108 protein-coding genes and 7 tRNA genes (2 of these 115 running past the window's edge) are annotated in these 115343 nt (G+C 63.6%); 56 read left to right on the top strand and 59 right to left on the bottom strand.

Features of this window, described 5'->3' with window-relative positions:
• From AC1D75_RS21455 to AC1D75_RS21430, 6 genes are all read left to right on the top strand, one after another.
• Positions 1-623, top strand: partial view of an SDR family NAD(P)-dependent oxidoreductase gene (locus AC1D75_RS21455; RefSeq protein ID WP_495517335.1) — the 3' portion only. 187 nt of this gene lie to the left of the window's left edge; only the last 623 of its 810 coding nucleotides appear in the window; the start codon falls outside the window, past its left edge; it ends in the stop codon at positions 621-623.
• A 109-nt stretch (positions 624-732) separates the two neighbouring features.
• Positions 733-1503, top strand: coding sequence for an SDR family NAD(P)-dependent oxidoreductase (locus AC1D75_RS21450; RefSeq protein ID WP_495517334.1), 771 nt, complete (start codon positions 733-735; stop codon positions 1501-1503).
• A gap of 87 nt (positions 1504-1590) precedes the next feature.
• On the top strand, positions 1591-3162 hold the full coding sequence (locus AC1D75_RS21445) for an ABC transporter substrate-binding protein (protein ID WP_495517333.1): 1572 nt from the start codon (positions 1591-1593) through the stop codon (positions 3160-3162).
• Between the two features lie 541 nt (positions 3163-3703).
• Positions 3704-4402, top strand: coding sequence for a M23 family metallopeptidase (locus AC1D75_RS21440; protein WP_495517332.1), 699 nt, complete (start codon positions 3704-3706; stop codon positions 4400-4402).
• 176 nt (positions 4403-4578) lie between these two features.
• On the top strand, positions 4579-4947 hold the full coding sequence (locus AC1D75_RS21435; protein WP_495517331.1) for a winged helix-turn-helix domain-containing protein: 369 nt from the start codon (positions 4579-4581) through the stop codon (positions 4945-4947).
• A 37-nt stretch (positions 4948-4984) separates the two neighbouring features.
• A complete protein-coding gene (locus AC1D75_RS21430) occupies positions 4985-5356 on the top strand; it encodes a hypothetical protein (protein ID WP_495517330.1) in 372 nt (123 codons plus the stop codon).
• A 104-nt stretch (positions 5357-5460) separates the two neighbouring features.
• On the opposite strand, the gene AC1D75_RS21425 is transcribed toward AC1D75_RS21430, so the two are convergent.
• The 4 genes from AC1D75_RS21425 to AC1D75_RS21410 form a co-directional block, all read right to left on the bottom strand.
• Positions 5461-5537: transfer RNA gene (locus AC1D75_RS21425), tRNA-Phe, on the bottom strand.
• 44 nt (positions 5538-5581) lie between these two features.
• Positions 5582-5655: transfer RNA gene (locus AC1D75_RS21420), tRNA-Asp, on the bottom strand.
• Between the two features lie 36 nt (positions 5656-5691).
• Positions 5692-5764: transfer RNA gene (locus tag AC1D75_RS21415), tRNA-Glu, on the bottom strand.
• Between the two features lie 86 nt (positions 5765-5850).
• Complete coding sequence (locus AC1D75_RS21410; RefSeq protein WP_495517329.1) at positions 5851-6306, bottom strand: hypothetical protein; 456 nt, start codon at positions 6304-6306, stop codon at positions 5851-5853.
• Positions 6307-6393: 87 nt separating this feature from the next.
• Here AC1D75_RS21410 and AC1D75_RS21405 point away from each other — a divergent pair, with 87 nt between their 5' ends.
• The 4 genes from AC1D75_RS21405 to AC1D75_RS21390 all read left to right on the top strand — a co-directional run bounded on the left by AC1D75_RS21405 (position 6394) and on the right by AC1D75_RS21390 (position 11468).
• Complete coding sequence (locus AC1D75_RS21405; RefSeq protein WP_495517328.1) at positions 6394-7239, top strand: helix-turn-helix domain-containing protein; 846 nt, start codon at positions 6394-6396, stop codon at positions 7237-7239.
• A 169-nt stretch (positions 7240-7408) separates the two neighbouring features.
• Entirely contained in the window at positions 7409-8314 is a 906-nt protein-coding gene (locus AC1D75_RS21400) for an ABC transporter ATP-binding protein (RefSeq protein ID WP_495517327.1), read from the top strand.
• Positions 8311-9369: an iron-siderophore ABC transporter substrate-binding protein gene (locus tag AC1D75_RS21395; protein ID WP_495517326.1), complete on the top strand. Its 1059-nt coding sequence runs from the start codon at positions 8311-8313 to the stop codon at positions 9367-9369. Before AC1D75_RS21400 ends, AC1D75_RS21395 begins: the two co-directional genes overlap by 4 nt.
• Positions 9366-11468, top strand: a complete 2103-nt coding sequence (locus AC1D75_RS21390; protein ID WP_495517325.1) for an iron ABC transporter permease — start codon at positions 9366-9368, stop codon at positions 11466-11468. Before AC1D75_RS21395 ends, AC1D75_RS21390 begins: the two co-directional genes overlap by 4 nt.
• 20 nt (positions 11469-11488) lie before the next feature.
• Here the strand turns inward: AC1D75_RS21390 and AC1D75_RS21385 are convergent, their stop codons facing one another.
• A complete protein-coding gene (locus AC1D75_RS21385; protein ID WP_495517324.1) occupies positions 11489-12256 on the bottom strand; it encodes an alpha/beta fold hydrolase in 768 nt (255 codons plus the stop codon).
• Between the two features lie 184 nt (positions 12257-12440).
• On the opposite strand from AC1D75_RS21385, the gene AC1D75_RS21380 reads away from it, so the two are divergent.
• Entirely contained in the window at positions 12441-12896 is a 456-nt protein-coding gene (locus AC1D75_RS21380; protein ID WP_495517323.1) for a nitroreductase family deazaflavin-dependent oxidoreductase, read from the top strand.
• A gap of 15 nt (positions 12897-12911) precedes the next feature.
• On the opposite strand, the gene glsA is transcribed toward AC1D75_RS21380, so the two are convergent.
• The 4 genes from glsA to AC1D75_RS21360 form a co-directional block, all read right to left on the bottom strand.
• Complete coding sequence (gene glsA / locus AC1D75_RS21375) at positions 12912-14129, bottom strand: glutaminase A (protein WP_495517322.1); 1218 nt, start codon at positions 14127-14129, stop codon at positions 12912-12914.
• A 123-nt stretch (positions 14130-14252) separates the two neighbouring features.
• A complete protein-coding gene (locus tag AC1D75_RS21370) occupies positions 14253-14762 on the bottom strand; it encodes a DUF1269 domain-containing protein (protein WP_495517321.1) in 510 nt (169 codons plus the stop codon).
• Between the two features lie 227 nt (positions 14763-14989).
• Positions 14990-15904, bottom strand: coding sequence for an alpha/beta fold hydrolase (locus AC1D75_RS21365; protein WP_495517320.1), 915 nt, complete (start codon positions 15902-15904; stop codon positions 14990-14992).
• Positions 15901-17151, bottom strand: a complete 1251-nt coding sequence (locus AC1D75_RS21360) for an MFS transporter (protein ID WP_495517319.1) — start codon at positions 17149-17151, stop codon at positions 15901-15903. The genes AC1D75_RS21365 and AC1D75_RS21360 overlap by 4 nt, the downstream gene beginning before the upstream one ends.
• 124 nt (positions 17152-17275) lie before the next feature.
• On the opposite strand from AC1D75_RS21360, the gene AC1D75_RS21355 reads away from it, so the two are divergent.
• A complete protein-coding gene (locus tag AC1D75_RS21355) occupies positions 17276-17872 on the top strand; it encodes a TetR/AcrR family transcriptional regulator (protein WP_482140625.1) in 597 nt (198 codons plus the stop codon).
• A gap of 65 nt (positions 17873-17937) precedes the next feature.
• On the opposite strand, the gene AC1D75_RS21350 is transcribed toward AC1D75_RS21355, so the two are convergent.
• Positions 17938-18744 (bottom strand): helix-turn-helix domain-containing protein, encoded by an 807-nt coding sequence (locus tag AC1D75_RS21350; RefSeq protein ID WP_495517318.1) that lies wholly within the window; start codon positions 18742-18744, stop codon positions 17938-17940.
• A gap of 98 nt (positions 18745-18842) precedes the next feature.
• Here AC1D75_RS21350 and AC1D75_RS21345 point away from each other — a divergent pair, with 98 nt between their 5' ends.
• Positions 18843-19679 carry an SDR family NAD(P)-dependent oxidoreductase gene (locus AC1D75_RS21345; protein ID WP_495517317.1) on the top strand — a complete coding sequence of 279 codons (837 nt, stop codon included), beginning with the start codon at positions 18843-18845 and terminating at the stop codon, positions 19677-19679.
• Positions 19680-19787: 108 nt separating this feature from the next.
• Here the strand turns inward: AC1D75_RS21345 and AC1D75_RS21340 are convergent.
• From AC1D75_RS21340 to AC1D75_RS21325, 4 genes are all read right to left on the bottom strand, one after another.
• Positions 19788-19864 (bottom strand) — tRNA-Phe (locus tag AC1D75_RS21340).
• Positions 19865-19908: 44 nt separating this feature from the next.
• Positions 19909-19982, bottom strand: a tRNA-Asp gene (locus AC1D75_RS21335).
• 36 nt (positions 19983-20018) lie between these two features.
• A tRNA-Glu gene (locus tag AC1D75_RS21330) sits at positions 20019-20091 on the bottom strand.
• A gap of 183 nt (positions 20092-20274) precedes the next feature.
• On the bottom strand, positions 20275-21192 hold the full coding sequence (locus AC1D75_RS21325; RefSeq protein WP_495517316.1) for an NmrA family NAD(P)-binding protein: 918 nt from the start codon (positions 21190-21192) through the stop codon (positions 20275-20277).
• Positions 21193-21296: 104 nt separating this feature from the next.
• On the opposite strand from AC1D75_RS21325, the gene AC1D75_RS21320 reads away from it, so the two are divergent.
• Entirely contained in the window at positions 21297-21866 is a 570-nt protein-coding gene (locus AC1D75_RS21320) for a TetR/AcrR family transcriptional regulator (RefSeq protein ID WP_495517315.1), read from the top strand.
• A gap of 3 nt (positions 21867-21869) precedes the next feature.
• Here the strand turns inward: AC1D75_RS21320 and AC1D75_RS21315 are convergent.
• Positions 21870-21945 (bottom strand) — tRNA-Lys (locus AC1D75_RS21315).
• A 274-nt stretch (positions 21946-22219) separates the two neighbouring features.
• Here AC1D75_RS21315 and AC1D75_RS21310 point away from each other — a divergent pair.
• On the top strand, positions 22220-22975 hold the full coding sequence (locus tag AC1D75_RS21310; protein ID WP_495517314.1) for a hypothetical protein: 756 nt from the start codon (positions 22220-22222) through the stop codon (positions 22973-22975).
• A gap of 15 nt (positions 22976-22990) precedes the next feature.
• Here AC1D75_RS21310 and AC1D75_RS21305 read toward each other — a convergent pair whose 3' ends face one another.
• Complete coding sequence (locus AC1D75_RS21305; RefSeq protein WP_495517313.1) at positions 22991-23989, bottom strand: oxygenase MpaB family protein; 999 nt, start codon at positions 23987-23989, stop codon at positions 22991-22993.
• Between the two features lie 107 nt (positions 23990-24096).
• Here AC1D75_RS21305 and AC1D75_RS21300 point away from each other — a divergent pair, with 107 nt between their 5' ends.
• The 4 genes from AC1D75_RS21300 (at position 24097) to AC1D75_RS21285 (ending at position 28731) form a co-directional block, all read left to right on the top strand.
• Entirely contained in the window at positions 24097-24705 is a 609-nt protein-coding gene (locus tag AC1D75_RS21300; protein ID WP_495517312.1) for a TetR/AcrR family transcriptional regulator, read from the top strand.
• Positions 24706-24795: 90 nt separating this feature from the next.
• The gene (locus tag AC1D75_RS21295; RefSeq protein ID WP_495517311.1) at positions 24796-25278 is read left to right on the top strand and encodes a nuclear transport factor 2 family protein; all 483 of its coding nucleotides are present in this window, start codon (positions 24796-24798) and stop codon (positions 25276-25278) included.
• Between the two features lie 181 nt (positions 25279-25459).
• Positions 25460-27679 (top strand): MMPL family transporter, encoded by a 2220-nt coding sequence (locus AC1D75_RS21290; protein WP_495517310.1) that lies wholly within the window; start codon positions 25460-25462, stop codon positions 27677-27679.
• Positions 27676-28731: a PHP domain-containing protein gene (locus tag AC1D75_RS21285; protein WP_495517309.1), complete on the top strand. Its 1056-nt coding sequence runs from the start codon at positions 27676-27678 to the stop codon at positions 28729-28731. Before AC1D75_RS21290 ends, AC1D75_RS21285 begins: the two co-directional genes overlap by 4 nt.
• A 332-nt stretch (positions 28732-29063) precedes the next feature.
• Here the strand turns inward: AC1D75_RS21285 and AC1D75_RS21280 are convergent, their stop codons facing one another.
• Positions 29064-29792 (bottom strand): guanylate cyclase, encoded by a 729-nt coding sequence (locus AC1D75_RS21280; protein ID WP_495517308.1) that lies wholly within the window; start codon positions 29790-29792, stop codon positions 29064-29066.
• Positions 29793-29854: 62 nt separating this feature from the next.
• Between AC1D75_RS21280 and AC1D75_RS21275 the strand changes: the two genes are divergently transcribed.
• The gene (locus AC1D75_RS21275; protein WP_495517307.1) at positions 29855-30025 is read left to right on the top strand and encodes a hypothetical protein; all 171 of its coding nucleotides are present in this window, start codon (positions 29855-29857) and stop codon (positions 30023-30025) included.
• A 21-nt stretch (positions 30026-30046) separates the two neighbouring features.
• On the opposite strand, the gene AC1D75_RS21270 is transcribed toward AC1D75_RS21275, so the two are convergent.
• Positions 30047-30514: an SRPBCC family protein gene (locus AC1D75_RS21270; protein ID WP_495517306.1), complete on the bottom strand. Its 468-nt coding sequence runs from the start codon at positions 30512-30514 to the stop codon at positions 30047-30049.
• 100 nt (positions 30515-30614) lie between these two features.
• Between AC1D75_RS21270 and AC1D75_RS21265 the strand changes: the two genes are divergently transcribed.
• Both AC1D75_RS21265 and AC1D75_RS21260 read left to right on the top strand, forming a co-directional pair.
• Positions 30615-31268: an NUDIX hydrolase gene (locus AC1D75_RS21265; protein WP_495517305.1), complete on the top strand. Its 654-nt coding sequence runs from the start codon at positions 30615-30617 to the stop codon at positions 31266-31268.
• A gap of 71 nt (positions 31269-31339) precedes the next feature.
• Positions 31340-32350 (top strand): iron-containing redox enzyme family protein, encoded by a 1011-nt coding sequence (locus AC1D75_RS21260; protein WP_495517304.1) that lies wholly within the window; start codon positions 31340-31342, stop codon positions 32348-32350.
• 11 nt (positions 32351-32361) lie between these two features.
• Here AC1D75_RS21260 and AC1D75_RS21255 read toward each other — a convergent pair whose 3' ends face one another.
• Positions 32362-32571, bottom strand: coding sequence for a CDGSH iron-sulfur domain-containing protein (locus AC1D75_RS21255; RefSeq protein ID WP_495517303.1), 210 nt, complete (start codon positions 32569-32571; stop codon positions 32362-32364).
• The gene (locus tag AC1D75_RS21250; protein WP_495517302.1) at positions 32568-33311 is read right to left on the bottom strand and encodes a HemK2/MTQ2 family protein methyltransferase; all 744 of its coding nucleotides are present in this window, start codon (positions 33309-33311) and stop codon (positions 32568-32570) included. Before AC1D75_RS21250 ends, AC1D75_RS21255 begins: the two co-directional genes overlap by 4 nt.
• Positions 33312-33554: 243 nt before the next feature.
• Between AC1D75_RS21250 and AC1D75_RS21245 the strand changes: the two genes are divergently transcribed.
• The 4 genes from AC1D75_RS21245 (at position 33555) to AC1D75_RS21230 (ending at position 37629) form a co-directional block, all read left to right on the top strand.
• Complete coding sequence (locus AC1D75_RS21245) at positions 33555-35027, top strand: NCS2 family permease (protein WP_495517301.1); 1473 nt, start codon at positions 33555-33557, stop codon at positions 35025-35027.
• Positions 35028-35157: 130 nt separating this feature from the next.
• On the top strand, positions 35158-36405 hold the full coding sequence (locus AC1D75_RS21240) for an MFS transporter (protein WP_495517677.1): 1248 nt from the start codon (positions 35158-35160) through the stop codon (positions 36403-36405).
• Positions 36406-36471: 66 nt separating this feature from the next.
• Positions 36472-37392 (top strand): alpha/beta fold hydrolase, encoded by a 921-nt coding sequence (locus AC1D75_RS21235; protein ID WP_495517300.1) that lies wholly within the window; start codon positions 36472-36474, stop codon positions 37390-37392.
• 81 nt (positions 37393-37473) lie between these two features.
• On the top strand, positions 37474-37629 hold the full coding sequence (locus AC1D75_RS21230) for a hypothetical protein (RefSeq protein WP_495517299.1): 156 nt from the start codon (positions 37474-37476) through the stop codon (positions 37627-37629).
• Positions 37630-37662: 33 nt separating this feature from the next.
• Here the strand turns inward: AC1D75_RS21230 and AC1D75_RS21225 are convergent, their stop codons facing one another.
• From AC1D75_RS21225 to AC1D75_RS21210, 4 genes are all read right to left on the bottom strand, one after another.
• Entirely contained in the window at positions 37663-38352 is a 690-nt protein-coding gene (locus AC1D75_RS21225; RefSeq protein WP_495517298.1) for a DUF305 domain-containing protein, read from the bottom strand.
• Positions 38349-39851: an LVIVD repeat-containing protein gene (locus AC1D75_RS21220; protein WP_495517676.1), complete on the bottom strand. Its 1503-nt coding sequence runs from the start codon at positions 39849-39851 to the stop codon at positions 38349-38351. The genes AC1D75_RS21225 and AC1D75_RS21220 overlap by 4 nt, the downstream gene beginning before the upstream one ends.
• Before the next feature lie 135 nt (positions 39852-39986).
• Complete coding sequence (locus tag AC1D75_RS21215) at positions 39987-40802, bottom strand: hypothetical protein (RefSeq protein ID WP_495517297.1); 816 nt, start codon at positions 40800-40802, stop codon at positions 39987-39989.
• Positions 40799-42796, bottom strand: a complete 1998-nt coding sequence (locus tag AC1D75_RS21210; RefSeq protein ID WP_495517296.1) for a serine/threonine-protein kinase — start codon at positions 42794-42796, stop codon at positions 40799-40801. The genes AC1D75_RS21215 and AC1D75_RS21210 overlap by 4 nt, the downstream gene beginning before the upstream one ends.
• Positions 42797-42954: 158 nt before the next feature.
• Here AC1D75_RS21210 and AC1D75_RS21205 point away from each other — a divergent pair, with 158 nt between their 5' ends.
• From AC1D75_RS21205 to phoU, 6 genes are all read left to right on the top strand, one after another.
• Complete coding sequence (locus AC1D75_RS21205; RefSeq protein ID WP_495517295.1) at positions 42955-43419, top strand: DUF8021 domain-containing protein; 465 nt, start codon at positions 42955-42957, stop codon at positions 43417-43419.
• A gap of 46 nt (positions 43420-43465) precedes the next feature.
• Positions 43466-43966: a nuclear transport factor 2 family protein gene (locus tag AC1D75_RS21200; protein ID WP_495517294.1), complete on the top strand. Its 501-nt coding sequence runs from the start codon at positions 43466-43468 to the stop codon at positions 43964-43966.
• A 200-nt stretch (positions 43967-44166) separates the two neighbouring features.
• Complete coding sequence (locus AC1D75_RS21195) at positions 44167-45159, top strand: acyl-ACP desaturase (protein ID WP_495517293.1); 993 nt, start codon at positions 44167-44169, stop codon at positions 45157-45159.
• A 103-nt stretch (positions 45160-45262) separates the two neighbouring features.
• Positions 45263-46348 (top strand): tRNA dihydrouridine synthase DusB, encoded by a 1086-nt coding sequence (gene dusB / locus AC1D75_RS21190; protein WP_495517675.1) that lies wholly within the window; start codon positions 45263-45265, stop codon positions 46346-46348.
• A 198-nt stretch (positions 46349-46546) separates the two neighbouring features.
• Positions 46547-48652 carry an LCP family protein gene (locus AC1D75_RS21185; protein ID WP_495517292.1) on the top strand — a complete coding sequence of 702 codons (2106 nt, stop codon included), beginning with the start codon at positions 46547-46549 and terminating at the stop codon, positions 48650-48652.
• Positions 48653-48745: 93 nt separating this feature from the next.
• Positions 48746-49405, top strand: a complete 660-nt coding sequence (gene phoU, locus AC1D75_RS21180; protein WP_495517291.1) for a phosphate signaling complex protein PhoU — start codon at positions 48746-48748, stop codon at positions 49403-49405.
• 9 nt (positions 49406-49414) lie between these two features.
• On the opposite strand, the gene AC1D75_RS21175 is transcribed toward phoU, so the two are convergent.
• The 8 genes from AC1D75_RS21175 to AC1D75_RS21140 form a co-directional block, all read right to left on the bottom strand.
• On the bottom strand, positions 49415-50272 hold the full coding sequence (locus AC1D75_RS21175; protein ID WP_495517290.1) for a protein kinase domain-containing protein: 858 nt from the start codon (positions 50270-50272) through the stop codon (positions 49415-49417).
• Complete coding sequence (locus AC1D75_RS21170; protein ID WP_495517289.1) at positions 50262-51665, bottom strand: FHA domain-containing protein; 1404 nt, start codon at positions 51663-51665, stop codon at positions 50262-50264. The genes AC1D75_RS21175 and AC1D75_RS21170 overlap by 11 nt, the downstream gene beginning before the upstream one ends.
• A gap of 46 nt (positions 51666-51711) precedes the next feature.
• On the bottom strand, positions 51712-52488 hold the full coding sequence (gene pstB / locus AC1D75_RS21165) for a phosphate ABC transporter ATP-binding protein PstB (RefSeq protein WP_482140685.1): 777 nt from the start codon (positions 52486-52488) through the stop codon (positions 51712-51714).
• 93 nt (positions 52489-52581) lie between these two features.
• Positions 52582-53475 carry a phosphate ABC transporter permease PstA gene (gene pstA, locus AC1D75_RS21160; protein WP_495517288.1) on the bottom strand — a complete coding sequence of 298 codons (894 nt, stop codon included), beginning with the start codon at positions 53473-53475 and terminating at the stop codon, positions 52582-52584.
• Position 53476: 1 nt separating this feature from the next.
• A complete protein-coding gene (pstC, locus tag AC1D75_RS21155) occupies positions 53477-54493 on the bottom strand; it encodes a phosphate ABC transporter permease subunit PstC (RefSeq protein ID WP_495517287.1) in 1017 nt (338 codons plus the stop codon).
• 83 nt (positions 54494-54576) lie between these two features.
• Positions 54577-55629, bottom strand: coding sequence for a phosphate ABC transporter substrate-binding protein PstS (pstS, locus tag AC1D75_RS21150; protein ID WP_495517286.1), 1053 nt, complete (start codon positions 55627-55629; stop codon positions 54577-54579).
• Positions 55630-55877: 248 nt separating this feature from the next.
• Positions 55878-56747 (bottom strand): mycothiol synthase, encoded by an 870-nt coding sequence (gene mshD, locus AC1D75_RS21145; RefSeq protein WP_495517285.1) that lies wholly within the window; start codon positions 56745-56747, stop codon positions 55878-55880.
• Complete coding sequence (locus tag AC1D75_RS21140) at positions 56737-57528, bottom strand: winged helix-turn-helix transcriptional regulator (protein ID WP_495517284.1); 792 nt, start codon at positions 57526-57528, stop codon at positions 56737-56739. Before AC1D75_RS21140 ends, mshD begins: the two co-directional genes overlap by 11 nt.
• A gap of 180 nt (positions 57529-57708) precedes the next feature.
• Between AC1D75_RS21140 and AC1D75_RS21135 the strand changes: the two genes are divergently transcribed.
• The 4 genes from AC1D75_RS21135 to AC1D75_RS21120 all read left to right on the top strand — a co-directional run bounded on the left by AC1D75_RS21135 (position 57709) and on the right by AC1D75_RS21120 (position 60825).
• Positions 57709-58524: an LmeA family phospholipid-binding protein gene (locus AC1D75_RS21135; protein WP_495517283.1), complete on the top strand. Its 816-nt coding sequence runs from the start codon at positions 57709-57711 to the stop codon at positions 58522-58524.
• Between the two features lie 284 nt (positions 58525-58808).
• The gene (locus AC1D75_RS21130) at positions 58809-59648 is read left to right on the top strand and encodes a sulfurtransferase (protein WP_495517282.1); all 840 of its coding nucleotides are present in this window, start codon (positions 58809-58811) and stop codon (positions 59646-59648) included.
• A 2-nt stretch (positions 59649-59650) separates the two neighbouring features.
• Positions 59651-59956, top strand: coding sequence for a DUF1416 domain-containing protein (locus tag AC1D75_RS21125; protein WP_482140700.1), 306 nt, complete (start codon positions 59651-59653; stop codon positions 59954-59956).
• 254 nt (positions 59957-60210) lie between these two features.
• Positions 60211-60825 carry a heme-binding beta-barrel domain-containing protein gene (locus AC1D75_RS21120; RefSeq protein WP_495517281.1) on the top strand — a complete coding sequence of 205 codons (615 nt, stop codon included), beginning with the start codon at positions 60211-60213 and terminating at the stop codon, positions 60823-60825.
• A 231-nt stretch (positions 60826-61056) separates the two neighbouring features.
• Here the strand turns inward: AC1D75_RS21120 and cydC are convergent, their stop codons facing one another.
• From cydC to AC1D75_RS21095, 5 genes are all read right to left on the bottom strand, one after another.
• Complete coding sequence (gene cydC, locus AC1D75_RS21115; RefSeq protein WP_495517280.1) at positions 61057-62766, bottom strand: thiol reductant ABC exporter subunit CydC; 1710 nt, start codon at positions 62764-62766, stop codon at positions 61057-61059.
• Positions 62753-64444, bottom strand: coding sequence for a thiol reductant ABC exporter subunit CydD (cydD, locus tag AC1D75_RS21110; protein ID WP_495517279.1), 1692 nt, complete (start codon positions 64442-64444; stop codon positions 62753-62755). Before cydD ends, cydC begins: the two co-directional genes overlap by 14 nt.
• Positions 64441-65502, bottom strand: coding sequence for a cytochrome d ubiquinol oxidase subunit II (cydB, locus tag AC1D75_RS21105; protein WP_495517278.1), 1062 nt, complete (start codon positions 65500-65502; stop codon positions 64441-64443). Before cydB ends, cydD begins: the two co-directional genes overlap by 4 nt.
• A gap of 15 nt (positions 65503-65517) precedes the next feature.
• A complete protein-coding gene (locus tag AC1D75_RS21100) occupies positions 65518-67143 on the bottom strand; it encodes a cytochrome ubiquinol oxidase subunit I (protein ID WP_495517277.1) in 1626 nt (541 codons plus the stop codon).
• 340 nt (positions 67144-67483) lie between these two features.
• Entirely contained in the window at positions 67484-68395 is a 912-nt protein-coding gene (locus AC1D75_RS21095; RefSeq protein WP_495517276.1) for an aminodeoxychorismate lyase, read from the bottom strand.
• Between the two features lie 48 nt (positions 68396-68443).
• Between AC1D75_RS21095 and ygfZ the strand changes: the two genes are divergently transcribed.
• The 3 genes from ygfZ (at position 68444) to AC1D75_RS21080 (ending at position 70573) form a co-directional block, all read left to right on the top strand.
• On the top strand, positions 68444-69559 hold the full coding sequence (gene ygfZ / locus AC1D75_RS21090) for a CAF17-like 4Fe-4S cluster assembly/insertion protein YgfZ (RefSeq protein ID WP_495517674.1): 1116 nt from the start codon (positions 68444-68446) through the stop codon (positions 69557-69559).
• A 2-nt stretch (positions 69560-69561) separates the two neighbouring features.
• Positions 69562-70200, top strand: a complete 639-nt coding sequence (locus AC1D75_RS21085; RefSeq protein ID WP_495517673.1) for an MOSC domain-containing protein — start codon at positions 69562-69564, stop codon at positions 70198-70200.
• A 193-nt stretch (positions 70201-70393) separates the two neighbouring features.
• Positions 70394-70573: a DUF3073 domain-containing protein gene (locus AC1D75_RS21080; RefSeq protein WP_331889125.1), complete on the top strand. Its 180-nt coding sequence runs from the start codon at positions 70394-70396 to the stop codon at positions 70571-70573.
• Positions 70574-70808: 235 nt separating this feature from the next.
• Here AC1D75_RS21080 and purM read toward each other — a convergent pair whose 3' ends face one another.
• From purM to AC1D75_RS21065, 3 genes are all read right to left on the bottom strand, one after another.
• The gene (gene purM / locus AC1D75_RS21075; RefSeq protein ID WP_495517275.1) at positions 70809-71906 is read right to left on the bottom strand and encodes a phosphoribosylformylglycinamidine cyclo-ligase; all 1098 of its coding nucleotides are present in this window, start codon (positions 71904-71906) and stop codon (positions 70809-70811) included.
• Between the two features lie 222 nt (positions 71907-72128).
• Entirely contained in the window at positions 72129-73682 is a 1554-nt protein-coding gene (purF, locus tag AC1D75_RS21070) for an amidophosphoribosyltransferase (RefSeq protein ID WP_495517274.1), read from the bottom strand.
• Between the two features lie 113 nt (positions 73683-73795).
• A complete protein-coding gene (locus AC1D75_RS21065) occupies positions 73796-74182 on the bottom strand; it encodes a sterol carrier family protein (RefSeq protein WP_495517273.1) in 387 nt (128 codons plus the stop codon).
• A gap of 142 nt (positions 74183-74324) precedes the next feature.
• On the opposite strand from AC1D75_RS21065, the gene AC1D75_RS21060 reads away from it, so the two are divergent.
• The 4 genes from AC1D75_RS21060 (at position 74325) to AC1D75_RS21045 (ending at position 78802) form a co-directional block, all read left to right on the top strand.
• Complete coding sequence (locus AC1D75_RS21060; RefSeq protein WP_495517272.1) at positions 74325-74624, top strand: hypothetical protein; 300 nt, start codon at positions 74325-74327, stop codon at positions 74622-74624.
• A 41-nt stretch (positions 74625-74665) separates the two neighbouring features.
• Positions 74666-76291, top strand: a complete 1626-nt coding sequence (locus AC1D75_RS21055; RefSeq protein WP_495517271.1) for a hypothetical protein — start codon at positions 74666-74668, stop codon at positions 76289-76291.
• Between the two features lie 26 nt (positions 76292-76317).
• The gene (locus AC1D75_RS21050) at positions 76318-76977 is read left to right on the top strand and encodes a hypothetical protein (RefSeq protein ID WP_495517270.1); all 660 of its coding nucleotides are present in this window, start codon (positions 76318-76320) and stop codon (positions 76975-76977) included.
• Positions 76978-77164: 187 nt separating this feature from the next.
• On the top strand, positions 77165-78802 hold the full coding sequence (locus tag AC1D75_RS21045) for an ABC-F family ATP-binding cassette domain-containing protein (RefSeq protein WP_495517672.1): 1638 nt from the start codon (positions 77165-77167) through the stop codon (positions 78800-78802).
• A gap of 22 nt (positions 78803-78824) precedes the next feature.
• Here AC1D75_RS21045 and AC1D75_RS21040 read toward each other — a convergent pair whose 3' ends face one another.
• On the bottom strand, positions 78825-79451 hold the full coding sequence (locus tag AC1D75_RS21040) for a TetR/AcrR family transcriptional regulator (RefSeq protein WP_495517269.1): 627 nt from the start codon (positions 79449-79451) through the stop codon (positions 78825-78827).
• 98 nt (positions 79452-79549) lie between these two features.
• On the opposite strand from AC1D75_RS21040, the gene AC1D75_RS21035 reads away from it, so the two are divergent.
• The 3 genes from AC1D75_RS21035 to AC1D75_RS21025 are packed head-to-tail and all read left to right on the top strand — an operon-like array spanning position 79550 to position 83303.
• The gene (locus tag AC1D75_RS21035) at positions 79550-80665 is read left to right on the top strand and encodes an Rv3169 family protein (protein ID WP_495517268.1); all 1116 of its coding nucleotides are present in this window, start codon (positions 79550-79552) and stop codon (positions 80663-80665) included.
• Between the two features lie 4 nt (positions 80666-80669).
• Complete coding sequence (locus AC1D75_RS21030) at positions 80670-81737, top strand: phosphotransferase family protein (RefSeq protein WP_495517267.1); 1068 nt, start codon at positions 80670-80672, stop codon at positions 81735-81737.
• A gap of 57 nt (positions 81738-81794) precedes the next feature.
• Complete coding sequence (locus tag AC1D75_RS21025; protein ID WP_495517266.1) at positions 81795-83303, top strand: glutamate-cysteine ligase family protein; 1509 nt, start codon at positions 81795-81797, stop codon at positions 83301-83303.
• Between the two features lie 78 nt (positions 83304-83381).
• Here AC1D75_RS21025 and AC1D75_RS21020 read toward each other — a convergent pair whose 3' ends face one another.
• Together AC1D75_RS21020 and AC1D75_RS21015 are read right to left on the bottom strand one after the other, a co-directional pair.
• Positions 83382-84776, bottom strand: coding sequence for an MFS transporter (locus AC1D75_RS21020; RefSeq protein ID WP_495517265.1), 1395 nt, complete (start codon positions 84774-84776; stop codon positions 83382-83384).
• 507 nt (positions 84777-85283) lie between these two features.
• Positions 85284-86276, bottom strand: coding sequence for an AraC family transcriptional regulator (locus AC1D75_RS21015; RefSeq protein WP_495517264.1), 993 nt, complete (start codon positions 86274-86276; stop codon positions 85284-85286).
• A gap of 178 nt (positions 86277-86454) precedes the next feature.
• Here AC1D75_RS21015 and AC1D75_RS21010 point away from each other — a divergent pair, with 178 nt between their 5' ends.
• On the top strand, positions 86455-87855 hold the full coding sequence (locus AC1D75_RS21010; protein ID WP_495517263.1) for an FAD-binding oxidoreductase: 1401 nt from the start codon (positions 86455-86457) through the stop codon (positions 87853-87855).
• A gap of 16 nt (positions 87856-87871) precedes the next feature.
• Here the strand turns inward: AC1D75_RS21010 and AC1D75_RS21005 are convergent, their stop codons facing one another.
• Together AC1D75_RS21005 and AC1D75_RS21000 are read right to left on the bottom strand one after the other, a co-directional pair.
• The gene (locus tag AC1D75_RS21005) at positions 87872-88720 is read right to left on the bottom strand and encodes a phytanoyl-CoA dioxygenase family protein (RefSeq protein ID WP_495517262.1); all 849 of its coding nucleotides are present in this window, start codon (positions 88718-88720) and stop codon (positions 87872-87874) included.
• A gap of 51 nt (positions 88721-88771) precedes the next feature.
• The gene (locus AC1D75_RS21000) at positions 88772-89572 is read right to left on the bottom strand and encodes a nuclear transport factor 2 family protein (RefSeq protein ID WP_495517261.1); all 801 of its coding nucleotides are present in this window, start codon (positions 89570-89572) and stop codon (positions 88772-88774) included.
• A gap of 109 nt (positions 89573-89681) precedes the next feature.
• On the opposite strand from AC1D75_RS21000, the gene AC1D75_RS20995 reads away from it, so the two are divergent.
• Positions 89682-90707 (top strand): NAD-dependent epimerase/dehydratase family protein, encoded by a 1026-nt coding sequence (locus AC1D75_RS20995; RefSeq protein WP_495517260.1) that lies wholly within the window; start codon positions 89682-89684, stop codon positions 90705-90707.
• 12 nt (positions 90708-90719) lie between these two features.
• On the opposite strand, the gene AC1D75_RS20990 is transcribed toward AC1D75_RS20995, so the two are convergent.
• Both AC1D75_RS20990 and purL read right to left on the bottom strand, forming a co-directional pair.
• Complete coding sequence (locus AC1D75_RS20990; protein WP_495517259.1) at positions 90720-91799, bottom strand: NAD(P)H-dependent amine dehydrogenase family protein; 1080 nt, start codon at positions 91797-91799, stop codon at positions 90720-90722.
• A gap of 119 nt (positions 91800-91918) precedes the next feature.
• Positions 91919-94198 carry a phosphoribosylformylglycinamidine synthase subunit PurL gene (gene purL / locus AC1D75_RS20985; RefSeq protein WP_495517258.1) on the bottom strand — a complete coding sequence of 760 codons (2280 nt, stop codon included), beginning with the start codon at positions 94196-94198 and terminating at the stop codon, positions 91919-91921.
• Positions 94199-94363: 165 nt separating this feature from the next.
• Here purL and eccA point away from each other — a divergent pair, with 165 nt between their 5' ends.
• Positions 94364-96184, top strand: a complete 1821-nt coding sequence (gene eccA / locus AC1D75_RS20980; protein WP_495517257.1) for a type VII secretion AAA-ATPase EccA — start codon at positions 94364-94366, stop codon at positions 96182-96184.
• A gap of 4 nt (positions 96185-96188) precedes the next feature.
• Here eccA and AC1D75_RS20975 read toward each other — a convergent pair whose 3' ends face one another.
• Genes AC1D75_RS20975 through cysD form a run of 3 tightly spaced genes read right to left on the bottom strand, consistent with a single transcriptional unit; the run spans position 96189 to position 99786 of the window.
• Positions 96189-96992: a 3'(2'),5'-bisphosphate nucleotidase CysQ gene (locus AC1D75_RS20975; RefSeq protein ID WP_495517256.1), complete on the bottom strand. Its 804-nt coding sequence runs from the start codon at positions 96990-96992 to the stop codon at positions 96189-96191.
• Complete coding sequence (gene cysC, locus AC1D75_RS20970; protein ID WP_495517255.1) at positions 96989-98872, bottom strand: adenylyl-sulfate kinase; 1884 nt, start codon at positions 98870-98872, stop codon at positions 96989-96991. Before cysC ends, AC1D75_RS20975 begins: the two co-directional genes overlap by 4 nt.
• Complete coding sequence (cysD, locus tag AC1D75_RS20965) at positions 98872-99786, bottom strand: sulfate adenylyltransferase subunit CysD (protein ID WP_495517254.1); 915 nt, start codon at positions 99784-99786, stop codon at positions 98872-98874. Before cysD ends, cysC begins: the two co-directional genes overlap by 1 nt.
• A 70-nt stretch (positions 99787-99856) precedes the next feature.
• On the opposite strand from cysD, the gene AC1D75_RS20960 reads away from it, so the two are divergent.
• A complete protein-coding gene (locus AC1D75_RS20960; protein ID WP_495517253.1) occupies positions 99857-100753 on the top strand; it encodes an IclR family transcriptional regulator in 897 nt (298 codons plus the stop codon).
• Here the strand turns inward: AC1D75_RS20960 and AC1D75_RS20955 are convergent.
• Together AC1D75_RS20955 and AC1D75_RS20950 are read right to left on the bottom strand one after the other, a co-directional pair.
• Complete coding sequence (locus AC1D75_RS20955; RefSeq protein WP_495517252.1) at positions 100740-101501, bottom strand: ABC transporter ATP-binding protein; 762 nt, start codon at positions 101499-101501, stop codon at positions 100740-100742. The genes AC1D75_RS20960 and AC1D75_RS20955 overlap by 14 nt on opposite strands.
• Positions 101498-102547, bottom strand: coding sequence for an ABC transporter permease (locus AC1D75_RS20950; RefSeq protein ID WP_495517671.1), 1050 nt, complete (start codon positions 102545-102547; stop codon positions 101498-101500). The genes AC1D75_RS20955 and AC1D75_RS20950 overlap by 4 nt, the downstream gene beginning before the upstream one ends.
• A 162-nt stretch (positions 102548-102709) precedes the next feature.
• Between AC1D75_RS20950 and AC1D75_RS20945 the strand changes: the two genes are divergently transcribed.
• The 6 genes from AC1D75_RS20945 to AC1D75_RS20920 all read left to right on the top strand — a co-directional run bounded on the left by AC1D75_RS20945 (position 102710) and on the right by AC1D75_RS20920 (position 108739).
• Complete coding sequence (locus AC1D75_RS20945) at positions 102710-103879, top strand: sensor histidine kinase (RefSeq protein WP_495517251.1); 1170 nt, start codon at positions 102710-102712, stop codon at positions 103877-103879.
• On the top strand, positions 103876-104493 hold the full coding sequence (locus AC1D75_RS20940; protein ID WP_495517250.1) for a response regulator: 618 nt from the start codon (positions 103876-103878) through the stop codon (positions 104491-104493). The genes AC1D75_RS20945 and AC1D75_RS20940 overlap by 4 nt, the downstream gene beginning before the upstream one ends.
• Before the next feature lie 98 nt (positions 104494-104591).
• Complete coding sequence (locus tag AC1D75_RS20935) at positions 104592-105494, top strand: enoyl-CoA hydratase (protein WP_495517249.1); 903 nt, start codon at positions 104592-104594, stop codon at positions 105492-105494.
• Entirely contained in the window at positions 105494-106669 is a 1176-nt protein-coding gene (locus tag AC1D75_RS20930; RefSeq protein ID WP_495517248.1) for an acyl-CoA dehydrogenase family protein, read from the top strand. Before AC1D75_RS20935 ends, AC1D75_RS20930 begins: the two co-directional genes overlap by 1 nt.
• A 1-nt stretch (position 106670) precedes the next feature.
• Positions 106671-107645 carry an acyl-CoA dehydrogenase family protein gene (locus AC1D75_RS20925; protein ID WP_495517247.1) on the top strand — a complete coding sequence of 325 codons (975 nt, stop codon included), beginning with the start codon at positions 106671-106673 and terminating at the stop codon, positions 107643-107645.
• A complete protein-coding gene (locus tag AC1D75_RS20920) occupies positions 107642-108739 on the top strand; it encodes an acyl-CoA dehydrogenase family protein (protein ID WP_495517246.1) in 1098 nt (365 codons plus the stop codon). The genes AC1D75_RS20925 and AC1D75_RS20920 overlap by 4 nt, the downstream gene beginning before the upstream one ends.
• 59 nt (positions 108740-108798) lie before the next feature.
• Here AC1D75_RS20920 and AC1D75_RS20915 read toward each other — a convergent pair whose 3' ends face one another.
• From AC1D75_RS20915 to hsaC, 7 genes are all read right to left on the bottom strand, one after another.
• Positions 108799-109440: a TetR/AcrR family transcriptional regulator gene (locus AC1D75_RS20915; RefSeq protein WP_495517245.1), complete on the bottom strand. Its 642-nt coding sequence runs from the start codon at positions 109438-109440 to the stop codon at positions 108799-108801.
• 7 nt (positions 109441-109447) lie between these two features.
• Complete coding sequence (locus AC1D75_RS20910) at positions 109448-110923, bottom strand: MFS transporter (RefSeq protein WP_495517244.1); 1476 nt, start codon at positions 110921-110923, stop codon at positions 109448-109450.
• A gap of 150 nt (positions 110924-111073) precedes the next feature.
• A complete protein-coding gene (locus AC1D75_RS20905) occupies positions 111074-112207 on the bottom strand; it encodes a sulfotransferase family protein (protein ID WP_495517243.1) in 1134 nt (377 codons plus the stop codon).
• 9 nt (positions 112208-112216) lie between these two features.
• Positions 112217-113041: an SDR family oxidoreductase gene (locus AC1D75_RS20900; protein ID WP_495517242.1), complete on the bottom strand. Its 825-nt coding sequence runs from the start codon at positions 113039-113041 to the stop codon at positions 112217-112219.
• Complete coding sequence (locus AC1D75_RS20895) at positions 113038-114225, bottom strand: hypothetical protein (protein ID WP_495517241.1); 1188 nt, start codon at positions 114223-114225, stop codon at positions 113038-113040. The genes AC1D75_RS20900 and AC1D75_RS20895 overlap by 4 nt, the downstream gene beginning before the upstream one ends.
• A 27-nt stretch (positions 114226-114252) precedes the next feature.
• A complete protein-coding gene (hsaB, locus tag AC1D75_RS20890) occupies positions 114253-114861 on the bottom strand; it encodes a 3-hydroxy-9,10-secoandrosta-1,3,5(10)-triene-9,17-dione monooxygenase reductase subunit (protein WP_495517240.1) in 609 nt (202 codons plus the stop codon).
• A gap of 1 nt (position 114862) precedes the next feature.
• A protein-coding gene (hsaC, locus tag AC1D75_RS20885) for an iron-dependent extradiol dioxygenase HsaC (protein WP_495517239.1) crosses the window boundary here: on the bottom strand, positions 114863-115343 show its 3' portion. Its footprint extends 440 nt past the window's final position; the window shows 481 of its 921 coding nt (coding positions 441-921); its start codon lies beyond the right edge, outside the window; its stop codon occupies positions 114863-114865.

The raw sequence follows: 115343 nt of genomic DNA, 5'->3' as shown, positions 1-115343 counted from the left end.
ACGAAGGCCTGTCCATCGATACCCGGCACCTGGACGTCTCCGATCCCGCGGCGGTATCCAGGACCGTCGATGATGTTGTCGCCCAACATGGCCGGCTGGACATCCTGGTCAACGCGGCAGGCATCATGATCATGCGAAATGCACTCGAGGTGACACCCGAGGAACTCGAGAAAGTACTTCGCATCAATGTCGGCGGCACGTTCTTCGCGTGCCAGGCAGCGGGCCGGGTGATGCCGGCCGGCGGGAGCATCATCAATCTCACCTCGGCCATCCTCGACCGGTCCAGCCCCGGACGCATCACCTATGCGATATCGAAAGGTGGTGTGGCGCAGTTGACCCGAACCTTCGCACTGGAGTTGGGGCCGGCCGGCATCCGCGTCAACGCCATCGCTCCTGGATGGGTCGAGACAGGTATGACCAATCAGCACTGGACCGATGCCGACGGTTCCATCGATCACGGCAAGCGCGATGAATACATCACGATGATGACAACGGCGTCGCCGATCGGGGTGGTCGGCACCACCCGCGACATCGCGCTGTCGGCCCTGCAACTCGCCTCTTCCGCCGGTGCGTTCATCACCGGCCAGGTGGTGCGGATCAACGGTGGTTCATTCATGGCCTAGACGCCGACGACAAGAAGAATCGACAACAGGTACCCCCCCCCCCCACCGCGGCGCGAATATGGCCGCGGAACAACGTGATCCGCGAGAGCGGAAGAAGAGGACCAGATTCATGGGTGACAGGCTTGAAGGCAAGGTCGCAGTGGTGACAGGCGGTGCCAGCGGCATCGGAGCGCAGACCGCACGTCGATTCCTGCGTGAAGGTGCACGAGTCGTGATCGCTGATGTCAATGACGAACCGGGTAAGACGGTCGCTGATGAACTGGGTCCGCAGGCACTCTTCGTGCACGCCGACGTGACCTCGCAAGACGATTGGGATCAGCTACTACGGGTGACGAGTGAGCACTTCGCGCCGCTGGACGTGCTCGTGAACAACGCCGGTGGCGGTCGCGGCGTCGGCAACATCGTTGATGAAGTGTACGAGGGTCATCACAACATCCTTGAACTCAACGTCTCCTCGGTGTGGATGGGCACCCGCACCGCGCTACCCATCATGCGGGCCAACGGTGGTGGGTCGATCGTCAACATCTCGTCGATCGACGGGCTCGTCGGTGTCGCGGGGATGACAACGTATGTCGCATCCAAGTTCGCGGTCACGGGTCTCACCAAAGCCGTTGCCTTCGAGGGTGGCCCGTACAACGTGCGGGTCAACTCCGTCCATCCCGGATTCATCGAGACACCGATGATGCTCAAGGCCACCGGAACGGTGCGCACTCGACTCGTCTCGGCGATGGAGAAGCAGCCGATCGCCCGATTCGGAAAACCCGAGGACGTCGCCAACGCAGTTCTGTTCTTCGCCTCCGACGAGAGTTCCTACTGCACCGGCACATCTCTCGTTGTCGACGGTGGTCAATTGGCAGGCCCGCATCGGGAACCGATGTGATCACCAGTCGCTGACCGGAGAGTCCGCTCTTTCATCTCTCCAACCTCATTCGGTTCGCCCACAATTCAATTCAATGAAAGGTCGACGATGATTCGACAAAGACGTCTATTCACTGCGGCAATCGCTGCGGTGTGTTCTGCGACCCTCCTACTGACCGCCTGTGGTTCGTCCTCCTCCCCCGGCGGATCGTCGGCGGACGTCGGGGATCCGGTGGCCGGCGGTGCCGGACGCATCATCCAGGTCAGCGAGCCACGCACCCTGGACCCGGCAGCACTGGGAAATGTCTGGGCGAGCCAACCCGAAATCGGCAATGCGATCTACGGGACATTGATGATCAACAAACCCGGATCGCTCGACATCGAATACAAGATGGCCGAAGACTTTTCGACCACCGACGGCGGCAGCACCTACACGATGAAACTTCGGCCGGGCCTGATGTTCACCGACGGGACTCCGCTCGATGCGGAAGCGGTCAAGTTCAACTGGGAGCGCATGCGTGACCCCGCGCTGGGATCAGGGGCGAGCAAGTTCAGCCCACAGATCGCCGGCACCGAGGTGATCGACCCGACGACGTTGAAAGTGACGATGGTCGCGGCGAATTCGCACTTCGACCAAGCAGTCGTCACCAGTGCCCTGAACTGGGTCGCATCCCCGACCGCTCTGCAGAAGGGCAAGCAGGAGTTCGACAAGGCACCGATCGGCGCCGGCCCGTTCACCCTGACCAGTTGGACCCGCCAGGACGAAATTGCACTCACGAAGAACCCGGGCTACTGGGACGCACCCAAGCCGTACCTCGACACACTCACGATTCAGTTCGTTCCTGACGCCGCTCAGCGCTACAACGCCGTCATGAGCAACGCTGTCGACCTCGCCTCTGAATCGAACGCCGCGAACCTGCAAAAGGCCGAGGGTGCCGGGTTGAAGAACGAACTCGTCGATGCCGGCGGTGGTTACTACATGGCGATGAACACCCGACGCGCACCATTCGACGACGAGAGGGCTCGCAAGGCCGTGTCCTTGGCCTTGGATCTCAACACCATCAACACCGTTGTCTACAACGGCGCGGGAGTGGTGCCGACGACCCTGTTCCCTGAGGCATCCCCGTTCTACAGCGATATCCCGTTGTCAGAGAACAACAAAGCCGAAGCCCAGGCCCTGTTCGACGAACTGGCTGCCGAAGGCAAGCCCGTCTCGTTCGACTTCACCTCGTTCTCGACGACCGAGAACAAGCAGACCGGCGAGGCCGTGCAGGCCCAGCTGAGCGCCTACGACAACGTCAAAGTCGGGATCAATGCCCTCGATTCCAGCGCAATCGGCTCCGTCGTGGCCGGACGGGACTTCGAGATGGTGGTCACCTCGGCGAATGTCCTGGACCCCGATACCGAACTGTGGACGAGCTTCCATTCCCAGTCCAAGGGCAACATGAGTGGAATCAGTGACCCCCAGCTCGATGCAGCGCTCGACGCCGGTCGCGTCGGCACCACCGTCGAGGAGCGTAAGGCGGCCTACGACACCGCCCAGGAGCGCATCGCCGAAGTTGTTCCCGGTGTGTTCTTTGTCCGGTCGACCCCCTCGGTGATCGCCGGAACCAACGTCCAGGGCATCGTCATGTACGGACTCGGATCACCACTGCCCGAAGAAATGTGGCTGACCGACTGACGCTTGCGCGGCAAACGAAGGCAGGGCCCCGGCTTGCAACGCATGCCGGGGCCCTGCCCATTGCTTCTGTCTTATTGCGCCGAGCTGATTGTTGCGGGCGGCGGAGAGTCTCGAGGCGGCGTGGCCGCATCGTCACCGTACGCAATCAGGACTGCCGCCCAGGCAACTGCCGCGCAGGTCGCGACACCACGGGAGAGAACCTTCCGGTTGCGTTCCCGGATTTCGGTAGTGGACGCCATGTTGATCACCCCAAGCCAGTCGTCTGCATCATTGAGACGACGGTTCCACCTGGTTCGGTTGTACACACGGGTACTGCGCTACTCGGTTCTCACAAGCCCCTTCGCGGCGGCATCGCGTACCGGCAGCCTCGGTGAGCGGCGACATGTGTCTGACGCCTCCCTCGGCCCGCTTGCAACAACCCAGGGCGTTCGTAGTAACCTTTCCGTGTCCTTGCTGATACCAAAAAGTTACCTCTTACGAAACGGACATATTTGTGGCTCGACACCGACTGAATGCCCAGGTCCCATCTCTGCCCTCGACCATGGCACTCGCGGATTGCGCGTCGCGCAGTGGCCGTGGGGGCCAGCACCGGGCCGCACGAACCAGCGCCGTGCCGGCAGCGGCGACAGCAGGCGCGTTCGTGGCCATGGCCGGCGCGATCGGTCTGACAGTCGGCGGAGCCGCCCAGGCCGCCGCACAGCCTGCGCCCACCCCGATCAACCTCGCGGACATCTCCCCGCTGGCTGCGCATCCCGCATTGTCATCGCTGCCCTCGGACGTGACGCTGCCTGCACCACTCGACGACCTCGTTCGCGACCTACTGCCGCCGAACCTGTTCGAACCAGGCGCAGGGGCCACGGCATCGCCGGCCTCGGGCACGATCACCTCGCGCTACGGCGCTCGATGGGGCACCACCCACTACGGCCTGGACATCGCCAACGACATCGGCACCCCGGTTTACGCGGTCACCGACGGAACAGTTCTCGAGTCCGGTCCCGCCGACGGTTTCGGACAGTGGGTTCGGGTCCAGCAGGACGATGGCACCATCGGCGTCTTCGGGCACGTCGACGAGAGCTTTGTGACGCCCGGCCAGCAGGTACGGGCCGGCGAACAGATCGCCACCGTCGGCAACCGCGGACAATCCACCGGTCCGCATCTGCACTACGAAGTGTGGGACACAGACGGCACCAAGATCGACCCCGAGGTGTGGCTCAACAACCGCGGAGTCAGCGTCAACTAATCCGGCAGGACGGGCCCAGCGCAAGACGATCACTCAGAAGGATCAGTTGAGTTTCGTCAACGCGCCAGGCGTTGCCGACTGGGACACCGATAGGGGCTCTGGCTTGCAGAAATGCAGGCCAGGGCCTCCGCCAGGTCAATGCCCAGGAGCGGCTGGCCCGCAAACGCCGCAACCGGTTGATCCGCCAGGCTGCCCGCGCCGGGGAAAGCCAGGTCGAGATCGCCAAGCTCGCCGAACTGTCACAGCCGCAGGTCGGCCGCATCCTTAAAGCCGCCGACGATTCTGCCGAGACACCCACGGAAATCCTGGACCGCCGCGATGCTGGGGAAATCGACTCGGCCGAGATGATGACGATCCTTCGTGCTTGGCCGTTCACGTTCGGCCATACCCCCGTGGTGAACGGCATTGATACCGACCACTATCGCCGGGGAAGCTGGGACGACATCACCCGCGCTTATCAACAGCAGCGCCTCACCTTCGCTGAGTACGCCGAGCTGATGAACCTCAACGTGGACAAGCTCACCGAGGCGGCAGTCGCCGAATGACACCGGCGAACCGGACTGCGAGGGGCAGTCCGGAGGCGTGAAGGCCGGAGCACCGGGAGCGGGCAAGTCGACAGCAGTAGCGTCGCAGGTGCCCAACCGTGACAGCTTTCGGGAGCTCGATGCTGACCTCGTCAAGGACTACCTACTCGAGCACGCCCTCGCCGACGGGATCTTCGACGACCTGTTGGAGCGAAACCTGGCTGACAGCCGACCAATTCAGCCCCGCGAGCTGGCGACCCTGGTACACCGAGAATCCACACAGATCGTCGGCACTTCAGCCGCCTTCGGACCATCAGAAAGTTTATGTGCCGTAAATGCACGAGCGCTCTTCGCTGCAGCACAGACCACCTCGCTGTCCGAGGTGGTCCTCACAGTCGTCTCACCTGAGGGCACGCGCACGTTTTCCTAGTACGCCAGTACGCAGCACCTCGACCGAGATCTGTATCCATAAGCCGACAAAGGCCTGAAATCGCAACGGGATTCAATAGGAACGCTTCTGAACTACAGAAACAATGGTGGCCAGAGTCGGGATCGAACCGACGACCTTCCGCTTTTCAGGCGGACGCTCGTACCAACTGAGCTACCTGGCCGAACGACACTCAGGCGAACCTGGATACCTAGTCGAAATTTCTTGCGACCCTGACGGGACTCGAACCCGCGACCTCCGCCGTGACAGGGCGGCGCGCTAACCAACTGCGCTACAGGGCCATGCTTGCTCTGCCATCAGGCGACGATGGCAATGCGTACCCCCTACGGGATTCGAACCCGCGCTACCGCCTTGAAAGGGCGGCGTCCTAGGCCGCTAGACGAAGGGGGCCGGTGTTCTCCTTTGGGAGCTGAATCAGCATATGACACGGAGCCGAATGCGAGAAATCGAGTCCCCAACCTGCAAAGACTCCAGCGTCAGCGGCGGCCCTGGACGGCATCCGAGGTACTCAACGCCGTCGGCAGATGCCCGATTGCGAAGATGGCTGCTGCCGCCGCAATCCAACCGTTGCCGAGCCAAGCCGCGGTGCCGAGAAAGACCAGGACCGGCAGGATCGCCATGGGCACCGGTACCTGCCACAACGGCCGATACAGCGCGGCACCGGCGCGGCCCGTCACGAAGTAGCGAGCCCAGAGAGCGTAGTAGAGCACCAGACAAGCCAAAGTCGGTGCAGCCCACCAATGCACGACGGTCCCGGACTGGGTGATCGCCGGAACAACCAGACACAAGGCCTGCCCTCCGCGTTCCAGCCACCTCAGCGGCCACGCCACAGCGGCCGGTGGAATCGGGGTTCTGGGCGGAAACAACAGCAGGAGAAGGTTAGGAGCGAGTACCGCAAGACTGACGATGAGCCCTATCGGCGAAAACCCCACGGGCCGAAGCTACAGGCACCGATCGCCGGACGACTGATCGAAGTTCACCGAGTCGCCGGCGCCTCGGGCTGACGTATCGTCATCGGCATGGCCTCGCCCACTCGTGATCACGCGGGCGTCGGGTCGTGGCGGCGCGAGCGGGGCACGGTGGTCCGCCGGGCCACAACGATCACCGACAAGACGCCGCTGTCGTTCGTCATCTTCGCCGAGTCGGAAACGGCCGGTGTGCCGTTGGAGTACGAACCGCACTCGCATCCCACGCACGAGCTGGTGTGGGTACGCAAGGGAACGCTGACGGCGATCATCGACCAACGCGTGTTCACCGTCTCGGATGGAGACGCGCTATGGCTACCGGCCGGGACAGTCCACGCGGGACGGCTGACCGCGAATGCGCAGTTCTCTGACGCGTATTTCGCTCCCCATCAGACACCCGTTGCGTTCGTAGACCCAACCACCATCAAAATGACTCCGGTGCTGGAGTCTCTACTCACCCATCTGGGACGCACCGATCTCGATGGCACCGCCCGAGCCAGGGCCGAGGCGGTTGTGTTCGACGTACTCGAGCCGTCGAAACATCAACTCACACTGCAATTGCCGGGTGATCCCAGAATCGACGCGATCGCCAAGGCGCTACTGGAGAATCCAGCGGACGGCCGCGCATTGGATGAATGGGCGCGCACCTTGGGCATCAGCGAGCGCACGATCACACGGGTGTTCCGCAGCACCACGGGGCTGCCGTTCGCACAGTGGCGACAGGTCCTGCGAGTCCACCAGGCGCTGACCTTGTTGACTGAAGGCTGCGAGGTCCAAACCACCTCCGAACTGCTGGGCTACGCACAGCCGAGCACCTTCATCGACGCCTTCCGGCGTGTCATGGGAACGACACCGGGCACCTTCGTCGGAACGCTACCGAAGTCTCGTCAGATGTCCTGAATCCCGTATCGCCTGTCTCAATGTCTGTATTGCAGACAAGCCTATCCACCCCTATAGTCCCTTATGCAAGGGTTGCCTAACCTTCTGCTGAATACGTGCGGACCTGCTGGTGGCTGATTGAAGCCCCCGAAAGTGACGTGCTCCGCCACTTCGACCCAGAGCTGACTTCATGACCTCCACAGATGCTGCGCGTCCAGACGCGACAACGAGCGCACCCACTCTGGTCGGCGACGCATTGACCTTGAGGTACGGCAAGACCGAGGTGGTCCACGACGTCTCGATCGCTCTGCAACCCGGCCACATCACCGCGCTCGTGGGACCCAACGGGAGCGGCAAGTCCACTCTGCTGCGTTCACTTGCTCGCCTGCATCGGATCGACGAGGGGCACGTGCGGCTCGGCGGCGTTGACGGCCGGCCTGAGCGGGCCGCGTCACTGCTCAGTGCACGTGAGTTCGCCCGAGAAGTCACCTTGTTCTCCCAATCGCGGCCCGCACCGCAAGGCCTGTCCGTGAGCGAAGTTGTGGCGTTCGGACGTCACCCGTACCGCCGTGGCTTCGCGGGATTGTCCGCCGAGGATCGCCGCGCCATCGACCACGCGATGAACGCCACCGGAGTGCACAAGATGGCAGACCGTGCCGCCGGAGAGCTGTCCGGTGGTGAGGTGCAACGTGTTTGGCTGGCCGCCTGCGTCGCCCAGGACACCCGAGTCATCCTCCTCGACGAACCCACGAATCACCTTGACCTGCGGTACCAAATCGAGACTCTCGACCTGGTCCGCGATCTCGCCGAGGAGCACGGCGCTGCCGTCGGGATCGTCCTGCACGACCTCGACCACGCAGCGCGCGTCGCGGACACCCTGATCCTGTTGTCCTCCGGACGAATTCACGCGGCGGGTGCCCCGCTCGAGGTTCTCACCGCGCGGAACATCAGCGATGTCTACGAGATCGAGGTCGAGGTCGACGTCGACCCCCGCACGAACCGCCTTCGCATCGACCCCGTCGGACGGCACCCCGCCCGGATCTCGGGCGATACCACTCATTCCCGTTCCATCCGCACTCGAGAGGACCTTTCGTGACCCGTTTCAATCGAATCGCCACCGCGTCATTGGCTTTCGCCGCCGCGCTGGCCGTCGGCGCCTGTGGCACCACCAGTGCAGACAAGGCAGACAGCAGCGCTGTGGCGCCGCCGCCGTCGCAAAGTTGCAACGACGACACGACAACAACATCCACGGGCCCGGTCTCGTTGACCGACGGTGTCGGCCGCACGGTCGAACTCGACCAGCCCGCAAAGCGGGTGGCGGTGCTGGAGTGGCAGCAGATCGAAGATGCACTCACCTTGTGTGTCACACCTGTCGCGGTCTCTGACGCCGAGGGCTACAGCACATACGTCAGTGCCGAAGAGCTCCCCGCCGGCGTCGCCGACATCGGCACCCGGGAAGAGCCCGACTTCGACACGCTGTACGCCACCAACCCCGACCTCATCATCATCGAGGCATTCAGCGCCGACGACGAGATCATCGCCCAGCTGGAAGCGCGCGGTGTACCCGTGCTCGCGACACTGGGCGCCAACGGTGCAGACCCGATCGGGAACATGAAAAACGTGTTCTCGATGATCGGCGAGGCAACCGGCCGCACCGACCGGGCCGACCAGGTGCTGCAGGAGTTCGATGACCACCTCGCAGCAGCGAAGACCAAGGTCGCCAATGTCGACCTCCCCACGCGGGACTTCCTGTTCTTCGACGGATGGATCGAGGGCGCAAACGTGATCATCCGCCCTTACGGTGACGGAGCACTGTTCACCGCGCTCGGCCAACAGCTCGGAATGACTTCGGCCTGGACGAACGAGATCAACGACGTGTACGGCAGCGGCGGAGTGGATCCCGCATACGGACTCGCCCAGACCGACATCGAGGGCCTGACCGCCGTCGGCAACGCCAACCTCTTCTACTCGACCGACGATGAAGCCGAAAGCTATGTCACCGAGTTGGAGAAGAGCCCGATCTGGACGTCGCTGCCCGCCGTCCAGCAGGGACGCGCGTATCCCTTCCCGCCGGGAGTCTGGGGCGCCGGTGGTCCGCTCTCGTGCCAGCAGGCAGTAGACGCCTACGTCGACGTCCTCACCACCGCTTGATCGCCACGCGTGACGTCGACACCGGGCAGCAGTCGCTGCCCGGTGTCGGCGTTCGCCGCGGCGCCGGCGGAGTGGCTGTGCTGGCCACCCTTGGCGCTGCGGTTGTCCTGGTCGGGATGTGGCACCTCACACAGGGAACATCCGGTGTCGGAATGTGGGACCTGCTGCGCCTTCTGGGCGGAGCAGACGAAAACGTCGGCGGCGTGCCGGTCCGGGACGTACTGACCGGATCGCGGCTGCCGCGCCTATTTGCCGGTGTGGCAGTGGGTTTCGCCCTCGGCGTGGCCGGAGCCCTGTTGCAGTCGATCACCCGCAACGTCCTGGCCTCCCCCGACACACTTGCCGTCACCGCCGGATCGTATTTCGCACTCACGTTGGTCGCCGCGCTCGGCCTCTCTGTGCCGCTGTGGGCGTCGAGTGGCGTCGCATTCCTCGGGGGCATCGTCGCAGCAGCCGTGGTCCTGGGACTTTCCGGCCGCGCGGCGGGCACCGGAACCACACGGCTCATCCTCGCCGGCGCAGCGATTGCGATGGCACTCGATGCGTTGACCGCGATGATGCTCATCCTGTTCAAGGAGAACACCACCGGCCTATTTGCTTGGGGCAGTGGCTCGCTCGCTCAGCTGAACATCGACGCCTTCGTCCGCGCGGCCCCGATCATCATCGTGGTGTTCTGCGCGGCACTACTGCTCTCGCGCCGGCTCGATGTGCTCGGTCTCGGTGACGACGCCGCATCAGCGGTGGGCGTACCGATCCAGTCCACCCGCGTCATCGCGGTGATCTGCGCCGTGCTGCTAACCGCCATCTCGGTGACCTTGGCCGGACCGATCGCCTTCCTCGGACTCGCCGCCCCCGTGCTGGCCCGCCTGATCGCCGGACGCGTGCACACGCTGCGCCGACACGTGTTCCTCGTACCGGTCTCGGGACTACTCGGGGCTTTGCTGATCCTGCTTGCCGACGCCTCGCTGCGTGCGGTGATGGGCGCACAGGCCGCCACCTCCATTCCCACCGGCATTCCCACCGCACTGCTGGGAGCGGTCCTGATCGTGATCCTCGCACTGCGACTTCGTGATTCGGGATCGACCCGGCAACCGCCTGCGCAACGGATCGGAATCCGCTCGCGTCGCCGATTTGTCATCGCCGTGGTCATCGCGGCGGTGTTGCTGATCGTGGCCATCATCATCGATCTGCTCGCCGGAAGCCTGTGGCTCCGTACCGGCGACCTCGCGCTCTGGCTGCAAGGCACCGCACCCGACCTCGTCGGACGAGCTCTCGACGAACGGTTCCCCCGCGTGGCCGCCGCGGTACTCGCCGGCGCAGCGCTCGCCTTGGCGGGCTGCGTTGTGCAAGGCACGGTGCGAAATCCGTTGGCCGAACCCGGGATTCTGGGCATCACCGCCGGCGCCGGATTGGGCGCGGTGAGCGTGGTGACCTCCGCCGGAGGAGGCGGGCGCCAGGCAATCATCGTCATGGCAGTCGTCGTGGGAATGGCGACGTTCGCGTTCATTGCTCTGCTGGCCTGGCGCGGTGGACTCCTGCCCGACCGGTTCGTACTGATCGGGATCGGTTGCAGCTACGGCATCAGCGCCGTGACCACTTTCCTTCTCCTGCGCGCCAATCCGTGGGACACACCCCGCATCTTCACCTGGCTGTCGGGTACGACCTATGGGCGCACGCTCCCCGACGTCATACCGATCGCAATAGCCCTCGTTCTCGCGGTACCGGTGCTGTACGGGATGCGACACCAGCTCGACATCATTGCCATCGACGAGGACACCCCACGTGTTCTCGGTATCCGGCTCGAACGCACCCGCCTGATCCTGCTCGCGATCGCGGCACTGCTGGCCGCCCTCAGCGTCATCGCGGTTGGTGTCGTCGGCTTCGTCGGCCTCGTCGCGCCACATCTCGCTCGCGGCATCGTCGGATCCCGGCACGGACGCGTCATCCCGGTCTCGATGATGCTCGGCGCATTGCTGGTGTGTGTCGCCGACATCCTCGGCCGGACACTCATCGCGCCCGCCCAGGTGCCGGCCGGACTCATGATCGCCCTGGTCGGCGCACCCTACTTCGTCTGGCTGCTCAGCCGCTCACGCGACTAGCTTGGTGCCCCTGCGGTTGATCAGTTCTCCTGCTGCAGAAATCCTTTGATGAGGAGACTGATCAGCTCGGGGCGTTCGGCGATCAGGTTGTGAGTTGTTCCGGGCACGATGCACAGCTGTGCGCCCGGAATCGATGAAGCGATCAGCAGGCTGTGGTCGGGGCGGATGGTGTCGCGGTCTCCCGACATCACCAATGTGCGTGCGGTGACCCCGGCGAGGTCGGCCGGTGCGATCTTGGGCTCCGCGGTCCAGAGGCGAAAAAGCTTGGCCAACACGATGTCTGCATGCGCTGGTCCGTCTGGGGAGAGCCGCTCGTAATGCATCCGCTCGACGTCGGGTTCGTCGGCGCCCTTGTCCGCGGCATGTACAGGCGAGTCGAGGACGGGAGCACCGACGGTCTCGGCCGAATCCGTGAACGCGGAGGGGTCCAGGTTCGCGCTGATCGAAACCAGCGACCGGATCCGCTCCGGGTGATTGATCGCGAGTAACAGACCGATGATCGCACCGTCGCTATAGCCGATCACGTCCACCGATTCCAGGCCCTGAGCGTCCAGGTACTCCAGTGTGTCGGCGACACCGCGCGCGTAGTTGTAGTCCTCATCGATATCGGCCGATCGACCGTGACCGGGTCGCTCGTAAGCGAACACCTGATGGTCCGGTACCAGGGCATCGGACTGCGCTCGTAGGGACTCGAGCGAGCAGTAACCACCGTGCAGAAGGAGTACGGGACTCCCCCGGCCGTCGACCTCCGAATACAGGTCCATTCCGTTGATCCGGAGATACGCCACTTGTTATGTCCATCCCTCGACCCCGGCCGCCACTGTGCGCATGCGATTGAACCGTCTACTCGACAGACAGCGTACTTCGCTCCATCTGCCGAACCCCGACCACGGCATCGCCAGGAGCGCGACAATCGAAGTCGTCGAATCTCCATGATGTTTCACAATTCAAACAATCTGAAGGAAGCGACCCATGAGCTTTGAAACACCCGCAGGCACTCGCGGTGGCAGCAAGCCATCCGGCCCCCTGTTCCGGCTGGTCAACAAGGTGATGGCCAAACGGATCCGCCGCCGTGGCGACTTCAGGGGCATCAGAGCACTCGTCCTGACCACAATCGGCGCCAAGTCCGGACAGGAACGTTCCAACCCGGTCAACTGGTTTCCCGGCCCCGATGGCAGCTGGTTGATCGTGGCGTCGGCCGCAGGCGCGGCCGGGAATCCGGGCTGGTACTACAACATCAGGGCCCATCCGGACAGGATTCGCATCGAACTCGACAACCGCACGATCGAAGTCAAAGCCGACCAACTACATGGCGCCGAACGCGAGCAAGCCTGGAACGACATCACCACCATCGCACCACAATTCGCGGGTTATCAGGAGAAGACCGACCGCGAACTCCCCATCATCCGCCTGACCCCACGGGACTGACTGATCATCTCGCAGCTAGCGTGGCAGATCAGCATCTTCCCCGCTGCGCTCGAGCAGCCGTTCCGGGTCCTTCACGGTCGTCGTGTAGTCATCGGCCAGCCTCTCGCGCACCTCACAGATCAGTCGCCGCGCGGCATTGTCGATGACGCGCACCCGAGAGAGGTCGATGACGACCTCATTGCCCGAAATACCCTCGCAGACACGGCTTGCGAAGATCTCGGCGCCGGCGAACCGAATGTCTCCCTGTAGTTCGATCACGGTCGCCCCGTCCCGCTCTTCGACTGACCGAAGCGCCGATCGCCCCGTCGGGACAACGTGCATCATGTGTAGTTCCAGATCCCGGGACAGCCGTTCAAAAACGGCTACTCCCCGCACACTATTTCCATGCTGATTGAGCCGGGGTGAGAACACCGCGAGTCCTACCTGTCCCGGCAACACCCCCATGATTGCGCCGGCCACACCACTCTTCGCCGGTATGCCCACCGTCGACATCCAACTGCCACTGCCGTTGTACATCCCGCACGTCGCCATCACCGACAACACATGTCGATTGATCGGGCCCTCCAACAATTGTTCGTCCGACGAGGTGGACAACCCACCGTTCGCCATCACCGCGCCCATGGTCGCGAGATCTTTGGCGTCGACCCGGATTGCACACTGCTTCGCGTAGCCGTCGACCACCTCGTCGGGTGAGCTGTCGAGTTGTCCTGTCGACCGAAGCAGATATGCGAGCGCTTTATTGTGGTCGTCGGCCGCGAGCTCGGCCTCGTACACCTGTTGGTCGAGTTCGAGTTCGCGGCCTGCCAGGCGGCTCATCTCATCGACGATGCGGCGGCTGCGGTGTTGGGCATCGTCCCCATCGACGAGGTCGTGGACGGCGAGCGCGCCGGCATTGATGAAGGCATTGCGCGGGCGCCCGGTGTCCTCCTCCAGCGAGATCTCATTGAACTTCTCGCCTGACGGCTCGGCGTCGACACGCTTCCGCACTCGGTCGAGACCACCGTCGCGGAGCGCAAGGCCATACGTGAACGCCTTGGAAATCGACTGGATCGAGAACTCGTGATGTGCGTCGCCTGCCGTGTAGACAGTGCCGTCCACGGTCGCCAACGCTATGCCGAACAAGTCGGGGTCGGCTTTCTCGAGCTGCTGATTGCCGGTCATCACCGAACCGCCGTCGTCATCCCTGCATTCGGCCAAGACCCGGTGTAGGTAGTCCTCAATCGGTGAGCGCATACCTCACGTGTAGCCACGACCTGGACGAACTAACCTTCTTGCCACTCTCAAGTCAGAACACCCGGAGGACTGACAGTCTCGATTGTTGGCTATTTGCCACGTATACAAAATTGGCGCCAGGACCTACAAGTCCTTCAGAGCGTCCTGAAGGACGTGATCGACGTCTTTCGGGTCGATGCCGAGTTCTTCGGCAACATCCTTCTCGGCTTGCTTCACGGCCTTCTCAATCGCTTCCTTGACCTTGCTCTCACCAACGACGACGAGTCCCGCCTGGCCGGGGTCGATGAAATCGCCGAGATGCTTCACGTCCTTTCGTGACATGCCTTTGGCAAGGTGCCCACTCACACCCCCGACAACGCCACCGAGGGCCGCCGTTGCAAGGACAGATGGCGGAAAGATCACACCCAGCACCGCGCCGGCGGCAATCCCTCCCCATGCACCGTGGCGAGTCGCTGTTTCATCCTTGTTTGCGTGCACTTTGCCGTTGGCGTCCTTCGTGACGACAGCTGCGTCATACGAGCCGACCAGACCTCCCGCATGCAGTTCTTTGACCGCCTCGTAGTCGCTTTGGGCCGCGGCCTCGCTCGAATATGTCGCGATGTAAATGAATGTTTCGTCGTTCTTGCCCATCATGTTCTCGCTTCCGGCGTTGATGCAGTCGGTTGACCACAGACCCAGACTGCACAGCCCGGCTACGCCTGTCCTCACCCGTACAGAGTGATGTCGAGCACCGAGCTCGCCGAAATACACTCCAAAAGCAGTCTCTCGTTTCAGCGCTGCACATGGCAATCGCTGAAGGCAAATTGGCTTTGTTTTCCGTCGCTGCATGCTCGGCCCGACACTCCCTGCGGTTTCCCAGTTCAGAGGAACTCGAGAAGCAATTCAATCGCCGCCGACGGGTTCTCCTCGAACAGATAGTGTCCGGCGTCTGAGATGACCCTGGTGGTGACGTCATCGGCCCCGACTTGCATCGTGACGCCAACGCCTTCACCCCACCCCAGGGCTCCACCGATGGCGAGAACGGGCAGGGTGAGGCGCTGCTGTTGGCGAATCCTGTTCTGCGCGATCGTCGTATCGAGAGCGCGGTAAAACTCGAAGCTGGTATGTAGGCCGACTGGATCTCGGGTTATCGCGTCGACGTACTCGCGGATTGCGTAGTCCGGGATCGCCGACGGCGTCGCGGCCTTGGTGCGGAATTGCTCGGCAAAGAAGTCGTATTCATGTCCCCGGACGAGGATTTCGTTCAACGCCGGTAGACGGTTGAAGGCGAAATGCCACAGCTTTTCGTTGACAGACGAGTCGCTGAAGATCGGAGCCGACGGAGTCAGCCCGGGGATCGCCGCTTCCGCGACGACCAACCGATCCAGCACGCCCGGGTGATCTGCAGCCAGCGCATAGCCCGTCCACACGCCGAGGTCGTGGCCGACCATGGAGAACCTGGAGTGTCCGAGCGCTGCCATCAAGCCGACCATGTCGCGAGCCAGACTTGCGGTGTCGTAGCCGCCCTCGGGTTTGTCCGAAAGCCCGATCCCGCGCGGGTCAGCAACAACGATGCTGAACCTGTCGGCCAACGCCGGCATCACATGACGCCAGGCGTACCAGGTTTGAGGCCACCCTGCGACAAGCAGTAGCGCCGGCCCATTGCCGCCGGTGACCGCGTGCAGCCCAACTCGGCCGGTGTCGATGATGGAACTGGAGAATCGTTCCGCGAAGCCGGCAGGCAAGTTCGGGACGGTGGATGCACTCCCTGCGCGAGTGACATTGACAGCCTTCATGATTGGACTCCTGATTTCGAATTGGACGTGCCGGCGCGGGATGGTTCGACATCCCGCCGGAACGACATTGTTGATGCGCCGACGACAGTCACAATCACCACGACCAAGAGGAGAGTCGAGACTGTGACCCCGAAGAGCTGGTCGAACTCGCCGAGCGCGAGAGTGGGAATCGTTGTCCCGAGATAGGCGGCCAGGAAATAGGTCGCGACCAGATCGGCACGACGGTCGGGATCGGCGAGGCGCTGCGTGATTTCGATACCTTGCCCGAAGATCAGCCCCACGCCCACGCCCGCGACGACGGTCCCGGCGACAAACACGGCCAGCCAGTTCCCCAGAAGTCCGACTTCGAAGACACTGACGCCGACAACCAGAGCAGACGGTCCGGCGAACCGATCCGCAAGCCATGGCGGATGCGGGACGAACTGCACGACCAGTGCCGCAAAGAACACGATGCTGACGACCGCCGCGACAACAGCACCATTGCCGATTCCTAACTGTCCCGTCAAGAACGACGGAACGAGGGACGAGAACAGGCCGTTCACCGCGAAGGCAGCGAAGACCAGGCACGCTAGGCGAACAAAGGTGCCACGCTCCGGTCCGCTGGGAACAGCAGGACGACGGAGGTGAAGTCGAGTACCCGGGCGGCGGTCTACCGTCTCGGGAATGGCGAACGCGGCCAGGACAGAGATCCCGAGCCCACCGAGATATAGCCAGAACACCAGGTGCACGGGATCTTTGAGCAGCTGTGCGAGAAGTCCTGATCCAAGGACCCCCAATCCGAGCCCACCCATGTTCGCCACGGTGGCCATCGCGGCGGCGAGGTGTGCGCGGTCCCGCCCGGCAAGCTCGCCGAGGGCAGCGGTCGCGGTTGCCGTGATCACCCCAGCGGCCAAGCCGAATACGAATCGAGCCACCACGAGATGGGCCAAAGTTGTTGCGGCGAGGAAGATCACGGTACTCACGCCCAGAACAACCAGCGCCGCCACAAGCACGGGGCGGCGGCCGAGCCGGTCGGATAACGACGCCAGGACAAGTAGTGCGATGACCACGCCGAAGGCGTAGGCGGCGAAGATCAGCGTTGTCGCAAACGATCCGAAATGCATCTCCGGCGCCCAGAACCGATAGAGCGGAATCGGCATGGTGCCGCCCATCATCACCAGACCGTAAATGGCCACCACGAGCCAGAACCCGACCGTCCGCCGCCGCGTCATCCCCAAGACGATCGGCTTGTCATCCTGCACAGTCATCGGATCAGCCTCTCCTGCCACGGAATTCGAATCCGCAACACCATCTTGGTCCAATCAGTCCAACATAGTTGGAACGATCGGTCAAATTTGGCGGTATGATCGTAGGTGAATGAAAGGAATCGAAATGGCGGGACGAAAACAGTTCGACGTCGACCAGGCACTCGACCAGGTGATGACCGTGTTCTGGGAACGCGGGTACGCCGAGACATCTCTCGACCTCATCGGTGCTGCAACGGGCCTCGGCAAAGGCTCTCTCTACGGAGCATTCGGAGGTAAGCAAGAGCTGTTCCGACTGTCCCTGGACCGTTACGCTGACACCTTCGGTGAGCAGTACGACGCTGCCCTGAACGCTCATCCCGACAATCCGGCCGCCGCAGTGAGCGCGTTCTTCGACGTCATCTTGGCGCGCATCGCCGAACCGACGATGCCCGGCGGATGCTTGGTCGCTCTATCCGCCGCGGCCGCACCGACTCTCGATGAAGCGAACCGTGATCACGTCAAGGAACTGCTCGGGCGCCAGCGTGGGCGCATCCGAGCGGCGATCTCCGGCTCTTTCGTCGACGAGCTGATCGCCGACAATGTCGCCCTGTTCGTGGTCAGCACCAACCAAGCACTTGCAGTCATGGATCGTGCCGGGTCAACCGCCGAAGAGCTTGAAACAATTGCGCGGATGGCCGTACAGACTGTCGAAACGATGACTCCCCCGAGCCCTACGCGTTAGAGATTCTGATTTCCGACGGTGAATGTGGCGTCGACCATTGGGTGGCCAGATACCACTGACAACGATCAGTGACCATGGTCCTTGAGCTTCTCCAGCGCGGCCGCGGCCGGCGAATTCGGCTCCGCGCGATAGATCACGAGTTCTTGGCCGGGTGCCGAGCGCACATCGAAGGTCTGGATGTGTAGTTCGAGGTCGCCGACGACCGGATGCCGAAACCCCTTGGTCTTCAGGCGACGTCCGCGCACCTCGTGATCCGTCCACATGGCGGCGAACTCGGTGTCGGAGGCCAGTAGTCCATCGCGCACCTCACAGACCCGCGGATCGTCGGGCTGCGCCGTCTCCAACAATCGAAACCCCGCAACCGTGCTCGCGGCCACCGCAGCCCAATCCGCATACAACGCGCGAACAACCGGATCGCAGAACACCGATTCCAAAAGATTGCGCGTGCCGGGAAAACCCATGAACAGCTTCTCCCCCAGCGCATTGGTCGCGATGACGTCGAACGCGTGACCAAGAATTATCGCCGGATGCTGCGGCCATTCGTCGATGAGCGCGGTCAACTCGGGTTCGACGATTCCGGCAGTAGGCGTCGCGCGAGGAGGCGTGAGCCCGGCCAGGCGGTACAGGTGGGTCAAGCCGTGCTCGTCCAGCAGCAGTGCGCGACCGATCGAGCGCGCAACCTGAGCCGATGGCGACAGTTCACGGCCCTGCTCGAGCCGCATGTAGTAGTCGACGCTGACATCGGCGAGCAGCGCCACCTCTTCGCGACGAAGACCGGGCACCCTGCGCCGGTCGTTGCTGCTCAGGCCGACGTCGGTCGGCTGCACTCGGGAACGGTGAAGGGCAAGGAATTCGCCCAGCGACGATGGCATCCCGCCGATGCTAGTGCCGCATGTTCGTCACTGGGTGCGGCGCACCCAGGAAGGGAGCGGCGTTCCACAGCGCCGCCCGTCGCGCGACGCTGGAACACATGACAAGAACACACGAACAATCCACCACCCGTTGGCTCATCACGGGCGCGAGCCGAGGCCTCGGACGAGCCTACGCAACAGCAGCGCTCGAGCGTGGCGACCTCGTCGCCGCCACCGTGCGGAACGCATCCGATCTCGAGGACCTGCGCGACATCTATCCGGATCAGCTGTACATCGACACCCTCGACGTCACGGACCGCGACCGGGCCCGGGCTGTGGTCGCTCAGGCTGCGGAACAACTTGGAACACTGGACGTTCTGGTCAACAACGCCGGATATGGGCACTTCGGTACCGTCGAGGAGCTGTCCGAATCCGATCTTCGCTCACAGCTCGAGACCAACCTCTTCGGCGCCCTGTGGACCTCTCAGGCGGCGATCCCGATCATGCGGGACCAGGGACGCGGGCGCATCATCCAGATCTCCAGTCTCGGTGGGATCGGCGCGTTCGCCAATCTCGGGGCGTACCACGCATCGAAGTGGGCGCTGGAGGCCATTTCCGAGTCTCTTGCCCTGGAGGTCGCACCATTCGGCATCAAGGTCACCATCGTCGAACCGGGTGGATACGAAACGGACTGGGCAGGCGCATCGTCTCGTCATTCCGCTCCCCTGCCCCAGTACGAGCCGCTGCGCGCCGCCGCCGCCGCACGACGCGGAAGCCAGGTCTCGGGATCCCCTGAGCGCGCCGCTGACGCACTTCTGCGAGTCGTGGACAGTCCAGAGCCCCCGCTACGCGTCGTCTTCGGCGGCCAAGCCCTCGGCATCGTCCAGGGCATCTACGAACGTCGCCTGGCGGAATGGTCGCAATGGGAGGACATCAGCAAACTCGCCCAGCAGTAGCCGAAATACGTTGCTACACACGGGCCGATCGGACCCATGGAACAAAAAAATCCGATCCTCGCGGAGGACCGGACTGAAGGCGCTAAGCCTGTGAGCTGAGAAAACTAGTGGTGGCCAGAGTCGGGATCGAACCGACGACCTTCCGCTTTTCAGGCGGACGCTCGTACCAACTGAGCTACCTGGCCGAACGATATCCGGGCGAACCTGGATACCTAGTCGAAATTTCTTGCGACCCTGACGGGACTCGAACCCGCGACCTCCGCCGTGACAGGGCGGCGCGCTAACCAACTGCGCTACAGGGCCATGCGTGCTTTGCCATCTGCGCACGATGGCATTGCGTACCCCCTACGGGATTCGAACCCGCGCTACCGCCTTGAAAGGGCGGCGTCCTAGGCCGCTAGACGAAGGGGGCCGGTGTTCTCCGTTTGGGAGCTGAATCAGAATATGACACGGACACAGCAATTCCCAAATCAGCAGGCCAGGTGCTGTTTTTTGGCTGACACGACGATTTTCGCCGGCCAAACGTCTGGATCGACGCAGGCCGATCACGCTCCCGGCTCGACGGAGGCGCACCTGTCGAGTAGGCGCGCAGGCGTTATTCCACCTCCGGAAGACGCTTGCGCGCCCAGTCGTCGAATGGAGTGACGGAGATTCCGAGGGCACGGGCAAACTGCGGCCGGGCAGGCTGGACGGCCACGTTCATCCAGTCGAGTCCGATGCCCATCGGCGGCATCCCTGCGGCAATGGCCTCCTCCAGGGTCATGTCGGGGGCGGTGAAATCGGCATTGAGGTGACGCGACAGTGTTTCGGCAATCTTTGTCATCGATAGGAAGTCACCGGCCAGCTCCAGTTCGACCTCATGGAACTTCGCAGGCTCGGCGACGATGGCCGCGACCGCGGCACCGATGTCGTCGACCGCCACAAGCGACACCTCGGTCGTCGGCTTCAGAAGGCTCACCAGTCCACCTTCGACGCCGCGGGGCAGCATGTACGCCTGCGAAGGCAGGAAGTTCTCCATGAAGGTGCTGGGATTGATCAGCGTCCAGTGCGCGAAGCCCGCCGTCCGGACGTGTTTCTGGATGGCCGATTTCGTGCCCAGGACAGGCTCCAGGACCGCCCATCGTCCTTCGGCCCAGCCGGGGGTCTCGGTGTAGCCGGCAATTCCGGACACCGCCGTGTAGATGAACTGTGGCACTTCGGCGGATTTCGCGGCCTCGATGAGGTTGATCCCCTGCGCCAATTCTCCTTCGAATGCACGCCCGGCGATGTCCGGCATCTGGATGGAGAAGACGGCACGCGCCCCTTGTGCGGCACGGGTCAGCGATTCGCGGTCGTCGAGGTCGCCGACCGCGAGCTCGGCACCAAGTGCTGCAACAGCTTTCGCACGGTCGGTCCCGGGATTGCGCACCAGCGCCCGCACCGGGATACCCGCCGCAAGCAGAGCACGCACGGCGGCACCCCCCTGACGGCCGGTGGCGCCGGCAACTAGTACGGGTGCGATATCAGTAGTCATGAGTTCCCCTGGGAGGCAATAGAAGAATAAGTGGCGAGGCCCGCCACTTAGCTTCCGCTAGACTAACGGCGGCCCCCGCCACTTAGCAACCCCGGAGATGATCGATGACCGTTCAACGCGCCGACGCGCGGCGCAACTACACGCGGATCCTGGCCGTCGCCGAAGAAGAGGTCGCCGCGCATGGCGCCGACGCATCGATGGAACAGATCGCCCGGACCGCTGGTGTCGGTTCGGCGACCGTGCGCCGCCATTTCCCGAGCAAGCAGGCCTTGTTGGAGGCGGTGTTCGCCGAACGGACCGATGCGTTGTGTACCCGGGCTTCAGCACTGGCCGATGCGCCTGATGCCCGCGCGGCATTACTCGACTGGCTGGGTGCGCTCACCGATTACGCGACGTCGGCGCGTGGGCTGGCCGATCTGCTGGCCGGAGGTGCCATAGACGATCAAGACCACGTCGATGCCTGCGCCGCAAAACTATCGGGTTCAGCAGGCCCACTGCTGCAACGAGCAATACAGGCAGAGGCCGTGGGGCCGGGAATCACTCTCGGAGACCTGATCACGCTCGTCACGGGCCTCGCGCTGGCCACTGAACATCACCAGAACCCCAGTGCCGAAGCACGTCGTCTGCTCACCCTGACCCTCGAGGGCATCAGCCCGCGAGGGTTACCCGGGTGAACGTGGTGCCCCCTGACGGGCTCGAACCGTCGACCTGCGGATTAAAAGTCCGTAGCTCTACCAACTGAGCTAAAGGGGCATGCTCTGGAACCACCGGTTTCAGTGCGCTACGGAGTTTACAGACGGACCCGCCGGAGACGAAAACGGGGCATGGACTCGGCGGGTCGAGGCTCCCCAAGGCGGGTTTGTCCTACGCACGCCGGTGGCCGCCACACCGGTACCCGATCAGAGAACCTGCACGGAATTTGATTGAATGCAGTTTCCGCCGGTTCGCGGTAATTCACTTACTTGAAATAGTTTTATGGTCTCCTCTTTTGGGCTCACAAATTACAAAACAGATCGGGGCGTTCTTGATGCGTAAGGGTTTGAAGCGGTTGATGACAGTCGGAGCCGCAGGCGCGATGGCGATCACGCTCGCGGCGACGCCGGTGGCACAGGCCGACCCGGCACCGCGACCGAACCCTTTGGCGGCCATCGAGGCAACCCCAGCGGCACTGTCCAACGACCTCGCTGCGCAGCTCGAATCAGCCAACAGGCAGCTCAGCAGGCTCGGCTTCGCCCCCTTCTTGTGGCCGACCGCCGCGGTCAACTGCTCACAAGCACCGGGCACCCCCCTCGGGGTTGTGCCGGCAGTCGCCGGCGCGATGTCGGGACCGCAAACCCCGGGGCTCGGCTATCTAGCCCTTCAGAATGCTGCCGATCCGACAAGTCCTTTTGACTTCAATGCCGTCAGGAGAGGCGAGGTTCTCTACGGATTCTTCCCGGCAGGCATCGTCAACGACAGCGCGAACAAATCCGGCATGAATGTGGGTTGGTTCAACGTCAATACAATGCAGGGTGGATTTGTCCCGATGGGCAGCCTGTCCGACGCGATCCTGACGCCGATCAAAAAACAGGTCGCCAAGCTCCCCGCACCTCAACAGGTCGCGGCCCGTGCCGCGGTGGCTACGGCGGAAACCGTCCTGAACCGATTCCCCCAGGCGGGATCAAGGGCAGCAGTGGTCAAAACCGGCCAGGGCATGGTGCTGTCACTTGTCGTCGGGTCGGTCACTCATTCGAGCGGCACCTGCTACTTCCTGCCGACCGTCGGACTCCAGGAAGTCGACTGACGATCGGCTGACCGTTCAGACGAGTTCAGCCTCCACTGTTGCGCGGTCCAACGCCGGATCGGTGCCGAGGACGTAAGTCGGTTCGGTGTGGGGAACCGTCGTACCCCCGGCCACGCGGGCTTTGGCGTCCTCGAACTCCGGCATCGAACCCATCGCCGCGTACAAACCGTTGAGGGACGTCCATACCGCGGTCCGCCGCGCGGTGCGCTCGAGGACATTCGGCGGCTTGTACATGACGAGTTGAGCCGCCCAGCTCGGCATGGTGTCGCGGATGGCCCAGTCGACTGCACCCTGTATCGGGTCGGTCAGATTGTTCCCGGTGGCCATCGCGTTGCCGTGGGTCAGACCGAGTTTCGGCACATACGACTTCAGAAGGTCCAGCGTCTCGGCTTTGGTGGTCGGCAGATCGTCGCCACCGAGGGCGTGGCCCACCCGGACGAACTCGCCGTAGTACCGGTCGAGTGCCTTACCGCGCAGTGGCCGCGGGTGGTAGATCTCGTGCGCGGTGGCAATCCCCCAGACGACCGTGGCGTAGTTCCAGCGCAACCATTCTGGATCGTCGGCGTCGTAGGGCAGACCGTCGGGCCGGGTTCCCTTGATGGTGTGGTGCATCGACCGGACGGTCCGCGCCAGCCGCTCGGCGGTTTCCGTGGAGCCGTAGGCGGTTCCGATGAAGAACGCCACCGAATGACCCAACCGCACCGAGAGTCCGGCGGGGTCGAGCTGACCGGTGGGCCGGCCCGACTCGTCCTTCCCGACCAGCCGCGAATGATGCATACCCATCCAGAAGATGCTCGGATCGAGGCGCTCGAGATAGGAGGCGCATTGCAACCCGAAAATCAGGGCCGGGGTATGCGAATGGACGTGCCATACCGCGCTGTCGGGTCCGAACCACCCCGGATCGCCGTCCGGACCAGCGAACTCCATACCGCGGAAATAGTGACTGCGTACGTCCCGGTCAAAACGGTGGTTGATCCACTGACCAGCAATTTGATGAGGCAACGGTGGCAACATCGAGCATCCCCTCCCAGGTGTGGATACGTATGTGACCAGAATAGTGATTGGTGACGACTGTGACCAGAAGTTCGAAATAGTCGTGCGGCCGGACGTATGCTGCGGTCATGTCGACCCCCACCCGCTGGGCCGGTGTTCCGCTGAGCGATCGCCGCACCGAGCGGCGATCGCTGCTCGTCGAGGCCGGATTCACCCTGTTCGGCGCAGGCGGTGAAGCTGCTCTGTCGGTCCGGTCCGTCTGCCGCGAATGCGGCCTGAACACCCGCTACTTCTACGAGAGCTTCACAGACACCAACGACCTCCTCGGTGCCGTGTACGACCACGTGGCCGCAGGGCTCGGCGACACCGTCGAGCATGCGATCGACAACGCAGCCGACTCGGTCCACGACCGGACCGCTGCCGGCATCCGGGCGGTGCTCGGTTTCAGCTCCGCCGACGCCCGCCGGGGCCGGGTCCTGTTCACCGACGCCCGGGCCAATCCGGTGCTCATCTCGCGGCGGGCGCTCACCCAGGACATGTTGCGCGACGTCGTTCTCGCCGAAAGCGGTCAATCACACCCCGACTCCAGCCCGGTCGCCGCCCGGGTCGGCGCCTCGATGTACACCGGCGCCATGGCCGAACTCGCCCAGGACTGGCTTGCCGGAAACCTCGGCGACGATCTCGACGCGGTGGTGGCCCACGCCGTCCGGCTGGTGCTGCGCGCCATCCGCGTGTAGGGGTCAGGGGTTCGAATCCCCTTAGTACCGCTCCCTTTCGGGTTTCCCGATCGGCCACGCAGCCGCTGCGCATTCGATAGCGTCGACTCCATGTCATCGCCGGAAATCGACGCGTCGCTCGATCAGGACGCCCTGTTCAAACTCCTTGCCATCGAACAGATTCGGCAGTTGAAGGCTCGCTATTTCCGGATGCTCGACACCAAGGACTGGGACGGGTTCGCCGCGGTGTTCACACCCGACGCAGTCCTGGATTCCGGTGCCTGGACGATCACCGGCGCCGACATCATCCGCGACCGGGTCTCCGCATCCCTCGAGGGCATCACCACCGTGCACCACGGTCACACCCCGGAGATCACCATCGACTCCCCGACCACCGCACACGCGATCTGGGCGATGGCCGACGAACTGCACGCAGGCGGCAGCCCGGAAAAGGGGCTCACGGGGTCCGGTCACTACCACGAGGAATACACCCGCACCGGCGACAGCTGGCGGATCAGCCGTTCGAAGCTGACCCGCTTACACATCTCACCGCTGCCCGGAGGCTTTCACGTCGCGATCCCCGGCGACAACTGAAAATCAGAGCTCCACAGCACTGAAGAGAGCACATCCGGAGAAATCCGGGGCACTGGTGGCGCGTCGGCGATGAATTTCTTGGAACCTCAGGGTCATCCCTTATAGATCGAAGCTCCATCTTGGTTCAAGATGGAGAACGTCGATGTAAACCGTCCCATCTGCCGCAGCCCCGGAGGCCGCCATGGACCGTTATACCGCATTTATCATTCGCCGCCGCTGGCTGATCATCGGAAGCTGGGTGGTTGTTCTGATCGGCGCGATCTTCGCTGCCTCGATGTGGGCCGGACCGACCACCACATCCTTCACCTCAGACACCCGCACCGAATCCGGCCGGGCCGCTGAGCTTCTGGAGCAAGCAGGCCAAGAGAAACAGGCAAATGCGACACAAATAGTCATTGCCGCACCCGACGCCGACGGCGGAGTGCGAAACCCAGAGGTCGAGGCCGCGGTCTCCGCGCTGGTGGACGAGATCACCGCCAGTTCTCCCGAGGTCAGTGTCACCGACCCCTACGGACCGCAGTCGCAGATCTCGACCGACGACCGAATCGCGGTGGCCCCACTTGACGTCGGCACCGGAACCGACGCCGAGGTGCAGGACCGGATCGACGACATCAAGGCCATCGCCGAAGACAACCAAATAGCCGGTGTGGACGTCGAATTCAGCGATCCACGGTTCGACGACGCACCCCCGAACGGCACAGCGGAGGCAGTCGGCGTATTCCTTGCGTTGATCATTTTGCTGGTCGCCTTCGGATCTGTTGTGGCAGCAGGACTTCCGATCCTGTCGGCACTGTTCGGCGTCGGCGTCGGCGCAGCCGTTCTCATCCTTGTGCAGAACTTCATGGATGTCCCGAACTTCGCCATCTCATTGACCTTGATCATCGGTATCGGTGTCGGAATCGATTACGCGTTGCTCATCGTCACCCGCTTCCGATCCGGTATCCACGACGGACTGGATGTCAACGACGCCGTGACCATCGCGATGCTCCGCGCCGGTCGATCGGTGCTGTTCGCAGGCGGCACCGTGATCATCGCCATGTGCGGCATCCTCATCTCCGGCGGTGACATCGGCCCGGCCCTGACCTTCGCGGCCATTGCCGGCGTGCTGGGCACCCTCATCGCCTCGGTGTCGCTGCTACCTGCGCTGCTCGCAGTCATCGGCACGCGCATCAATCGGCTCTCGTTGCACTGGCTACGTAAACGGAGGGGCAAAGACCCCGACAAAGCACTCGAAGGCGTGTGGGCGAAGAGGTGGAGTGCCCGCATTCAGGCGATGCCGTGGGTTGGCGTCTCGGTCGCGTTGCTCATTCTCATCGTCCTGTCGATCCCGGCGTTCCAGCTCCGGCTCGGATTCTCCGATGCCGGTAACCGAAACACCAGCGCCACCACCCGCGTTGCCTACGACTACGTCACCGAAGGCTTCGGTGTAGGTGCCAACGGGCCGCTGATCGTGGTCGCCGACTACCCGGCAGGCACGAATCCGCAATCAGAACTGGAGGCCTTGCGCACCGCCATCGCCGCCGATCCGGATGTTGCGGAAAATGGTGTGGACCAGGCATTTCCGGTGGGCCAAACCGACGGACGAGAGATCTCGATCATTTCGGTGAACCCGTCCAGTGGCCCACAGGACGAGGCCACCACAGAGCTGGTGGACCGCCTGCGTGACGAGACCATCCCCAACACCCTCGGTTCCGATTCGGACGTCAATGTTCAGATCACCGGACAGAGCGCCGGATCCATCGACTACGCCGAGGTCACCCTTGACCTGCTTCCCTGGACCATCGCGGCGGTGCTGGCAGCAGCATTCATCCTGCTCGTCCTGGCATTCCGCTCGATTGTTGTCCCGATCAAAGCCGTGATCGTCAACGTCCTCTCGCTCGGTGCGGCGTACGGGGTGATCGTTGCCATCTTCCAATGGGGTTGGGGTGCGGAAATCTTCGGTGTCGGTCGGCCCGGACCGATCGACAGCTGGGTTCCGATGATGCTGTTTGTCACCGCAATCGGGTTGTCGATGGACTACGAGGTCTTCCTGGTCTCACGAATCAAGGAGCGCTACGAACACACCGGTAATCCCACCACGTCGGTCGCAGAAGGTCTCGCGAGCACAGCCCGCGTGATCACCTGCGCTGCGCTGATCATGATCTGCGTGTTCATGTCACTGGCATTCCTGCCCGACCGAAGCCTGAAGATCCTGGGTGTCGGCCTCGCAGTGGCCGTCCTCATCGACGCCAGTATTGTCCGACTGTTGTTGGTGCCCTCGACCATGGAGATCCTGGGCAAGGCCAATTGGTGGTTCCCGACGTGGCTCGAATGGATTCCACGACTCGACGGGATGCACCGGGACGAGGACGAGCCAACGCCCGACCAGACGCCGAAGGTCAGCGATAAACTCACCCAGTGAGATCAGTCGAACCACTGAGTGCGCCGGTCGGTGCCGCGGAGGCATTGCGCCGCATCGCATTCCTGCTCGAACGAGCCCGCGAGGGGACCTACCGCGTCGAGGCATTCCGCAAGGCGCTGAAGGTCGTCCAGAAATTGAAGCCGGACGAATTGCGCACACTGGTGACCAGTGGCGGATTGACCGATCTTCCCGGCATCGGGAAATCCACTGCGACGGTGATCACCCAGGCGGTGGGCGGTGAACTACCGGACTATCTGAAGACCTTGCAGGAGAAGGCCGCTGCACCCCTGGCATCCGGTGGCAACGATCTCTACGCCTCGGCTCGTGGCGATCTGCATTGCCATTCCGACTGGAGCGACGGCGGATCGCCCATCGACGAGGTCGTCTTGGCCGCGATCGAACTCGATCACAGCTGGCTGGCCCTGACCGACCACTCCCCTCGCCTGACGGTGGCCAACGGACTGTCGGCCGAGCGACTGGTCGAACAGATCCGAGTGGTCGACAAGATGAACAGCGCACTGGGCGATCGATTTCGGCTGCTGCGCGGCATCGAGGTCGACATCCTCGACGACGGTTCGCTGGATCAGACCGACACGATGCTCGATCAGCTCGACATCGTCACGGCGTCAGTGCATTCCAAGTTGGCCATGGATTCAGGGCCGATGACACGGCGGATGGTGGCCGCTGCCCGCAACCCGTACGTGAACGTCCTGGGACATTGCACCGGCCGATTGGTGACCGGCGGCCGCGGCAAACGCGCGCAGTCAAAGTTCGACGCCCACAAAGTATTCGAGGCCTGTGCCGAGTCGGGAACCGCAGTCGAGATCAACTCACGACCCGAGCGTGTCGACCCGCCCGACGAGCTCATCCGGATCGCCATGGACCTCGGTTGCCTGTTTGCCATCGATTCCGATGCCCACGCTCCCGGTCAACTCGACTTCAAAACGCTCGGCTGCCAGCGCGCGGAGAGCCTCGGTATCGAAGCCGACCGCATTGTCACCACCTGGCCTTTGCCGCGACTTCTCGAATGGGCGGGCGGTTCTCGGCGGTGATCCCCGCAGCCCTGAACCATTCGGGGCAAAGTCGGCGACTCCACTTCGCCGACGTGAGAACTTTGTTTGTCGTTTGGCGAAAAATGACGTCGATTTTGATCTTCTGTGTCAGAATCAGAACCCTGTGGGAGCGGAAGTTCGATGCCGACACAGACGGAGTGGGGGTTGCGCTTGATTGATTCGGCCACCCTCGCCCCCGACCCACAGACGACAGTCCTGGTTGCGAAACAGCCAGATTGACGCCACCGAGCGTGCTTCGTCCACCACCGGGTGAGCCTTCAGGGGAGCATTCGAGTCCGACGGAGCACGCTCAACGGCGTTGTGCCTGCCGACTATTTTTCGACGGCGATTTCTGCACCGAGCTCGTATCCCGGGGCCATCGGCAACGTATCGCCGCTCCAGAACCGGCCGGGGTCAAACCAATTCGAGCGTTTATCGGTCTCGAGTAGTCCCATCGCCTCGTAGGTCATCGCCACGACCTCGGCACAGTAGGCGGTCTCCAGGCCGGTCTTGTCTTCGGCTTCTCTGCGTTTGCTGATCCGGTTACGCACCTTCTTGTCCAGCACCGGTACACCCCTGGTGAGGTCGGCGGCCGTGGGTACGCGCCCCTTGAACCACCGGCCGGCGAGCTTGGCGGTCGTCGGAAACGCGGTGCCGTCCATGCGGGCAATCACCTTGAGCAGCAGGTCCTCCTGCTGCCGACCCGCATACGGCGTGATCTGGCGAATCCAGCAGCGCTGGCCATATTTGTCCATCCACTGCAGCGCCGCCTCACGCGCGTCATTGAGCTGAACGCCGCGATGATTCGTCCCCGTCCACATGTCGGTCAGCTTGTTGCCGAGTTCGGCATGCCACATCAACGGCGGCAGGTCGTCGAGCACAACGGCCATCGCCACGTGGTTGACCGGACTGTTGGTCAGCGCCTGGATCGCCCGATCGGGCCCGGACTTGCCACGAAAGAGCCATACGTCCCCGGTACGGGTGGACTCGAGCGCCTTGTCGAGGGAGATCGCCTCGGTCCTGTTCGGATGCACACCCGAAAGACTAAACGCCGCAGGCATCACCGGCGCGACGCCGCGGTTATCGGCGGCGCGACGATTGTTCGACGGCTATTGTTCGACGGGTGCACAGTGCGTGGAAATGGATCGGACTCGCGGGCGTTGTCGGGGTGGCCGCAGGTGGGGTGTTGGTCGGCCGAGATGTCCGCCAGCGGAACTCATATACGCCCGACGACATCCGGGCTCGGCTCCACAAACGATACGAAGAGGCCGCCGCGTCCGACGAGTCCCCGTGACGTCCGTCTGGAGGGTTCGACTCAGGCGAACCGCGCAGCCAATGCCCGAAGCGTCGCGCTGATCCCGTCGCCGTTCTTCTTGTCGAACCCCATGACCTCGAGCATCTTCGGCGATTTAGCGGTCGAGTAGTCGAAGGTCTCGGTGACCTTGGTGGTGGTCGGCGATGTCTGCTGCAGTTCCCAGCGCCAGCGGTGACCCAGCGGATGCTGCCATTCGACCAGCTTGTCGTCCTCGAACGCGGTCACTTTCGAGGTGATCTTGTACGGGAATCCGTACTGCTTCATCCCGACGCTGAATCTGGCGCCCTCGCTGAGCCTGTCCGGCCCTTTGACGGGAATGTCGCGCACCGTGCCCGACCCGTCGATTTCGGGATGCCGGTGCGGATTGGCGACAAGCGCAAAAACCTCGGCCGCAGGCGCATTCACCACAACCTGGCGTGCGACCTTGCGGGGACCCACATCAATTGTCGACACAGCAGCATCAGCCATGGCGCCAACCTACTCCGATCCGGCCTCACGCCAGCGACATCGCGGGCTTTTCCCACCTCGCCCTCCCACTGCCCGTCGCCGATGCGGCACAGTAGGGAACATGGACGGCGAAACAGCGAAGGCCCCGGGTTCAAGATTCTGGGAGACCGGCGATCCCGAAGCGATCCGCGCCAACATCGTCGCCACGTTGGACAACTTCGACCACAACTCTGCCGAACTCGACGGCGCCCGGGCGGCAGCCGTGGTGCTCGCGGTGACCAGTCGCGACGGCGAATACGGCATCTGGCTCACCAAACGTCCGTCGAAGATGCGAGAACATCCGGGCCAGTTCGCGCTGCCCGGTGGTCGCATCGACCCGGGTGAGGATTACGCCACCGCCGCGCTACGTGAACTACATGAGGAACTCGGCGTCGAAGTCGATCGCGCGGATGTCCTCGGTCGGCTCGACGACTACGTGACCAGGTCGGGATACATCATCACCCCCATCGTCTGCTGGGCCGGACCCGACCGCCAGACCACGCCGAATCCCGGCGAAGTCGACCATCTTTTCTTCATCCCGATGAACGACCTGCAGGTCGAACCACGGTTCGTCACCATCCCGGAATCAGACCGCCCGGTGGTCCAGATACCGCTGCTCGGATCACTGATCCATGCGCCGACCGGAGCGGTGATGTACCAGTTCGCCGAGGTTGTTCTCGGCGGCCGCGACACCCGCGTCGACCAGTTGGAGCAGCCGGTGTTCGCATGGCGCTGAGATGCGAGAGACAATGGTCTCACCAGCTCCGATCAGGTTTCACACGTCCCGACCCCGGGTAGGAGTACCAAGTGACTACATCTGTGGGTTCCATCGCGCGGACCTTGCCCCGAGCCTGCGGTCCGTTGTCGTCGACGGTCATCGCTGCACTGACCTGTCCGGCCTCGTCGTCGGCGGGCAGCAACTTGTCGGTCGACACCGGCGACAGCGACCCCTACGGCCTGGACCTGCAGCTGGCCCTGTACGTCTGTTACGAGCTGCATTACCGCGGGTTCACAGACGTCGATGATGACTGGGAATGGAATCCCGACCTGCTGCGACTCCGGGCCGAACTCGAGCGCCGTTTCTCCACCGCGCTCATGGCCGACATCGACCTGACCGGCAGTGCCGGTGATGCAGTCGGCGCACTGCTGACCGAACCGGCACACGGCAGCGGTCCGTCGTGGTTCCTCAAGGAACAGGGCACCTGGGATCAGATGCGGGAGTACTTCATCCATCGCTCGATCTATCACCTGAAGGAAGCCGACCCCCACGCGTTTGCGATCCCGCGCCTGACCGGGCAGGCCAAAGCGTCGTTTGTCGCCATCGAGTTCGACGAATACGGCGGCGGTCACGGACAACACGTGCACCAGAAGCTGTTCGCCGATCTGCTCGAAGCCGCCGACCTGAACTCGGACTACCTCGCCTATCTCGAACAGGTTCCGGGTGAATCCCTGGCCCTGGTGAACGTGATGTCGATGTTCGGGCTGCACCGCAACCGGCGGGGCGCAACTGTCGGGCACTTCGCGGCCACCGAAATCACTTCGCCACCAGGGTCACAGCGACTGGTCCACGCGCTCGAACGCCTCGATGCCCCCGAGGCCTGCGTGCACTTCTATCGCGAACACGTCGAGGCCGACGCCATGCACGAACAAGTTGTCCGGCACGACGTGATCGGCGATCTACTGGCCCGCGAGCCCGATATCGAATCCGACGTCGTGTTCGGCATCAAGGCGTTCCTGTACCTGGAGGACAAACTCGCCGATCATCTGATGTCCTGCTGGGTCGACGGCCGGACCTCGCTCCTCAACCCGGCGGGTTGAGGAGCGAAGGCTCAATCCGCTTTACTCACTGAGCTTTTCCGTCGGTGGCTGGTGTCGCACAGCGGAAAGTTCTTGCTGCGCTTGCATGCACAGATGGCCACCATGAACCGGTCCGACTCGACCACCCGGCCATCGGGCATCTCGATGCTCACCGGACCCTCCACCATGAGTGGGCCTCCCGCCACCACCCGGACCACGCGCCGGTCGGCCGGTGAGGTCATGCGTCCGAGTCCGGCTTGTCCGCGCGGATGACACACAGTTCTTCAAAACGACGGCCCGGCTCCAGCATTCCCACCGTTTCCAGCCACCGCGCATTCGTGTTCATCACCGGTCCGAACGGGATCTGCAGACGTTCGACCACACGCGCATGCAATCCGCCTGCACGCAACATCGTCACGGAACGTTCGACATCGGCGAACTCGGATTGCACCAACAGCATGGTGCCGTTGTCGGCCAACAAATCCGGGGCGACGATGCACAGCGGGTCGAGCAACGAACGACCGTCGCGGCCACCATGCCAGGCGCGGGTCAGCCCCACTTTCCCAGGCAGCGCAGTGCTGTCCGGTACATAGGGCGGGTTGGACAGGACCACGTCGTACGGTCCGTGCGCGAGTGCTTCCGGTAGCGACCCCTGCCGCGCGTCGACCTGCACACCGAGCGCGGTTGCGTTGTCGAGGGCACAGCTGACCGCAGGCGCGGAGATGTCGAAGGCAGAAACCTCGGCGGCGCCGAGGACCGCAGCCCCGATGGCCAGCACGCCACTGCCGGAGCACAGATCCAGCACCCGCCGCCCCGCAACGAGGTTCCGCTCGGCCAGCGCTGTCAGCAGCAGTCGCGAGTCGTCTTGAGGTGCATATACTCCCGCCGGTACACGGATCGAGTCGTAAACCGCGGCCGCGTCGATCACAGGATCGCTGGTGTTGTCGGTACGAACTGTCGGCAGTGGCTGCGCTGCGACCATTATTCGGGCTCCTCGTCGATCTGCGGTTGGTCGACCACCACCAGGGCTCGCGCGGTGGGTCTTACACGTGGAGATTCCCTGTCATCTCACGTTGTAAACACCTTCACATCCACCCCGCGCCTCGACGCTCCAGTCGGCACGGAAATCGCCTGGCCCAGCGGTTTGTGTCATACAACGCATCCTTTGTACGATCTCGAACGAATCGGTTCGGCCACTGTCGGTCAACCGGGATGGGCACGAGGGATGGCAATCGAGAGCAGCGACACCGAACAGAAAGAACCGGTGTCGGCGATCGACCGGTATTTCAAGATCAGCCAACGCAATTCGACCCTCTCCCGCGAGATCCGTGGCGGCCTGGTGACCTTCTTCACGATGGCATACATCGTGGTGCTCAACCCGATCATCATCGGCGGCGTGCCGGGCAATTCACGAAATGCCGACGTATTGGGCAACGTACTTCCGCTGGCACAGGTGGCCGCCGTCACAGCACTGGTGGCCGGCATCATGTCGATCGTCTTCGGACTCGTCGCCAACTATCCGTTCGCGATTGCCGCCGGCCTCGGCATCAACAGCCTGCTCGCGGTGTCCATCGCCCCGCAGGTCACCTGGCCCGAGGCCATGGGCCTGGTGGTGGTCGACGGCATCATCATCGTCCTGCTGGCGGTGACCGGTTTCCGCAGTGCGGTCTTCCGGGCGATCCCCGGTGAGCTCAAGGCCGCGATCGCGGCCGGCATCGGTGCATTCATCGCCTTCATCGGCTTCGTCGACGCCGGATTCGTCCAGCGCATCCCCGATGCTGCCGGCACCACCGTGCCGGTGAGCCTGGGCATCAACAACTCGGTCGCCACCTGGCCCGCACTTCTGTTCGTGTTCGGGATCCTGTTCATGGGGGTCCTGGTGGTTCGCAAGGTCCGCGGCGGCCTGCTCATCGGAATCGTGGTCACCACCATCCTGGCGATGATCATCGAGCAGATCGCCGATCTCGACTCGACGATGACCGACCCCAAGGGGTGGAGCCTCAACATCCCGGAGATCCCCAGTTCCATCGGCGATGTGCCGAATCTGAGCCTGGTCGGTGATGTCGACATTTTCGGCGCCTTCACCCGCATCGGCGTGTTGTCCGCCTCGGTCCTGGTGTTCGCGCTGGTTCTGTCGAACTTCTTCGACGCCATGGGGACGATGACCGGGCTCGGCAAGGAAGCCGACCTGGCCGACAAGGACGGAAACCTGCCCAACATCGGCAAAGCGCTGGTTGTCGAGGGCACCGGCGCCATCGCCGGCGGTGTCGGATCGGCCTCGTCCAACACGGTGTTCGTCGAATCCGCCTCCGGTATTGCCGAGGGTGCCCGTACCGGACTGGCCAACGTGGTCACCGGCGTGCTGTTCCTGGTGGCCATGTTCTTCACGCCGCTGTACTCGATGGTTCCGCTCGAAGCCGCGGCCCCGGCCCTCGTGGTGGTCGGTGCGATGATGATCTCGCAGGTGCGCGACATCGACCTGACCCGCTTCGAATACGCGTTGCCGTGCTTCCTGACGATCGTGGTCATGCCGTTCACCTATTCGATCGCCAACGGCATCGGCGTCGGGTTCATCTCCTGGGTGGTGCTCGCAACCGCCCGTGGCAAAGCGCGCGACATCCACCCGCTGCTCTGGTTCGTGGCCGGGATCTTCGTCCTCTACTTCGCGAAAGAACCGATCGAGAACCTGATCGGCTGAGTTGCCGCTCGCCGGCGTGATCGGGTTTGCCGCAGGTAACAGTTTTATTTAGTTGGCTCTGTGCAACTAATGTGATGTGGTGCATGAGAGACGAGAGATGACCCGGGTGCGTTCTCGAACGCTCCCGGCGATGTTCTCGTCACTCGGGGTACGAAACTATCGGCTCTGGGCCGGTGGCCAGGTCGTCTCGCTTACGGGTACCTGGATGCAGCGCATCGCACAGGACTGGCTGGTACTCGAACTCTCCGGCGGCAGCGGAGTCGCGGTCGGCATCGTGATGGCCCTGCAGTTCGGCCCCACCGCGGTACTGTCACTTCCCGCCGGTGCCCTCGCCGACAGGTTCGACAAGCGCAAGCTTCTCATCGGCACTCAGGTCGCGATGGCCGTGTGCGCCCTGATCCTCGGTCTGATCGATGTCAGCGGGGCCGCAACCCTGCCGATCGTCTACGTGCTGTCGTTCGCGTTGGGGTGTATCTCCGCGGTGGACGCGCCGGTCCGGCAATCGTTCACCATCGAGATGGTCGGCCCCGAACAGTTGCCCAACGCCGTCGCACTGAACTCGTTGACGTTCAACACCGCTCGCATCACCGGCCCCGCGCTGGCCGGTTTGCTGATCATGCTCATCGACACCGGACCGGTGTTCCTGATCAACGCCGCCAGTTCGGCGGCGGTTCTGGCCGCACTCATGGCGATGCGCAGCAACGAACTGGTGCGCAGCGCGCGTTCGGTCACCGATCGCTCCATCCGCAGCGGTGTGCGTTACGTCCGCAGACATCGCCACCTCGTGGTGATCCTGGCGACCATCTTCATGGTCTCCACGTTCGGGCTGAACTTCCCACTGTCGCTGTCACTGCTCACCGCCAACACCTTCGAAGGCACCGCCGGTGGCTACGGACTGCTGGCCACCATGCTGGCGGTCGGCACCCTGGCCGGCGCCCTTGTCGCGGCGCGGCGCACCAAACCCGCACGCCTGCGCCAATTCTTTGCCGGCGCGATCGCGTTCGGGATCCTCGAGGTGGTCGTCGGGCTGATGCCCACATTCACGCTGGTGGCCTTGATGTTGATACCGGTCGGCGTCGCGAACATCGTCTTCAGCACCGCGGCGATGAACATCATGCAACTGTCGGTCGACTCGGACATGCGCGGTCGCGTGATGGGCATCTACATGCTCTGCTTCCTCGGCGGAACACCCATCGGAAGTCCGTTGCTCGGCTGGTTGGCAGAGATCACAGACCCGCGCATGCCGCTGATCGTCGGTGGCATCATCAGCGCGATCTCGGCCACCGCGTGTGCCATGGTCCTTCTGAAGGTCACCCATCAGCGCCCCACATTCGAGCGCGGAAAACTGAGTCTGTCCACAACCGAGACCGTCGGCTGAACCACTGCCCGACGGACGGTCGGGCATTCAACCCCCACCGCCGCGGATCAGTGCCATCCTGGGTGCGTGATCGATGTCGAACGACCCAAGCTCGAGGGCAACGTCGCTGTCGGCGAAGGTCGGCGCATCGGTATCGCCGAGTTCGGTGCCGCCACCGGCCGGGCCGTCTTCTGGTTGCACGGCACACCCGGTGCCCGACGACAGATCCCTATCGAAGCCCGGCGATACGCCGAACGCGAGAACATCCGGATCATCGGCCTCGATCGTCCCGGTGTCGGGTCGTCCACCCCGCACCGTTACGAATCCGTCCACGCGTTCGCCGACGACGTCTCGACGATCGCCGACATCCTGGGCATCGGACGCTTTGCCGTGATCGGACTGTCCGGCGGCGGCCCCTACGCGCTGGCCGTCGCGGACGCGATCCCCGAGCGGGTGGTGGTCACCGGCATCCTCGGCGGGGTCGCGCCGACCAAGGGCCCGGAGGCGATCGACGGCGGTGCGATGGAGTTCGGCAAGCTGCTCGCGCCGCTGCTCCCGACACTCGGGATGCCGATCGGCCGGGTGCTGAGTTCATTTTTCCGCGTGGCCCGCCCGGTGGCCGAACCCGCCATCGGACTCTACGGTCGCTTCTCCCCCGCCGCCGACCGCGAACTGCTGCAGCGTCCCGAATTCAAGGCCATGTTCCTCGACGACCTACTCAATGGCGGCCGCAAACAAATGGAAGCACCGTTCGCCGATGTTGTTGTGTTCTGCCGTGATTGGGGCTTCTCGGTCAGCGATATCACCGGACCGGTGCGGTGGTGGCACGGCGATCACGACCACATCATCCCGCACGCACATGGCGAGCACATGGTGGGATTGCTGCCCGACGCGAAACTCGTCACCATGACCGGGGAAAGCCACCTCGGCGGACTCGGTATGGCCGTCGACATCCTCGCCGAGCTGATGAGTGTGTGGGATCAGCAGACCGGGATCCTCATCCCCTGACCCCGCTCGCCGCGCATATGCGCGAAGTACGCTGTTCTCGGGTCTCGATCAGATACCTCGACCGATCAGAGAGGCAACACGATGTCCGACTGGGTGCGCAAGATCAAAGAAGAAGCCAAGGAGTTCGTCGCGTCCGCCGAGCAGGAACTGACCGTCCTCGAAGGTGTCGACGGAGTCGATCCTCTTGACCCCGACCACGACGATGAGGACGAGCAGAACCCGAAAGAGCCTGCCTGACACCTATTGAGCGACACGTCGGACCGGCTACGGCTAGGTCGGGTACGGCAGCGCTTGTCCGCCGCGCTGGTTGAGCATCACCGTCATCACGCCGATCTCTTCGGACTGCTCTTTGACCATGGCCGTCGCGGCCCGTCGGATCGCCGGGTCCCCGGCCTCCTGGCTGGCGTACGCCGCCATGTCGATCCCGCCCTGGTGATGACGGATCATCAACTGCAGGAACAGGATCTCCGCCTCTACGCCCGCGGCGTTGTGCAACGCTGTGAGCTCGTCGCCGTTGGCAGTACCCGGCATGGCCGCCGGAGTGGAACCGTCCGACCCGGCCGGGGCCGTTCCATCGGGCACCGGGGCCGTTCCCATGTGGCCGTGGTCTTCCGGCTTCATCCAGCTCATCGTCTGATCACTCTGCAATGGCGCATCGAGCATCTGCAGCCATCCGGTCATCTGGCCGATCTCGCGCCACTGGGCGGCCTTGATCTGATTCGCCAGCCCACGTACGTCTGGCGAACTGTCGACCGACATCATGTCGGCCATCATGATCGCCTGCTGATGATGCGCCGACATGTCCTGGGCAAAGCCGATGTCCACGGCGGTTGCTTTCGTCTGCGACTGCGCGGTGTCGTCGTCGGGGCTGATGGCCAGGCCGATACCCAGTCCGATGATCAAGGTGATCACCAGAGCCGAGGCCGGCCACCACCACCGACGAAGGGTTGAATCGGTCACCGCGGCGGGTACACCGAGGGATCCAGCTGCAAGGTCATGAACCCATTGTCCATGCACGTCACCCACAGCTGGTCGCCGTGGAACTCCGGGGGTGACAGACACCAGTCGGCCGATAGGTCGCCGCCTGCCAACCGGTTCTGATCGCTGATGATCCCATCTGCGCGCGCTTCCCCCTGCAGCACTGCGCGGGCCACCGCGAGCGTGCCGAGAATTGCCGGCAACTCGACCGAACCAAACAACGCATGACTCGAATTGGTGAGCTGCTCGACCTTGCCACGCTGTGCCGGCGGGTTGAAGTACGCGATCTCCCGGAAATGATCGGGATCTCTGATGTCGAAGACCCGGATGCCCGACTGAATCCAGCCACAGGCCATCGCAGTCGGATCCACCTGGCGATCGATGGCGCAGTAGTGCGCGTCGTAGCCGAAGAGCCCGTTGCCGGCCGTACTCTGCGCCCAGCGGTTCGCATTCTCGGGCAGGTTGATCGCCAGCTTGATGGCGTTGCGCTGCGTGAGATTTGCCGAGTTGCTCGCGTCGAACAATTTGACGCCGCCCGAACCGGCCTCGTCGACCGCGAAGAGAAATGGCCGGCCGTCATACGTCGCGTAGATGTTGTGCTGCGTGACCTGACCGTCGGCCCAGTACTTCTCTCCGATATGCGGCATCATCTGGGGCACAATGGTTCTGGGCTTGCGGTTCTGAACGTCGGTGACGTCGATGACCGTCAGTCCGAACAGGTTCGCCAAATATAGGGTGTTGCCATCGGGCGAGAATCCCATGCCGTGGGCTTCGACTCCGGTGATCCCCGACCAGACGATCATCGGGTTACGCGGATCGGTGAGGTCGACGGCGCTGAGATACCCCGGAGCGATACCGGATGCCCAGTAGGTGTTGCCGTCGGGCGAGAAGTCACCCTCGTGGGTGGTGATCGGCATCGGCATGCTCAATTGGGAGCCGGCGCCGGTGTTAAGCAGTCGCGGGTGGGCGCAATCGCCGGAAATGTCGTAGACCGAGATGTAGCCGGCACCCTCGAGTATCCCGACACCGGTCCCGACCAGGAGACCGCGTTTCTGGTTGACCTTCAACGACTCCCACGTGCCACCCACCATGGCTGGTTCGGTGAGCACCGCGGAGAGTTTCGGGGTTCGCGGATCTGACGCGTCAATGACTTGCACCCCCGGATTTGGTCCGAGGAAGCTTGCCGGAAATGTCGACCCGGTGTACGAACAGTTCTTGTAGGTGGCGCTGACGATGCCGGCGCCCTGACCCTGATACTGCCCGATCAGATCGAGGTTGCAGTTGTAACCCTGGGTGCTGCGCCCCGACTTGCGGTCGGCCAGCGGAACTTCGCCCTGGATCCCGGTTTCCACCCGATCGCCCTCGCGACACGAGGCCGGCGCGACCGCGGTCGCCCAGACATCGGTGAGGTCGTTGTACCCCGGTGGCGCTGTGGCCACCGCCGGACCGGCCACAGTCAGGCCGGCCGACACCACCGCCATCGTCACCGCAACCCGACCCAAAGCACGAACGAATTCATACCGCGACACAGTGTCCCCCTCCGGACGCACCACATTGTGCTGTCGCGGACAGTACCGCTCCGAGGTGCCCGAGGGCGGGATATGCCGATTCCGGCGTCAGTTGATGACGGGCAGACTGTTGGCCAATGCAGTGAGTTCGTCCACCGTGGTTCGGGTGTCCACCGCACCGAGTTCGATATAGACACCGGGATGAGAATCGACGGTCAATCCGATCCACTTGGTCTCTCCGGCAGGATCACCCACCACGGCCCGACCCCCCTGCCAGGTGGTGCTGCGGACATCGGTCCACCCACGGATCTCCGTCATCCGCGACTCGAGCTGCTCCGGGCTGACATAGAAGTCCGTCCAGAGGTCGTACTCCGTGCCGTCGACCTCCAGTGCACATCGGAAGCCGCCCTTGATGAACAGTTCACCCGAGCCGTCCCGGTCGGTCCCCTCCTCGGGCGGAAGGGCATCGAACCTGGTCTCGCACAACATCGCGTTCCAGCCTTCCTCGGACGGGGCGGCAGGAAGCAGTTCGGCGAGTTCCGCTGCAGGTTGCGCGAGCAAACCCCACCCGGCTCCGACCTCGACGGTGGCTCCGGCATCGGGTTCCGATACCCGGCCCTTGTCGTCGACCGCCCGGACCGAGTACTCGACCGTTGTCGAACCTTCCGGAGCGACGGCGGAGGCGTCGGTGAACTCACGATCCGAGCCCGTGTACACAACCTCGGTGCCGCGGCTGAGCAAAAACGACTCGGCATCGGAATCCGCAGACCACGTCACCTTCACCACGCCGCCTTCCTGGACGGCCTTCATACCGGAGGGCTCCGCGACATCTCCTGCGCCCCGGACAAAATAGGTGACCGCCAGTGCGACCACCAACGCCACGACCGCTCCGACCACCAGCAGTGGCCACGCCCAGCGCTTCACAGCGGCAGCTCGTCGAGTACGGCCGCGGCATCGGCATTCTTACCGTTGTCCATGACCACCGAAACGTCGTACTTCTCCAGATCGGGGTCGTCGAAGGCGAAGAGCAACGTACCCGCCCAGTCGCTGTTCGGTCCGTCACCCTGGTAGAGCAACCCGCGCACGCCCTTGTCCGTGGTGACCGTTGCCGTCTGCAGATCCAGGCTGTCGAGGTACTCGTCCCGCGCCTGCTTGGATTCGAACTCCCGCAACCGAACCGAATACTCACCGTCGGTGGAACGACACAGGATCGTGCCGGTTTTGGGAACATCGGTGTCGACCGATCCGACACCACCCCAGCACGCCTCTCCGGTGAAAGTGTCGGTCGACAGCGGGCTCGGACCGACGATGTCTCCGAACGCTGCCGCCAGCTCCTCGACCCCGTGCCAGCGCTGTGTCACAACGACTTCCTCGGTGGCCGGGCCAAATGGTGAGGCATCGCGATCGCCGGATCGCGCCGACACCGAATACGTGTACGCACCCGGTAGCGGCACCGGCTGTGAATACTGAGGGTCGCCACCGACGTAGATGATCGTTTCTCCCTGGCGCAGCGCGTATTCGGAGGCACCGTCGACGGCAGGCCAGCTGATGTCCACCGTGGTCTCACCGACTTCGGCGGTGGGTTGCCCCGGTGCGGCAAGGGCATCGCCACCCCCGAACATCAACAGCCCCAAGACAACTCCGACGACCACCGCGAGAGCCACGATCGGGCCGGCCATCACCGCGGCACGCTTGAACCACGGCGGCTTGTGCCCCGGTCCGCCGGAAGCCGCACCAAAGGGGACGAAGCCCGCACCCGGCGGGCCTCCCGGTGGCGGTGTGGTCTGGTTGTAATTCGGATACTGCCCGCTTGGTACCTGCGGACTCGATGGCGACGAATGTCCGCCGACCGGCGGGCCGCCCTGATATCCCGTACCGCCACCGGAATGACCTGGATTCGATTGATACGGATTCGACTGGGGCCGAGCCAGATTCGCCGACGGCGGATAGGTGATCGCGGCTGTCGCAGGAGCCGGTCCCTGATGACCCACATGAGGCGGACCAGGTTGCGGAGCCACATTCCCCGGGATCGGCGCAAAAGCATGTTGTGCTCGGGTGATCCGTTGAGCCCCACCACCCTGCAATGCCTCTTGCGCGGCCTCGGCGAGTTCGCGTCCGGAGTTGAATCGGTCGGCGGGTTTCTTGGCCATCGCCCGGGCGATCACCGCAGCCATGGCCGCCGGGACCGCGGGATTGGCAACCGCCGGATTCGGCGGCGGGTTGAACATGTGCGCAGCCATCAGCCCCTGACTCGTCGGGGCATCGAACGGCGCTGTGGCCGTGAGGAGTTCGTAGAGACTGCAACCCAGCGCATAGATGTCGGCGTGGTGATCGATCTCCTCGCCACCAACCTGTTCAGGAGCGCTGTATCGCAGCGTTCCCACCGTCATACCGACCGAGGTCAGGCTGCTGTCGGTTTCCTGCGCCATCCGCGCGATCCCGAAATCGGTGAGTTTCACCGCGTCCGGGTTCATCGGATCGGAGCCGGGGGTGATCAGGATGTTGCCGGGTTTGACGTCGCGATGGAGGAGACCTTTGCGATGCGCGTAGTCGAGACCGTCGGCGACCTTCGCGATGATCGTGACCGCCAGACGCGGGTGAAGCGGTCCGCCCGACAGCATCTGGGCCGCATCTGTGCCGGGAACGAACTCCATCGCAATCCACAACTGGCCATCGTGCGTGCCCCGATCGAGCACATTCACCAGGTTGGGATGACTCAACGGCGCGACCAGGTCTGCCTCACGCTCGAACCGTGCACGGGTATCCGGATCACTGCCGTAGGTGCTGTTGAGGAGTTTGATCGCGTCGGCGCGCGGAAGTCGCGGGTGCTGGGCCTTGTAGACCTCACCCATTCCGCCGCGGCCGATCAGCTCGAGGATCTGATAGCCACCGATGTGAGACCCGATCGCCACACTCATAGCCACTCGACCTTTCTCGTCACCCGCCGGCGGCGAGATGCGGTCGATACTATCGACAGCCGCCGACGGCACACCAGGACTCGAGCAGCTATTAGTCCGTCTGACCGATCACGAAAGAATTCCCCCGCCCGGCGGATTGAGCACATACGCTTACTCTCATGAAACCTGCCGCATCCCGGTTCATCGTCGGCGCCGCATTGACCGGGGCGGCACTGCTGACGGCGACGCCATCCGCGATGGCCGGCGATCAGAGCACACCCTGCACGGCCGACGCACAACGCCTCGGGGCACAGACTTACGTTGCCGCGCTTGCCGATCCACGACTCGCCTACGACGTACCGCTGGCCGAGGACGTCATCCGATTCGAGAACGGGCTGCAGACCGGCTTCTCCGGGCCGTTCATGAAAGCCGAACTGGCCGCCCACCTGCAGTACGGCGGCATCACCGGAATCGGGAACGCGACGTGGCGCCAGCACGACAATCTGGTGCGAACGGTGTACGACCTCGACTACGGGTTCGCCGGTCTCGACCTCGCCGGAGCCACCGTCGACGAAACATTCGCCTTCGACGACCAGTGCCGGATCAAACGGATCGATGCGACGATCACCGTCCACCTCGCCTGAACGGCAGCCGAGCGGACACCATTGACGACCAGGGGAGACAGAACAGATGGGGCAGTTCACCAGGGCTGAACTCGAGTCGGAGTTCAGCAAGTTCAAAGCGGTCAATGACGCAGTCGCGATCACCCAGGACTGGAATCGGTGGGCCGACCAGTTCACCGAGGACGCCGACTACGTCGAACACGCGCTGGGCACCTTCAAAGGCCGCGAGGAGATCCGGGCGTGGGTCAACAAGACGATGGGACGCTTCCCCGGCAACCACATGGTCGGATACATCTCGTTGTGGCATGTCATCGATCCCGAGACCGGCCGGGTGATCTGTGAGATCGACAACCCCATGCGCGATCCCGGCGACGGCAGCGTCTTCACGGCCACGAACATCACGATCCTGACGTACGGCGGCGACGGCCTGTGGGCAAAAGAAGAGGACATCTATAACCCCGCAGAGTTTGCCCAGGCAGCCAAAGCCTGGTGCAATAGGGCACAGGAGCTGGGAAATCTCACCGAAGAGGCTTCCGAATGGCTCATCAAGTTCGGTAAATATGTGTGAAAACCCCGCGTTACCTGCACCACAATCCGACAATGTCGGGTAACACCGACGTGCGCGGGCACGACGCCCCTGAGGTACTGACGACAACTGGTGTGGCGCCGCTTTTACTGGCCGAGCGCGCCGCGCAACAACTTGGGTGACGGCATCACGATCCCGTACCCTGAAGCCTTACAGCCTAGCCCTTCCTGGAGGAATATCTGATGGCACGCGAGTTGACCCAACTTGAGCTACTGAAGGAACTGTCACCGGCGGCCGAAGAGAACGTCAACCGCCACCTGCGCACGACGAGGGATTGGCATCCTCATGACTACGTGCCGTGGGACGAGGGCCGGAACTTCGCCGCGCTCGGTGGCGTCGACTGGGATCCCGAGCAGTCGCAGCTCAACGAGGTTGCCAAGGCCGCCATGGTCACAAACCTGCTGACCGAGGACAACCTGCCGTCCTACCACCGCGAGATCGCCGAGAACTTCTCGATGGACGACGCATGGGGTCACTGGGTCGGCCGTTGGACCGCGGAAGAGAACCGGCACGGCATCGTGATGCGCGACTACCTCGTGGTCACCCGCGGCGTCGATCCCGTGGCGCTCGAAGAGGCCCGCATGATCCACATGACCAACGGCTATTCGCCGCTACAGGCCGCAGGCGACCGCGCCGACGAGCTGGGCGAAGAGGCAGCAGGCATCCTCCGGTCGGTCGCGTATGTGACCTTCCAGGAACTCGCCACCCGCGTCTCGCACCGCAACACCGGCAAGGCCTGCAACGACCCGATCGCCGATCGGATGCTGCAGCGCATCGCCGCTGACGAGAACCTGCACATGGTCTTCTACCGCAACATCTGCAGCGCAGCCCTCGATCTGGTCCCGGATCAGGCGATGAAGGCGATCTACGAGATCGTGTCCAACTTCCAGATGCCCGGCGCCGGCATGCCCAACTTCCGTCGCAACGGTGTCCTGATGGCCAAGCACGGCATCTACGACCTGCGTCAGCACCTCGAAGAGGTCGTCCAGCCCGTCCTGCGCAAGTGGAACATCTTCGAGCGCGACGACTTCGGACCCGAAGGCCAGAAGATCCGCGAGGATCTCGGAGCCTTCCTCGAGAAGCTCGAAGCCGACACCCTCAAGTTCGAAGAAATGCGTGATCGTTCGCTGGCGCGCGAAGCCGCCAAGCGCGAAAAAGCCGCAGCCGCTTCCTAAACAGAAAACCACTGAGCTGACCGCACTACTGCCAGAAACCGTCACAACCCCGGCCCTACGGATCGGGTCCATCGAGCTGTCCAGCCCGGTGGTCCTGGCCCCGATGGCCGGGGTGACCAATGTTGCCTTCCGGACCTTGTGCCGCGAACTCGAACTCGCGCGGATGGGCACCGTCGCCGGACTCTATGTCTGCGAGATGGTGACCGCCCGCGCGCTGGTCGAACGGCATCCGGTCACTATGCACATGACCACCTTCGGCCCGGAGGAAAACCCCAGGTCGATGCAGTTGTACACGGTTGATCCCGAGTACACATACGCTGCCGCGAAGATGATCGTCGACGAGAATCTCGCCGACCACATCGACATGAACTTCGGCTGCCCGGTCCCCAAGGTCACTCGTAAGGGTGGCGGTTCGGCGATTCCGTACAAGCGCCGACTGTTCGCGAATATCGTCGCCGCGGCGGTCCGCGCCACCGAGGGCACCGATGTCCCGGTGACGGTCAAGTTCCGGGTCGGCATCGACGAAGACCACCACACACACCTCGACGCCGGCCGTATCGCGGCCGCCGAGGGCGCGAAAGCTGTTGCGCTGCACGCACGTACCGCATCACAGCGTTACTCCGGCAACGCCGACTGGAATCAGATCGCACGCCTGAAGGAACACGTCACCGATGTTCCGGTCCTCGGCAACGGCGACATCTTCGAACCCGCCGACGCCACCCGGATGATGTACGAAACCGGCTGCGACGGCGTGGTCATCGGCCGCGGCTGCCTCGGCCGCCCGTGGTTGTTCGCCGAACTGAGTGCCGAATTGAACGGCACTCCCGCCCCACCCGCCCCAAATCTCGGTGAAGTGGCGCAGATCATTGTCCGGCATGGGCAACTCCTCGCCGACCATCACGGCGAGTTCAAAGGCATGCGTGAGATCCGCAAGCACGTCGCCTGGTATCTCCGCGGGTTCCCCGTGGGTTCGGAACTCCGGCGCGAGATGGCGTTGGTCGAAACCGTTACCCAGCTGGCCGACCTCGTCGGACAATTACCCGCTGACGTGCCGTTCCCCGACGACGCACACGGTCCACGCGGCCGCCAGGGGTCACCCTCTGCGGTGGCGCTCCCCGAGGGCTGGCTCGACGATCCCGACGACGAAGCGGTCCCGGCAGGGGCCGAGGTCATGCATTCGGGTGGCTGAATCCGCCCCACCGCCGCGGTAGCGTTCGCGAACTTCAGATCCAATCTGGCGCATCTCGGCGCTCCACACCGCACATTCTCATCCCTCACATAGGGATGCGCCCGTTTTGGTCAGTATCATCGAGACGGCGCCGTGCCCGCTGAATGTTCAGACGGGCCTGAGATACAGCCCGGCGCCCAGATGGCTGAAGGAACATGGGTGAGCGAGGACGAACTCCGGGCACGCGCGTCCGAGGAGCGCCGCGATGAGATTCGCCGTCAGCTCGGCGCACCCTCCGACGAGGTACTGCGGGAGCCGACCAGTCGCGAGCTGATCGAGGGCGACCGCAATCGATTGACCGTCCGCGAGCTGCTCAACCGGATGAATGCAGCGGCCCGGTCCGACGACGAAGATTCCGGCGATGCCCCGCAGAGTCCTCCGCCGCCGCCGAAACCGCCGCAGCAGAACACAGCGCCCCCCGCCTCACCAAGCTCTTCCCAACCGGCATCGCCGACGTCCGCCTCCACGCCTCGTCGTCTCCGGCGCGTGAGTCCGGCAGATGCACCGACCGAACGGATTGTCGGTCCAGGGGAACCCACGTTCGTCGAGGCCGACGCGAAGACCGAGGTCATCCCGGCCACTCCCGACGCCACGGTCACCAAATACATCCCGCCGATCAGCGCTGCGGCACGGATCCCAGAGCTGTCCACCGAAGACGCCGCGGCCGCGGCGCCGCGCGCAGTGGGCTCCGGTCCCGCGACCCCCTCACGTCGGCGGGCCACACCACCCGAAGTCCGCGACCACAAGCAGTTGATGCACCGCGCCACGGTCGGTGGCCGAATCCTCATCGCTCTCGCCTGCGTGTTGGCGCTGCTCGGTACGGGCGCAGTGTGGGGATATCAGAAGGTCAAGGACAGCAATTGGAACACCGTTGACGCGGTGAACCCCGATAACGACCAGATTCGCGACAAACAGCTGCAGACCGGCGACGAGACCTACCTGATCGTCGGCACCGACACGCGAGCCGGGCAGAACGGCACCGTCGGCGCAGGCGACAGCGTGGATTTCGAGGGCAGCGCCCGCTCGGACACCGTGATCATGGTGAACATCCCGGCCGACCGCAGTCGCGTTGTCGCCGTGTCGTTTCCCCGCGACCTGCAGGTCGACCGGCCCGAATGCTCCAGCTGGAACAACGAAGACGGTGAATACACCTCCGAGGAGGTCCCGTCGGCCACCGGCGTGAAACTCAACAGCGTGTACGGCGATGGCGGCCCGAAGTGCCTGGTCGAAACCCTCACCTCCATGACCGGCCTGAACATCAACCACTTCATCGCCATGGATTTCTACGGGTTCGAGCAGGTGGTCAACAAAATCGGCGGTGTCGAGGTCTGCTCGACAACCCCGCTGAAGGACTACGAACTCGGCACCATCCTCGCCAAGCCCGGCACGAAGACACTGAAGGGCTCCAAGGCCCTGGACTACGTACGGGCCCGCAACATCGAAACCGAGGGCAACGGCGACTACGGACGGATCAAACGGCAGCAGCTGTTCATGTCGTCGCTGCTGCGTGGAGCACTGTCCAGTCAGGTCCTGACCAATCCGAGCACTCTCAACGGCATCATCGACACCTTCATCAAGTACAGCTACGTCGACCGGGTCAACACCGACAACCTGGTGGAGCTGGGCCAGTCGATGCAGGGACTCGATGCCGGGCGGGTGACCTTCCTGACCGTGCCGACCTCGGGTACCGCGGAGGACGGGTCCGGTAACGAGATCCCACGACTCGACGACATCGACGCGATCTTCAATGCGATCATCAACGATTTGCCGCTCCCCGGGGAGAAGTCCGAAACTCCCGAATCGGGCACGCCGACGCCCGGCCCGACGACCACCGCGCCCAAGCCCGCGGAGGCGACTGTCACCGCCCTCTCGCCGTACTCGATTTCGCTGCGCGTGCTCAACGGCACCGGTACCAGTGGCATCGCCGCCGAAACCGCCACCGATCTGGCCAACTACGGCTTCGAGATCTACGGCGTCGCCGATGCCTCGGAAAACCGCACCGACACCGTGGTCCGGTACGGCCCGGGCGAACAGCAGTCCGCTGCAACGGTCGCCCAGATGTTCCCCGGTGCCACGATCCAGGCGGATTCAACGGTCAGCTCGGGCGTCGAGGTCATCCTCGGCAGCGACTTCTCGGGCACCCTTGACGACGCACCGGCCGAAGGTGCGCAGGTCAGCGTCCGAGAGCTGCCACGGGAGTCCAATCCCGACGACCTCCCCAACGACCTCACGGTCACCAACGCGGGTGACGCCACCTGCGCGTGATCATCGGATCCGAGCCCCAGTACACGGCTGCCGTTCATTTGCAGTTCACCACCTGACAACCATTTGCCCTGCTTGTGGCAGTACGGTGGGGATATGCGTAGTGCGTACATTGAGCAGATGGCAGAACTCAACGGAGTTCTCGGACAGATGTGTGAGTTGGCGGGGATCGCAATGGAGCGTTCCACCCAAGCCTTGCTACAGGCTGATCTGGCCGTGGCCGAAGAGGTCATCGGCGCCCACGAACAGCTGACGACGCTGTCGACCACAGCCGAGGAACGAGCCTTCGCCATCCTCGCGCTACAGGCGCCGGTGGCCGGCGACTTGCGGGCGATCGTCAGCGGATTTCAGATTGTCGCCGACATCGAGCGGATGGGCGCCTTGGCGCTGCACGTCGCGAAGGTGGCACGCCGACGTCACCCGGCCAAGGCTCTCCCGGAGGAAGTCAACGGCTACTTCGCCGAGATGGGCCGCCTGGCCGTCGCCATGGCATCGAGCGCTCGTGAGGTTCTCAACACCCAGAACCCGGAAGACGCACTGAAGCTACAGGACGACGACGATGCGATGGATGATCTGCACCGGCATCTGTTCACCGTTCTGATGGATCGTGACTGGCCGTACGGCGTGGCCGCCGCGGTCGATGTCACGCTGCTCGGCCGCTACTACGAGCGCTTCTCAGATCACGCGGTCCTCATCGGCCGTCGCGTGGTTTTTCAGGCAACCGGTCAGACACCGGAGCAGTTCTCCGAGGTCTGAACCCGGCGTTCAACGGCTGTATCCGCGGCCGATCTCGGCGATACGATCGGCGAGTTCGGCCGCGGTACGGAATCGGTCGCTATGCGGCGCAAGGCATTCCGACACCAGTTCCTGTTCGGCAGCCGAGAGCGCAGAGCTGAGTACGGGCTTGGTCGACTGCACTGTCCGGATTGCCACCAGCGGCTGCATGTCCGGCAATTCGCCATAGAGCCCCTCACCAGTCAGCGTGCGATGGATCGTCGCTCCCAGCGCCCACAGATCCGTTGCCCGCGAAGGCGCTTGGCCGACCAGCATATCGGGATCAGCGAACTCCAGCGTCGCCGATGATCCGACGCCACTGACCGCGGTCGCCGCTGTGATCACCCGCGCCAGGCCCAGCGCACTGAGCACGCCTGCCGGCCCGTCCTGATCGCCGCCGATCATCACGTTGGCGGGTTTGATATCCCCATGGACCAGACCCGCCTGATGCATGTCGTGAGCCCCACGTGCGGCGCCTTCGAGTACCGCCAAAGCCTGTTCGCGTTGCAGGGGCATGGCAGGCGCGGCCATCGACCCACCCGGCAGATAGTCCATGGAGTACATGAACTGATCGCCCAGTGCTGCCTCGTAGAGCCGGAGCAGGTGCGTCGAACGGACTTCGGAGAATGTTCGGAGTTCCCGAACGCCGCGATGGAACGCATCTTCGCCCACCGGATTCGAAAAGACTTTCAGCGCAACATGTTCAGCGGGAAGTGAAAGTCGCTCCGGAGCCACCGCGAGGTATGAGATCCCGTGACTGCCCGCGCCGAGGGCACGAACGATCCGGTAGTCGGCGATCGCGGCAGGCGATCTACGTGCATCGGATCCCGACGGCGAATCAACGTACATCGCTCACCCTCCCATGCGGAGACTCGAACAGCAGCGATCGGCTACCCACCCGCAACTGCGAACCCGGGTAGAGCACAGCTTCTTGCCCACGTCGCAGCGTGATCCAGCCCGACGCTCGGGGATGTCGCACATAGGTGCCGTTGACCGAACCGGCATCGATCACGCGAACCTCCCAATCCACAAGGCGCAGTTCACAATGCGCGCGCGACATCGAACCGGAGGTGTCGTTGATCCGGATCGGGTCCAACGGCCCGATTCCGCCGGCGGACACCCCACCACGGCCGGCGACCATCGGTTCGGGATCGCGGCCGATCAACAGATCCCCGGCCACGACGTAGGTGGAACCGTCGTCGATCACCAACAGCCCCAAAGGCGGTCGCGGCCCTTGCACCAAGGCGCCTGTGTGCCGGTCGATCCGGATACCGCAGCGGGTGCAGATTGGAAGCCGCGGATCGTTGATATGTCCGTTGACACAGAGCAATCCGTGGATCTGCAGCTTCTGCTCACGGGCCGACACTCGCGAGTTGCCGACCTTGACAGGGCGGTTGGCCACGTCGGTCGGCGCCGACGACAGCGCCGAATCCAATACATCCTGGGGTGGGACCAGCGTCGGTTCGGCCACACCTTGACGAAACCCGGTGGGCTTACGCGGACCGCCGACGATGGGGAGCGGACTGCGGGCGCTCTGCGTCACCTCTTCGTGATCGTCGAGCCGAACAGACAACAGCGGTGGTGCCAAACGTATTTCGGCGTCGCTGTCGGTGGCGCCGACCATGAGCGGCGTCGACTCCGACTCGTCGTCCACCGGCGCGGTCTGCGGGATCATGTAGACCGCGCTGTCGGTGGACGGCGACGCGGACGGCCACAGGATCATCCCGGCTCCGGGGGCTGCACCTTTCTCCAGGGAGAAGATGTGCGACGGCGCGATCCCGGAGGCTCCGATGGGACCGCCCGAGAGCGGGTCCGTCTCGTCGATCGTGACCGCGACCGCATAGAGGCTGCTGGGATAGCTGCGCTGGACCAGGAACCCGGAGTCGGCCCCGCGCACCACCTCTGGGGACGCGAGTTCCGTGACGTACATCCGCGCAGTCGCACCGCCATAGACGAATACCTCGAGCCCGCCGCGGGAATCGGTCGAGATGACCGCGAAGTCGGGGCTGCTGTCTTCGTTGGCCAGCAACCACTTGGTCAGTGACCGCAGCCGAGAACTTTCCTGCGTCCCGGATTCGGACGGCAACTCTGTGGCAATCCGCGCAAGATCAGTCAGTGTCGCACTGGTTTTCATCGGATCGGCATCGATGAGCAGCAGCGAAGGTCCGCGGCGGAGAGCGATGCCACGGCCAGGCAGCACGCTGACCGGATGTTTGACCGTCACTCCCCCATCATCACCCATGCCGCCGGATTTTCGCCCGTTCGGGGCCAGGCGACGATCGTTCGGACTAGCCGAATCGACCGGAGATGTAGTCTTCCGTTGCGCGTTGCGCGGGGTTGGAGAACATCGTCTCCGTGTCGCTTACCTCGATCAGTTGACCCGGTTGACCGACACCGGCCAGGTTGAAGAACGCCGTCTGGTCACTGACACGCGCAGCCTGCTGCATATTGTGGGTGACGATGACGATGGTGAAGTCCTTCTTGAGCTCGTTGATCAGCTCTTCGATGGCCAGCGTCGAGATCGGGTCGAGAGCTGAGCAAGGCTCGTCCATCAACAGCACCTCAGGCGAGACCGCGATGGCGCGCGCGATGCACAGGCGCTGCTGCTGACCGCCGGAAAGGCTGCCACCCGGCTTGTCGAGACGGTCCTTGACCTCTTCCCAGAGGTTCGCGCCACGCAGGCTGCGCTCGGCGACCTCGTCGAGCTTCTTCTTGTCCCGCAAGCCCTGCAGGCGAAGGCCTGCGACCACGTTGTCCTTGATGGACATCGTCGGGAAGGGGTTCGGCCGCTGGAACACCATGCCGATGGTGGAACGCACCGACACCGGGTCGATGTTCTTGCTGTAGATGTCCTCGCCGTCGAGCAACACCTTGCCCTCGACGCGGGCACCCGGGGTGACCTCATGCATGCGGTTGAGCGTGCGCAGCACCGTCGATTTGCCACAACCGGACGGACCGATGAAGGCGGTGATGCAGCGCGGCGGCACTTCCAGGCTCACGTCCTTGACCGCGTGGAAGGCGCTGTAATAGATGTTCAGGTCTTTGATATCGAGGCGCTTTGCCATGAATCTGTACTTTCGTTCGCTACTGGAGCCGGCGGGCGTCGGGGGGGTGGGCGTCGCGTCAGAATCTCTGTGATCATCAGAACTGCTGTGACATCAAAACTTCTTGGGCGAGAACACTTTGGAGACCAGCTTGGCGCCGAAGTACACGATCGCCACCAAGATCACCAGGGTCAACGCCGCGCCCCACACCGTGTCGAAGGCGCCGGGACCGTTGTTGTATTGCTGCACCATCATCAAAGGCAGCGACTGCTGGTTTCCTTCGAATGGGTTGGTGTTGATCACCTTTGTCGAGCCGACCAGGATCAGGACCGGCGCCGATTCACCCATCACACGCGCTATCGCCAGCATCACGCCGGTGACGATGCCCGACAGTGCTGTGGGAAGGACGATCAGCGCGATCGTCTTCCACTTGGGTACACCGAGGGCGTATGACGCCTCTCGTAGATCCTGCGGGACGACCTTGAGCATTTCCTCGGTCGCCCGGACCACGATCGGTGCCATCAGCAACACCAACGCCAGCGCGACCACAAATCCCGAACGCGGCAGCCCGAACGTGGTGCGCCACACCGCGTAGATGAACAGCGCGGCCACGATGGAGGGCACACCCGAGAGGATGTCGACCATGAAGGTGGTGATCCGGGCGAGCACCGAATTGTTGCCGTACTCCACCAGGTAGATCGCCACGAAGATGCCGATGGGGATCGCGATGACCGCGGCCAGCGCAGTCTGTTGAAGCGTGCCGATGATCGCGTTGAGCGCTCCGCCCCGCAGCTCCGACTTCTGCCACCAGTCGGCGTCGAGAATGGTCGACAATCCGCGGGAGATCAGCGTCCACACCAACCAGGCCAACGGGATCATGGCGATGACGACGGCGGCCGTGACCATGATCGCGGCACCCTTGTCGCCGATCTTCCGACTTCGTTTGACGGGCGTGAAGCCCGAGGGCGTGCGTTTGACCGGTGCAGTACTCGTGTCGAGTGTTGTCATGTCACTTGGCCTTCTTTCCGCTGATGACGGCCCGCGCCGCAGAGTTCACGATGAACGTCAGCACGAACAGCGCGAGGCCGGCGGCGATGTAGGCACCGGTCTTCGACGGTGAGTCGAACTCGGCGGCATTGTTGGCGATCTTCGTCGCGAACGTTTCGCCGCTCTCCATGAGGTTGAAGTCGATCGGGCCCGCCGTCGAGATGATGAGCAGCAGCGCCATTGTTTCGCCGAGGGCGCGTCCCAGGCCCAGCATCGATCCGCTGATGTACCCGGAGAATCCGAACGGGATCACCGCGACCCGGACGACCTCGAACTTGGTCGCGCCCAGCGCCAGTGCGGCCTCACGATGCCCAGCCGGCGTCTGCACGAACACCTCTCGGGTCACCGAAGTGATGATCGGCAAAATCATCACCGCCAGGACGACGCCTGCGGTGAGCATCGTTCCGCCGGTCGACATGTTGGTGACCTGAGATGGTTCCTGAAAGAGCGGCATGAAACCGAGGTTGCCCACGAGCCATTCGTTGAGCGGCACGAGTGCGGGCCCCAGGACCAAGATGCCCCACAGGCCGTAAACGATCGACGGCACTGCGGCGAGCAGATCGATCACGTAGGCGATCGGACTCACCAGCCGCTTGGGTGCGTACTCGGTCAGGAATATCGAGATACCCAGTGCGATCGGCATCGCCAGCAGCAACGCGATGATCGACACCACCAGCGTCGCGTAGAGCAGGCCCAGGATGCCGAACTTCATGTTCCCGGGGTCGGTACTCCACGGACCCGAGTAGGTGAAGAAGTTCGCCTCGTTGTCGAGCATCGAGGGGACCGCCTGGATCACCAGGAAAAGTGCGATCAGTCCGATGATCACCGAGATGAAGATGCCGGATCCGACCGAAAGGGTCCGGAAAATCCGGTCTCCCAGTCGAATCGCCGAACCGCCGGTCTTGATCTGCGACCCGGTCGGTTCTGTTGAACCGCCTCCACCGGTGGTGGTACCGGGTTGAGTAGTCGAGGAGCTCATAAGCCCTTTCGCCCTCGTCGTATCGTCAGTCTCTGTCATCGCCTTCTACCGCGTTTTCTCTACGGTCACCCTCGCCTACTCGATCAGGCCAGTGCGTCGATGGTCGACTGCAGCTTGGATTTGTATTCTTCGGGCAGCGGGGTGTAACCCAACTCTGCCAGTCCCTCTTGGCCATCGCTCAGAATGGTGGTGAACGCCTCTTTGAGGGTCGACGAGACGTCGCCTTCGTAGCCTGCGGAACAGACGATCGAGTACGGCGTCAGCAGCAGCGGGTATGCGCCCTCCTCCTTCAGCGCGTACAACGCGTCAGTGTCGACGATCAGATCCTTGGACGCCGGGTCTTTGAACTCGACCGCGTCGAGCGCCTTGGCCGAGGTATCACCGTTCAGCTCCGTGGCACCGACACCGAAGTCGACCTGCGCGATACCCAGACCGTTCTCCTCGGCGAATCCCCACTCGACGTAGGTGACCGAGCCGGGAGTCTTCTTGACCGTGTCACCGACACCGGTCGACTTGGCCGCACCCGAGCCGCCCTGACCCTGGAAGGCCTTGTCGTGCTCGTACGGCCAGGCCTGCGGCGCCGAGTTCTGCAGGAAGCGCTGGAAGTTGTCCGTGGTGCCCGAGCTGTCGCTGCGGTGCACCGGCACGATGGCGGTGGCGGGCAGCTGCACGCCCGGGTTCAGAGCTGCGATCTCGGGCGCGTTCCAGGTGGTGATCTTCGAGTCGAAGATGCCTGCCAGCACGGCCGGGTTGAGGACAACACTGTCGACCCCGGGCAAGTTGTAAGCGATCGCGACCGGCCCGGCCACCATCGGGATGTGCCAAGCGTCGTTTCCGCCGCAGCGGGTCTTCGCCTCGGCGATCTCCTCGCCCTTCAGCGCCGAGTCGGAACCGGCGAAGTCGACGTCGCTGCTCAAGAACTTGGCAACACCGTCACCTGAACCCGAACCGGTGTAATTCAGCACGATGCCGCCATTGTCGGCGACCACCACCTGGAAGTGTTCCATCGCCTTTTGCTGCGCGGTTGATCCTTCACCGCTGACGGTGCCACCGCTCTCTTCACTGCTACACGCAGACAGCACCAGAGCAGTAACCGCAGCCGCACTGACGAGCGCAGCACTTGACTTCATTCTCACCGAAGACTCCTCCATGGACTTTCCGTGACATCTCGTGATTCGAGCCGCCACCCCGACGCTCAATGCGTCACTTGTTGAAAGCTAGAGGTCCGTCATGTCTGGATTACCTACGTGTGGTGAACCGCAGATGAATACAACATCGACCCGTCGACGACGCTCTCGCAGGGCAAACTCGAGGTGTCCACCCGATGTTCACCTGCGGGCCACCTCGGGGACGATCAGATGTCCGCCGGACACCTGATGGTCGGTCAGCCGTAGGCCACGTCGATCGCGTATTGCCCGAATCCGAGCTTGCTGTAGGTGTTCAGAGCGGCCGTGTTGTCGCCCTCGACATAGAGTTCGACTTCGTCTACACCCTGGTCAGCGAGGTAGTGCAGACCGGCGAGGGTCAGGAGGCGCCCGAGACCGCGGCCTTGCGCCGCGGCATCGACCCCGACGATGTAAACCTCGCCCAGTGACGGCGTGTGAATCTTGGTCCAGTGGAACCCGAGTAGCCGGTGCGGGTCTGCCGCGTCGAACGCGAGGAACAGGCCGGCCGGATCGAACCACGCCGAGCCCGTACGTTCTTCGAGCTGCTGCGAGCCCCAGCCACCCTGTTCCGGATGCCAGGCAAACGCCACATTGTTGACGCGAATGATCTCCGCATCGTCGGAGGGTCCGGCGTAGGTCCGGAGCACCACGTCATCGGGGACAACCAGTTCTGGCAGGGCGGGATTCGGCACTGGTCGGCGCAACTGCAGCAATTGCCGCCGCGCAGTCAGCCCGGAAGCCGCGGCCAGGGCCTGCGCCGCAGGTAGATCGCCGTGCGCCCAGACCCTGACATCACCGGTGACGCGCCTACGCGTCTCGTCCAGCAGTGTCTTGCCGTGCCCCTTGCGCCGGTGGTCCGGGTCGACCACCAACTCGATCACCGCCAGCTCGTCGCCGCGTGCCGGGGTCACGTTGGCGTACCCGACGATCTGGTCGCCGTCGCTGACCGTGACCTCCACGACGCCGGGCCGGCCGACACCGTTGACGGCCTGCTCTCCCAACGGCGCGACACCGTCGACGGCCGTCGCGGCGTCGAGGATTTCCGTGATTCGCCCGGTGAACTCCGGACCGCCCGATTCAGCTCCCATTGGTGCTGGAGCTGAACTCCGCGTCGGGGAACTCGACCTCATCGGGTTCGACAAGGTCTTCCAATTCTGTTCCGTCCGGGACAGTTCCGTTCGAATCCGGTGTTCGTCCGCCACGGCTGGGCCGCACGGCCTTGTATCCGACGTTGCGTACGGTTCCGATCAGCGCCTCGTGCTCGGCACCGAGCTTTGCGCGGAGCCGTCGAACATGTACGTCGACGGTGCGGGTGCCACCGAAGAAGTCGTAGCCCCACACCTCCTGCAGCAGCTGTGCACGGGTGAACACCCGGCCGGCGTTCTGCGCGAGGTACTTCAGCAACTCGAATTCTTTGTACGTCAGATCGAGGGGACGTCCCCGCAACCGCGCGGTGTACGTGCCCTCATCGATGACCAGATCACCGAGAGTGACCTTGCCACTGGCTTCTTCTGCGGTGACTCCACGACTGCGAACCACCAGCAGACGAAGTCGCGCGTCCAATTCGGCCGGACCAGTGGCCGGCAACAGGAAGTCGTCAAGACCCCACTCCGAGTTCACGGCCACCAGGCCGCCCTCGGTCAATACAGCAACGACAGGCACCGATGAGCCCGTACTCCCCAGCAGTCGGCACAGACCGCGTGCGGCTGCCAGATCAGAACGCGCATCAACGATGGCTACATCCGCATTTCCAGCTTCCATCAGCGACGACACCTCGGTGGGCGCAACGCGGACGGTATGAGCCAGCAGTGACAACGACGGCAATACAGACTCAGGGGTGGGATCGGCTGTCAGTAACAAGAGATCCACAAACCACTCCGATCTCGAAGGTACGTATTTTATGTACGCTGCCTTACCAACGTGTGCGAGACAGATGTCAGAATAGCGCCATATCGGTCGCAGCCCGTTAACAAGTCCCCGGTAAACGAAGGAATAGCGACCGTCAGCCACGGTGACCGTGGGTCAAAGTCCACGTAAAGAAAGGTTTCGGTGCGCAAACTGCTGGCCGGCGTGCTCATCGCCGTCCTCTCTGCGGTCGGCATCGACTTCGCCACCGCCGCGTACGCGGAGTATCACTATTCGCAGGCCCTGCGAACGGCCTCCGAATTGGAGTTCGACCCCGAGGTCACAATCACCGGTTTCCCCTTTATCGCGGCCGCCGCCGCGAGCGACGAATACGACCGGATCGGTATCACCGCCAGGGGCACTGACCTGGGGAATGGCCGACGCGGGGACCTCCGTTCCAACCTGTCCGGCGTCGAACGTCTCGGCGGTTCCTGGCTGATCGGGGAACATACACAGCTACGGGTCGACAAGGTGAGCGGCTCACTGAAGATCGATTCGGTGAATCTGGGCCGCTTCCTGGGTCTGGACGACCTGACCGTCACAACCCCTGCACCCGAGGACAAGGCCGGCGGAGGCGGACCCGGCGACGGCATCCTTTCTGCCGACTCGGGCATCATTCTGACCGCCACGATCAATTTGCCAAAAGTGAGTAATCTCGGTCACATTCGGGGCTCCGACCACCAGAAAGTCAGTGTTTCCGCCGATCTGTCGATCAGCGGCGGTGCCTTGCGGATCGACGCGACCGGCATCTACTCGGGCCCTGCCGACCACGTCGACTCAGATGTCTCGCCGGAGCAACTGCCCGACGTGTTGGGGCAGTTCTCCCGAACACTTCCCGTTCTGCCGCTCCCCTGGTCGCTGCCTGCATCGTCGGCGGCAACCGAAGGCAGTGACGTAGTTCTCACCGCCGATCCGAAACCGCTGGTGGTGACCGCGGATGACTTCTGGCATGGGTCTTGATAACCCCCGGCAGGCCTGCGGTAGTGTGGCGCTCATGCAACTGGGCCGTGAGTTGATGCTCACACGTCGCCGGGCGATCGACTTCTGTCGTATCGCCAACTGTTGCTGTCTGAGCCGGTAGTCGACGGGCTTTTCACAGTATTTCTCTGTGCCCCGTATGCCGGTGCGCCCCCTGGTCAGCTCTGCGCTGGTCCAAGGCGATCACCTCACGTCACCAGCAAATCCCGATCTCTATCGATCACCGAACAAACCTGAACGCAATACCCCTCTACGAAAGGAAAACCATGGCTCGCTCCGATGTCCTGGTCAGCGCTGATTGGGCTGAACAGAACCTGAAGGCCGACAAGACCGTCTTCATCGAGGTCGACGAAGACACCTCGGCCTACGAAGGTGGCCACATCGAAGGCGCCATCCGCCTGGACTGGCGCAAGGACCTGCAGGACGGCGTCCGTCGCGACTTCCTGAACCGGGAGCAGTTCTCCGAACTCCTGTCGGCCAAGGGTGTTTCCAACGACGACACCGTTGTGCTCTACGGCGGCAACAACAACTGGTTCGCCGCTTACGCCTACTGGTACTTCAAGCTGTACGGACACAAGGACGTCAAGCTGATCGACGGCGGCCGCAAGAAGTGGGAACTCGACGGCCGCGAGCTGTCGAAGGACGAGGTCACCCTTCCGGCCGCGACGTACAAGGCCGAAGAGCCCGACACCAGCATTCGCGCCTTCCGCGACGAGGTCATCAACGCCATCGGCAGCAAGAACCTCGTCGACGTGCGTAGCCCCGATGAGTTCTCCGGCAAGATCCTCGCACCGGCTCACCTCCCGCAGGAGCAGGCTCAGCAGAAGGGCCACATCCCCGGAGCCATCAACATCCCGTGGAGCACCACCGCCAACGAGGACGGCACCTTCAAGTCGGACGAAGACCTGGCAAAGCTGTACGCCGACAAGGGATTCGACGAGAGCAAGGAAACCATCGCTTACTGCCGTATCGGCGAGCGTTCAAGCCACACCTGGTTTGTGCTCGATCAGATCCTCGGTAAGAAGAATGTCAAGAACTACGACGGCAGCTGGGTCGAATACGGCTCACTTGTCGGCGCCCCGATCGAGCTGGGAGAAAACAAGTAATCATGTGTGCTGCGCCTAAACAGGGACAGAATCTGCCCGCCGGTGTTGATACCGAAAAAGAGACCGTGTTGACCGGTCAGGTGCTCGACACCGACGGCAACCCGGTGGCCGGCGCATTCGTGCGTCTGCTTGACGGAACCGGCGAGTTCACCGCCGAAGTTGTTGCCAGCGGTACCGGCGACTTCCGCTTCTTCGCCGCCCCCGGAACCTGGACGCTGCGCGCGCTGTCGTCCACCGGTAACGGCGACGTCATCGTGAAGCCCGAAGGTGCCGGCGTGCACGAGCAGAACGTGACCGTCAGCAAGTAAGAGCCTCGGCTCTGACGAAGGCCCGGTTCACCTTTCGAGGTGGACCGGGCCTTCGTGCTTCCACCCGCTCCATCTTTTTTGTGGTCGCGATGACGGCTCTGGCAAAAGTGAGGGAATCCCCACACGCAGCAGGATCGGAGTGGACGCTAGAATACTCAGGTGGTCATCTTCTTCGAAGCATTGTTGGTACTGGCGAGTGTCCTGATCGTCTGGTTCGGCCTTTACGTGCTCTACCGGCTGGTCACAGACGAATCGTGACCCGTTCCGGCAACGAGGCGGTCAATCAGGCCGCCATCAAGGCTCAGGAAACCGGCAGCCGGAACATCCCGGCGCTGCCTGACCTGCCGCTGCCCGACGACACCGCCAACCTTCGCCAGGGTCCGGATCTCCATCCGGGCTTGCTGGCGTTGTTGCCGTTGGTCGGGGTCTGGCGCGGTGAAGGCGAAGGCAATCACCCCGAAACCGGCGACTACCGTTTCGGCCAGCAGGTGATCATCAGCCACGACGGCCAGAACTACCTCAGCTGGGAGTCCCGCTCGTGGGTCATCGCTGAGGACAGCGATGAGATCACGCCCGACCTCCGCGAATCCGGCTTCTGGCGCATCGGCGATGACGATGTGATCGAACTTCTGCTCACCCATGCCGAGGGGTGGATCGAACTCTTTTACGGCACCCCGTTGAACCAGACGAGCTGGGAGCTGGCCACCGATGTGGTGATCAAGTCCGCGTCGGGTTACAAGGCCGGCGGCGCCAAACGTCTCTACGGTCTCGTGGAAGACGGCGACCTGGCGTACGTCGAAGAACGGGTCGACAGCGATGGCGATCTGATTCCCCGCGCATCTGCAAAACTGAGCCGCTACGTCGGCTAGAACGGGGTAGACCCCCACACCACCCACTGAGCAGCGGGTTTCCGACCAGGACAAGGCCGGGGGTGCGGGGGTCCGGTGACCAATGTGGATTCAGCTCCATATCGATTGGGGTACTGCGCCCAAACAGATTGCGGAACAAGGTAATCCACCAATCGGCCGGTTAGCTGATGGTCACCTCACGTGTCCTAGAAATCAATTTCAGACCACCTCCTTCCTCGTGTACCGACGAAGCTACTCCGGCTGCTGCGGCACGGCAACAGATTTTTCTGGCGGCGAAACTTCGGGCAGCGCCAAGACCAGATCGGCATGGTGACGGGCCGGGAGGCGATGGGTCACCACCACGACTGCCCGCTCCGGCCCGACCAACGCTGCCGTGGATGCGTCGAGCAACTCAGATTGCAACCGATCAGAATCAGCGCGGTCGAGGTTCTCCCCCGGCTCATCGAGCAGCAGTATCGGCGCTTCGTTGATCAGCGCACGCGCGAGTAACAAACGCCGGCGCTGACCTCCGCTGACGGAGTCCGCACCCGCATCCAGTGGGGTGTCGACACCCGCGGGGAGCCCGGCCACCCAGTCACCGAGCCCGACCCGATTGATCGCGTCGATGATCAGGGCATCGGGGGCGTCACCGCGCGAGACCAGCAGATTCTCGCGGACGCTGGTCGTGAAGATGTGACCGTCCTCGGCGAAATAGCGGACGCCGTTGTCGTCGGGCCGGGTGACCGTACCCGCCACCGGCGCCAGCAGACCGGCCAGGGTGAGCAGCAACGACGACTTCCCACACCCGCTCGGTCCGACGATCGCGATCCGCGACCCCGGTTCGATGTCGAGGTCGATTCCACTGTCACCACCGAACACCTCGCCGCCCGGCCAGCCCCAGCGCAGCCCTCTGGCCACGACGGTGTTCGGGTCCGTGCCCGCAGTCACCGTATGCGCCGGCTGCTCGAAATCGCCTGCCCGGTCGATCATCGACATGATCCGGCGAGCAGAGTCTCGGCTCTTCGAAAGCTGCAGCGCCGCCTCGGTCATCGGCCCGGTCGATTCGAATGCGCTCAGCGGCAGCAAGATCAGCACACCGAGCGCCATCGGGGATACGCCATCGGCCAGTCCGATCCCGATCAGGGCCGCGGCCAGCACCGACACCCCGACCGCCAGCGGAACCGCGGCACTGGCCCAGGCACCTTGCCTGGCACCAATATTGCCGGCGTCGGCCGCATCGGATTCGGCGGATCGCGCCTCGTCGAGCAGCACCTGACGCCGCCCGGCCACGGCCAGTTCTGCGGCATGGTCGAGCAGGGTCATGATCGCGCCCGCGTTGCGCGTCTGGGCTGCGGCCTCGGCCCGGCCGGCACTCCGGGCGCCCCGGGCCGCCAGCCACGGCGCAATCACACCGCTGACCACCAATGCGACCGCCAACACCAGCGCCGCCCACAGCGACACGATCGCCATGATCGCCACCGCAGCACCGGACACCACGACCGACACACCGATCGGGATGATCGCGCGGATGAGTGCATTACCGATCTCGTCTACGTCAGTCCCCGTCCGCGACAACAACTCCCCGCGACGCAGCCCCACCGAATACCCGGCCGGGCCCCCGGCCAGTGCCAGATAGAGTCGACTGCGCGCCGTCGACATCGCATCAAACGCCAGGTCGTGGGTGGCGAGCCGTTCGAGGTACCGGAACAGTCCTCGGGAGATACCCAGCGCCCGAACCGATGTCACGGCCACCGACAGGTAAAGCACGGGCGGCATCTGCCAGGCCCTGGTGATCAGCCACGCGGACAGGGCGGCCAGGGCCAGTGCGCTGCCCGCTCCCAGGATTCCGAGAAGCAACGAACGGGCCACCGGCCGGCCGCGCAGACCCAGTAGGCCCAGCGCCCGCCAGAGCGCATCGCCGCGAAGGCTTCGGAGAGCAGATGTGTTGTCAGTGTTCGGCATACGTCACCCCGGTGACTTCGACGATGTCGTCGGCAACAGCCAGCATCGCCGGACGGTGGGCGACCACGATGACGGTATCGCCTGCCGCAGCCCGCGACTGCAACGCGCGCGCCACCGCCAACTCTGCATCGGCATCGAGGTGGGTGGTGGGCTCGTCGAGCAGCAACAGTGGCGCAGGCGAAGCAAGCACCCGGGCCAGCGCCAGTCGTTGTCGTTGTCCGGCGGACAGTCCCACTCCACCGCTGCCCAGGTTCGTTTGCCAACCGTCCGGGAGACCGGCCAGCACCGAGTCGAAACCACTGGCCCGACAACCGAAATCACGGTCACTCTCCCCGACCGGACCGGTCATCTCGAAGTTCTCCGCGACTGTGCCCGGCACCAGGACCGGATGCTGGGGCAGCCAGGCCACCTGCTCCCACAACGCCGGCTGATCGAGTTCGGCGACCGGGACATCTCCGATCAGGACTGAACCCTCCTGCGGTGACTGCAGGCCCAAGATGGCCGACAGCACCGTCGATTTCCCGGCACCGTTCGGGCCGGTGAGCACGCTCAGGCGACCGGATGTGATGGTCGCGGACAGATCGTGCGGCGCCCAACCATCGCGGCCGTGCACGCCCAGGCCGGCCACAACGATCCTGGCTCCCGCGACCGCCACCGTCCGGCTTCCCGCCGGACGTGTGGTGGCCCCACCCTCGATGATCTCGAATACCTCACGTGCGCTGGCTGTTCCGGCCTCTGAATTGTGGAACTGTGCGCCGGCTGTCCGCAGCGGCAGGTACACCTCGGGCGCGAGGATCAACGCGAGCACACCTCCGTAGAGGCCCATCTCACCGTGCACCAGACGCAGGCCGATGCTGACCGCCACCAACGCCACCGACAATGTCGCGAGGAACTCCAGCACCGCACCCGACAGGAATGCCACCCGCAACGCCTGCATCGTGCTGCGCCGGTGCGCCTGCCCGAGTTCGCCGACCCGGGCGGCCGGCTCCCGCTCGCGCCCCAGGGCACGCAACGTCGGTATCCCCGCGATCAGGTCGAGAAGTTGAGAGGACAAGCGGCTCATCGCCGTAAGCCGATCGGCGGTTCGATCCCGCGTCAGGCGTCCGATCAAGATCATGAACATCGGGATGAGCGGCAAGGTGATCACCACGATGACGGCCGAGGTCAGATCGGCCATCGCCATCACGACCACCAGCACCGGGATCGCCACCACCGAGAGCAGCAGCGCGGGAACGTACCCCGTCAGATACGGGCCCAGCGCTTCGAGTCCCTGCGTGAGAATCGTGGCGAGGCGATTACGGCGCGCCAGGAGCTCACGGGGCGGGGTGCGGGCCGGATCCGATACCGCGGCAAGCGCTTCCCCGCGCAGGTCTGCGATCACCCCGGCACTGGCCCGATGCGCGTATCGGTCGTGGATGTACACCGCCACCACCCGCACCGCGATGGCCCCGCCCAACGCCCACAGATGCCAGGCCTGGGCGTCCAGACTGCGCCGATCCGGCGACACGATCAGCTCGGACAGGATCGATGCGACCATCGCGGCGGTGACGATCACGCAGACCACCTGCGTGATCGTCATCAGCACCGTCAGGATCAGGTACCGGCGAGAGGTCCGCGAATAGCGCCACAGCCGTGGATCGATCGGCGGGCCGGATGCCGCCGGTGTCGCGGAGGTCACTTCGGCTGCTCGACCACTTTCGGTCGGCGCAAGGGCAAGCCGATCGACGGCGGAATCTGACTCGTGGAAATGCGCTGGCGGAACACCCAATACGTCCAGCCCTGATAGCACAGGACAATCGGGGTGAAGATGGCCGCGGCCCAGGTCATCACCACCAGCGTGTGATGACTCGACGCGCTGCCTTCAACGGTCATGTCGAAGGCCGGATCGAGCGTCGAGGGAATCACGTTCGGGAACATCGACCCGAGGATCAGGACGACGACACCGGCGATCGCAAAGCAGGTGGCGACAAATGCCCAACCCTCACGTCGCAGATGCGCCAATCCGGTCGCGGCGATGATCGCAACGGCCGCCACTCCCAGCGCGATCCACGTCCAACCTTTGCCGTAGGCGATCTGCGTCCACAGACCCCATACGGCAGCGACAACCGTGGTGGGGACTGCAAGTGCAAACGCTGTCTTCATCGACTCCCCTTGCAGGTCACCAGCCGTCTTGAGGGCCAGGAACACCGCACCGTGGGTGGCGAACAGCATTGCCGTGGCCACACCACCGAGCAGAGCGTACGGGGAAAGCAGGTCGAAGAAGTTCCCGGTGAACTGTTCGTCACCGTCGATCGGCAACCCGCGCACCAGGTTTGCAAAAGCCACACCCCACAGGATCGCAGGCAGCCACGACCCCAGACCGATACCGAAGTCGGCCCACCAACGCCAGCGCGGGTCATCGATCTTTCCGCGCCATTCGATGGACACGATGCGAACGATCAAACCGACCAGGATCAGGAACAACGGTATGTAGAAGGTGGTGAACATCGTTGCGTACCAGTTCGGAAAGGCTGCGAACAGCGCACCGCCACCGGTGATCAGCCAGACCTCATTGCCATCCCACACCGGTCCGATCGTGTTGATCATCGCCCGGCGACGGGTATCGCCGGGAATGCCGTTCTTCGGACGGCCGAGGAAGGGCAACAACATGCCGACACCGAAGTCGAACCCCTCGAGTACGAAGTATCCGAGGAACAGAAAACCCACCAAGCAAAACCAGAACTCCGCCAGACTCATTACTTACCCCAGTCCTCAGTACGCGAACGACAGTTGCTTGGGTTCATCCGGCGACGGTCGTTCATCGTCGGATTCCGGTTTCTCGGGTCCGTCCCCGCCACCCGGCCCGTTGATCGGAGGACCCGAATCGGCGGCGGTCGGACCTTCCCGGGTGTACTTGCGGATCAGTGAGAACCAGATGACCCCGAGACCGCCGTAGAGCAGGGTGAAGATGATCAGGGTGACCAGGACCTGGTAACCGGAATGTTGACTCACGCCCTGTTGGACCGTCAGGTGGATGTTCTCCAACCCGTTGGTGTCACCCTGGTTCGCCGGGTTGGGGGCCACCATCCATGGCTGCCTGCCCATTTCGGTGAAGATCCAACCCGAACTGTTGGCGAGGAACGGGGTCGGGATCATCCAAATCGCAAATGTGGCAAACTTTTTCGAATCGGGGATCCGGCCGCGCCGCATCAACCACAGTCCGAGCAACGCCACTGCCGCAGAGCCGAGTGCCCAACCGATCATCGCGCGGAATGCCCAGTACGTGACGAACAGATTCGGTTTGTAGTTGCCGGGCCCGAAGTTGGCGACATGCTCGGCCTGCAACTCCTCGACGCCTTGCAACGTGGAGTTGAAGTTGTTGTTGGCCAGGAACGAGAGCATGTTGGGAACCTCGATGAGATGGGTCACCGATTCACAGTTGTTCTGGGTCCCGATTGCCAGAATTGAGAAACTTGCCCCGGTTTCGGTGGTACACAACGATTCCGCCGAAGCCATCTTCATCGGCTGCTGCTCGAACATCAGCTTGGCCTGCTGATCACCGGTGATGGCCAGGGCCACACCACTGACGATCATGATCCACAACGCCAGGCGCGTCACCGGGCGGTACAGCGTTCGCGCATCATGCTCGAGTTGGTCGGCGGTCTTACCGTGCATCGACGGTTCCGGATCGTCCGCGACGGCGACCGCACCCTCGCCCGCGCTGCTCTTACCGACCGGGACATTCTCCCGAAGCTTCTTGGCCCGCCTCATATTTCGGACCATCCACCAGATCCCGATGCCCGCAACAAATGTTCCGGCGGTCAGGAATGCACCCGCGATCGTGTGTGGGAAGGCAGCCAGTGTGGTGCTGTTGGTCATCACGTCCCACAAGCTCTTGAGCTCCGGCCGCTGCTTCTCCTCATTCCACTGCGCGCCCACCGGATGTTGCATCCACGAGTTCGCCGCGATGATGAACCAGGCCGACGCGTTGACACCGATGGCGACCATCCAGATCGTCATCAGGTGCACCTTTTTCGGCAGCCGATCCCAGCCGAAGATCCACAGGCCCAGGAACGTCGACTCGAGGAAGAACGCCACCAGCCCTTCCAACGCCAGTGGTCCGCCGAAGACGTCCCCGACAAATCGGCTGTACTCACTCCAGTTCATCCCGAACTGGAATTCCTGCACGATGCCGGTGGCCACGCCGAGCGCGAAGTTGATCAACAGCAGTTTGCCGAAGAATTTGGTGGCCCGTAGCCACTGTTCCTTGCCTGTCACCACCCAGACGGTCTGCATGATCGCCACCATCGGCGCCAGGCCGATCGTCAGCGGGACCAGTATGAAGTGGTAGACGGTGGTGATGCCGAACTGCCATCGGGAGACGTCGAGTGCGTCCATGTTTTCTCAATCGCCGGAGGTCTACTACGGTCGGTAGTAGCTGCAGATTACGCCTCGGAACTGGAGTGGAACAAGGTGATTAGCGCCCTTTTGCTGTGCTGATGGCCACTTTCGACAGAATGGGGCACAAGGTCCCGCACCGGCCGGGACGCTCGACCCGGGCCGTGCCGCTCTACACCGCGACGCCTCGATCGCCTGTCCACGCCTCGATCGCCTGTCCATGGCGACGGTATGCACAACTAAAAAATAGAACACCCAAAGGAATCGTGCGACGTCAATGAAATAACGCGAAAAGGCGGCGTCCCCTCGAAACAGGGGACGCCGCGGCGCTCTGCAGGCGTCAGTCGACGGCGCGATCGACCAGAGCGGAAAAGTCTTCCGGGCGATCCGGCGTCACCATCGTGTAGCCGTTCAGTTCGATGACCCTGGTGGCCAGCGTGATGCTCGAAACCAACCAGACCGCCTCGGCGCACACCAGATCCGCCGGACTCAATGGCGCGATCTTGGTCTCCCACCCCTCCTTTTCGGCCTGGGCGAACAAGGCCTGTTGGGTGGTGCCTTCCAAGATGCCGGATTCCGCAGGCGGAGTGGTCAACGTCTTGCCGTTGACCACGATCACGGTCGAGCGGGGGCTTTCGAGCACGAGCCCCTCACTGCTGGTGTAGATCACATCATCGGCGCCCTGCTCTTTGGCGTAACGCAGGGCCGCCATGTTGGTGGCGTAACTCAACGTCTTGGCACCCAACAGCTGCCACGGTGCTGTGGCGGCGAGGTCGACGGAGTAGCCGCGGGAAGCGGTGATCACCTTGACCCCGTGTTCACGCACCTTCGACGCCCGCTCGGGCACCGGCCCGACGGTCAGGTACTCGGTGGCGCCGCCACCGTCCCGGGTCAACCCGGTCTTGCCGCTTTCCTTCGCCGCCACCGCATCCACCGGTGCCGATTCACGTCCGCGCGAGTAGACCAGGCGCATCAGCCCCTCGGCCGCGTCGTTCTCCTTGGCCCAGACACGGGCGCCGGTGGCGATCGCGTCGGCCCACTGCTCTTCGTCCGGGGCGGGCAGATCGAGGGCCTTCGCACTGCGAGCGAAACGCTGCAGGTGCAGATCGACACAGCGGGCCGTGCCGTCACGCACCAGCAGCGTCTCGAAAACACCGTCGCCGCGCACGGCGGCGAGGTCGTCGGCATGCAGGATCGGCACGTCCGGGTCGAGAACAGCACCGTCAACAGTCACCAGAATGGGTTGAGCCATAGCGGCAAGGGTAGCGACCACACTCGTACCATTGGGAAGGTGACTGAACTGTTGGAATCATTGCGCCCCTCAGGAGCCGTCGGCGGCCTGGAAAATACACCGGATGAAGCCGTGGCCTGGCATTTCGGCGACCCGTTCGGTGAGCAGCGCGCTGCGGTCACCTCCGCGGCCGTCATCGACCGTTCCCATCGCGGTGTGATCGCCCTGACCGGGGACGAGCGACTGAGCTGGCTCAACACGATCTCGAGCCAATTCGTCACCGATCTCGCGGACGGGCGCAGTGCCGAAAACCTGAACCTCGACGGCAACGGCAGGGTTGAGGACCACTTCGTACTCACCGACCTCGATGGGACGACCTGGATCGACACCGAGGCATCGCGGTCCGAGCCGCTGGCCGCCTTCTTGCAGAAAATGGTCTTCTGGGCGAAGGTCGAAGTCGCTCCCCGCCCCGACATGGCGGTACTGACGCTGCTCGGTCCCGACACCCGCACCGGGGCGATTGCGCAGTTACTGCGGATTCCGGGTGCAGCAACGGTTTATGACGCCGGACGGTTACCTGAAGGCGGTTTCTGGCGGGTGATGCCCGCCGTCGGCGATCACGCTTCGGTCGAATCGATCGATCTGATCGTCCCCGCCGACCAGCTCATCGCATGGTGGAAGAGCCTGACCGCAGCCGGCGCGCGTCCTGCCGGGATGTGGACGTACGAGGCGCTGCGTGTGTCGGCATTGCGTCCCCGCCTGGGGATCGACAGTGACGAACGCACGATCCCGCACGAGGTCAATTGGATCGGCTCCCCGGATGAGTTGGGTGCGGTGCACCTGAACAAGGGTTGCTACCGGGGCCAAGAGACGGTCGCCCGGGTCCACAACCTCGGCAAGCCGCCACGACAGATGGTGTTGCTGCACCTCGACGGCAGCGCGGAGCACCGACCGGCCACCGGCGATCCGGTCACCGTCGGGGGCCGTGCCGTCGGCCGCGTCGGCACCGTCGTCGACCACTTCGAGTACGGCCCGATCGCCTTGGCGCTCATCAAACGGGGCATCCCGGCCGACACCCAGCTCGATATCAACGGCGCCAGCGCCGCGATCGACCCGTCCTCGGTACCGGCCGACGACCGCGTCCAGGCCGGACGGGCCGCCATCGACCGGTTGAAGGGCCGTTGAGCCTGGCGACGGGCACGGTGCTCGCTGTCTGCGCCGTGCACGAAGAACATGCGCTCGCCGGTGAAGTCGGACACAGTGCGATCGACAAGCGAGCCGTCGAGGGCCCCGTCGACGTCGACGAGTTCGGTCTCACGATCGACCATGTCTGCGACACCAAACACCACGGCGGAATCGATCAGGCGGTGTACGCCTACGGCGACGACGAGGCGCAGCGCTGGGCTCGTGAACTCGGGCGTGAACTCCCCTATGGATGGTTCGGGGAGAACCTGCGTATCTCCGGAATCGCGACCACCGACGCCACCATCGGCGAGCGGTGGCAGGTCGGCGAGCACGTGCTGCTCGAGGTGACCATCGCCCGTACTCCATGCCGCACATTCGCTGATTGGGCGCAGGAAGACCAGTGGGTCAAGCGTTTCTACGCACAGGCAGATGTGGGTTGTTATCTCCGTGTCGTCAAGGGTGGCCAAGTCCGGGCCGGGGACCGGGTCACGGTCGTCTCACGGCCAGACCACGGCGTGCTGGTACGGCATCTGATCACCGGGCCCGACACCGATTCGCTGACGAAACTGCTCGCGATCACCGACCTTCCGGCGAAAGTGGTCCGGGATGCCAACCGCTGGCACCGGCTGGCGAAGAGGTGATCGCGAGGCAGCCTGCCGGCCGATTCCCGACCTGAGATCCGGTGCCCGGTTTGTTAATTTTCGCCACCGGCGGACGAGCTGGTCCGCATCACCCCTTCGGGCACGGTAGACTGACTTCCACGACCATATTTGTAAACACAGAATGGGGCCGCCACACGTTTGGCCGCCCCTTCATTGCGCGAGGGGGTCCCCAATGGGCCGCGGCCGGGCGAAGGCGAAGCAGACCAAGGTTGCTCGTGAACTGAAGTACAGCTCACCGAACACCGACTTCGACAGCTTGCAGCGAGAGCTGTCGGGCAGCGAATCAGTTGATCCGAACGATGGGATCACTGATGATCGGTGGTCCGATGAAGAAGGGTGGCGGCGGGCCTGATGGCCGTCGTGGGCCCGGATTGAACCCGGGACCCGATACCTTTTTCAACAGCCCCCTGAAGCGCTAGACCTCAGGTGGGCTGTTGGCATATCCCCACCAAGGCGACGTTCGAGCGGACACCGCTCACTCGCCGACGACATATTCAATCGGGGTCGGATACGAACTCCGGCCCCCAACGCAAAAAGGTTCGGCCGACGCGAACGTCGACCGAACCTCTTCGTTTGTCAGGGGTATGTCAGAACCGCGGGTGCTCACCCATCAGTTCCGCGATACCGTTCTTTGCGCTCTTGACCTGCTCGGTCTTGGTCGAGTGCGACTTCTTGACCGAGCCGAGCACCCAGCAATCCAGGTGCCGTGCGGTCAGTACCGCCAGCGCACGATCGGTGTCTTCGGGTGCGACAACCGCGACCATTCCGACCCCCATGTTGAAGGTGCGTTCCATCTCGGCGCGTTCCACGCGGCCACGCTGCGCGATCATCTGGAAGATCGGTGCCGGTGACCACGTACCGCGGTCCAGCTCGGCCACCAGACCGCCGGGCATGACGCGGGCGAGGTTCTCCGCCAGGCCACCACCGGTGACGTGTGAGAACGTACGTACGTCGGTTTCGGCCGCAAGCGCGAGGCAGTCCTTGGCGTAGATGCGCGTTGGCTCGAGCAGTTCCTCACCGAGGGTCCGTTCGAACTCCTCGACATGACCGCCGAGATCCATGTGGCCCCACTCGAGCAGGACCTTGCGGGCGAGCGAATAGCCGTTGGAGTGCAGACCCGAGCTACCCATCGCAATGACGACGTCGCCGGGCCGAACACGGTCCGGGGACAGCACGGAGTCGGCCTCGACGATTCCGACGCCCGTGGCCGACAAATCGTAGTCCGACTCGCCCATCAGGCCCGGATGTTCAGCCGTCTCGCCACCGAGCAGCGTGCAGCCGGCTTCGACGCAGCCGTCGGCGATGCCCTTCACCAGTTCTGCCACCACTTCGGGGACGACTTTGCCGACCGCGATGTAGTCCTGCAGGAACAGCGGTTCGGCGCCACAGACCACCAGGTCGTCGACGACCATGGCGACCAGATCGCGTCCCACGGTGTCGTGCTTGCCCATCGCCTGGGCGACTGCGATCTTGGTGCCCACACCGTCGGTGGACGATGCCAGCACCGGCTCGCGGTAGTCACCCTTGAGTTTGAACAGTCCGGCGAATCCGCCGAGGCCGCCCATGACTTCGGGACGCAGGGTGCGCTTGGCATGCGGGGCGAACAGCTGTACTGCCCGCTCGCCGGCATCGATGTCCACTCCCGCCGCAGCGTAAGAGGCGCCGCCGGGCTCGTTGTCGGTCATCTTGCGTCAGGTTCCCGTTCTCGAAAGGTTGGCAGGAAAGTCCTGCCGGGGCGGTGAATAATCCGGCTTCACGCTACCCGAGCGTGGTCAGGCCACTACTGATGGGCGGTTCGAAATCTGCGGGTGCGGACATGCATGTACCCGCAGCCGATCTTCGCCGATCCTGATGACACCCGGTGTCGAACTGGCGAACCAGCACGGTTTGCGCTGGTGAACCAGCCCTCAGGGGCGGCGGACAGCGCTGGCGTTGTCGTTCTCGGCGATGACTTCCTGATCCGTTGCCGTCTTCTTGAGCATGGTCTCGAGGACCGCCTTACCCATCGATGTCTCGCGCGGCAATTCGATCGGGTACTTGCCGTCGAAGCAGGCAGCACACAGATTCGAGGCAGGTTGCTCGGTGGCCGCGATCATCTCTTCGGTGCTGATGTACGCGAGTGAATCGGCACCGATCGCCTGGCGAACACCCTCGACGAGGTGCTCTTCGGAGTCGGTGCCGTTAGCAATCAGTTCGGCCGGAGACGCGAAGTCGATGCCATAGAAGCACGGCCAGCGCACCGGGCTCGAGGCGATCCGCACGTGCACTTCGGCCGCCCCTGCCTCCCGGAGCATCCGGACGAGCGCGCGCTGGGTGTTACCGCGGACGATCGAATCGTCCACCACAACCAGGCGCTTACCCCGGATGACCTCTTTGAGCGGATTGAGCTTCAGCCGGATACCCAGCTGGCGAATGGTCTGCGAGGGCTGGATGAACGTCCGGCCGACATAGGCGTTCTTCATCAGACCCTGGCCGTACGGGATACCCGACTCCTGGGCGTATCCAACCGCCGCCGGGGTACCTGATTCCGGAACCGGGATCACCAGGTCGCCATCGGCCGGGAACTCGCGGGCGAGGCGACGACCGATCTCGACGCGGGTGGTGTGCACCGACCGTCCACTGATGACGCTGTCGGGGCGGGCCAGGTACACGAACTCGAAGACACAGCCCTTGGGCGTGGCCTCGGCGAAACGACTGCTCCGGACGCCATCGGCGTCGATGGCCAGGAGTTCACCGGGTTCGATCTCGCGGACGTAAGAGGCACCGACGATGTCGAGTGCGGCGGTTTCGGACGCCACCACCCAACCGCGATCAAGGCGTCCCAGACAAAGCGGGCGCACGCCGTGCGGATCACGCGCGGCGTACAGTGTGTGCTCGTCCATGAAGGTGAGGCAGAAGGCTCCGCGCAGCGTCGGCAGCAATTCCATCGCGGCCTGCTCGAGGGTTGCATCCGCGGCGCCGTGCGCGAGCAAGGCGCCCACCACGTCGGAATCCGAGGTCGCGCCGCCGGCCCGACGAGAATCCATCAAGCCGAGATCGCGTGCCTTACTGGCCAGGTCGGCGGTATTGACGAGATTTCCGTTGTGTCCCAACGCAACACCGGTCCCGGCAGCGGTGGTGCGGAAAATCGGCTGCGAGTTCTCCCACGTGGTCGACCCAGTGGTGCTGTACCGGCAATGCCCGATTGCAACGTGGCCCTGCATGGCGCCGAGCGTCTGCTCGTCGAATACCTGGGAAACCAGACCGAGGTCTTTGAAGACAAGCACTTGGGATCCGTCGGCCGTCGCGATGCCGGCAGCCTCTTGTCCCCTGTGCTGCAAGGCATATAGGCCGTAATAGGTGAGTTTCGCCACATCCTCACCAGGTGCCCAGACACCGAAAACTCCGCATTCCTCACGCGGTTCGTTCTCTGGCTGGTCGGCATCAAGCAGATTCTTGCTGTTTATCGACAGCTCGGTCACTGGCACTCCCATTGGTGGGCTGTTGGAGGGCGTACGAGCGAGTCTACGGGCACGAGATTCGCCATTGCGAATCGCCACGGCGTGTCGTTGCCCGGACTGGTCGGGTGTCGATGTCACACGCGCAGCAATGGCAGCCAATGAACGATCTCGGTTGCGCGGCTTCCGGACGCGGAAACCCTGCCGTCCGCAAGCGCTCCGGAGAGATCCAGTTGCCCGGTTGCCAGCAGCAACCAGGTGCGGGGATCGGTCTCGACAACGTTCGGTGGGGTGCCGCGCGTATGGCGAAGTCCTTCGATGCACTGGACCGCCACGAACGGCGGCACCCGCACCTCTACCGATCCACCCGGCGCGAGTTGCGCGAGGGTTCGCGCGGTCATCCGGACAGCATCGGCGATCTCTTTTCTCGTCGGCTCGACGGCTTCGGGATCACGAAGCCACGGCGCCACGGTTTCGACGGCTGTTCGCATTACGGCCGGGTCTACCGACTTATGAGGTGCCACAAACACATCGTGGCACCCACTCACCGCCGCACGGAACCACGGCCTCGCCCGCGCCGTCCAAATTGGGATATGCCGTCCAAATTGGGATATACGGTGGGCGGACGCGGTCACCGGGGGGTGCTCGTTTGGAGGGGGACATCCGATGCCATTGTTCGAAACAGACACTTCAACGACGCGCACCGATGCCGGCCGCTATCGTGCACTCGGCGCCGAGATCAACACCATCGACGCCGCCACCTCCACCTCAGACATCGCGGAGTCGTTGCCCGGTTCAAAAGCCGGTGCCACCGCGGCGCGTAGCGGATCTGCGGTGGATACCGCGTACAGCGCGGTGGCGACCCGATTGTGCGCATATGCCGATGCGTCGGTCGCGGCCACTGAAACCTTCGACAACACTGAAGTGAACTCGGCATCCACGTTCAAAGCGCTGCGGCTGCAGTGACATACACCGTCAGCGGCGTCAGGAAATGGCAGCCCTCGTTGTTGAGCGATGCTGCAACAAGCCTTGAGACGTCCAACATCGACTTCGAGTCCAAACTGAACTCTGCGCGGTCGGTGGCTCTGAGCCAATACCAGTCGTCGGATGGGCACACCGCCGAAGCGGCGTGGCAGAGAGCCGAAAAGGACCATCGGCTCGGTATTCGCGTAGCCGATGCAACAGACAGTGTGACCGAAGCACTCCGATCCGGCGCGACCCGACTGCAATCGGTCCGCGACAATGCGCTCTCCAACGTCACTGCCGCAGTGCTGAGCAACTTCGAGGTCAGCGACGACTGGAAAGTCGGCGCGTACGTCGTCGCGGGGCCGTATACAGCCGATGAACTCGACAAACAGGAAGAGGATCGAAAGACATTTCAAGAAGCCATCGATGCAGCCTTGCAACAACTCACAGATGAAGACGATGCGGTGGCTTTTGCACTCGACGGCGCCAACGATGAATTGGACGCCACGAAGGGCGATGTGACGGCGGGCCGGGACTACGCTCCACCGTCATTGGTGGGCCTGACGCCCGAGCAGGCCAAGACCGTTCTGGACGACCCACAATTCCAGGAATGGGTGAAGAACCACCCGGATGCAGCAAAACCGTTACTCGACACCGCATTTGATGCCGGCCTCGTACCCGAGGAGGCGTACGGCGATTTCCTCCAAGACTACTGGCTGCGAGAGTCGCTAGAAGGGGCGGAAATCGATCTGTCCAATTGGGATCCGTCAAAGGGTGCCGAGTACAACGCCGACACGATCACCAAGGTCTACGAGTACTACGGTCAGCTCTTTCTCGATAATCCTGAGCTCCAGTGGGCAGGAATGGCCAATATGATCGGTCCATCCTTTGCTGGCGGGTTCTACGATTTGGCGACCATGCGGGACATTGCGAAAGGCATCAAAGGCCCCGCCGGCGCAGCACTCCCATCGGAAATCGAACCGATGACCAAAGCGCTCGCCAGTCTGAGCGACCCTGAGATCGCCTACTACGAACAGAAGTTCCTGAGCATGCAGAAAGAGATATTCGAAGATCAAGCCCCGATGCATGAGGCGTACCTGCACGGCGGGACCGCCGAGATCGACCGGATGCAGCGAGCAGGTCTCATAGACCCGGATACGGGTCGCGCATGGGATCAGATTGAAGTTGGAGTTGCGCAAGACGATCCCGCGCTTGTCGCTGCAGGAAATACCCAACTACTTCACCGCGAACAGTTCGACATCATTGCTGACGACTACGAGGAGATGCGGAGCCGTCCCGTGACCGGAGAAGCGATGACGTGGATGCTGACCACGGTCGGGACGCCCTCGATACCCGGGGCTCAGGCATATCCCGATTTGTACCCGGCAGATTTCGAGTTGGAGAACAGGAGATACATACCTGGAGGTGTGACCGTGCAGACGCCATTCCCGGAAGGCAACATTGCCGACGAGAATCAGCGATGGCGGCTCATCACGGAGGACACACTACCCGCATATCAGCGCCTGCTCGCCGACGATCCGGATGAAGCCCGGCGCATAGTCGGCTCAGATTTTGACACTCGGGTCGACGAACAACGACTCGACAACCAGATGGACGGCATCCTCAGCAGGTTGCTCACGGACTGGAAGTTTGACCCACATTGGTGAAATCAGCGAGAGCCCTGGCGATTTTGGTGACACTCATCGGCATATTGGCCGCATGCACAGTCATCACCGACAACAAGGAGATGCCTGTGACATCAACGTCAGGATCCTCTGGTCAAACTGAGTTCTCAATGCTCACGGACTCCGGCGTAGAGCAGATCAAAGGCAGCCGGCGCGCGCGCTTCGACTTTCGCGACCTCACCCTCACCAACGCCGACGCCGGACTCCCTGTCGACCACAACCAAGACGTGATCATCGGCGGCGCAGGCAAACCCGACATCGAACTCACCTTTCTAGGCCCCGAAGCCCAAGCTACCGTGAGCACGCAAACCATCTGGATCACCACCTACTTCCGCGGTGGACGGTTCGAGGACCTCATCTTCTGGCGCTCGTTCGACACCACGGAAGACGCGCAGCAAGAACTCGCCCAGGCCACCGCACGCTGGGGAATACTCCCCGAAAAGGTGGACACGTGGACACGCATCGCGAGCACTGCTGACGATGGCAAAGAAAAATGGAGCTTGGGCTCGGGTATCGGGCCAACAGGGCTCATCGTCGATATGAACGCGAGTATCAAAAATGGTGTCCAGGTTTTTCAGTACTACGTCCATCTCAACCCGCTCACCTACAACCCCGAAAACATCGAAAGTATCCGAACCACCGGCATCAGTCACCGCCCCGTCAGTTGAGCAGCACATTGAGGAGCGAAGCCAGATTGTCTACCGACAACAACGGATAACTGGGCGGGAAATGGGAATCCGGCACCCCGGCATCAGCTACGACGATGCAACCAACCGTCCACGGCGTTGCTGGCCCGCATTGGCGCACCGACTATCCTCGTGAAGAGAACCTGCACTTCGAAGGAGCGTCACCACCATCAGCGCCACCCTGCACACCACCGGACTCACAGCCGGTCACGGCGAACGAACGTTGTTCTCCGATCTCGACCTCACGGTGGCCGACGGCGACGTCTTCGGTCTGGTCGGCGCAAATGGCGCCGGTAAATCAACGCTGCTGACACTGCTCGCCGGCGTCGGATCAGCGGACTTCGACGGCACCATCACGCTGAGCCCGCCGGACGCCGAGGTCGGCTACCTCGCGCAGGAAGCGGAACCGACGCCGGGCGAGACCGTCCGCCAGTTCCTGGCCCGACGGACGGGCGTCGCACAGGCACAGTCGACGATGGACGCCGCGGCCGAGGCATTGGGCGAGGGCGGCGACGACCTCTACTCCCCCGCGCTGGACCGCTGGCTGCACCTGGGCGGGGCCGACTTCGATGAACGGGCCGATCAGGTCGCGGCAAACCTGGGCTTGACCGTCGACCTCGATCTGCCGATGTCGGCGTTGTCCGGTGGTCAGGTGGCGCGGGCCGGTCTGGCCGCACTTCTGCTGTCGCGCTACGACATTCTCCTGCTCGATGAACCGACCAACGACCTCGACCTCGATGGCCTCGCGCAGCTCGAGGAGTTCGTGTCGAGCTCGCGGACGCCGATGGTCGTCGTCAGTCATGATCGCGAGTTCCTGGCACGCACGGTCACCGGAATCGTCGAGCTCGATCTCGCCCAACAGCAGGTGTCGGTGTATTCCGGTGGCTATGAAGCGTTTCTGGTCGAACGTGAAGTCGCTCGTCGCCATGCCCGCGAAGCATACGACCAGTATTCCGACACCAAGGACGCGCTGACCGATCGCGCTCAGATGCAACGCAATTGGATGGAACACGGTGTCCGCAACGCGCGGCGCAAATCCAAGGACAACGACAAGGTCGGCAAGGGCCTGCGGCTGGAGTCAACCGAGAAGCAGGCGTCGAAGGCCCGCCAGACCCAACGTCGCATCGAGCGGCTCGAAGAGGTCGCAGAGCCCCGCAAGGAGTGGGAGCTGCGCATGGAGATCGCGGCCGCACCTCGTTCGGGCACCGTGGTCGCCACCCTCAACGACGCGACGCTCACCCGTGGTGAGTTCACGCTGGGACCGATCAGCACCCAGGTTGACGCAGGCGATCGGATTGTCATCACCGGCGCCAACGGATCCGGTAAGTCGACGCTGCTGTCGTTGCTCCTCGGCGCGCAGGCACCCGACTCGGGTTCGGCGTCGCTGGGCTCGGGCGTGCAGATCGGTGAGGTCGATCAGGCTCGCGGATTGTTCACCGGTGACACCCCACTCGCCGAAGCGTTCGGCGCCCAGATCCCCGATCAGACCGACGCGGACATCCGGACCCTGTTGGCCAAGTTCGGATTGAAGGGCCATCACGTCACCCGCTCGGCAGACTCACTGTCGCCAGGTGAACGGACGCGCGCGGCGCTGGCACTGTTGCAGGCACGCGGTGTCAACCTGCTCGTGCTCGACGAACCCACCAATCACCTGGACCTGCCTGCCATCGAGCAACTGGAGCAGGCGGTTGAATCCTTCTCCGGCACAGTCCTGTTGGTGACCCACGACCGGCGAATGCTGGCCACCGTCCGGGCCACGCGGCGCTGGCAACTGGCGGGCGGCCAGTTGACCGAGACGCTGGCCTGAACCGAAGGCGAGGTACCGGGCCCTAGGTTCGACGACGCCGGGTCCGCGGCTTCCAGGTCGAGTAGGCCAGCGCCGCGAGCGCGTCCGCTGTCTGGTCACAGAACGCCTCCTGCCCGGTCAGACCAACCGTCAGCGCCCGGATGGCGGTTGCGGCAACAAGAAGATCGAAAACCGCGTCCGCCCGCTTCTCCAGCTCCTTCGTGGGCATCTCGGGTAGGTCGCCACGCAGCAGATCCCGCATCATGATCCGGACGTCGCGCTCGGATCGGTTGACGAGACGCTCGTAGAGATCCTCCTCATGCTGGTAGGCCAGCATGAGGCCTGGAATCGCCGCTCGCGCAACAGGATTTGCGAAATGCTGTAGGAACAGCAATGCCCAGGTCCGGAGGTCGTCCCACAGGTCACCGGTGGCCTGTGGGACCACACCCGATTCGGCAGTGCCGAATGCGGCGTCCTCGATCAGCGCCTCTCGGCGTGCCCACCGGCGGTAGATGGTCGGTGCCCCCACGCCGGAGCGCCGGGCTATCGCGGCGATCGTCGCCGATTGAAAGCCCCCCTCGACCAGCAGGTCCCGCGCGGCCTGGAGGACATCGATGTCCTTCTGAGGATCACGTGGACGACCGGGTTGCGGCTGGGCAGAAGTGGTCACCCGACGAAAGTACCGCAAAGCGACCATTCAATTACGTTCCATGCCCTAACGTATTGTCCGTCGCCCCCAGAGCTCGCCCCGAAGAAGGAGACTGCGCCGTGTTGACACCCAACGATGAGATCTTGGCTCACCAATTGCCGACCACGTTCGACCACGTGTCGCAGAGTGATCTGCGTTGGGTGGAACGCGTTGTGATGTACGGATTCGACAAATCCGGCGACATCAATGTGATGACCGGAATGGCCCGCTACCCCAACCGCAACGTGACCGACGCCTACGCGATGGTCACCAAACGCAACGGTCCGGCCAAGGTGATCCGGATGTCCACCACGCTCAATCCTCAGACCGGCGGACTCGGGGAATACACGATCGGCCCGTACACCTACACGATCGAAGAACCGTTGCGCCGGGTGCGAACTCAGGTCGCCCCCAACAGCCAGGGATTGAGCCTGGATCTGAGCATGACCGGGCAATTCGACCCCTACGAGCAAACCGCCGCGTTTCATCGGGTCCGCGGGCGCGTCTCGGAGGATGCTCGCCGGTTCTATCAAAACGGTCTGGTCGAAGGCTGGATCGACATCGACGGCGAGCGCATCGACATCGATCCGCAGCGCTGGTGGTTCGGCCGCGACCACTCATGGGGGATCCGCAGAGGCGGTGGCGGCGGCAGCCTCCCTGATGGGACCGAACTCCAGCCCACCGATCTGCCCGAAGGTGTCCTCTACTACATGGGGATCTTCCAATTCGACGACGAGCTCGTGCATTTCGCGCAGCGCGAGAACAGCGATGGGTCGAGATGGCAGTTCGAGGGTGAACTGCTCTACCCCATCGATTCCGGTCGTCCACACGAGGCGATCATCGATGTCGAGCACGACCTCAAGTTCCGTGATGATGCACGCGTTGTGTCCGGGGGAACGTTCACGATCACCCGCGGGGACCGTTCGACCAGCACCATCGAGGTGCGCCCGATGACCGACTTCTGGCCCGGGCTGGCCGGTTACGACCACTACAACGGCTACGCCAGCGGCTACTACCGCGGAGACGACTTCCTCGACGGTTTCACGGTGAACACCAACGATGCAGAGGCGCTGGCGCCTGTTCGGATGCTCAGCGAGACTTTGTGCGAGGTCCGGATGGATGGCAAGGTCGGGCACGGATTGGTCGAGATGGTCTTCATGGGCGCCTACCCGCGCTACGGATACACGGGCTGGTGAGACCATGACTCCGGTCTCACCATCACGGCTGTCGGCCGATGAGCTGCCGACCGCACTCGAAGCCGTACTACGACAACGGTTTCCGTTTGCCCATAACGCGACCATCGCCAACTGGCGAGTTGCGCAGCAGGGATTCTCCACCGAGACATACCTGTTCGATCTGCTTGACGTCGACCCGACGGCGACCACGCACCCGGAATCTCAGGGACTGGTGTTCCGGCGACCGCCCGACTTCGCGGTCCTGCCGGACTTCGACCTCCGGCGGCAATACCTGGTGATGGAACGACTCGCCGATTCTGCGGTCCCGGTACCGAGGATGCGGTGGATCGACGCAGAGGGAATCGATTTGGGAACGCCCTACTTCGTGATGGACCGCATCGATGACGTCGTCACCGTCAGTGACGTTCCCGCATACCACCAGCAGGGCATCTATGCCGACACCGACGATGCGGGCCGGGCTCTGCTGTGGAACGGATGCGTCGACCTGATCGCCCGGGTCCACCAGATCGACACCACTGAAAGACGCCTGGGTTTCCTGGATCTCGGCAAGTTCGGCACGACGCCACCCCAGCGTCTGGTCAACTTCCTGAGATACGCGCTCCATTGGGCCGGCGACGGCGGTCCCTTACACCCGGGTTTGGCGCATGCGCTCGATTGGGCTGACAACCATCTGTACGAACCGTCTCGAGTCACGTTGTGCTGGGGCGATTCCCGGATGTCCAACGTTCTCTACGCCAACACCGACCACCATCCTGTCGCCGCCCTCGACTGGGAGATCGCCTACCTCGGGGACCCAGGTGCCGACCTTGCCTGGATGTTCCTCACCGACTGGGTCAGCAGTCCGCTGGAGAACCACAGTTCGGTGAGCGGAACGCCCTCACGCGAAGCGACACTCGAACGATACGAGAGACTGACCGGAACGCGGCCGACCAACATGCTCTTCAACGATGTCACCGCTGCGCTACTCCTGGCCGTTCCCCTGATCAGGCTCAACACGAAACTCGAACTCGACGGTATCGATCTCGCCGACATCTGTGCACAGCGCCTCGCGACAGTACTCGGCGGCGGCTGACGCCCACCGGCAACCGGACGTCTACGTGCACCCGGCATTCCGTGGCACGATGGGACGATGGGCACGGATGTCGGCAAGCGCGAATTCAGCCGCGAAGACAGGCGGCAGTTCCGTGAGCAGGTGGGACGGTGCACCGAGGCGGTCGCCCGCATGCTCTCGGACGGACTGTTCACCGACCAGGGAAATCCGCCGGAACCCTTGCTCGGCATGGAAGTCGAGCTCAATCTGGTTGACCGTGCGATGAATCCGGCGATGTCGAATGCAACAGTGCTCGAGGCCATCGCCGATCCCGACTATCAGACCGAGCTCGGTCAGTTCAACATCGAGATCAATGTGGCACCGAGACCCTTCGTCGGCGCCGACACCGTCTCACTGGAATCAAGCCTGCGAGATTCCCTCAATCAGGCCGAGGCAAGGGCCGCGACCACGGACAACCATCTCGTGCTGATCGGCATGCTGCCCACCCTGCGGCAAGAGCACTTTGCCCACCAGTGGATTTCGGCGAACCCACGGTATGACCTGTTGAACCAGCAGATCTTTGCTGCGCGGGGCGAAGACATCGAACTCGACATCACCGGAGTCCCGCTCGTGCCCGGGGATCATCCCGACCGTCTGCAGACGTCGATCGATTCGATCCTGCCCGAAGCCGCATGCACGTCGCTACAACTACATCTGCGCGTTGCGCCCGAGAGCTTTGCCGACCACTGGAATGCCGCGCAGGCACTCTCCGGAATACAGGTCGCACTGGCAGGCAACTCACCGTTCCTGGCCGGCAAGGCCCTGTGGCACGAGAGTCGCATCCCGGTTTTCGAACAAGCCACCGACACCCGCCCACAGGAGCTCATCAACCAGGGCGTCCGGCCGCGGGTCTGGTTCGGAGAACGTTGGATCACAACCATATTCGATTTGTTCGAGGAGAACACCCGATATTTTCCGGCCTTGCTTCCGGTGGTGTCCGACGACGATCCACTGGCACAGTTGGAGGCCGGTGAGATACCTGAACTGACCGAACTCCGAATGCACAACGGGACCGTGTACCGGTGGAATCGGCCGGTCTACGACGTCATCGACGGGCAGGCGCATCTACGCATCGAAAATCGTGTCCTACCCGCCGGGCCGACCGTACTCGACATCATGGCAAACACAGCGTTCTACTACGGGGCGCTGCGCGGACTCGTCGACGCCGATCGTCCGATCTGGTCACAGATGACGTTCAATGCGGCAGCGGAGAATCTCCACACCGCGGCCCGCGATGGGATGGATTGCCAATTGTATTGGCCGACAGTCGGATGGGTACAACCTGACGAGTTGGTGTTGCGCCGAATGCTGCCACTCGCCGAAGAAGGTTTGCGGGCATTCGGTGTCGCGGCCGACGTCCGCGACCGCTACCTGGCGATCATCGAGGGCCGGGCGATCACCGGGCAAACCGGTTCGGTGTGGCAACGTGCGTCTGTGGCCGCCAGAGAAAAGGCAGGCGACAGCCGCGACGTCGCACTGAGCGGCATGCTCAGTGAGTACATCGAACGCATGCACGACGGTGCGGCCGTGCACACCTGGGATCTCTGAAATCCTTCGATCTGCCCGGCCGCACCCGGTGCACCTGCACGTGACCTTCTGTCACGTCTGGCCCACCACAGCGGACCCCTACCGGGTGACCACCGGAACCGCCTCGAACGATTGCGCATGCTTACTCGGATCCAGCAACCCGCTCACCTTGAGCCCGACCATCATCAAGCCGGCAAAGATCAGAACGCCTCCGGCCACCCACATTCCGCTGTTCTCCGAACCAGTGGCGTCGGTGAGTCCACCGGTTATGTAGGGCGCAGCGAAACCGGATAGGTTCGCGAGCGAATTGATCAATGCAATGCCGGCGGCCGCTCCGACTCCGGTCAGAAACTCGCCGGGGATCGTCCAGAAGACCGGGTAGGCCGCAAACACTCCGATTGCGGTCAGGGAGATCACGACCATGACAGCGATCGGCGATCCCAGATAGAGAGCGATCGGAACAGTGAGTCCGGCAAGGAATACCGGGGCCGCAACGTGCCACGCCCTCTCACACTTCCGATCCGAATGTCGCGTCCAGTACACCATCGCCAGCGCTCCGAAGAAGAACGGGACGGCCGTGATGAGGCCGGTCTGAAACAGGTTGAAGTCGGTCCCGAACGTCTCCGAGAATCCAGCGATGATCGACGGCAGAAAGAAGCTGAGTGCGTAAATCCCATAGCCGACACCGAATTCCACGAGCGCGAGTCCGAGTACGAGTGGACTGGTCAAGACGCGTCGGAGGGTCCACGGATCGCCCGCTTCGGTTTCCTCTGCATCCGCGTCCATCGTGGCGCTCAGCCACGCACGCTCTTCTGTGTCGAGCCACTTCGCATCGGCCGGCCGATCGGTCAGATAGAACCAGCACACGATTCCCAGGATCACCGCGGGCAGACCCTCGACCAGGAACATGATGCGCCAACCCGAGAATCCCATGAAGTCATGGCTGTACTGCATGATTGCCGTGGACACCGGGGCACCGACAACCGCGGACACCGGAACCGCGAGCGCGAACAGTCCAATCGCCTTGGCCCGCTGGCGGCGCGGGAACCAGAACGTCAAGTACAAGATGACACCCGGATAGAAGCCCGCCTCCGCGATGCCGAGGAGGATTCGCACGACGTACAGCGCACCGGCACTGTTCACGAAGGCCATTGCCATGGCCACGATGCCCCAGGTCACCATGATTCGGGCCACCCATCGGCGCGCACCGAACTTGTGCAAGGCCAGGTTGCTCGGGATCTCGAACAGGAAATACCCGATGAAGAACAGACCCGCGGCAAGGCCGTAGGCAGCTTCACTGAGACCCAGATCCGAACTCATCTCCAGCTTTGCGAACGCGATATTCGTTCGGTCGACATAGTTGATGAAGAACAGAACCGCGATGAACGGGATCAACCGGCGCGACACTTTTCGCATCACGCGCTCGCCGAGTACATCGATTTCAGCGTCGGCCTGTCCCCCAGGCTTCACGCCGACCTGCTGCTTGTTTGCCATTTCCGTTTCCTCAACCAGTAGCGGACATTTGATGGGTAGCGGAATACCACCCGGATAGATCGGTTTCAGACATGCATCAGCCACTCCGCATCTTCATGAAAGTAAAGAATCGGCAAAGAGGTAGTGAGTGTCTTCAGTTAGAAATAGATGGCATATTCAAGGCCGGCAAAAAAAGCGCCATCTAATCGAATCCTCTCTGGAGTCCCCGTTGCATACCTTCTGGGGCCATAACGATGCTGGACAGGTTGCCGTTAGTGAGTCTTGCATACAATCTTCTGCCCGGTGGTTTCTTTTGCGTTACTTCTGATCGCCCCACCGCGATGTACCGCGTAACCCACCATGGCGATTTGATCCCCTTATCGCAGCACGTGGTTCGCCGAAAATCAGACACTCGGTAACAACGCAGGAAATGGCGCAACAAGCACCAAGTCTTTACCGCTCCGGGTACCCGTTCGACGCCCGTAACTGGTCACTGAACCAAAAGGCCACGACTCGCCGCCGTGCCGATCATCCGTGCGCAGCGCCCACATCCGCCGCGCCCTTTCGTCGCCAAGCACCCGGCGCTTCTCCGACAGAACGTTTGAAGGCCCGGTTGAAGGCCGATTCTGATTGATATCCAACGGCATTCGCGGCTTGGGCAACACTGAGTGAACCGTTCTGCAGCAGTCGTGCAGCAAGCTGGAATCGCCATCTGGCAAGGTAGGTCATCGGCGGCACCCCCACGTAGGCGGTGAACCGATCGGCAAAAGACGAGCGGGACATGGCCACCTCGTGGGCCAGTCCTTCCAGCGTCCACGGCTCGGCGAACCGACCGTGGATGAGCCGCAGTGCTGAGCCGACGTCGGGGTCGCGAATGCCGGCCGCCCAGTTGCGAGCGTCCGGGGACAACCCATCGATGTGGGCACGGAGAGCTTCCACAAACATCAGTTCCGACAGTTTCGCCAGCATCGCCTCCTGCCCGGCGTTGCGACCGTCACTCGCCTCGATGGCCGCGTCGAGCAACCGCGACATCCAACCCCAGCTACGACTCGACACCGGGGCGTGGACCATTCTCGGCAACGATTCGAGCAACGGGTTGAACGGATGCCGGTCACAGGCGAAGTAGCCGCACACGATCCGACAGCGATCGGCGTTCGTATCGCCGTTGATGTCGATGACGAACGGCAAGGCTTCAGTCAACGGCCGGTAGTAGCGAGACAGGTCAGGCTGCCCGCTGAGGCCTTGAGCCGACGCGAGGAGGTGTGCCTCACCGCTGGAGACGATCACCATCTCACCGGCCCGCAGCAACTGCGCGGGTTCGGGCGCGTCGACCGTCTCGACCCAACAAGAACCAAGAGTCAGGACGTGGAAGGCGATCAGGTGTTCGGCGTCCGCGGCGATCTTGGCAGCGATCACGTCGGTGGGCGGACTCTCGAGAACAAAGGGCGAGCGGGCATCGATGTCGAAGTACACCGCACCGGTCAACCGGACAGCGAGCAAAACGTCGGATAGGACGTCCATGGCGTAACTCCCGGACGATCAGTCAACTCTCCCGGACGTGCGGCAAAGACCGAGCCTCTACGTGGACGTACGGGCAAGTCCTTCGGCGTATTGGGCATTCCCGCACGTCACCGCTGCTTTATACCGTTCAACTACCCAGTCTCCCACCATGTGAGTCCGTACAGAAGGAGCACACCAAATGTCCGCTATCGAAGCCACCCCGGATGCCGTCCTCTCCGAGTTACGCCAGACCGTTCGCGGCCGGTTGATCGGCCCCGACGACCCTGACTACGACGAGGTGCGGAAGGTCTACAACGGGGCCATCGACCGCCGTCCGGCGGCTGTCGCCTGCGTCGCGGATGTCACCGACGTGATCACCTGCGTCAATTTCGCGCGTCGCCATCAGATCCCCATCGCGGTACGCGGCGGCGGTCACCACGGTGCCGGGTTCAGCGTGTGGGATGACGCCCTGGTGATCGACTTCCGCACGCAGCGTTCCACCACCGTCGACCCGAAGGCAGGCACCATACGCGTGGACGCCGGATGCACCTGGGGCGACGTGGATCATGCCAACGGGGCCTTCGGTATGGCCACCCCATCCGGATTCGTCTCAACGACCGGAGTTGCAGGACTGACACTAGGTGGTGGTACCGGCTATCTCACAAGACATTTGGGGCTGACCATCGACAATCTGCTCTCCGCAGACGTCGTGTTGGCCGACGGATCGTTTGTGACCGCGAGCGCCGAGAGCCAGCCGGACCTGTTCTGGGCGCTGCGGGGCGGTGGCGGCAACTTCGGCGTGGTCACCTCATTCACATTTCGATCTCATCCCGTCGGTGAAGCCGGTGAGATCATCGGCGGGCCGGTCCTCTACGACATTGCCGACGCCGAAGAGGTCTTCCGGTGGTACCGCGATCTGGTCCCGACGCTGCCCGACGAGTTGAACGGCTGGATCGGCGTCCTGGAGGTCCCCGGCGGGCCACCCTTCCCCGAGGAATTGTGGGGCCGAAAGGTCTGCGGGATCGTGTGGTGCTATTCGGGGCCACATCAGCAAGCCGACCAGGTCATGGCGCCCGTTCGGGATTTCGGCTCACCGCTCTTGGTCGGACTGGCGCCGATGCCGTTTCCCGTGCTTCAGAGCGCGTTCGACGGGCTGCTGCCCACGGGCTTGCAGTGGTATTGGAAGGCCGACATCTTCGAGGAGATCACCGATACCGCGATCGAACTTCACCGTCGGTACGGCGAGGCCCTCCCGTCGCCTCTGTCGACCATGCACCTGTATCCGATCAGCGGCGCTGCCGAGCGTGTCGCCGCGGACGCAACCGCCTTCCCCTACCGCAACGGCGGATGGAACGGAGTCATCGCCGGTATCGATCCCGATCCCACCAATCTGGGACGCATCACCGAGTGGGCCAAGAACTACTGGGAGGAGCTGCACCCGACCTCTGCAGGCGGCGGATATGTGAACATGATGATGGACGAAGGTCGCGAGCGCGTTCAGGCCGCCTACCGCGGCAACTACGACCGGCTCGCCCGGATCAAGCAGAAGTACGACCCGCACAACCTCTTTCGGATCAACCAGAACATCGCACCGGAGTGATTCTCGGCCAGGTCGGCTACCGTGCCGCGTTCTTGATGAATTCTTCCACTCCCGCAGCAGGTTTGGTGCCGCCGAAGTAGCCGCCGCGGACATGGCGACGTTGGGTGTTGTCGTCGGTGGCCCGGGCCGCGGAGTGCCAGAGGTAGGCGTCGTGGAAGATGATGTCGCCGCGTTCGGCGTAGATCCCGACTTCACCGCGGATCTTCTCGAAGCCCAACGGCATCTCGAAAGGTGGCTTGCGGCCGGTCCGCCCGCCGGAAGGCCGGGCCGTATCCGGAACATGTACGCCGTTGACGTTGCGGTACGGGGCCGGGGTATCCCAGAGATGACTGCCCGGCACCACCCGCAGGAAGCCGTTGGCCGGACTGGTTCCGTCGACGTGCAGGGTGAATGCCGTACCGGGCCACACATCCAGGCTGGGGCTGGACTGCCAATCCGAATGCCATCCGATCCGGGTGTATCCGGATTCCTTGCCTGGACGGGCATCCTGATAGACAACGCCGTATTGCTCATGATCCCGCAGCCAGGAATCGGGGCCGAGTAATCGATTCATGACGTCCCGCATCACCGGACCGGTGATCGCGGAATCAACAGCGGGCGATACCTCGCTGACGTATTCGACATAGTTGGCGAACTTCTCCGCCTTGGCGGCCTCGTCGAGGAAAATGGTCGACCCGTATCGGGCATCCAACTCCCCGGCGATCACACCCTGTTGCGCGGCAACACATTCCGACTCGATGGCGTCGACGTCGGACGCACTCAACGCACCCCGCAGGGTGGCGTATCCATACATGTCATAGAACCAGACCAGGCCCTCGAGATCGTCGGGACCGAAGACGCCGGGTGTGGAAAGCGGTGCAGCCATGTAGCAGACTTTAGGCCCGCGACGGCAATCCGTCAGCGCAAGTGCCTTCGATCACTCGTCGAACATCAGCTCGACGGCCGATATCCGTGCACGATCGGCCCCAAACACAAAGAGGCCGACACCCTTCCGATCACCGATGACCAGAGCGACGGCAACCGTGTTACCTGCCGCCAGCAGCTTGTGCGACCGGACACCCCGGAGCGATCCGATGACGTGATCAACGCCGATGGCGTCACCATCGAACACCACAACGGGCGCGTTGGGATCCAGATGCCCACGAGCGGCCGGTACATCCCCACGTGAGGCGGCGTCGAGGAAGTTCTCGACGGTCGCCTTTGCCTGCGTACCAACCCGCCGAAACCCCTCGGCAAATCCAATTGCGCCCCGGATCCCTTGATTCCGAAGCAATGCCACGGCCAGCCGCGCCCCAACCGGCACCGCGGCCACACCACAGTGCGCGAACTGCCTGATCATCCCCGGCAGTTCCCAATAGGCGGCGAGCCGCGTGATGTGCAGGTCGCCCCCGCACTCGTACAGGTCGTACCGAATGAAGACCGGCACCCGCAACGTCACCTTCGGCGACATCTCGACTTCGAGTTCGAGGTCACGAATGACGGTGCGCTCACCCACGAAGTCGGCATCGCGATGAAAGGTGATGTTCCGCGGACCGATGAAAGTGTCGTAAAAGCGCCGGATCTCGGAGCCGCCCGCATGAATCCGCGACCCCACCGGATCGTTGACGATGCCACCATCGACGAACAAGCCGACCCACTCGTCACGGTCGTGGGCACCAGCAGCGGCCGGCGAACGTTCAACAAGTGCGAGCATCCGATCCCGGCCGTATGTCGCCATCGGTTGACACCACCTTCCTCAAATCTAGAACGTGTTCTACTCTGAAAGTAGAACACGTTCTACCTGTCGAAGTCGGCGACTTGTAGCCACTCAAGCGAAAGTGATCCTGATGAAAGTTGCTGTGACCGGCGCCGCCGGGTTTGTTGGTCGTAATCTCCTCGACCAGTTGGTCACCCGCGGCGACACCGTGGTGGCCATCGATCGACACCGCCCGGCCACAGCTCCGGACATCGCAGGCGTCGAATGGGTCAGCGCCGACATCCTCGATCCGGAGGCCTTGACCACGGCGTTCGACGGTGTCGACGTCGTCTATCACCTGGTTGCGGTCATCACCCTGCGCCACAACGACGAAAACGCCTGGCGCATCAACACCGAGGGCGTCCGCAATGTCGCCGAAGCCGCGCTCGAAGCCGGAGTTCGGCGGATGGTGCACTGCAGTTCGATCCATTCGTTCGACCAATACCTCTGCGGTGGACAGATCAACGAGTCGTCCGGCCGCTCCAACGATCCGGCACTGCCGGTGTACGACCGCTCCAAGTGGGCAGGCGAGCAGGAATTGCACCGGGTCATCGCCCGCGGTCTCGACGCCGTCATCTGCAACCCCACCGCGGTGTACGGTCCCGCCGATCATGCGCCGTATTCACGAATCAACGGGATGCTCCGCGACTCTGCGCGTGGCCGTGTTCCCGCACTCATCACCGGTGGCTTCGATCTGGTCGACGTCCGAGATGTCGCTGCCGGGCTGATCCTGGCCGGCGAACGCGGTGTCTGCGGCGAAAACTACCTGCTGACCGGCGAAATGGTCGAGATGATCGAAGCATTTCGGATGGTGGCTCGCGAAGCCGGGCGCCGTGGTCCGGCTCTCGCGTTCCCGATGGGCTGGGTGCAGGCGATCCTGCCCGTGGCCGAACCGATCTGCAAACTGTTCGGCTCGGACCTCGTATCCAAGGCTGCACTTGGTTCACTAGAGGCTCAGCCCGTGGTCGACGGAACGAAGGCTCGCTCCGAATTGGGTTATGCACCAAGAACTGTCGCCACAACGATGCGCGACTACGCCGACTTCCTCGTCAGCGCCGGACAACTCCAGCGGCGCCGGCCGATCGCGGTGCCGCGACGGACGAAAGCCTTCGCCTGACACCCCGGTCATTCAGTCCTTGGTCACCAATCCGCGACCGGTGATCTGCGGGAGGTCGATCGCGGTGAGAAGTCCGGGCGGAGCGTTCACCACGGCTTCCACCGCGTTCACCAAACGCATTGCGGTGACCAGCATTCCGGAATCGTTGTGATCACCGTTCTCACCGTGGTGCACGAAGTCGACGGTCATCACCGGGTCGCCTTTGATCTCGATGCGGTAGCAGCCATCGCCGTTGCCCGGGCTCGGCCATTCGGGCTGAGCATCGCGCTGTGTCCGGGTGACGTGTTCGAGGACGATGCGCGGCACTCCGTTCACCGTCCCGATCACCTCGAAACGCACTGCGGCCATGGTGTCTTTGGCGATGTGGCACGAGGCGATGTCGTAGTCACTCTCCGCCGGACGACGGTCGATCTTCTCCACCAGCGGCTCGTCGAGGGTGACGTCGAGGCCGGCCGCGAGTTGTCGCACAACCGGCCCCCAGGCCAGCGACAGAACTCCCGGCATCCACAGCATCGACTGGGCGTCCATCGGTTTGCCGAAGCCAAACAGCTCGGTCATGGTCATCGGCTGGTAGTACGTCGCATAGTCGGCGATCTCGGCAACGCGCAGCTCGTCGATCCGCTTCGAGAGCGACGTCATCGCCAGTGGCAGAACATCATTGGCGAAACCCGGATCGATGCCGTTTACGTGCAAAGTGGCATTGCCACCGCGGGCCGCACTGCGGATGCGCTCGTTGAGCTCGGCCGGCAGCACACCGTCGGGGTACACCAACGCAACCGGACCGGAGGAGACCACATTGATCCCGGCGTCGAGGAACCCGATCAGATCGTCGATCGCTTCCATGATGCGGTCGTCGGTCATCGCGCCATGCACGATGCAATCGGGCCGCAGCGCCAGCAGCGCTTCTTTGTCATCAGTGGCCGCGATACCGAGGTCTCGGCCGAGTCCGGCCAGTTCGCCGACGTCCTTGCCGACCTTGTCCGGGTTCGACACCCATACCCCGACCAATTCGAGCTCAGGGCGGGCCAGAACCCCCGCTATCGCCAGCTTTCCGATGGTTCCGGTGGACCACACCACAACACGCAACGACACCACAGACCTCCGAACGCAGGAACTAGAACGCGTTCACCCTAGCCTGCCCACAACCGAAAATGTGCCCTTTTGGCGAACAAAACCCCAGGTGGGGACCGCCAAAAGGGCACACTATCGGGTCAGGAGAAGAGCTTGGGGAGGGTTCCCTCGAAGGCCTCACGCAGCTCGGTGAGCGGCACGGTGAAGGCATCCTGGACCTCGACGGAGTCGCTGCCCTGATCGACGACACCGATGCGGGTCCACGGCATCTGCCGGGCATCGAGCATGCCGCAGAAGCGGACCTCTTCGGAGCGCGGCACAGCGACCAGCACTCGGCCGGTCGACTCGGAGAACAGCCAGACAAACGGATCGGCACCCTCGGGCAACACGATCCGGCATCCGGTCTCGCCCGCCAGCGCGGCCTCGATCACGGTCTGGGCGAGGCCACCCTCGGACAGGTCATGCGCGGCCGACACCAGGCCGTCGCGCGATGCGGCGGTGAGGATTTCGCCCAGCAGTCGCTCACGTTCGAGGTCGACGGCCGGCGGCGTGCCACCCAGATGATCGTGCGCGACCTGCGACCAGATCGATCCGTCGAACTCGTCGTGCGTGTCACCCAGCAGGATCAGCGTCTCGCCGATTTCGGTTCCGAAGCCGGTCGGGATCCGCCGACGGACATCGTCGATCACTCCCAGGACACCGACAACCGGGGTGGGCAGGATCGCCGTGGCACCGGTCTGGTTGTAGAAGCTGACGTTGCCACCGCAGACCGGGATGCCCAGTTGCGCACAGCCGTCGGCCAAACCGCGGACGGCCTGCTGGAACTGCCACATCACCGCCGGGTCCTCGGGCGAACCGAAGTTGAGGCAGTTGGTGACGGCCTTGGGGGTGGCGCCACTGACCACGACGTTGCGGTAGGCCTCGGCCAGCGCCAGCTGCGCACCGCGGTACGGATCGAGGTAGGTGTACCGACCGGAGGCGTCGGTTGCCAAAGCGATTCCGCGACCGGTGGATTCGTCGATGCGAATCATTCCGGAGTCGGCATTCTCGGCCAGCACGGTGTTGCCGCGGACGTAGCGGTCGTACTGCTCGGTGATGAACCGGCGACTACACAGAGCCGGTGACGAGATCATCTCCAGCAGGGTGGCCCGCAACTCATCCGGCGAGACCGGACGCTTGAGGTCTTTTGTGCTCGAAGCGATCACATCGTCTTGCCAATCCGGACGGGTAACCGGACGCTCGTAGACCGGTCCGTCGTGTGCCACGGTGCGCGGCGGCACGTCGACCACGGTTTCGCCGTGCCAGGTGATCTCGAGATGTTCGCCGTCGGTGACGTGACCGATATCGGTGGCCAACACGTCCCACTTACGGCAGACCTCCATGAACGCCGCGACGTTCTCGGGGGCGACCACCGCGCACATCCGCTCCTGCGATTCGCTGGAGAGGACCTCGGCCGGGGTCATGCCGGTGGCCCGCATGGGCACCTTTTCGAGTTCGATGTGCATGCCACCGTCGCCGGCCGCAGCCAATTCCGAGGTCGCGCAGGACAGTCCGGCGCCACCGAGATCCTGGATACCGATGACGATGCCGGCCTTGTAGAGGTCGAGGCAGCACTCGATCAGCACCTTCTCGGTGAACGGGTCGCCCACCTGGACCGCGGGAAGCTTCTTCGGTCGGCCACCAGCACTGTCGTCGAACGTCTCCGACGCAAGGACGGACACACCGCCGATGCCGTCGAGACCGGTCCGGGCGCCGAACAGGATGATCCGGTTGCCTGCACCCGACGCGAACGCCAGGTGTAGATCTTCGACGCGCATGACGCCGGCACAGAGTGCGTTGACCAACGGGTTGCCCGCGTACGACGCGTCGAAGACCGTCTCGCCGCCGATGTTGGGGAGGCCGAGGGAGTTGCCGTAACCACCGACACCGCGGACCACACCGTCGACCACCCGGCGGGTGTCGGGGGCATCGGCCGCACCGAAGCGGAGCTGATCCATGACCGCGATCGGACGGGCACCCATCGCCATGATGTCGCGGACGATGCCACCGACACCGGTCGCGGCACCCTGATACGGCTCGACGTACGACGGATGGTTGTGCGATTCGACCTTGAACGTGACCGCCCAGCCGTCACCGATGTCGACAACACCGGCGTTCTCACCGATCCCGGCGAGCATCGACGACCGCATCTCGTCGGTCGTGGTCTCGCCGAAGTAGCGCAGGTGCACCTTGGATGACTTGTACGAGCAATGCTCGGACCACATCACCGAGTACATCGCCAATTCGGCGGCGGTCGGACGGCGACCAAGGATTTCGCGGATCCGCTGATACTCATCATCCTTCAAGCCCAGCTCACGATATGGCTGCGACTGATCGGGGGTATCGGCGGCGACAGAAACGGTATCTAGGTCTGCACTCACGAGAACAGTCTAGGTGGTGCCGGACCGGCCGCTGACCACGCCGCCTCCGAGGGCCTGCCGTCGGCACGGTTCCCGGTGGTCTGGCGGACCCGAACCAGCCGGGCGCCGGGTAGTCTGTGCCTCGCGCGCCGGGGGTGGCGCGCCGGGGGGGACACGGGGGTCATCATGACTGACAGGGCAACTACACCGGGCTCTCGCTCGGCCGTCGCCAAAGCACGCCAGTTGTTCGACTTCGGGGTGCTCAGCCTCGGCATCCCGGTCGACACCGAGCAGTACCCGCCCGACCGGGACAAGGCCACACTCGCGTTCACCCGGGCCACCGAATGGGACCCGACACTCGCCGACGCCTGGCTCGGACGGCTCGCCTGCGGGGACAACTCCCCCGCCGTGATCTTGCAGCTGTACCGGACCCGCGCGACTCTCGGTGCGCAGCAGCGACGACTCGGCCTGCCCGCCCGCACACTGTCGGGACGCTTTTCGACCGGCTTGTACATCGACTATCCACTGGCCGACCGGACCGAGGCCATCACCGCCTACGCCGCCACCCTCATCGCGGGCGCCGACCATCAAGGCGCCGAGGACGCGCTCGACGAGGCGGCCGCCACCGTGGCCGGCCGCGCGCCCATCATCGACTACCTCCGGGCCAGCCTGCACTTCAAGACCCAGCGGTGGCCCGACGTCCTGACGTCGCTGTCCGAGTCGGCCTCGTGGTCCGACGCCTACATGAACGCCGGAGCCGATCTCATGGCCGGTTCGGCGTGCGTGCAGATGGGTTTGTTCACCGAAGGTGTCCGGCGGCTCGAGGCCGCCCAGGAAGGCCCGATCCCATCGGCGGCCACCGCGGCGATGTTCACCCACGGCCTGGCACTGCGTGAGCAGGGCTCCGAAACAGCCGCGCGCGAACGGTTCGAGGCCGTCTACTCCCGCGACCCGTCGTTCGCGGCCAACACCAAGGCCCTGTCCGATCCACGATTCCGGCTGGTGATCAACACTGCCGAAGAGATCGACGCACGCACCGACAAGTGGGATCCGGCGTCTGTGCCCGACTCACCGGTCCCCGGCTCCGGCGGCGGCGGCGACCCGGGATTGCTGGCGACCGCCCAGGCCGAACTCGACGAACAGATCGGACTGGAGTCCGTCAAAACCCAAGTCGCCAAACTCAAGTCCGCTGCAAAGCTGGCCAAGATCCGCGCCGACAAAGGACTCGCGACCGGACCTCGCAGCCTGCATCTGGCATTCACCGGTCCACCCGGAACCGGCAAGACCACCATCGCCCGCATCGTGGCGAAGATCTACTGCGGACTCGGCTTGATCAAAACTGATGCGGTGGTGCAGGTTTCACGGCGCGATCTGGTCGGCGAACATCTCGGCAGCACGGCGATCAAAACCTCGGAGGTGATCGATCGGGCGATGGACGGTGTCCTGTTCATCGACGAGGCCTACACCTTGGTCCAGAGCGGCCTGTCCGGCGGTGACGCGTTCGGACGTGAAGCCGTCGACACCTTGCTCGCCCGGATGGAAGACGACCGCGACCGGCTCGTTGTCATCATCGCCGGCTACGACGCCGAGATCGATCGACTGCTGAACGCCAACGAGGGCATGTCGTCCCGCTTCGCCAAACGCATCCGGTTCGACTCCTACAGCCCGACCGAACTGGCCGGCATCGCCGAATTGCTTGCCCGGAAGCGGGATTCGCTGCTCAGCCCGGAGGCACTGCAGGAACTCGAGTTCGCCTGCGGCCCGCTCTATCACCAGATCCAAACAGACCAATCCGGGGCCGGACGCCGTTCCATCGACCTGGCAGGCAACGGCCGGTTTGTGCGCAACGTCGTGGAGAGCGCCGAGGAAGAACGCGAACATCGCCTGACCAGCGGCGAGATCGACCTGGCCGACCTCGACGACGATGCGCTCATGCGGATCGAGGTCGCCGACATCCAGGCCGCGCTGGAGAACGTGCTGCGCTCCCTCCAGCGCAGGCCGGGCTGAGTGCTCAGCCCCGGCGGGTGACCTCGAGGATTGTCTCGGCCAGCTCGGGCCGACAGATCACCAGGTCCGGCAGATAGACGTCGCGCTGGTTGTACTGCAGGGCAAGCCCATCGGTCCTGCTGCACCACAGCCCCTGCGACTTCGCCACCGCCACCGGAGCCGCCGAATCCCACTCGTACTGGCCACCGGCGTGAACGTACGCATCGGCCTCACCCCGGACCACCGCCATCGCCTTGGCGCCGGCAGAACCCATCGACAGAAGTTCACCACCAACGGCCGCTGCGACATCCTCCGAGAAAGCCGGCGGACGCGACCCGCTCACCACCACTCGCGGGACATCCCCACGCGGCGTCGCGGCCAGGCCGACCACAGGCGCGATGGGCTGACCGTCGTTGACGTACGTCACCCCCAGCGCAGGCAACGCCACCGCGCCCACGGTCAGGCCCAGACTGTCTGACGGTCGAGTTCCGCCTCCGGCTCCATCTCCGCGCTCCCAGAGCGCAACATGTACGGCCCAGTCGTTATGGCCCTCGGTGCCGTACTCGCGGGTGCCGTCGACCGGATCGATGATCCACACCCGGTCGGCGTCGAGACGGGCCAGGTCATCGAACGATTCCTCGGACAGCACCGCGTCGCCGGGACGTTCGTGTGCCAACTGTTTCAGCAAGAGCACATTCGCCTGGAAATCGCCGGCGTTGCCGAGCTCTTTGCCGGTCAATCCCGATGTGGCACGCAGGTCGAGCAACAACTCGCCGGCGGCAGTGGCCAACCGACCGGCCAACTCCAGGTCCTTCGGGTTCACAGTCACACGCCCAGGCTACGGCGAATCGACTCGGCAACGTCCCTTGGCGCACCGTCGGTCGGGGTGATGACCACATCCGGATCGGCCGGACGCTCGTACGGTGAGCTGATCCCGGTGAAATGCGGCACCTCACCGCGCCGCGCCTTGGCGTACAAACCCTTGGGATCACGTTGCTCGCACAGATCGAGGGGTGTATCGATGAACACCTCGTAGAACGGGATCCCGCGCTGCGCGTGAATCTCTTTGGCCCGCTGCCGTTCCGCCGAAAACGGACTGATCAATGACACGATGGCCACCGCTCCGGAGTCGGCGAACAGCGCGGCGACCTCTGCGGTCCGGCGGATGTTCTCCCGGCGATCGTCGTCGCCGAAACCGAGGTCGGAGTTGAGACCGTGGCGCAGATTGTCCCCGTCCATCAGATAGGCGGGCCGGCCCTCGGCGACCATGGATCGCTCCAATTCCACTGCTATGGACGATTTGCCGGCACCAGAGAGGCCGGTCAGCCAGAGCGTGGCACCCTGGTGGGCCCGCTGCTGCCGCGTGACCGATGAACTGTGCCAGACCACATGGGAATCACGGCTCACCGGACCGTTGATCATTCCGGCGCCGACCGTCTTGTTCGTCGCCTCATCCACCAGGATGAAGCTACCGGTGTCGCGATGCTGACGATAGGAGTCGAACATCATCGGTTGCGCAGTGCGCACCGTGACCCGCCCTATCTCGTTGAGCTGCAGCGCTTGCGCGTTTCCGTCTCGATGCAGCGAGTTCACATCGAGGCGGTACGTGAGGTCACCGATGACCGCTTTCGTCTCACGTGTGGCGCTCTGCAGCGTGTATCGGTTACCGGGTTTCAGTGTGGTGTCCTCCGAGAACCAACAGACCATCGCGTCGATGTCGCGGCCGACGTGAGGCCGGTTGCCCGGGCGGGCCAACATCTCGCCGCGGCTGATGTCGATGTCGTCGGCCAGCGAGATCGACACCGCCATCGGCGCGAAAGCCTCATCGATCTTTGTTCCACCCGGACCCCAGATCTCCGACACCGTGGTGGTGAACCCACCGGGCAGTGCCACGACCTCGTCGCCGGGTTTGAAAGTACCGCTGGCGATCGTGCCCGCGTAGCTGCGATGGTCCGTGCCGTCACCGAGTTGTGGCCGGATGACGTATTGCACGGGAAAGCGCGCGTCGATGAGGTTGTGATCGGAGGCGACGTGGACGTCCTCGAGGTGTGAGAGCAGTGAACCACCCTGGTACCAGGGCATATTCGCGGACGCATCAACCACGTTGTCACCGCGGAGCGCCGAGACCGGGATGAAGCTGAGGTCGGTGACGTCGAGCTTGGTGGCAAACGCGGAAAACTCGTCACGGATCGTCGCGAACCGCTCTTCGGACCAATCGACCAGGTCCATCTTGTTCACGCACAGCACCACATGCGCGACGCCGAGCAACGATGACAAGAACGCGTGGCGGCGGGTCTGTTCGAGAACACCCTTACGGGCGTCGATGAGGATCAAGGCCACATCCGCGTTGGACGCCCCGGTCACCATGTTCCGGGTGTACTGCACGTGTCCCGGCGTGTCGGCGATGATGAATTTCCGCTTGGGCGTTGCGAAGTAGCGGTAGGCGACGTCGATCGTGATGCCCTGCTCACGCTCGGCACGCAGCCCGTCGGTCAGCAGCGCCAGATCCGCGTATTCGTCACCGCGCGCAGCGCTGGTCCGTTCGATGGACTCCATCTGATCGGTGAAGATGCTCTTGGAATCGTAGAGCAATCGTCCGATGAGGGTCGACTTCCCGTCATCTACACTGCCGGCGGTGGCCAAGCGCAGCAATGCTTTTCGACCGCCGACTGCGGTTCCGGCAGCAAGCGCCTCATGGTCGACAGTCATCAGAAGTAACCCTCCCTTTTGCGATCTTCCATGCCGGATTCAGAAATGCGGTCATCGGCCCGGGTCGCACCGCGCTCGGTCAGCCTGGTCGCGGCGATCTCGTCGATGACCTGGTGGACCGTTGCCGCATCACTGAGTACGCAACCGGTACAGGTGGCATCTCCGACGGTCCGGAATCGCACCTGCTCGGTGTGAACCTTTTCCCCCGGTCCCAATTCCAGGAATTGCGTTCTGGCCAAGAGCATTCCATCTCGGGACACCACGTCGCGCCGATGCGAGTAGTAGATACTCGGCAGCTCGATCTCCTCGGCGGCGATGTACTGCCAGATGTCGAGTTCGGTCCAGTTGCTCAGCGGGAAGATCCGGATGTGCTCACCCTTGTGATGGCGACCGTTGTAGAGGTTCCACAACTCGGGCCGCTGGGCGCGCGGATCCCACGCACCGAATTCGTCACGGAAACTGAACACCCGCTCCTTGGCGCGGGCCTTCTCTTCGTCTCGACGTGCCCCACCGAAGACGGTGTCGAACTTGTTTTCTCCGATACCGCGGAGCAATGCGGCGGTCTGCAGCCGGTTACGACTGGCGCCCGGGCCCGTCGCTTCGACCACCCGTCCGGAATCGATGTCGTCCTGCACGCGCGAAACAATCAGCCGGACGCCGGTTTCTTCGACCACTCGATCCCGGTAGTCGATCAGCTCGTCGAAGTTGTGGCCGGTGTCGACATGCATCAACGGGAACGGAACCGGCGCCGGCCAGAAGGCTTTGCGGGCGAGGTGGAACATCACCACCGAGTCCTTGCCCGCGGAGAACAGCAAGACCGGGCGCTGCGCGGTGGCCGCGACCTCGCGGAATATGTGGACCGACTCCGCTTCGAGCGCGGCGAGGTGTGTGAGTTCGTACCTCGTGCTCACCATCAGGATGACCCTTCGTCGAGGTGCTCCGAGAACTTGACTTGTCGAATATTCGACACTAACGTCCGACAATATGACATCGACGGTAGGTGACGGCAAGGGCGCCGGTCAACCCTCTCCACCGACACAGCGCGTGGTGCGAACCATCGAAGTGCTGGCGGACAGCATCGACACGCCCCTTTCGCTGGCCGAGATCGTCCGGCGCACCGGGTTTTCGCGGGCCACCTCCCACGCGGTTCTCGCGCAGCTCACCAACGACGGCTGGGTGACCCGCCAGGACGGCAATTTCAGCATCAGTGCCGGATTCGTGGCGCTTGTCCGGCATACCGAACGCGGATTCCCGATGCGACGGCTCGCGGCCTCCGCGGCCCGCGACATGGCCGAGGCTCTCGACATGCCGGCCTTCGTTGCCGAGCGCACCGGCGAATCGATCACGGTGACCGACGTTGTCGGCACCCCTGGACTCGAGTGGATCCGGCCCGGCCGTCGCATCACCCTGCGCCCCACCGTCTGCCGGGAGTTCGTCGCATGGTCACCTGAAGATGAGGTCCAGCGTTGGCTCGACGCCGCACCCGCGCAGGCCCGCGGCCGACTTCGCGACGTCCTCGACACCATCCGCGATCGCGGTTACGCGGTCGAACGTTTGACACCGGACCATGCGCAGATGGTCGACACCCTTGCATCCCTGCGCAATTCGCCGGTGTCCGACTCGTTGCGGTCACGGGTCGACGGCCTTCTCACCGAACTGACCACCATCGACTACCTGGCAGACGAAACGGTCGGACAGGTTGCCGTGGTCACCATCGGCGCACCCATCTTCGACGAGACCGGCGCCGTGGTCGCGTCGATCGTCGCCGTGCCCGACCGTGAGATGTCTGCCGAAGAACTGCAGCAGATCGGAAAAGCGGTCACCTGCGCCGCCGGCCGCGTCGGGGAAGCGCACACCCGTCACGGCCTCAACAGGGCCTGAGAAGGGTGTCACCACTTGCACCGGCACCCATCGACGCCGATGCATCGGTGAGCACACCGTCGACCACCTGATAGACCGAATCCATCTTCGCGAAGTGGGTTCGATCGTGAGTGACCAGCAGTGTGGCCGCCTGGTGGTCGCGGACCACATCCACGATCAGGTCGATGATGGCGGCGCCGCGTTCTTGGTCCAGGGCACTGGTGGGTTCGTCCACCATGAGCAGCCCAGGGTTGTTCATCAGGGCTCGGGCGAGATTGACGCGCTGCCGCTGGCCACCGGATAGCTGTCCGGGCTTCTTGTTTCGGTGGTCGGCCAGCCCGACCGCGTCCAGCAATTCCATCGCACGATCCCGCGTCTCCCGCCGGCGACCACGGGGCACCACCAGGGACTGTCCCAGACGCGCGGTCACCTCGAGCTGTTCGAGTGCGGTCAGCGACGACACCAGGTTCGGCTGCTGGAACACGAATCCGATCTCGTTGCGCCGCACCACCGCAGCATCTCGACGGGAGAGCTCGGTGATATCGGTCCGACTTTCGCCGGTACGCAGGAGGACGCGACCACTCTCAGGGCGGATGAGTGTCGAGGCCACCGCCAGCAGACTCGATTTTCCTGAGCCCGAGGGACCGGTGACGGCGGCTATCTCGCCGCGGTTTAGACGGAGCGATACGTCGTCGAGCGCGGTGACTCGGTGATTTTGTCCGTCAGCGAAGGTGAGCGTGACGTGTTCGATGTCGAGTGCGATGTTCATCGGGTACTCCCCAGGGCAGTGAGTGGATCGGTGGTGGACACGAAACGGAGCGCAAACCCGGCGCCGATCAGTCCGAGTCCGACGAGGGCCGCCGCCGGCACGACGGTGGTGGACATGTCGACGACAAACGGGACCGCGTCGCCCATGACCTGACCGGCCGCCACCGTGATGGCCAGTCCTGCGCCGACCCCCACGACGAGGACGATCAACGCCTGGCCCAGTGCATCGCGAACGAGGGAACCGGTACTGGCACCCAGTGCTTTGAGAACTGCGATGTCCGGGGTCCGCTGAATGGTCCAGACCGTGAAGAACGCACCGATCACCAGGGCTGAGATCGCAAAGAGCATCACGGTCATCAACGTCAAGGACATGTTCTCGGATTTGTACGAACCAATCGCCTGCACTGAATCCGACACACTCGTGGACGTCGTTCCGGCGACCCGGTCCACTGCGTCGGTGTTCGAGATCCCCGACACCGCGAGAACCGTGGCGCCTGCGGTTTGGTTCAACGCCTGCCACTCGGCCAGACCGATCCAGATCACCGGGCTGTGGCTGAACCAGTCGTCGCCGCGGACCGCGCTGACGACGAAGTCCTCGCCGCCAAACGTGACCGTGTCCCCGACTTCGGCGTCGAGATCTGACGCCGCGGGTTCGCTCAGGGCCACGGTGTGGGGCGTGGTCGGCGCGCGGCCGGTGAATCCGGAGTCGGCCCCGATCAATGCCACGGTTGCCGTCGATCCGCCGTCGGACATTGCCTTGGCGCGACTGATCCCGATCGGGTCTACCTCACCACCGGCCCGTTCCCAGGCGGCGATCTGATCAGTGGACACGCTGGAATCGTCGAAAGACGGATCCGTTTCACCGCCTGCGAAGACCACCGTTTGAGCGGTGATCGCCTCGATGGCCGATACGTTCTGATGGCGTAGCCCGGCAGTCAGGCCGCTGAGAAAACTGGTCAGCACGGCCACCATCAGGACGACGAGGGTGATCAGCACGAACCTGCCGCGCGCGGCGCGCAGGTCCCGTAGAGCGACGAACACGAGCATTCCTTTCATCGACGCCACCTTGTTGCGGCCTTGAACTCATCGTGGCCGCGGTGGGCACCGCCGCCATCGCACGGAAGCGCCGGTCCGCGCACGTCGAACGATCGACCGCGGCTACTTCTTTTGATGGATGCGCAGGGGTGCTGGTTGTTTACGCTCGAAGACGTGCGTCATTCGTCCCTGACCCCGGTGTTCGCGGGCCTGCAGACCTCGCTGCATGCGCTGATCGTCGCGCTGAGCATGGTGGTCGTTCTGCGCGCGCTGCTCCTCGACGAGCCGCATCCGGTGGCGGTGATCGTCCTCACGCTCGGGTTCCTCAGTACGTATCTCGTCGGCGTCGTGGTCCGGTTGCAGCGACGGGGACGAGGGGTGTGGATCGCCATCCTGACGCTGTTGTGGCTGGTCCTGATCGTGCTGACACCCGATGCCGCCTACATCGTGTTCGGACTGTTCTTTCTGTATCTGCGGGTCCTGCCCCCGCGGTGGAATCTGCTCGCGGTCGCCGCGGCCACTGCCCTGGCGATCATCAGCACCGGGGTGCATCGGGGCTGGTCTGTTGCCGGTGTTGTCGGTCCGGTGATCGGGGCCTGCGTCGCCGTTGTCATCGGCGTGGCCTACCGGACGCTGTATCGCGAGGCCAAGGAACGGCAACGACTGATCGACGAACTCGTCGCCACTCGGGAAGTTCTCGCCGCCCAGGAACGCGCCTCCGGAACGCTGGCAGAACGTGAGCGGTTGGCCCAAGACATCCACGACACCGTCGCGCAGGGGCTGAGCAGCATCCAATTGCTGCTACACGCCGCCGAACGGGCCGACCCGCAGCACCCTGCGGTCCAAAAAATCCAGATGGCCCGCGAGGTCGCTGCCGACAGTCTCGCCGAAACCCGTCAGCTCATCGCCGAACTCACTCCGGCAGCGCTGGAGGGGCAGTCATTGGGGTCGGCAGTGCGGCGGATCTGTGCCGGAGCACAGTCGGAGACCCTTGATGTGCACACCCTCGTCGAAGGCGAGGCCGTGCAATTACCGATGCCGATCGAGGCGGCGCTGGTGCGGATCACTCAGAGCGCGATGGCAAACGTGGTGCAGCACGCGCAGGCGAGAAGGGTCCAGGTCACGCTGACCTACAGTGACGACGTGGTGTCACTCGACGTCGTGGACGACGGGATCGGATTCGATGTGCGAATACTCGATCAGGACCCGTCAGAATCGTTTGGTCTCAATGCAATACGGCGTCGAGTGCAGCAGCTTCACGGTTCACTCGATCTGGAGTCCGAGCCCGGGCACACCGCACTGGCGGTCTCGTTTCCGATCGCCTCGGTCAAGATGACGCGATGATCCGATTGTTGTTGGCCGACGACCACGCGATCGTGCGGGCAGGCCTGCGCGCGATCCTCGAAGACAGCGATGACATCGACGTCGTGGGTGAGGTGGCCACTGCAGACGCCGCGATCGCCTACTGCACCACCACCGACGTCGATCTGGTCCTGATGGATCTGAGATTCGGCGCCGGCACGTCGGGCGTTGAAGCCACCGCAGCCCTCCGCAGGCTGCCGAACGCGCCACATGTGTTGGTGGTGACCAACTATGACACCGACAGCGACATCCTCAACGCCATCGAAGCCGGTGCCTGCGGCTATCTTCTCAAAGACACCCCGCCTGCTGAACTACTCGCTGCGGTTCGGACCGCTGCGGTTGGCCAGAGTGTCTTGTCGCCCGCCGTCGCATCCAAACTCATGACGCGGGTTCGCAAACCCGAGTCGTCGTTGAGTCCCAGGGAGATCGAAGTCCTCCGACTCGTCGAGTCGGGGATGTCGAACCGGGCCATCGGTAAATCGCTGTATCTCAGCGAGACGACCATCAAAACCCACCTGGTCCACATCTACGCGAAACTCGGCGTCAATTCTCGGACCTCAGCAGTGGCGCGCGCCCGAGAAATGGGAGCCATCTGACTCGACCCGCAGTCGGTACCCGATCGAAGCCGGTCAGTGCGTGAAAACCGGCCGTGACCACCAGCCGGGGTTTACCAACCAAGCACTTGCTAGGTAGGGTGTCGGATGTGACGATCCCGAGCCCCCTGAGCGCCGCCGAACTAGGTCCCGACACCTCACCGGTGGCCTACGACGTTGTTGGCGCCACGGCATACATCACCCTCAATCGACCCGAGTTCCGCAATTCCCAGAACTCGGTGATGACCTACTCCCTCGACGCCGCCTTCGGGCGCGCGGTCGATGACGCAAGCGTCAAGGTCATCGTCCTACGCGGAGCGGGCAAGCACTTCTCGGCCGGCCACGACATCGGTACGCCCGAGCGTGATGTGCACGTCAAGTACCCCAACACCGCGTCCCTCTACTGGGACCACACCGACCGCGTCGGCGGCGACCAGCGACTGGCCCGCGAGACCGAGGTCTACATGGGGATGTGCCGGCGCTGGCGGGAGATCCCCAAGCCGGTGATCGCCCAGATCCACGGTGCGTGCATCGCAGGCGGGTTGATGCTCGCCTGGATCTGCGACTTCATCGTCGCCTCCGACGACGCCTTCTTCTCCGACCCGGTGGCCCGGATGGGCATCCCCGGCGTCGAGTACTTCGCCCACGCCTTTGTGCTCGGGCCGCGCCGCGCCAAGGAGATCCTGTTCACCGGGGAACGATTCGGTGCAGCCGAAGCCCTCGAGTGGGGCATGGTCAACCACGTTGTCCCCCGCGATCAGCTCGAAGCCAAGGTCGACGACATCGCCGGACGCATCTCGGAGATGCCCCAGCTCGGGCTCGCGTTGAGCAAGAAGGCCGTCAACATCTGCGAAGACCAGATGGGTCTGCGCAACGCGATGGATTCGGTCTTCGGCTGGCACCACTTCGCACACAGCGCCAATGCCGAAGCATCCGATGGTGATTCGCTCGGCGGTATGGATGCCAAGTCGATGAAGTCCAGCGCAGAGAAGAAGAGCTCCTGATGGATCTACTCTTCAATTCAGCAGCCGACGAATTCCGTGCCGAGGTCCGTGGCTGGCTCAACGAGAACGTGCCGTCGGAACCACTCGCATCGATGGACACTGCCGAAGGATTCGAACAGCATCGGCAGTGGGAACGGCAGATGGCCGATGCCCGCATGTCGGTGGTGAGCTGGCCGGTCGAGTTCGGTGGCCGGGACGCACCGCTGCTGCACTGGATCATCTTCGAAGAGGAGTATTACCGCAGCGGCGCACCCGGTCGGGTCAGCCAGAACGGCATATTCCTTCTTGCACCAACCCTTTTCGAGCATGCACATCCCGATCAGCTGGCGCGGATCATGCCGCGGATGGCCCGGTCCGAAGACATCTGGGGTCAGGCCTGGAGTGAGCCCGAGGCCGGCAGCGACCTCGCGTCGCTACGGTCGACCGCCACCCGCACCGACGGTGGCTGGCTTCTCAACGGTCAGAAGACCTGGAGTTCCCGCTCGAGTTTTGCCGATTGGGGTTTCGGCCTGTTCCGGTCCGACCCCGACTCGTCGCGACACAAGGGCATCACGTACTTCATGTTCGACCTCCGGGCCGACGGCGTGACGGTCCGACCGATCAATCAGCTCGACGGTGAACCCGGCTTCGCAGAACTGTTCCTGGAGAACGTCTTTGTCCCCGATGACCCCGAGTCACCCGGCGAGTCCGGTGTGATCGGAACGGTGAACAACGGCTGGAAGGTGGCGATGAGCACGGCCGCCAACGAACGCGGCCTGTCGCTGCGTTCTCCCGGCCGGTTCCTGGCCACCACCGATCGACTCCTGGCTCTGTGGAACGACACCGACGCCGACGCCCGCACCGGACACGGCGATCAGGTCGCCGATGCCTGGATCGGCGCCCGTGCCTACGAGCTCTCGACGTATGCCACGGTGAGCCGTCTCGCCGAAGGTGGCCAGCTCGGGATCGAGTCGTCCATCAACAAGGTGTTCTGGTCGCAGTGGGACATCACCACGCACGAGACCGCACTCGATCTGCTGGGCGCCGATGCCGAACTCGCGCAGCGGCAACCGTCGGGGGCCTGGATGGATGGATACCTGTTCTCGTTGTCAGGACCTATTTACGCCGGCACCAACGAGATTCAGCGCAATGTGATCGCCGAACGCCTACTCGGACTACCACGAGGAGATCGCTGACATGAGGTTCCTCCTCGAAGAAGAGCACCAAGACCTGGCCGCGTCCATCGACTCGATGTTGGCCAAGGCCGACCTTCCCGGCGTCATCCGGTCGTGGAATGACGGCGACACCAAGCCCGGTGAGGTCGTGTGGTCCAAGCTGGCCGAGACCGGTGTCAATGCCCTGCTGATCGGTGACGAACACGGCGGAATGGGCGCAGGCGCCGTCGAGATGGTCGTCGCGGCGCAGCAACTCGGCCGCCATGCCGTACCCGGCCCGGTTGCCGAAACCATTGCTGCCGTGCCGATTCTGTTGACTGATGCCGGCGCCGTCGACCGGTTGGCAGCCTTGGCCGAAGGTGAACTCGCCACCGTCGCCTTTCCGCCGCTGGTGCCGTACGCGGTCGATGCCGCCCTGGCCGGTCAGGTCTACGTGGTCCGCGACGGCACCCTCAGTTCCGGCGTCGCCGCCAACCCACGGCCGTCGGTTGATCTCGCTCGCACACTCTCGTCCGTCGATGTCGACACGGCGATCGGCCCGGTCGATCCCAGTCGTGCCTTCGACTTCGGCGCTCTGGCCACTGCCGCCCAGCTGATCGGGTTGGCCGACACGATGCTCGAACTCGCCGGCGAGTACGCCAAGACCCGCAAGCAGTTCGGCCGGGAGATCGGCTCGTTCCAGGCGGTCAAACACCACCTGGCCAACGTCGCTGTTGCAGCGGAGATGGCCCGGCCGTTGATCCACGGCGCCGCGCTGTCGCTTGACGGTCAGGTTCCCGAGCCGCAGTTCGCCTCCCGGGACGTCTCGGCGGCGAAAGTTGCTGCCGGCGAGGCTGCCTACCTCGCCTCGCGGGTCGGACTGCAGGTCCTCGGTGCGATCGGTTACACCCAGGAACACGACCTGTCGTTGTATCTCACAAAAACACGTGCGCTGATCACGGCCTGGGGCACACCGGCCGTTCATCGCGCGCGGGTACTGGAGGCGATCACCGCATGAGCATCTACTCCCCCGGTGTCGACACCGAAGAACAGGCAGCACTGCGCGATTCGGTCGCCAGCCTACTGCGGCGGAGCGGTGATTCCGCCGCGGTACGGTCGGCGATGGAATCCGAAGGCCGAACCGATCGGGCCCTGTGGGCCACACTCTGTGAGCAGATCGGCGTTGCCGCACTGTCGATCCCCGAAGAGTTCGACGGTATCGGTGCCTCACTGACCGAGACCCATGTGGTGCTCGAAGAGCTCGGTCGCACACTGTCTCCGGTTCCGATGCTCGGGTCGGCGGTTCTGGCCACCCAGGCCCTGCTCCTCAGTAAAGACACCGACGCCTGCGCCGCCACGCTGCCTGCCCTCGCGTCAGGCGAGAAGACCGCGGCACTGTGCTGGGCCGATGCCGACGGGTGGAAACGCCCGGGCGTCGAGGCGAACGCCGGTATTTTGTCCGGCACCGCCCACTACGTACTCGACGGTGAAACAGCCGACGTGCTGGTGGTTCTGGCGCGCAGCGGCGGTGTCGTCACGCTGCATGTCGTCGATGCCACCGCGGACGGCATCAGCCGTTCGCCGCGCCCGACGATGGATCCCACTCGGCCGTTGACCAGCATCACCTTTGACGACGTCGACTCGACCGCCATACCAACACCGGCTGATCTGGTGGACAGGCTACGCGCGATCGCATACGTCGCGCTGAGTGCCGAACAGGTCGGCGCTTCTCGCGCAGCGCTGGATCTGACGGTGGAATACACCAAGTCCCGCAAGCAGTTCGGCCGTGTCATCGGATCCTTCCAGGCGCTGAAGCACCGGATGGCCGACATGTATGCGCTCACCGAGATCGCCCATTCGATCTCGTACGCAGCTGTCGACGCACTGTCATCCGGCTCCGACGAAGCCCTCGACCTGGCCGCAGCGGCACGCGTGTACTGCTCGGATGCGTTCTCACACATCGCAGGCGAGACCATTCAGCTACACGGCGGGATCGGCATCACGTGGGAACACGATGCCCATCTCTACTTCAAGCGAGCACACGGCAGTGCCCAACTCTTTGGTCTGCCGCATGAGTCCCTACCCCGTTTGGCCACCGCAGCCGGCCTCTGAAATCCCTGCCGCCACCGCCTGCCGAGCTCTTCCGACCGGCGGTGGTCAGGGGCCCGGGGTCAGCGGGACTGTAGACGCACCTTGGCGCGTTGAACGTGCTGCTCGTCCATAGGCGGTTCGACGATCTGCTCGGCGCCGGGACGTAGGCCGGCGATGGCGAGCGCAAGGTGCCGCCGCCACGCGGTATCGCTGACGCCCCTGGTGGTTTCGATGACTCCACGCAGCGCCCAGAAGATGACGTCCACGTCCGACTCCGCGGCGTCCTCGCGGATACGTCCGTGTTCTTTCGCCGATACGAGCAACTCCGACGCGATCCGCCGGTACTCGTTCTTGAGCGCCGTGGTCTCGTCGTCGTTCCACATGCGCGAGATGCAACCCCTGTGCGATGCCTGGATCTCGCCGGTCCCGTACATGACCTGTTCGAGACCCGAGCCGTCGGTCACGTCGAGGGCCTCGGTGGCGATCGCGACCAGATCGCTCAACAGCTGTCGAACGAGTTCGCTGATCAGTGCATCCTTGGTGGGAAACCGGCGATAGAGCGTGCCGGTTCCGACTCCGGCAACCCGTGCGATCTCGTCGACGCTCGCGTCGAGGCCGCGTTCGCTGAAGACGGTGGCCGCCGCGTCCAGCAACCGTTGCCTGTTCTCGGCAGCGTCGCGCCTGAGCACTTTGTCACCGCTGGGTGCCTCACGAACACTCACATGGACCTCACTCGGATTCGTCGCCCGCAAGAGTACCGCCGGCAACCATTGCAAGCTCGGGATGCGAGAGTTCGGCAACGTCTTCGCGATGGGTCGTCTTGTTGCGGTTCACCGCCGGGATGAACAGGGCGGCAACAGCCGCCAGACCGCCTGCGATGCCCAACATGACAAACCCGTTCGTATAACCGGATTCGGTCGGGACGCCCGCCGACGATGCGCCCGCAGCGACAACGCTGGCCATGAACGCTGCGCCGAGTGACCCGCCGATGGTGCGGATGTTCGCGTTCATTCCGCTGGCGACGCCGGTTTGGTGCGGCGGTACAGCGGCGACAACAACATTCGACATCGCCGCAAAGGCCAGTCCGAACCCGATCCCGTTGACTGCCATCGCCACGTAGATGTCAATTTCGGCCGAATGAAGAAAGGCGATGATGAAGTAGGACGACGCGCTGATCAGCGATCCGACGATCAGTAGATTCTTGGAGCCGAAACGGGCTGCCAGACGGCCTGAGAAGAGTCCGACGGTGAACATGCCAACCGCGTTGGGCAGCAACATCAATCCCGACTCCGTGACGGTCGCACCGAATCCATAGCCCGCCGAGCTGGGTGCCTGCAGGAACTGCGGCAGGAAGCCGAGTCCTGCGTACATCCCGATGCCCATCAGCAGTGCGATCAGGTTCGCAGCCCACACACTGCGGATTCGCATCATCGTCATGTCGATCAGCGGATTCGACGAGCGGGATTCGGCGATGATCCAACCGGCCAGCACAACGGCCGCGGCCAACAGCATGCCGATCACCTTTGCCGAGCCCCAACCCCACGAGGGCGCCTGACTCACGGCGAGCAGAAGCGCAACAAGCCATGCCGACAACAGAAACGCGGTGAACCAGTTAATCTTTCCGGCCGACCGGATCGGCGATTCCGGTATCAGGAAGAACGCCGCCACACCGGCGAGGCTGGTGATGATCAGCGGAATCCAGAAGAGCCAATGATAGCCGAGCAGGTCGACGATCGGCCCGGCCAGCACGATACCGATGCCGGCCCCGACGGACACCAGTGCAGCGATCAGACCAACCGCTCCGGGCACCTTCTCTTTGGGGAACTCGTCACGGATGATGCCGAAGGCCAGGGGCAGGACTCCGCCGCCGATCCCCTGAATGGCCCGCGCAATGATCATCATCGACAACGACGTGGCCAACGCGGCCAGCATCGAACCGAGCGCCAACGCGACCATCGCGATCACGAACATGCGCTTCTTGCCGTGCATGTCACCGAGTCGACCCAGGATCGGTGTGAAGATCGATGCCGACAGCAGGTACGCCGTCAGTACCCACGTGACATCGGTCTGGTTGGTTCCCAACGCCGCCTCAACGGTCGGCAGGACCGGCATCACCAGCGATTGCAGGAGGGCGAAGGCCGATACTCCAACAGTGAGGACGGCAAAAGTCACTTGATGATGCGCCCGGGCGGGTGCGGTTTCCATTCATTCTCCTGAAGACGAAAGCGGAGACTGCGCTCCGGATACTGGAATGAACCTAGCACCCGAAGCGGAGAGGTCGCTCCGCATAACGTCGAATCAAAGGATCGCAAATGGGCAAGATCGATGGCCAGATGGCCCCGCACCAGGGAGTGGTCAGGCGAAAGCGGCGTTGACCTGCGCCTCGGTCAGGCCATAGTCCGCCAGCGAGTATTTGTGCACCGGCCGACGGTCGCCGGATTGACTTTCTTCGTCAAGGGCTCGCATCGCCGCGGACGCCGCATCCGTGAGTTCCAGTCCGAATGTCTGGTAGATGCCTTCCATCGTTCCCAGCGGATCTGTTCGGAAATCGCGGAAGTCGACGTCGATGAACTGGGCCGGATTGTATTTGGCACGTGCGGTGTTGAATTGGCGCAACCCGCGCGACCACAACTCCAACTGGGTCTGGCCGATCAACTCACCCTTGAACACGGTCGACCAGCCATCACCGGCGGCGTCGGCCAGACTGCACATCGACGGGATGATCGTCGCCGGCGGACGATGCGTCTGGATGATGAGTGCGTCGGGATAGACCGCCATCAATTCGTCGAGCGCGAACAAGTGGCTGGGGTTCTTCAGGATCCATCGATGCCCGGGCTCGTTCACACCGACCAACTGCAGGTTCTTCTTGTGCCTGGCATAGGCGTTGATCCAGTCCTGCTGCTGCAGCCAATGCGAATACGTCGGCAGGTACGCCAACGACTCATACGAGATCGACTTCATCGTCTGCCGGAGCAACTGCCAGCATTCCTCCACGTCGGAGGCACTCATGTAGTGCAGGCCCATGAACTCCGGATTCTCGACGTGATGCTGCTCGAGTCCCGACTGGATCTGCTGGAAAACCGGATTCGACTCCCAGGTCTCGCGCGGGGGTCGCGGTTGCGGGAACTCGGCGAGCCACATCTCGAGTCCCTGATGACCCGGATCAGCGGTCAGCATCCGATGCAGCGCGGTGGTGCCGGTACGCGGCAGTCCGGTCACGAAGATCGGCCGGTCCACGACGACAGAGCTGTACTGCGGGTTCGCCTTCCACGATGCCTCACTGAGCAGCCGGGCGACCAGTGCTCCGCGCAGGAAGAACCGATTCATCTTGCTCCCGAGCTCGGTCAGCCCGGCGTCGCGGACATACGATTCGAGCAGCACTCCGAGCGCCTCGGTGTAGTCGTCCTCACCGAAGTCCTCGAGACCACAGGCCTTGGTCGCCGAAGCCTTGAGATCTTCGACGGTTCCGACATCAGTTCTCGTGGTCACAACTACTCCCTACACGTGGTACTCGCCGCAATTGACGTCGAGCGTCTGGCCGGTGATCGCACTGGCCCAGTCGGACGCCAAAAATACTGCGGCCCGGGCGATCTCATCGGGTTCCGGGAGCCGTTTGAGATCAGACTTCGACGCTGTCTGCTCATAGACCTGCTCGGGGGTGATGCCGTACTTCTTCGCGACCTCACCGAAGTACCACTTCAGCTGGTCGTCCCAGATGTAGCCCGGTGCAACGGTGTTCACCCGAATGCCCTTGTCACCCAGTTCCGTGGCCAGCGTTTGAGACATCGCCAGCAACGCCGATTTGGCCAGCTTGTAGCTGCCGTACCGGGGCTCGGAATGACGGATCACCATCGAGTTGATCATCACCACCGCCCCCGAGGTCTTCTCGAGTTCGTCGGTGAATGCCTTGGTCATTCTCAGCCCGCCCAGGATCGTCAGATCCAGGCTGGCCCGGATGTGATCGAAGTCGGTGCGGGCCAACGGTTTCATCGATGGCAGTGCGAATGCATTGTTGACGAGCACATCGACTCTTCCGAACTCGGAGACGGTCGCGTCGACAAGACCGGTCACCGCGTCATCGTCTGTGATGTCCGTCGGGACCTGCAAGGTGACCCCACCGGCCGCTACGATCTCCTTCGCGATCTCTTCGAGTCGCGACGCCGTGCGGGCCGCGAGGACAACCTTGGCGCCGGCCGCGGCCGCCTGCAGGCAGATCGATCGGCCCAACCCCGGTCCGACACCACCCACGACGACAACCTTGCCGTCCAGTAATCCGTTTCCCGCAGTGGTCATTCCCGCACCGGCCATGTCCGCAGTTGTCATCCCAGCATCCTTTGTCCAAACCCTCGCTGCCGCTCCGCGATCCGATCTCGCCATTGCTCGTCCGTCACGACGTTCGATTCGTGATACGGCAGATGCGCAGGCACATCAGCGATATCGATGATCGCCACCGACGGACCGTCGGAAGCTGTCAGCGCGCGGCTGACCCGCTGCCACCGGAACTGCGCGATCCCCCGCTGCCGCCCGGTCGTCTCGATCCAGTTCGCCACACCCGGACTCTTCGCGCTCACGACAAGCCGGATCATCCCGTCGGGATCGACCTGGGCCTGCGAGGCATTCAAGCTGGTCTGATGGTTGACATAGTCGAGCGAGATGTACCACATACTGCCGAGCTGAAATCCCTGGTACGGCGCATCGGATTTCGGCACGGTGATGAGCATGGCCTCGTCGTCGGCGAGTTCGTAATGCCCCACCGATGAGAACTGCGTGCTCAGTCCGCCGGGGGTGAGCCGGGGCTCGGTGAGTGTGTTGACGGGGAGGTCGAGGTAAAACCACTTGGGAAAGTTGAACCAGGTGTTGATCCGCGACAACAACATCTTGCCTGCGATCTCATAGCGGCGCGTGATCTGTGCCAGACCGGGCTCGTCCGGTGCAGTACCGACGGTGTCGACCCGTTCGATCCTGATGGAACCCTTGCGCTGATCCCAGCGGTTGTACACCTCACGGACCGCCAACATCGACGAACCCTCGCCGAGAACGAAATAGTTGGGGCCGGCATCCGCTTTCGGTGGCCCGAAACGCAATTCGAAGGAACCGTCGGGGTCGATCTGCAGACGCCGGTCATCAAAAGCGTCGTCACCGCCGGGAACGTTGGTCGAGGTGTAGTCGCCCTTGAGGACCTGGAAGCTCAGATCCACTGTGTCACCGCGCGTTCCGGTGATCACGTACTCGGCGTCAGGCACCACATTGGCGTGGTAGTACAGCGTATCCGGATTGTCGAGCCCCATCTTCGCGTAGGGACCGGTGGAGGTGACCAGATATGGATGACTCTTCGCATGCGCCCAGGCCATCTGCAGGCTCGCCTTGATACTGCCGGACAGATAGTCGAACCCCTCGGCCAGATCCTGCTCATTCCGGATGAATTCGGCTCCGGCAATCATCTTCTCGGCCTCGGTGATCGCCTCCCGGAAGGGACCCGTCACGTCGGGGGCGAAAGGTTGTGTCATCTCTCTCCTTTGAGAAACCCACGGCACCTACAACCAGGTGTCGCCACCGTTCCAGGTCAGGAAGTTCTCGAGTTCGGCCTGCGCGGGGGTGACGCGCGGGTGCTCCGTGGACAGGTATCCGCCACGGTAGAACAACAAGGGCTTGTCCTGCAGCACTTCTCCCAAAGTCTGCACCCGCCCGATCGCGATGTAGTGGTCGCCGCCGTCGTCGACACGGTCGAGGGTGCAATCCACCCAGGACAAAGAGTGTTTGATGACCGGCAATCCCAGCGGCGAATGCTCCCATTCGATGCCGGTGAACTTGTCGTCGCCGGGTGCACCGAACGCGGCGCTGACGGCCTGCTGACTGTTGGAGAGCACATTGACACAGAACTTCTTGCTCTGCTCGATGACCTTCCAGCTGCGAGACGTCTTCATCGGGCAGAACAGCACCAGCGGCGGATCAAGCGACAATGCGGCAAAGGACTGGCAGGCGAAGCCAACCGGTGTGCCGTCGTCGGTCACCGTGGTGATCACCGTGACCCCGGTACAGAACTGCCCCATGGCGGTCCGGAACTGCCGCGCATCGAAATCGTCTGTACCGCGCGGTTGGCCGGCAACCGGCCGAGCTCCGCCTTCGGCTCCGTCTCCAGCCATGTCAGGCGTTCTTGAATCCGATGGAGAAATCGTGGCCCCACAGACTGACCGCGGTACTCTCCCGCGCAATCCAATCGTGATCGTCGACCTGGCGTCCCTCACAACCGAATTCGATGTCGAAACCGCCCGGGGTCTTCATGTAGAACGAGTACATCAGGTCGTTGACATGACGGCCGAGCGTTGCCGACATCGGCACCTTCTTGCGAAGAGCCCGGTCGTGCGCCAAGCCCACGTCGTCGGAGTTCTCCACCTCGATCATCAGGTGCACGATCCCGGTGTCATTCGGGAAGGGCATGAATGCCAGGCTGTGATGACGCGGGTTACAGCCGAAGAAACGCAGCCACACGGGCGGGCTGCCCGGTTCACGACCGGCGATCTCCGGCGGCAGCCGCATCGAATCGCGTAGCCGGAAACCGAGTACGTCGCGATAGAACTCGAGCGACGCATTGTCGTCGTCGGTGGTGAGCACCACGTGACCCAGA

This window comes from Williamsia sp. Y712 (assembly GCF_059445525.1).
Note: the sequence above shows the minus strand (reverse complement) of the source record. Positions and strands in the feature narration are given on the sequence as shown.

Excerpts from the sequence above, each read along its gene's own strand:
- AC1D75_RS21440 (WP_495517332.1), top strand. The coding sequence starts at position 3,704 with ATGGCACTCGCGGATTGCGCGTCGCGCAGTGGCCGTGGGGGCCAGCAC.
- AC1D75_RS21240 (WP_495517677.1), top strand. The coding sequence starts at position 35,158 with ATGTTCTCGTCACTCGGGGTACGAAACTATCGGCTCTGGGCCGGTGGC.
- AC1D75_RS20895 (WP_495517241.1), bottom strand. The coding sequence starts at position 114,225 with ATGACACAACCTTTCGCCCCCGACGTGACGGGTCCCTTCCGGGAGGCG.
- cysC (WP_495517255.1), bottom strand. The coding sequence starts at position 98,872 with ATGACTGTCGACCATGAGGCGCTTGCTGCCGGAACCGCAGTCGGCGGT.
- AC1D75_RS21205 (WP_495517295.1), top strand. The coding sequence starts at position 42,955 with ATGAAACCTGCCGCATCCCGGTTCATCGTCGGCGCCGCATTGACCGGG.
- cydC (WP_495517280.1), bottom strand. The coding sequence starts at position 62,766 with ATGCCGAACACTGACAACACATCTGCTCTCCGAAGCCTTCGCGGCGAT.
- AC1D75_RS21030 (WP_495517267.1), top strand. The coding sequence starts at position 80,670 with ATGACTCCGGTCTCACCATCACGGCTGTCGGCCGATGAGCTGCCGACC.
- AC1D75_RS20955 (WP_495517252.1), bottom strand. The coding sequence starts at position 101,501 with ATGAACATCGCACTCGACATCGAACACGTCACGCTCACCTTCGCTGAC.
- phoU (WP_495517291.1), top strand. The coding sequence starts at position 48,746 with ATGCGTAGTGCGTACATTGAGCAGATGGCAGAACTCAACGGAGTTCTC.
- AC1D75_RS21320 (WP_495517315.1), top strand. The coding sequence starts at position 21,297 with ATGACCGTTCAACGCGCCGACGCGCGGCGCAACTACACGCGGATCCTG.
- AC1D75_RS21210 (WP_495517296.1), bottom strand. The coding sequence starts at position 42,796 with ATGAGTGTGGCGATCGGGTCTCACATCGGTGGCTATCAGATCCTCGAG.
- AC1D75_RS20960 (WP_495517253.1), top strand. The coding sequence starts at position 99,857 with ATGACATCGACGGTAGGTGACGGCAAGGGCGCCGGTCAACCCTCTCCA.
- AC1D75_RS21305 (WP_495517313.1), bottom strand. The coding sequence starts at position 23,989 with ATGTTGCCACCGTTGCCTCATCAAATTGCTGGTCAGTGGATCAACCAC.
- AC1D75_RS21175 (WP_495517290.1), bottom strand. The coding sequence starts at position 50,272 with ATGTACGTTGATTCGCCGTCGGGATCCGATGCACGTAGATCGCCTGCC.
- AC1D75_RS21220 (WP_495517676.1), bottom strand. The coding sequence starts at position 39,851 with ATGGCGGTGGTGTCGGCCGGCCTGACTGTGGCCGGTCCGGCGGTGGCC.
- cydB (WP_495517278.1), bottom strand. The coding sequence starts at position 65,502 with ATGAGTCTGGCGGAGTTCTGGTTTTGCTTGGTGGGTTTTCTGTTCCTC.
- AC1D75_RS21100 (WP_495517277.1), bottom strand. The coding sequence starts at position 67,143 with ATGGACGCACTCGACGTCTCCCGATGGCAGTTCGGCATCACCACCGTC.
- AC1D75_RS21005 (WP_495517262.1), bottom strand. The coding sequence starts at position 88,720 with ATGGCTGCACCGCTTTCCACACCCGGCGTCTTCGGTCCCGACGATCTC.
- AC1D75_RS21270 (WP_495517306.1), bottom strand. The coding sequence starts at position 30,514 with ATGGCTGATGCTGCTGTGTCGACAATTGATGTGGGTCCCCGCAAGGTC.
- AC1D75_RS21170 (WP_495517289.1), bottom strand. The coding sequence starts at position 51,665 with ATGGGTGATGATGGGGGAGTGACGGTCAAACATCCGGTCAGCGTGCTG.
- AC1D75_RS20925 (WP_495517247.1), top strand. The coding sequence starts at position 106,671 with ATGAGGTTCCTCCTCGAAGAAGAGCACCAAGACCTGGCCGCGTCCATC.
- AC1D75_RS21250 (WP_495517302.1), bottom strand. The coding sequence starts at position 33,311 with ATGGTCGCAGCGCAGCCACTGCCGACAGTTCGTACCGACAACACCAGC.
- AC1D75_RS21295 (WP_495517311.1), top strand. The coding sequence starts at position 24,796 with ATGTCATCGCCGGAAATCGACGCGTCGCTCGATCAGGACGCCCTGTTC.
- eccA (WP_495517257.1), top strand. The coding sequence starts at position 94,364 with ATGACTGACAGGGCAACTACACCGGGCTCTCGCTCGGCCGTCGCCAAA.
- AC1D75_RS21345 (WP_495517317.1), top strand. The coding sequence starts at position 18,843 with ATGACAAGAACACACGAACAATCCACCACCCGTTGGCTCATCACGGGC.
- AC1D75_RS21365 (WP_495517320.1), bottom strand. The coding sequence starts at position 15,904 with ATGAAGGCTGTCAATGTCACTCGCGCAGGGAGTGCATCCACCGTCCCG.
- AC1D75_RS21015 (WP_495517264.1), bottom strand. The coding sequence starts at position 86,276 with ATGGACGTCCTATCCGACGTTTTGCTCGCTGTCCGGTTGACCGGTGCG.
- AC1D75_RS21300 (WP_495517312.1), top strand. The coding sequence starts at position 24,097 with ATGTCGACCCCCACCCGCTGGGCCGGTGTTCCGCTGAGCGATCGCCGC.
- cysD (WP_495517254.1), bottom strand. The coding sequence starts at position 99,786 with ATGGTGAGCACGAGGTACGAACTCACACACCTCGCCGCGCTCGAAGCG.
- pstA (WP_495517288.1), bottom strand. The coding sequence starts at position 53,475 with ATGACAACACTCGACACGAGTACTGCACCGGTCAAACGCACGCCCTCG.
- AC1D75_RS21380 (WP_495517323.1), top strand. The coding sequence starts at position 12,441 with ATGAGCTTTGAAACACCCGCAGGCACTCGCGGTGGCAGCAAGCCATCC.
- purM (WP_495517275.1), bottom strand. The coding sequence starts at position 71,906 with ATGACCGACAACGAGCCCGGCGGCGCCTCTTACGCTGCGGCGGGAGTG.
- AC1D75_RS21290 (WP_495517310.1), top strand. The coding sequence starts at position 25,460 with ATGGACCGTTATACCGCATTTATCATTCGCCGCCGCTGGCTGATCATC.
- AC1D75_RS21080 (WP_331889125.1), top strand. The coding sequence starts at position 70,394 with ATGGGCCGCGGCCGGGCGAAGGCGAAGCAGACCAAGGTTGCTCGTGAA.
- AC1D75_RS21020 (WP_495517265.1), bottom strand. The coding sequence starts at position 84,776 with ATGGCAAACAAGCAGCAGGTCGGCGTGAAGCCTGGGGGACAGGCCGAC.
- AC1D75_RS21000 (WP_495517261.1), bottom strand. The coding sequence starts at position 89,572 with ATGGCGACATACGGCCGGGATCGGATGCTCGCACTTGTTGAACGTTCG.
- AC1D75_RS20930 (WP_495517248.1), top strand. The coding sequence starts at position 105,494 with ATGGATCTACTCTTCAATTCAGCAGCCGACGAATTCCGTGCCGAGGTC.
- AC1D75_RS21010 (WP_495517263.1), top strand. The coding sequence starts at position 86,455 with ATGTCCGCTATCGAAGCCACCCCGGATGCCGTCCTCTCCGAGTTACGC.
- AC1D75_RS21060 (WP_495517272.1), top strand. The coding sequence starts at position 74,325 with ATGCCATTGTTCGAAACAGACACTTCAACGACGCGCACCGATGCCGGC.
- AC1D75_RS20995 (WP_495517260.1), top strand. The coding sequence starts at position 89,682 with ATGAAAGTTGCTGTGACCGGCGCCGCCGGGTTTGTTGGTCGTAATCTC.
- AC1D75_RS21450 (WP_495517334.1), top strand. The coding sequence starts at position 733 with ATGGGTGACAGGCTTGAAGGCAAGGTCGCAGTGGTGACAGGCGGTGCC.
- AC1D75_RS20920 (WP_495517246.1), top strand. The coding sequence starts at position 107,642 with ATGAGCATCTACTCCCCCGGTGTCGACACCGAAGAACAGGCAGCACTG.
- AC1D75_RS21130 (WP_495517282.1), top strand. The coding sequence starts at position 58,809 with ATGGCTCGCTCCGATGTCCTGGTCAGCGCTGATTGGGCTGAACAGAAC.
- AC1D75_RS21360 (WP_495517319.1), bottom strand. The coding sequence starts at position 17,151 with ATGACTGTGCAGGATGACAAGCCGATCGTCTTGGGGATGACGCGGCGG.
- AC1D75_RS21230 (WP_495517299.1), top strand. The coding sequence starts at position 37,474 with ATGTCCGACTGGGTGCGCAAGATCAAAGAAGAAGCCAAGGAGTTCGTC.
- pstB (WP_482140685.1), bottom strand. The coding sequence starts at position 52,488 with ATGGCAAAGCGCCTCGATATCAAAGACCTGAACATCTATTACAGCGCC.
- AC1D75_RS20900 (WP_495517242.1), bottom strand. The coding sequence starts at position 113,041 with ATGACAACTGCGGACATGGCCGGTGCGGGAATGACCACTGCGGGAAAC.
- AC1D75_RS21355 (WP_482140625.1), top strand. The coding sequence starts at position 17,276 with ATGGCGGGACGAAAACAGTTCGACGTCGACCAGGCACTCGACCAGGTG.
- AC1D75_RS21200 (WP_495517294.1), top strand. The coding sequence starts at position 43,466 with ATGGGGCAGTTCACCAGGGCTGAACTCGAGTCGGAGTTCAGCAAGTTC.
- AC1D75_RS21255 (WP_495517303.1), bottom strand. The coding sequence starts at position 32,571 with ATGACCTCACCGGCCGACCGGCGCGTGGTCCGGGTGGTGGCGGGAGGC.
- AC1D75_RS20950 (WP_495517671.1), bottom strand. The coding sequence starts at position 102,547 with ATGCTCGTGTTCGTCGCTCTACGGGACCTGCGCGCCGCGCGCGGCAGG.
- AC1D75_RS21400 (WP_495517327.1), top strand. The coding sequence starts at position 7,409 with ATGACCTCCACAGATGCTGCGCGTCCAGACGCGACAACGAGCGCACCC.
- AC1D75_RS21350 (WP_495517318.1), bottom strand. The coding sequence starts at position 18,744 with ATGCCATCGTCGCTGGGCGAATTCCTTGCCCTTCACCGTTCCCGAGTG.
- glsA (WP_495517322.1), bottom strand. The coding sequence starts at position 14,129 with ATGCGCTCACCGATTGAGGACTACCTACACCGGGTCTTGGCCGAATGC.
- AC1D75_RS21310 (WP_495517314.1), top strand. The coding sequence starts at position 22,220 with ATGCGTAAGGGTTTGAAGCGGTTGATGACAGTCGGAGCCGCAGGCGCG.
- AC1D75_RS21025 (WP_495517266.1), top strand. The coding sequence starts at position 81,795 with ATGGGCACGGATGTCGGCAAGCGCGAATTCAGCCGCGAAGACAGGCGG.
- AC1D75_RS20910 (WP_495517244.1), bottom strand. The coding sequence starts at position 110,923 with ATGGAAACCGCACCCGCCCGGGCGCATCATCAAGTGACTTTTGCCGTC.
- hsaB (WP_495517240.1), bottom strand. The coding sequence starts at position 114,861 with ATGGCTGGAGACGGAGCCGAAGGCGGAGCTCGGCCGGTTGCCGGCCAA.
- AC1D75_RS21405 (WP_495517328.1), top strand. The coding sequence starts at position 6,394 with ATGGCCTCGCCCACTCGTGATCACGCGGGCGTCGGGTCGTGGCGGCGC.
- AC1D75_RS20940 (WP_495517250.1), top strand. The coding sequence starts at position 103,876 with ATGATCCGATTGTTGTTGGCCGACGACCACGCGATCGTGCGGGCAGGC.
- AC1D75_RS21195 (WP_495517293.1), top strand. The coding sequence starts at position 44,167 with ATGGCACGCGAGTTGACCCAACTTGAGCTACTGAAGGAACTGTCACCG.
- AC1D75_RS21280 (WP_495517308.1), bottom strand. The coding sequence starts at position 29,792 with ATGCCTGCGGCGTTTAGTCTTTCGGGTGTGCATCCGAACAGGACCGAG.
- AC1D75_RS21245 (WP_495517301.1), top strand. The coding sequence starts at position 33,555 with ATGGCAATCGAGAGCAGCGACACCGAACAGAAAGAACCGGTGTCGGCG.
- AC1D75_RS21445 (WP_495517333.1), top strand. The coding sequence starts at position 1,591 with ATGATTCGACAAAGACGTCTATTCACTGCGGCAATCGCTGCGGTGTGT.
- AC1D75_RS21325 (WP_495517316.1), bottom strand. The coding sequence starts at position 21,192 with ATGACTACTGATATCGCACCCGTACTAGTTGCCGGCGCCACCGGCCGT.
- AC1D75_RS21370 (WP_495517321.1), bottom strand. The coding sequence starts at position 14,762 with ATGATGGGCAAGAACGACGAAACATTCATTTACATCGCGACATATTCG.
- AC1D75_RS21095 (WP_495517276.1), bottom strand. The coding sequence starts at position 68,395 with ATGGCTCAACCCATTCTGGTGACTGTTGACGGTGCTGTTCTCGACCCG.
- dusB (WP_495517675.1), top strand. The coding sequence starts at position 45,263 with ATGGCCGGGGTGACCAATGTTGCCTTCCGGACCTTGTGCCGCGAACTC.
- AC1D75_RS21125 (WP_482140700.1), top strand. The coding sequence starts at position 59,651 with ATGTGTGCTGCGCCTAAACAGGGACAGAATCTGCCCGCCGGTGTTGAT.
- pstC (WP_495517287.1), bottom strand. The coding sequence starts at position 54,493 with ATGAGCTCCTCGACTACTCAACCCGGTACCACCACCGGTGGAGGCGGT.
- mshD (WP_495517285.1), bottom strand. The coding sequence starts at position 56,747 with ATGGGAGCTGAATCGGGCGGTCCGGAGTTCACCGGGCGAATCACGGAA.
- AC1D75_RS21265 (WP_495517305.1), top strand. The coding sequence starts at position 30,615 with ATGGACGGCGAAACAGCGAAGGCCCCGGGTTCAAGATTCTGGGAGACC.